We start from the raw sequence: 115343 nt of genomic DNA, 5'->3' as shown, positions 1-115343 counted from the left end.
TCACTATTAACAGCAAGAAAACAATAGAGAATATTTTAACATAACCTTCTGCGGCCATGGCAAAGTGAGGCTTTAAGCGGTGGATAATCATGCCTAAACTAATAGGGATCACCGTAATCACGAGTAATTGAGTCATGGTCTTGAGTACAGGTAAATCGACCTTATTTCCGCTACCTAATAATAAATCCATGAACATGAGTAAAATGATAGGTAAAGTAAAAGGCGTAATGAGACTCACCACAGACGTGAGGGTGACCGATAAGGCAACATCCCCTTTCGCCAGATAGGTATAGAGGTTGGATGTGGTGCCACCAGGGCATAGTGCTAAAATGATCAAACCAACGGCCAGTGCACCTTCAATATGTAAACTTAGAATAATCAAATAAGCAATTAAAGGTAGCATCAACATTTGTGCCAATACACCTAAAATGACCGCTTTTGGCTTAGCAATAATTAACTGGAAGTCCATCAGCTTTAAAGATAACCCCATTCCTAACATGATAATAAATAACGCCGCAGGTAAGATGACCTGAATGAGAATATCCGCTTCCATAGCTCTCTCTTTTTATTGTAATTATTGATTTTATTCAGCTTATACTAAAGGACTGTGATCTGTCTATGTTGAGTTAATAGAGGGTCATATCAGGGTGAGGGAAATGCGCTTTTATATTTATCCTTCGAATTATCAAGCTAGATAGAAATCTATCTTATTCAGGGTATACAGGGATCATTGGCAGTGAGTAGCGCGGTAAAGACACTAATGTAACAAAGGCTTAGTGTGAGTTGCAGGGGAGTCATTGGAGATGAAAGCGTATTGCAAATACAAGGTATATGCAACAAAACTGTTTTCATCTTGGGTTAAATCCACATGTTCAAATGTGCTTCAAACCCAAGTATCACGGATATAATATGGGTTAATTCATCGAATTTTTTTGTGTCTGTATGTTTAATTTTCTCCATAGGCTTTAAAGACTTGCCCTGTTTCTATGCCTAATGTTGAGCGGAGATAGAATTGGGCCAGTGTGCTTGCATCAATCGATTGAAATCCTGGAAAGTAATCGGCATAAATACTGAGTGATTCTGTGACGACAGAGGGGCTGACCGCATTGATTCGAATACCTCGAGGCAGCTCGTTGGACACAGCTTTGACAAAGTGATGGATAGCGCCATTGAGTGTGGCGGCGCTGACACCATATTTGATAGGGTGATCGGCAATGATCCCTGTGGTCAATGTGATACTACCGCCATCATTTAGAAAATGCATACCCATTTGAGTCAAATTAATTTGCCCCATTAGGCGGCTTTGAATGCCTTTATTCCACTCTTTTTGAGATAAGTTTTCAAAGGAGTCAAATGCCACGTCTCCTGTGGCATTGATAATGGCGTCAAGTTGGCCAATCGCAGTAAGCGTTGTGTGAATAGACTCAGGATCGGTGATGTCAATCTGTCTCGCTCCTGTGTGTTTCCCTGCGGTGATGACGTCATGTTGATTTGATAATGCGGCTGTGATTTGACTGCCTATGGTGCCGGATGCGCCTATAATAAGCATTTTCATGTGTTCGACTCTATTAGTGGTATTGTTGATATAAATGATGATAATTTCTTTTTAAAGTCGAAAAAACAACATAAAATAAGAAGACTGTTTACTAAATGGTGTTAATTGAGTGGATTTACGTTATTTACAGACTTTTATAATGGTGGCCGATACGCTCAGTTTTACTCAAGCTGCCGATAAGTTGGATGTGTCTAAAGGCTTAGTGTCTCGCCATATTCAGAAATTGGAACAGCAATTAAATGTTAAGTTGTTTCATCGAACCACGCGTTCAATGCATTTTACTGAAACGGGTGAAGCCTTATACCTAAAGGCGAGGCAAATTCAATTACTGGCCATTGAAGCTGAAATGCGGCTGAAGGACATGACGCAAGAAGTTAGTGGTGATTTACATGTGACAGCGCCATTGGAACTTGGAAAAGCACTTTGCCGACATGTTATTCCTCAGTTTTGTCGTGACTATCCTGATATTAATGTGATGCTAGATTGTGGCCATGAAAAAAAGCACATTGAACTTGGTGATTATGATGTGGCCTTAAGGGCTGACGATACATTGCCGCAAGATGTGGTTGCCAAACCCTTGGGCATGATCCGTAATGTCATGGTATGCAGTGAGCAATACTTAAACGAGAACTTAAATAAGAACTTAAATAAGAACTTAAAAAATAACTTAAACAAGAATAGAATGCCAGAGCTCGGTGATATTCATCAATGTGCCTTTATTCTTAACAGCCGAGAAAGGCTGTGTGAGGAATTTGAATTGCATTGTGGTGAACAAAAGATATCCCTTGCTGTATCAGGTCAGCTGCACAGCAATACTTACAGTGCGATTTGTGAGTTGGCTTTACAAGGTTTAGGGTTAGCCTGTTTACCTTTTTATCAAGTTGAAGAGCAAATTCATCGTGGTGAGCTTATTCATGTGCTACCCCAGTGGTCGATAAAGTCTCAGGCATTAAACTTGCTCTATGCCCAGCGGCGTGGAATGCCGCAAAAGCTATTGCGGTTCAATATGGCCGTTAAACAGTGGCTTCAATCCAATGAGTCATATTTGATTTAGTGGATGCTTTAAGGTACACCGAACACTTTAATAGATAAAATATGATAATAGTTTTGAGTTAAAGTCGTGTTGTTTTTGCATGATTAAACCTTATAAGGTCAACTTTCTGAGTGTAACAAATGTCTTCAAAAAGTGTATCGATGAAAAAATCATACTCTTTTGTTCTTGATTTAGCGATGGGATCATTGCTTTCATTATTGGTATGTGCTGGATGGCACATTAAAATACCGCTATCACTCAGTTGTGATAAACAGTCTTTAAAAAAAAGGGCGTAATTTAATTGTGGAGAAAAATCATAAATACCAGAAAAAGTAGTATTGTGTGGGATATTATTTTTAACTAAAAGCCGTCGAAAGGATATTGCGCCAAGGAGGGTGAGTATAATGGCTTTCAGCTTTTGTGGTTGATTAAAGCTGGCAAGAAGGCCATTACTTGAAACGCGAATATAACTTTGATACTGGTATAAGTTGAGTTCTTGATAAATTTCTATGATGGCTTGACGAATAATAGGGAACTGTTGAATGTGTTGATGGCCGTCAATAAAAGCTGGCATGCAGCCTATTCCTTTGATAAAAGCATTTATTTGAGCAATTAATTCAGCTTTAACCTCAGTTTTTTTAATTTTCCCTTGATAAGCTTTCTGGAGTAATTGAGGTAATGTAAAAAATTGATCATGGCCCAAAGAACTTTTATTTTCGCCAAGAGGCGAACCTTCGGTTAAATTAAAATGAAGGCCTATATCTATGTTTGATAATAAGGGTTTTAAGTCTCGACTGTGTTTAAGCCAGAGTGGCATGTTTGTCATGCAACTCGTGGCTGTAATTTTCTTTTTTTCAGCTAGTTCAATAATCGCACCTGAAATTGGAAGATTCAGTGCAAAATCATCGGCACAAATAATAATATACTTATTCACGTTTTTGGTTGGCATCAATGTTTAGATCATCATGGCAAATTTCACGCTGAATATAATATAGCGGTCTAGATTTTGTTTCTGTCATAATTCTGCCAATATATTCTGACAATAAGGATAAAAATAAAAATAAAATAGAAAACATTGTCGCTGTGAAACATAAAATGGAGGCGACACCATCAATTAAATTATTAACAATAAAATGTTGTAAGAAAATAAATCCCGCATAACTTGCTGATAAAAAACTAATGATAATAGAGAGTATTGATATTATCCATAGAGGACGAGTAGAAAAAGATAAAATGGCATCGAGGGCAGTTTTGATTAATTGAAAATAATTATACTTTGATTTCCCCGCAAACCGTGGAGGGACGTGATAGGGAACTGAAGCTGTATTAAAACCGACAAATGCATATAACATGATCAATTTTCGATTATTTTCTTTTAAAAGAATTAAGGCATCGACGACACGCCGGTGCAATATTCTAAAATCGGCTGCATCGGCAGATAATTCAAATCCCGTCATTTTTTTTGCGAGCCAATAAAAAAAATATGAAGACGTTTTTTTTAGCCAACTTTCTCCTTTCCTGTGAGTGCGTGCAGCATAAACGACATCAAAACCCTCGTTTAATTTTTTAAATAATTTAGGGATAAGTTGTGGTGGGTTTTGTAGGTCTGAGTCCATTAATACGACAAAATCTCCTTTAGCGGCGACCAAGCCTGCTGTTAACGCATTTTCGTGGCCAAAATTGCGCGACAAAATAATGAGTCTGATTTCAGCATAAACTGACATTGAGTGTTGAACAATATTAACGCTCTTATCTGTTGAACCATCATCAACAATAATCAATTCAAATGCATCATAATTTTTTTTAAGTACTGTGATTGTTTGGGTGATATATTCGTTGATGGCTGAAGCTTCATTATACATTGGTGCTACAACAGAGATTAACATAAGATATAGTCGCTTCGATCATCTGAAATATATTCTAGTTTAATCATATGTTTGTTAAAATGTAAACATAATACATGACTTTATTTGCCTTTATATTTTAAATTTCATCATTTATGTTTAGTCCTTTTTTATTGGATTTTAGTTTTATTTAAGTGTTATTAATTTTTAAGGGTTATTCTAGTTATTATATCATAGATTTATTTTTAATATGATTTCCATCTTTATTTTCCTAATTCTTTTTTCTATTAATCTGTTGTTTTTATCTGTCGATTGGTTGTTTTTAATCAGTGATTTTTAGCCGTGAATGCTTAATAAGATTCTGTTTACTTGCTTATTTTATTTTTTACTTATGATTTTTTGTATCATAAGTAGACAATAGTAGTGCTAAAAACATGACTTGAATGATTAAAAAAACACCTGTAAGTTAATTTTGTTTTGGGGAGTTTTGTTGTGCCAGAAGAGAGGTGAAATGCTTATGTAAAACTTAAAAAGGACATTGAATATGCCAGTACAGTTAAGTTATCCAGGCGTCTACGTGGAAGAGATCCCAAGTGGTAGCCACACCATCACAGGCGTTCCCACTGCGATTACCGCGTTTATTGGAAGAGCCCCAAAAGGTCCCGTCGATGATGCCATTACCGTAACCAGTATGGGGAATTTTGAGCAGATGTTTGGAGAGTTAACATTTGACTTTCCGCTGACTTATGCGGTGAAAGATTTCTTTCAAAATGGTGGCAGCGAAGCCATTATTATCAGGCGATTTATCATTCCTCAAAAAGCCCAACCCGCATCAAAATCAGGTTCCTCAAGCAGTAAATCAACCCCTGCTGCAACGCCCGCCAAGGCCCCGGCTAAAAAAGGAGCTAACGCATGACAATGTCAGATTATAGTTCAGCCACCGCTTCAGTTTCTGCTAGTGGTTTTACCTTTAGCGCTGCCAACCCTGGCGTCTGGGGCAATAATATTTCCGTGTCTTTGGATCAAAATGGTATTACGGATCAAGTGGCATCGATTTATCAGCAAGCCGATGGTGTCGCTAAGAATGATTTGTTTAACTTAACGGTATTGGATAATGGCAAACCCGTCGAAACCTTTAAATGTGTCACGGTCAAGGGCGGGAATAATAGTGCGATTCGAGTCGATCAAACCTTAGCTCACGACTCTAATTACATTCGTGTCACGGGTAACTTACCTAAGTCTTCTCCCAGTTTTCCTAAAACGACGCCAAGTGTCATTAATACCAATACCATGACGGGAGGCACAGATAGCCCTTTATTGAGTGACAGTGATGATTATTTAGGAGAAGAGGATATTCGCACGGGACTGTATGCACTTAGTACGGTGGATATCTTCAACATGCTGTGTATTCCACCGGATCCCGGTACTGATGATGGGGGAACGGCCGATACACTGATGGCGATTAATAGTGCCGCGGCAGTTTTTTGTGAGAAGAAACGCGCCTTATTTATTGCTGAGCCTTTAGATGCATGGACAAGCAAAGCGAAAACCGGACAGTGGCCGGATATTCAGCCGACCGATCTGGGGATTAATGGGGATACGGGCCGATATGCGTGCAGTTATTTTCCTAAAGTGAAGTTGCCGGATCCGAATATGCAAGATCGTGAACGCGTGTTTTCCAGCTGTGGGGTTATCGCGGGTGTGATGGCAACCAATGATCTGAATCGCGGCGTTTGGAAAGCACCAGCAGGCCAAAATGCGGGCATGGTTGGCGTTACAGGGCTCGAAGTGAAAGTGAACAATGATGACAATGGTTTTTTAAACCCATTGGGAATTAACTGTTTACGGGATTTCCCAGTGATTGGGCCAGTGGTTTGGGGGGATAGGACATTACGGGGCGCTGATTTATTGTCTGATGATTATAAATATATCAGTGTTAGAAGGTTGACCAATTACATTGAAGTGTCACTGCAACGTGGCACACAGTGGGCTGTGTTTGAAGATAATGATGAGTCTTTGTGGTCTCAGCTGAGGTTGAGCATAGGGGCCTTCATGAAAGAGTTGGCTGTGCAAGGGGCATTTTATAACTATAAAGTGATTTGTGATGCGTCAACGACAACACCTGATGATATTGCAAAAGGTATTGTCAATGTCGAAATCTTGTTTGCACCGGTCAAACCCGCTGAATTTGTTGTACTTAAATTCCAACAAACGGTCGCTACGATCTAACGGAGAATTAACTTATGGCAAATACAGAATTTCCAACCAATACATACAGAGTCGATCCTTATAAAAACTTTAAATTTAGAGTGAAATGGGATGGTAAATATGTGGCAGGCGTCAGCAAAGTTACGGGACTTAAACGCACAACGGATGTGGTGAAGCACCGCTCTGGTGGCGATCCTTTAACGACTCATTTATCACCGGGACAAACATCCTATGAGGCCATCACCTTAGAGCGTGGAGTGACCCATGATGAAGTGTTTGAACAATGGGCGAATAAAGTGTGGGATTACACCAATTCAACGAAAGGGCCTGATAAATCGAACCAAATAGTGTCACTGAAAGATTTTCGCAAAGACATCATTATCGAGCTTTACAATGAAGCGGGTCAAAAAGTCATTGCGTATAATATTTATCGGTGTTGGGTGTCTGATTTTACGGCTATGCCTGATCTCGATGCGAATGGTAATGCCATTGCGATTCAAAGTATTAAATTGGAAAATGAAGGCTGGGAAAGGGATTACAGTGTGAAAGCGCCTGCAGAGCCCAGTTTTACATTGCCTAGTTCATAAGCAATATGCTGACATCCAATGACATTGTCACATTGTGGGAAGCTGCGCTCAGTAAAAATTATTGGCATAAAGCCATTTTATTACTGGCGGCGGCGCATCCCACTATTGCAATGAATGAATTTTCACTTTTGTCGATTGGGCAAAGAAATACCAAGCTATTTCGTTTTCGTGATAGCTTGTTTGGCTCAGATATTGAAGCACATTCTCAGTGTCCTAAGTGTGCTGAGAAAGTGGAATTTCAGTTGGACTCACAGGTGATCTGCGATCCCAATGTGCCAGTTTGGGATGGAGGAGAAAGGAGCATTGATATTGATAATCATCAAATTATCTGTCGGCCTCCCACTTGTTACGATTTAGAAATGATCGCACCTTATCTTGAGGTTGAAGATGAAGAAGGTGCGGCTTATGCATTAATGAAAGCCTGTGTTTTTCAATGGCTGGTGGATGGCGTGTATACGCCCATTGATGCCATGCCTATCAGCCTTGTAGAACAAGTATCACAGCATATAAAAACCTTAGATCCTCACAGTGAGATTGTCTGCAGGCTGGCTTGTCCAGAATGTGAACATAGTTGGGGAGAGCCTTTTGATATTGCCAATTTCCTATGGCATGAAATTGACAATAAAGCCCAGATCATATTGAGTGAAGTGCAATTGCTAGCCAGAGCATTTGGCTGGTGGGAAGGGGATATTCTTTCATTGTCAGATGTGAGAAGAAAATACTACATTGAGCAACTACATGAATAGTTTCTGGCAAGGACTAGTCACGTCATTACGAGGGGATAATCAGGTTAATCCGCCTTACATTTCGCCGTTTCTGCATCAACTGATGGTAGAGGCTTTATCAATGGATGAAAGCACACTGATGTTAAGTTGGCATGATTTGGGGCTATCAAGGCCTAATGTTTCCCGTGCTATAGGCAAAAGTGGCAGAGCATTTGAGCCCCAAACGACGCATTTGGGACAAGGGCATTTTTCTCATCAAGAACAGACAGAATCATTAGGCGCACTTAGCGCTGATGACGCTAAATTTAATGTTCCTAGACTTGATACTTCTAGACTTGATGCCCCTAGATTTGAAGAGCAACCACCTATTTCTGAAGGAAAAAACGTAAAAACGCTATCAAGTGATGGGCAACAAACAAGGATGCATCAGCAAGCTGACTCTTCCTTGATTCATTTTTCTACTGAAGCAAGCAATGAGAAAACAGGCGCGCATTCTGAAAAGCTCACTCAAATAAGGGCCGATTTTAAACGAAGTGCGCTTGCTGATAAGCAAAAAGTGGACGGCGATTTTCAAGGGCGGGGTGAATATGTGCATAAGAAAGCGCACTTTCAATTACCTCCAAATTTGCAATCCTCTCCAACGCGTCGCTTAAATGAAGAGGCTTTTGCTTGGGGAAGGCAAACTCAGAAGACGCAAGTTCAAGCTGACTCTGTTTATTCTGCTCAAGCTGCGAGCGATATTCATCATGGCCTAGACAGTAAAATCGATAGTGACTTTTATGCTGGCCTTGATAGCGGCTTTGATAGCGGCTTGGATAGGAAAGTACAAGCGGACTTGGATAAGCTGTCTACTCTCAAAAAGTTAGAATCAAAGATTATCACGCGGCTTAATCAAAGGCCGCGAACATCGAATATGCCTTTGACGTCATGGTCAAGAAAAGCGTCGTATCCAGAAGAAGATCAAGGCTCCCGTGTTTCGAAAGGCTCTGATGGAAAACAGGGGCGTAAGGTATTCGGCTCTTTACAAGAGAGACTGGCTCAAAATGTGGCTTGTGGGAACAAACAGACACTTGAGGCTGGATCTTCGCGAATGCATGAGGCATTGACGTCATACTCAGACAATAAGGCATTTCAGCTGTTCTATCGGGGACTCAGCGATGGCTTAATTCAAACAATGTGTCATCAGGGAACAGAGGTTCAGCGACGCCAGATTGATGAACGTGAAGTGAAGTCGGTATTAAATGGGCTAGCGCAGCAAGTACAAACTGGGTTGATGAAGCGCTTGGCTTTAGATGCGAGATGGGCAGCTTCGCCTCAACAAAACAGAGAACACCTTTTTTTAGGCAATAGCTTAGGCAATGACTTAGGTAATAGCTTAGACAATCAAGGACGGGCTGACATAAAAGCTGACGCTCACAAAATCCCCGATGAGACAGTGACCGCTTATTTGGTGTCATCTTTAAGGGAGCACTTAGCAACTTTGAGGATTGAACCTCGCCATCCACAAGATGAACACGGTAAAAGCTTAGATCAATATTTAACTAAAGCCGTTTTTCAACAAGCAAACTTAAGCCAATTGACTGAAGGGATCCGGCGGCATTTATTGATGGATAATCAAGGGGCAATGTTTGGCTCTGGTGATGACCACTCATTTCAACATTATTTTCAGCATTATTTTCAGCATAGGGGTGAGGCTCCTGCACGACCGAGTGCATTTGAGCCCGATTTTTTCAGTCAACGTTTTATTACAGCAAGGGAAGAATACGGCGCTCGACTATCGACTTTATTCGATAACATGAGGATGAAGAAAAGCAAAGTGGCAATGGCATTGTCAAAGGCGAGGGCATTATCGTTATTGTCTGACTTGGCGCAAGGGCTTGCACAAGGGCTAAATCGATCTTCAACTGGAAGGCTTAATCACCTTTCACCATGGGGACATTGGCTAAGCAGTCTAAGTGGTGTAGTAAGTGGTGTAGGAAGTCGAAGACAATCATCAATTTTTCCAGAATGTACCGCTCCCATGCTGTTAGATTTTGATGCAGTCAAGAGACGTGTTGAATCAAGTTTCGATAAGTCTATTCACAACCATGATAACAATATGGTGAATGATATTGAGTCCTATCTTTCTCCTTTAGCCTTTATCGAAAACAGCGCAAATTGGCCTTCAAAGCAAGCGTTAGGTTTAAAGACAGGGCTAAATTCAGTGACATCAGGCTTGTTATTAAATGCCATACAAACCGCTTTATCCCCATTAGGCAAAAGTGGGTCTTTACCGCCACAATATTCACCGCTTCAGCCCAGTGTGATTTCCTCACTGTTACTCGATTTACCCAGTTGGATGCAAAATGGCAAGGCGCTAGGTGATGAGTTTAAACATCTAGAGCGGCGGCTATTTGCACTTAACAAAGGGCTAGCGAGTCAAAATGAAATCGAGGATGAAGCCGTGCGTGAGTTGCTTATTCGCCGTTTGCATCAATTCTCGAAGCCTGACTCGAGTGTGTTACCCCATTGGCATAATATTCATGATGTCAATGGGGGTTTGAAGCACTTTGGGCTTGAAGGAGGAGAGTCGATGGTGCCTATTTTGGAGGAGCAAAACGGTGGCAATACAAGTGAGGATAATGCCAGTGTCACAAGTGCATCACTTGAGGACTCATTTTCGAGCAGTGATACGAGTCCCTTATTGATAGCGAACGCAGATAGTCCATTATCGACTCTGGTAAATACCGTTAATGGTTATCGGCATCAAAGTCATATTCATTCAGAATATCAGAATCTTATTAAAAATCATGCCAGGGTTCCCTTAACCGATAGTGGCTCTCGTGAAAGGGCTGATTTAAGGCTCAATGAGCCGACATATGACACTGAGAGTCGATTAACAGAAGATGAGAAGCTTATTCAGGCTCATGCTGATCATAATGTTAGTCAGGTACATGCAGGCGATGGAAAGCCTGTGACTCTAGCTAACACGGGGACTTCTTTAACTCGCATCGGCCAAGCTAGCACTTCTCAAGCTAGTACTTCTCAAGCTAGTATTTCTCAAAAGAGCCTCGGTCAATTTCAGCATGCTTTATCTCAGCCTTTGCAGTCACACAGCGCGCCATTGCAATCTCAATCATTACCACAGGGTGAGCCACATGATCTCCCGTTAAGCAATACTCGCTTAAACAGCGTTCAGCCACATGAACGCCCGTTAAGCAATATTGATGTAAACAGTGTTAAGTCAAAGAATGACGCACTTATTCAACACTCAAGTCACCTAAACATGCCCCTTAATAATGAAGTGAGTGGTGTGAGTCCTGCAGCATTAGCAACACAGGTGTTGCCACTGGGGAAGGATAAAAGTTCAGACGCGGCTCAGCCATCGCCTGTGAGGTTAAATGTGGGGCGGATCATTTACAATCGTCCTGGGTTTTCAGTCCTAAAAAGTGCGGTGAAAAAAAGGCCTAGGCCCACCATGACGTTGTCTGATTACAATCAGCGATTGAGGGGAAATGATGAGTAATGACCTTTCGATAGCGGTGACCACAGCGGTATTTTCTCAAAAGATATTAAATGCATTAAACAAAGTGCCATTTTTATCGGCGGCGCCACAGGTTATTCATCGTCGCCCTGAGAAACAATCAGCGATTGAGGGGAAATGATGAGTAATTACCTTTCGATAGCGGTGACCACAGCGGTATTTTCGCAAAAGATATTAAATGCATTGAATAAAGTGCCATTTTTATCGGCTGCGCCACAGGTTATTCATCGTCGTCCTGAAAAAGATGATGGGCAGATGATAGGGGTGAACTTGTATTTATACGATATCGAGTTTAATCACACCTTGCGTAACAATGATCTGGCCACTCGCAGAGCAGATGGATCCTTGATTAAGCAGCCACAAGTGCCACTTAATCTTAAATATCATTTGAGTTTTTATGGTCAAGATTTAACGTTAGAGCCGCAAAAAATGATGGGGGCGACCATTGTCGAATTACATGCTCAGCCTTTTATTACACCGAATGAGATTATGCAGTATCAATTGAGCCTAGGGGCCGACAGCATATTAATGTCTTCGAATTTACACACTCAGCAAGCTAGGATCAAAATTGAACCTATTATGCTCTCATTGGAAGATGTGACGAAAATGTGGGCGTCCTTCTTTCAATTACCTCATCAGCATTCTCTCAATTATGAAGTATCGGTGATTTTAATGGAAAGTGATTTTGCGGTAGAAAAGCCTTTGCCTGTGCATGGTGTGAGTGATTTTGCTGTCGCTAAATTAATGCCTGTGATTGAATCCTTGTCAGTGGATTATTGGCGTTATGATCCTAATGCTTCTTTTACATTAAGTTTGAACACTCAAGGCGCAGACTCTTCATCTCAGGTGCAATTTGAGGAGGCGGGGGTGATGGTCTCCCCTGTTTCTTATGTCGGTAATGTCTTGGGTATCGTTCTACCTGAGCAAGTCAAAGCGGGGTTAAATCACTTAAGGTTATCTCGAACGGACAGACTCGGTAAAACTCCAAAAATAATTTATTCCGATCCTTATCCTTTTGTGGTGCAACCTGATTTGACTCAGGTTGAATACCGTGCAAGCACAGAAGTGTTCAATGAGGTCTTGCCATTATTAATTGTGGATATTTTACCTTTTCCGCACCATGAACAGTCAGTTATCGTCTGGCTCAATAATGAGGATGTGAATGGACAATCTTATCAGTTGGAAGATGCGCTGACATTAGTGTTAACACTGAATATTGAAGCATTAAGTCAGGGAAATATCACAGAACTTAGCCAGCAATTCTCCAATTTAGGCATAGCACTCTCTCAATCGGCCAGAATAAGCCAAATCACGCTCAACCAGCAGTGGTTATTACAAGATGGTGCTCAGTATTACACTTTACATAAGCAGAATAGTCATCAGGTGTTGCTCTGTTATGGCTTTGACCAACTGCCGTCAATGCACGCTCTGGCGTTTAAAGCGGCAGGATTAAATCGAGGGCATTACCTCGTTCGTGTACAAGTCGACAAATTAAAGTATGGACAGAGTGAGCTTGAACGAGATCAAGGCGGTGTCGATGAAGGACGCTATAGCTCACCAAGTGTGGTGATTGAATGAATACTACTACTTCTTTTGTAGAACATACCATTGATCATTCGGCAGCGCCTATCATAGAGCATTTCACAGAGGCGAGTGATAGTGCGCCAAGTGTGGTGATTGAATGAATAATACTACTTCTTTTGTAGAACGTACCATTGATAACTCGGCAGCGCCTATCATTGGTCATTCCACAGAGGCGAGTGATAGTGCGCCAAGTGTGGTGATTGAATGAATAATACTACTTCTTTTGTAGAACATACCATTGATCACTCGGCAGCGCCTATCATAGGTCATTCCACAGAGGCGAGTGATAGTGCGCCAAGTGTGGTGGTTGAATGAATAATGCCGCTTCTTTTGCTGAGCATATGACGGGGAGCCTTAAAGGCGACAGAGAATACCTACAGGCACAGAGCCTTGAGGACAATCAGCACTTTCTATTAACTTTTGTCGAGTATGTGAAATACCGTCTAGCTCAAGCTTATAGTAGCGATGGCTCTGAGCAAGATAATGAAGCACCTTCCCCCTCTCTTAGTGAGCTGTTTAAGCGGGATATTGTCACATTGTTGCCGATTGATCACTTGTCTCATTTATATCCATTAACGGCATTTGAGCAACAGTTATTGCTTTTGTGTATAGCTCCAGAACTCGATAGTGAGCTGCTCTATCCCAATGGAATTAAAGAGCCCATTGTGGTTAATTTTAGTTTGGCGTTGGCCATTTTACCTCAGCCCGAATGGCAAGCCATTATGGCCAGTGGAACATTACGTCGTCATGGTTTAGTACAGCTAGAAGACCATCAATCTGTGACCCAGTCAAGGCTGATTGTTCCAGAGAGAATTTTGCACTTTCTTATGGGACTACAGGATGAAGATCAAGCACTAAGGACTTATGTGCAAGCGCTTCCTTATCAATCTGTGCTCTTGGATGACAGTAATGACGCTGTGGTAAAAAATATGCTGCAGATCTGGCAACATCAGCCGCAAAAATCGTCGTGTTTAATGACGTTAACGGGAGAGCTTGATGAATTGAAACGCGATGTGGCTGTGTTCTTTGCTAATCAATTATCAAGACGCTTGTTATTGCTTCAAGCGTGCTTTATTCCTAAAACGGCCAATGAATTGGGTGAGTTTGCAATCAAGTGGCAAAGGGAGATTGTACTGAGTCATGATTTACTCTTGGTGGATTGCCATGATCCTATCGATAATAGCGAGGAGCGCGCGCAGCAAATTGATCATTTTTTCAATTTATTGAAGTGTCCAGTGCTGTGTATGAGTGGCAGTCGGCGCCAACATTATTTGCGCGGTCAATATACATTTGAGGTGTATAAACCCAGCTCAAAACAGCAATTACTCTGCTGGCAAGAATTGCTAAGCAGTCCTCAATTACACAGTGATATACGAGCGGTTTCCTCTCACTTTGATCTGAGTTGTCATCAAATTCGCTCAATAGTCGATGTATATCAAAGGTTGGAGGAGCCCGTTTCTTTATGGGAAACATGTCGCCAACATACTCATCAACACCTTGATAGTTTGGCTGAACGAATAGTGCCGACAACTGAGGTTAATATTGTACTACCACCGCTGCAGGCTGACAGTATTGAAAGTCTGATTGCCCATGTGAAGTATAAGTCTCAAGTGTATGAGAAGTGGGGCTTTGATGCGAATGGCGGGCGAGGAAAAGGCTTGATAGCTCTGTTTTATGGTGCCAGTGGAACGGGGAAAACCACAGCAGCAGAGTATGTTGCCAGTCATTTACAGTTGGATCTTTATCGAGTCGATTTAAGCCATTTGGTGAGTAAATACATTGGCGATACGGAAAAAAACCTCAGTCAAATGTTTTTAGCCGCCGAGCGTTCTGGCGCTATTTTATTGTTTGATGAAGCGGATGCCTTGTTCAGTAAGCGCACGCAAGTGTCTACGAGCAACGATAAATTTGCAAATGCCCAAGTCAGTTATTTATTACAACGTTTAGAGACTTACCGAGGGATCGCCATATTAACCAGTAACCTCAAAGATTCATTTGATGCCGCTTTTATTCGACGCTTGAGGTTTGTCATTGGCTTTCCGTTTCCCACAGCCTATGAACGTGAACAGTTATGGCGAACACTCATACCGCAGAATGCGCCTGTTGGACAGCTGGATTTTAAGCAATTATCGAAACTCAGTGTGTCGGGTGGCATGATCAGAAACATTACTCTAACGGCCTGTTTTAATGCTGCTGCGGCTCAGACCCCTCTTGAAATGACGCATTTTTTATCGGCGGTGAAATGTGAATATGCTAAGCAAGATAAACCGCTTTGTATACAGGAGATCCAAGGATGGGCGTAAGGTATTTCAATCAATCGAGGATCAGTCCAACAATTCGCTCCAGAGCCGATTGGTGGCCTAAAGCTAAAGCATCATCTTCATCAGCGAGTGCTAAGCAAGTGACACAGTATCGTTTATCGATGGTGAAATGTGAATATGCCAAGCAAGATAAACCCTTTTGTATGAAGGGCATACAGGGTATACAGGAGATCCAAGGATGGGCGTAAGGTATTTTAATCGTGTAACGGCGGTGAAATATGCTAAGCAAGATAAACCTTTTTGTATAAAGGGTATACAGGAGATCCAAGGATGAATGTAAGGTATTTCAATCAATCGAGGATCCGTCCAACAATTCGCCCCAGAGTCGATTGGCGGCCTAAAGCTAAAGCATCGTCATTATCTTCATCAGCGAGTGCTAAGCAAGTGACACATTATCATATTGAGCAAATCGATCTTCCTTCAGATATTGGCCTTTATGGTCAGCGACAAATCATGCAATTGATGCAAATGATATTGGCCAAGGAGCCCATCGGCGTACTGGATCCTAGTATGCGGGAGTATTTTAATATTGCTCACGATCTTGTGTCGCAACTACTTGCAAAACAAACTGAAAGGGAGATCCATGGCAATAACAAGTAATGGAACCAGTTTATTTAAAGGTGCGTTAGTCGCTTCCTCTGTAATGGGGAGTACTAAGGTGATCCCCTTTCAATATAACCCTGCCAGTATGCAAAGAAGCTTAACGCCAAATGTGTCAGGTGGAGAGGAACAGGATAGAACTTTAGCCATTATGTATAAAGGGCCACCGACACAAACCATTAATGTGTCCATTGAGTTTGATGCTTCAACAGGCCTGAATAAGGATGCATCCACTGAAGTACAGCACGGTGTTTATGCGCAATTAGCTGCATTGGAGTTGCTGTTAACCCCCAGTACGAGCGATTTGTTATCGACTCAAGCTATGTTGGCGACGGGGGTCATGGAAATTGCTCCTCTGGCCACGCCGAATCTTTTTTTTGTATGGGGACAAGCCAGAGTGTTACCCGTGAAAGTCACTCAGTTCTCGGTGACAGAAGAGCTATTTGATGCGCATTTAAACCCTATTCGAGCCACGATTGCGCTCACAATGAGAGTACTGAATTGTAATGATGTCTCAGCGATGAATCAGGCTTACCAACAATATATTGTTTATCAACAAAAAATGGAACAAATTGCCCCGCTGGCACAAGGGGCAATTGGGGTAACAGGGGCCATTATTCCCTAGGGCCTATTGCACTTTGGTGATGCAGATTTAGTGATGCAGATTTGGTGATGATGTGTGCATTTAGCCATCAAAGAAGAGTCGGTCCTAGTGCTGAGTCCAAAACCTGATAAGAATAAGGAGCCAATATGTTTAAAAAAGACAGCCGCTATTATTTTATTGCAGACAGGCAAGAAACCTTACCCGATGGTAGCGATATCATTTATAAGGCGAGGCGTTTTATTAAAGGTGCCGATACTGTACCGTCTGTGATGACCATTATTTCTGAAGGGAAACGTATCGACCAAGTGAGTTATTCGGCGTTGGGCAATGCGAAGTTGTCATGGAAATTTGCCGATGCCAATAATGTCTTTAGCCCGATAGAATTGGAGAAAAAAGGTCAAATCATCCGCGTGCCAACCAATGGCAGTAATCGTTGATGAACGCAGGGATACAGCTGAGTTTATTGATAGGGCCTATGGTTGCGCTGCCAGCACCTTTGCTGATCACCGAGGCGATTCAATCGGTTTCTGTGTCGCTGATGGATAGGGGGAAATCCACATTTCAACTGTCTCTTAATGCAGACCGAGAGGGCGTGATGACGCCGGATTATCCCTTGTTGATGACAGATCTGCTGAAAACCAATAATCGAGTGATTATTTCTGTGATGATCAATGCCATTCCTACGGTGTTAATTGATGGTTTTATTACCAACGTGGAGTTTAATTATACTAACGGCTCTGGTTCAGGCACCTTGTCCATTACCGGAGAAGATCTGTTAAGTCGAATGGATTTGAAAGAAGAGTTTTTTGAATTTCCTTCGATGACAGTGGATGAAATTGTGTTGTCACGAGTGGAAAAATACGCTGAATATGGTGTGCTCCCTGAGCTGGAACCTGTGGTTATTCCCGTTTGGGAGCCCGAAGAGCGCACTCGTATTCAAAATGGGACTGATTTAAGTGTGATTGAATACTATGCGAATTTGGCCGGTTTTGTGTATCGAGTACGCCCTACTGTGCCGATGGAAAATACCTTTTATTTTGGACTTCCCACGAGTTTTCATACTGAAGGTGCGCCGCTAAATGTCAATATGGGGCCGTCGACTAATGTGGATGATATTAACTTAACCTATGATGCGACGCTGCCACAAACGGTAAGCGGTATGTTAGAAGAAGATGGGACTGAAGATGAACCCGTTCCGGTTGAGATACTTGAGGCTATCAGGCCTGTCCCTATGGCGGTTGAAGATCCCATTTTGACCAATGATCCTTATGTAAGAAATGTATTGTATACGGACCCTACTAACGGTGCGATAGCGGGTGAAGAATTGGCCCAACAAAGTGTGAATCGCTCTACTGACAAAGTGCTATCCGGGCAAATTACAGTGGATACCATCAGATATGGCTTTGTGATTGACCCCCCTTGTGTGGTGTGTATCAGAGGAGCAGGCTTTAGCTTCGATGGCAATTATTATGTCTCTGGCGTGCAGCACAGTATTAGCGAAGGAAAGTATAAGCAGCAGCTAACAGTACAAAGGGAAGGCTTGGGTAGCACTGTGGTGACAGCGATGGAGAACCTAGTATGAATAATACCAATGTTGGCAATATTCGAGGCACGTTCTTTGGTCAGCTTTTTTGCAAGTGCTGCGGAAATGTGGTGGACAATGTCGATCTGTCAGCCAATGTATCAGCGATGGACAATGTCTTATGAATAGTACCAATGTGGGCAATATTCGAGGCAAGTTCTTTGGTCAGCTTTTTTGCAAGTGCTGCGGTAACGTGATGGACAATGTCTTATGAATAGTACCAATGTGGGTAATATTCGAGGTAAGTTCTTTGGTCAGCTTTTTTGCAAGTGCTGCGGTAACGTGGTGGAAAATGTCTTATGAATAGTACCAATGTGGGTAATGTTCGAGGCAAGTTTTTTGGCAAGTATCGCGGTAACGTGGTGGACAATGTCGATCCTATGGTGATGGGACGTTTATTGATTAATGTGCCATCGGTGCCTGCCAATGCATCTAATTGGGCAATGCCTTGTATTCCTTATGCAGGGCCTCAAGTGGGGTTTTATGCCATGCCACCTATTGGCGCGAATGTGTGGGTTGAGTTTGAAGGTGGTGATCCTAATTACCCGATTTGGGTGGGCTGTTTTTGGGGAGAGGGTGAAGTTCCTTTAGAGTCTCCGCCAGAAACGAAAGTGTTTAAAACGGAATTTAACACTTTTATTTTAAATGACTTACCTGAAGTTGGGGGGATGACATTAATGTCTGAGCCTGATTGTGTGGATGATATCTGTACCATGAAGTTTGATGCCGAAGGCATTCAGATCACCATACCTGAGTCCAGCATTGATATGACCACTACCACTATCTCGGCCACAACAGGCGACATTACCTTGACTGCTGAAGAAGGCATAGAAGCATCGGCAGGTGCTGACATTAGTGCGGAAGCGGGCGCAGCCATGGAGCTGAATGCTGGCGCAGATATTTCTGTTGAAGCGGGCGGGGCAATGGAATTGTCAGCGGGGGCGGATATTTCAGCTGAAGCGGGAGCAGCAATAGAGATAACAGCTGGTGCCGATGTTGCTGTCACCGCAGGTGGGGCTGTTGAAGTGACCGGAGGAGGAGATGTTGCTATTACTGGTGGCGGTGCCTGCGAAGTGACAGGAGGCGCAGATGTCGCTGTAACGGCGGGTGCCGCCTGTGAAGTCACCGCAGGATTAGATTGCGCAATAACGGCTGGGCTGGCTTGTGAAGTGACGGCAGGAGCAGATTGTGCGGTCACCGCGGTGGGGGCCACTGAAATTACCTCGGTTGGCATCGCCATTACTGGGGCAGTGGAAGTCACAGGTGATTTACTCATTGATGGCCAGCAGCCCTTGGTCATTTAGGATTTAAGGCGTTAGTCATTTAAGTGCTTAAGTCAACGTTTTTAAAGGCTGGGTTTTTACTTTAAGCAGCGAAAACCCATGCAATATCAGGTAATCGACATATCGATTTAGGTTAGAAATTAAACTCAATAGCGGATAATTTCAACTCAGGGGCTTAGTGTTGGGAAGTGTTCAGAAAAAACAATTAAAAAGTGACTGTTTGGAAATAAAGATGATGTATTAATCATTGTCGTTCAGCCAATAGTACGGGGATTTCATCGAACAGACTGAGTAATTGCAGGGAGAAGCAGTGAATATGCATAAGAGCTTTCCATTTCAAATTAATCAATATGGGCATATCCAAGAAGCGGATGATGATAAACACCTACGGGATATGATGGAGCAAATTTTGTTCACTATTCCTGGTGAAAGAGTGAACCGACCTGAATTTGGTTGTGGTGTACAGCTATTAGTTTTTGGCTCTATACAAGCTGAAATGTTATCGGTAAAGCAATCGATGATCCAAATTGAATTGCAAAAATATTTGGGTCATTTGATGCAATTACAAGCGGTGAATATTACGGCTCATGAGAGCCAGTTAGATATTCTTATTCGTTACTTACCCTTTGTTGGTGATCAGGCGAAAGAGGTTGTGTTTACACGATGAACCAATATCGTCCAGCACAAAGTGCGCTTGACTTGAGTCAACGTCGCCAACTCATTCAGCAACATGCTGTCATTAATGGCCTTGATTACATTCTGGTTAAGGATGAGACATGTCTTGAGCTGTATTTTATTAAACCCGCATTAAACCTAGCGGGGGGAGGAGCTTCTTCAAAGACATTACCCCGTTTAGATCCCAATAACATTATCGTCGAGCTTTTATATGCTGGGGTTAAACAAACTCTGACTTTTGATGTTGAATATGTCGAAGAGGCGTTTTACCTCAAACTCAAGCTCGATCCGCCTTTGCCGACTCAGCGAGAGGCATACATTAAGATCACTGTGTTAAGTGATGATATCGATCCTTTCTTTCGTGCGGCAGAAGTGAAGAGCCATTTCAATCAACAATCGGAGGACCGTTTATCGACAGCGAATTTATCTGCAGTGCCACGACTGGATTACAGAGCCAAAGATTATGATACGTTCAAGCAACTCATTGAAACAGAACTGACCCATAACATTCCAGATTGGCGAGATCGGAATGCTGCAGACATGATGGTGATGTTGACTGAAGTGTTGGCCTATACAGGGGACATGCTCAGCTATAAACAAGATGCGGTGGCAACCGAAGCTTATTTAAGCACAGCGCGGTTTGATTTATCGTTGCAAAGGCATTGCCGTTTATTGGATTACGCCATTGAAAAAAATACGACGGCGCGAGCTTGGGTGACTGTGTTGGTGGATGCTGCAATCACTTTGCCCCCGCGCAGTTTGTTTTTTTGTGGTGGTGATGAACAATGCCCCGTTTTGAGTCTATTTGAATATCAAGATCGCCAAGGGGGTAAGGAAGTGGTCTTTGAAGCCATGGATGAAGCACATTGCCTACCTGAGTATAATCACCTCATTCCCTATGATTTTGGCATACAAGACTATGTCATCCCCAAAGGTTGCCAAACATTGGCGGTAAAAGGAAAAATTAACATAAAAAAAGGGCAATTGGTTGCTTTAATGGACAATCAATTACAATCCTCTCCTCAAGTGGTGAGACTCATGCAAGAGGGGGTTTATCATACTGATCCTTTATCAGAGCAGGCTTACACTCAACTGTATTGGTATGCTCATGATGCGCTAATTGAGTCCTGGCAGGCACAGACAAGCTATTTGTGTGCAAATGTGTTGCTGGTGGATCGAGGAGAAACATTACCCTTTGAGAAGCTCACGTTATATTTGCGCAATGCGCAATATTTTGCGCAGCTCAGCCACACTCACCTTGTTCATGGCAATCGATTGGATGTTACTCAATTTAATAATGAGGCAGCCAGTGATGGCATTAAGCAATCGTCAGTGACCGCTACGCCTCAATTACAGGTAATAGAATCGCAAGTGTCCGTTGATCCTGAATCATTTTGCAATGGTGTTCTACCAAATCAATATTGGACAAACGTCACTGACTTTCTTGATAGCACGCCAAATGCTAAGCATGTGGTTTTGGACGAACATCAAGGTATGGCTGAATTGCGATTTGGTGATGGTTTGTTTGGGGCTTTTCCTAATATCTTTAACTATTTTTATGCCAGTTGTCGAATTACTCCGAATAAAGATCATCAAATTGCGGCGGGCAAAATTAACCAAGTTTATTTGCCTGAGCATTTGGATATCGCAATCGAAGCGGTGACTGAGATTAAGAACTTACACCCTGTGGGTGATAGTCGCTCTAAACACAGTGCTCAAGCAATAAAATTGGCTGCGCCCGTTCAACATAGGCAAAGACTCAATTTGGTGCTTTCTCAGGATTATATCGATTTGATGTTAGCCGATAATCGCGTGGAAAATGTGTGTTTTGAAAAAGCATGGAGTGGTAGCCATGAGGTTTATTATTTTTACCTTCATCCCAGAAACGAAGCTAATCTAGAGGAGGTCATTCCTTATTTTATGCAGCAGTTTGAGCGTTATAAAGTATTAAATCAGAGAGTGGTTATTCATCTTTTTTCTCCACTATTACTTAAAATGAGCGTCAATATTACCGTTGCTGCAGGCCATTCCATGCCCGCTTTACATCAAGGATTAACCCTACACTTAAGCGATGATGCACAAATGGGCATATTTGCCCCAGAACGTTTTAGTTTTGGCACGCCTTTGTATGCCAGTGAGATCTTGGAAACCTTACTCAATATTGAGGGCGTTGAAAATGTACAATTGAGTGCCTTTCAAACATTACCGCACTATATCGGCAGCAATGGTATTGATTTTGTGGAAACTGTCATTGTACCTAAACCACATCAAGTGATCTGTTTTGCCAGTCAGGGCAGGCAGAGTGAGGTGAGTTTTACATTAACTAAAGGGAGGAGCTAATGAGTGATTTTCTGGATAAAAGCACTCAGCTACGTACTTTGGCTGCTCGTCCGGGTCATTTTTCAAGTTTTGTAACCGACATGAAGCGAGCCACATTAGATTACCGTCATCCAGATGGTAAATTTAAAGGACAAAATCCACTTGCTGGAGTTGATTTATCTGATCATGGCAATTTTCTAAATGGGTTATATCATTCTTGGGCCGCGGTGCTTGAAGTATTGTCTTTCTATCAAGAAAAAATTGCTCAAGAAGGTTACTTAAATACTGCAACAGAGTCTTTTTCTGTGGAGCAACTGATAGCTGAAATTGGCTACCAAAGGCCTCATGCGCTATCGGCAAAAACCTGGCTGGCTTTTACCTTAAGTCAGGATAGTCAACGTCAGCAATATGTTATTCCTAAAGGGACTCGAGCGCAAAATATTCCTCAGGGCGGACAGCCAATTACCTTTGAAACCATAGAAACCTATATTGGCAAGCCGGATTGGAATACCTTGTCTTTAGCACCCATTCAGCCCATTACAGAGAGTCGAAGTTTGTTAACGTCTTCATCTTTTTGCCATGTTAAAAAGCCTTTATTTATCATTAAAAAAAATACCCATATTTGGATTTCGGGTACATTAAATGGAGAGCCAGTTAACTTTTTTGTTGTCGTAAAAGAGATCATTAAATTGAAAGAAGACGGCGTATTGCTTGTTTGGAATAGTGTGTTAGCCCCCAATCAAACGGGCAAAATATGCAATCCTAGACTGGTATTAATGTCTGAAAATTATGCTATTTTGGGCCATGATGCCTCTGATTGGTCCTCATTAACCCCTAAACAACAATCACAATATGCGAAGTGTTTTAGCAGTATCGCAATACGTGATACTGCAGAGGCATCAAGTTGGCGAGAGGTCGCTCAATATCCTCAAATGACGGTATACGGTATCGTTACTTTATTGTCGGGAAAACTCTTAGTTGTGGGGTCATCTGGCATGTATGATTCTTTCGATAAAGGTCAGACTTGGCACAAAGTCAGTAACAAGTTGGTGAATAGAGCCTTGCTTTTTTTACTCGAGCACGATGGAGGCATTTATACCGGAGGGGCCCAAGGTTACTTATTGAGCTCTTATGATGAGGGAGAAACATGGAATGTGATACGTGGCAATACTCCATTAGACAAAGAGGTAAAAAAACACATTGTGCCGGGTCTGTTACCTAACGTAACGGTTAGCTGTATGACGGCATTGACTCTGAAGTATCGTGATGGTGGTCAGCGACATATTCTTTTTGTGGGCACAATAAAAGGGCTTTATTACTCGACTGATGAAGGTCGATATTGGTTGACGGGGAATGCTTTATTTCATTATCACAATGAGCCATTACTCGAGGGAAGCCATATTTATGATTTACAGACAGATGGTGAATGGGTTGTGGCATCGACCCGTTTGGGCTTGTACTTTGCCAAGGTGGATAATCACAGTCTTGAAGAGAAAGGCGAGGAAGTGAAAAATACTGGGCCGTCTTTTTTGTCCAAGTATTTTTTATTTGAAAGTCAAGATGAAAAGCGTTGGAGTCAGCATAATCGTGAAACTCAAGTGTATGCCGCCATTAATATTAAGACGGATAAAGGTCGCTCAACCTTATTTGCCACTCGTGATGAGGTTTATCAATTAGAGGAAGGGCATTTAGTTACCATTAGTGAGGGGGTTTTACGCACTTTGGATACACGCATTCCTCGTGTCCATGGTTTTTTACAGCAGCAAGATACAATTTATATGGCTACGGAACTCGGTGTGTATGTGGCACGAAATAATACCTATCAATGGCAGCTTGATAGCCAAATTCACTTGTATACTTTACCGGATCCTCAGTGTTGGGAAGCCGCACTTAAGGCGGGTCATTTGCCAGAAGATGGGGCTGATAATTTGTTATTGTTTGGTTTTCCTATTTCCAATGCTGCAACAGTGAGAGAGGGGGATAAAGATGGACTGTGGTTAATAGAAGAGCCTGATGCTGCGGCTATTTATATTGAGAGGCAAGACGATAGCTTAGTGTTAACTACTATGAGTTGGGCGGATAATAAAACGGCTTCTTCCGTTAACAGTGAGTCAAGTTCAAAGAGACCTCAAAAGTGTGAACAAGTAACGAGTATTGGGACCATTCATGCTGTGAGCGACGTGATTTCAACCTTAGTGCATGGACAAGCATTGCCCGCTAGTTGGCACAGTGTTTTTGAGCATGTTGGCCTTGAAATCAGTCAAAAAGCACAGGTGGTGAGTCAAGCTGGAAAGCCGTCTTGGTTAATACAAGATGATGTTCAGCAGATTGATTTTTTCATTGAGTTTTGCGAAGAAAAACTGCAGATAAGCCGTCTTGGAAAAACATATTCAATAGCGGCCATGTCAAACAAACACCTGTTATCGGGTGGCGCACCTTTATCGGTGATTCCCAGTCATTGGCCTGATTTTTGGTTGTGTAGTAATACGCTGCCTTTGAGTCATAAAAAGGCTGCCATTACTGCAGGTGAAACCTTGTTACTAAAACAAACCACGCCAAGAGGGCTTCAAAAGCAGGTGACGGTTGCCAGTGTTTCAGATGAGTCTATGACAGCCTTAGGCAAAAGGGCTGTTGTGATGCGAGTACAAACCCAAGAGGCAGAATTCACGCAGTTTGATCGCCTAAGTACAGAGGTTTTTGCAGGGGATTGTCCGCTTGAATTAAGTCCCATTGCGCTAAAAGCACAAGTGTTGCAAGGTGACGGCGGATTAAGGTTAGTTGGCCATTTGGCTGCGATACCCACAGGTCATAAGGTGGCTGTCGTAGGAAGACGGGCTTTATTGCAGTTGAGTAAAGCCCCAGTGAAAGATGCACTCACACCTTGGGTCTTAAAGGGCTTAGATCATGACGGTCAAGAGGTGGTGTTATCGCGTCAGCAATTGTTTAGTTTTATGTTAAAAGCGCAAGACGTTGCCAGATTAGTGGCGCAAGAATTGACCGCAGAGCTGATTAAGTGTTTTGTGTCAAAGGGAATTGTATTGGATGACAGTGTCAGTATACAGACTGCGGGCAACCAGTATTGGTTACTGACACAAGCGGTAGGGGAGTATTATTATCTGCAATTGGATGATGAAACTAAAAAAGTGAATGTGTATGCAGAGTATGCGTTTCCCGTTATTGAGATCACACCTAAAAGTTGGATGATTGCCGCGAATGAAACATTGGCTGTAGAGAAAGATCAAACGATAACGGCGAGCTGGCTTGGCGCCGATAAAACCAGTAATCAATGTTCTGAGTTACTTGAGGTGAGTGAATGTTATGACTTAGAACGAGAAACTTATATTCGCTTTACGACTCCATTTGTTCATTATTATGATGTTAGTACAGTGCAATTCTTTGGCAATCTTGTTCCTGCTGTTCATGGTGAAACGGTACAAAAAGAGTTGATTGCCACAACCGCCTTAGGTCAACCTTTTCAGCGGTATCAATTACACCGAAGTCCGTTGACGATTTATCAAGATGAGCAAGGTGAATTACATCATTTATTAAACATAGAGATGCGCTTGAGTGGATCGAGGGAGCGTCATTCGTCGGTGTCTGAAAAGTGGCAGCAAACCAGCGATATTTTGCACAGCGGTAGCCATCAACGTCATTATGAAGTGAATATTAATGGAAAAGGAAAAACAGAGATCCTTTTTGGTGATGGGATCCATGGCCGTATTCCTCAAACTGGGATTGAAAATGTGTTTGCTCACTATCGTTTTGGCGGTGGCGCTAAGGGAAATTTACCCGTTGGCGCGATAAAATTATTGAGAAATAAGCCCCTTGGCGTCAAGTCGGTTTTTAATCCTTTGCCTTGTGAGGGAGGAGCCGATCCTGTTGTGGCAGGCTCTCTTCGAGAAAGAGCCCCTCAGTCCTTGCATTTCCAAAATGTGATTATTTCCAGTGATGATTGTTTGCAACATGCGAGGCAATATGCTGGCGTGTTTCAAGCCACTTTGACGTCATTAATAGACAAGCATCAGCCTATTTGGGTGATTTGTATCGATACCCCAGACTTGTTAATCAAAGAGAAGCGACAACTAGCCAAAGAATTGACCGCTTCCATTAACGCGATATTGTCACATCCTGTGGTAGTGAAAGTGGTGCTGGCGCGAGTACGATATTTTTATGTATCGGCTCAGGTTTGGGTGAAGAATCTGAGCACTTGCCCCAATATTGCTGATGAACTGAGTCAATTTTTAGCGAATGATTATTTAAATAACTCCCATAGCTTAGGCAAAGATATTGATGTAGCCCATGTGACGGCTCGATTACAAGCTCATAGTGCCGTGTCAGGTGTGTTGGTGACAGAGCTTGGCTTTGATAGTCATGACTCTAGTGTTGATAAAAGCCATGGTGATAAAAGCGATGCTAATGAAGGCGGTGTTGATGAAGAGGTGGGCCGTAAAAGTGCTGGTTTAGGCAATACGGCCAAAGTGATGCCATTATTGCCAGCCAGTCCCGTGATGGTGAATGATATTGGGGAGATCTTGGGAGAAGAGCGTCTACTGACGAGAGAAGCACTCGTGTCTATTACGTTAGGAGATGCGTCATGAATGAGCAATTATATCGTTTATTACCACTGACTTATCGAGAGAAAGATTTTGACCATAGGCAATCTTTTCGAGCGTTAATGGCGGTATTGGAAACGGTGCAGGATAGTCTTGATGAAAATATGATGCTCTTGTATCAAAACTGGTTTATTGAAACCTGCGAGAATGAGCGTATTCCTTATATTGCCGATTTAGTGAATGCGGATTTAGAGAGTGTGAGCGAGCTTGGTTCTGAGTCTGTATTTGCCATTCAAAGACGCTATGTGGCCAATTATTTAGCTTATCAAAGACGCTCTGGCTGCCTCACGACGTTTAATAATAGTGTGCATGATACTACGGGATATGCCTGTTATGGCGTTAATAGTACAAACAAAATGTTGACGAGTTGGACTGATAGCGATCCTTTGTTAACGACAAAGACTTTCAGTGTGACAGATAATGTCAGTGCGCCCTTTTCGCAAGCTGCATGTTTGCCCAAATTGACCTGTGTGGAAACCGCTTTGTTCGCGGCGAAAGGCGGGGAGCTCAGCCCACAAGTATTACAAGTGTATTTATGGCGTAGGCAAGCAGTGGCGTTAGCACAAGCTCAATTGTTTTCGGTTGCCCATATTGATAATGCTTGGACATTAGGTCTACATGAAGAAGTGTGGCCACTGTGTCATCAACCTAAGTGTTTAGCCAGTCTGGATATGCCTCAAAGAGCACAGGAATATCCCTATTCCATTGCTCAACATAATAATGATGTGGCTAAGATGAGTGTGACGTTTTTTGAATACGATCTTTCATCTCAGCGAGCCCATCTTCTTGTGGACAGTGACATAGTGATTGCAGATTTATCGTCTTGGCAAAAGCGTGATGGAAACAATGGTAAAGTGTTGTTCGATCCTGTTTTAGGCCGTGTATTATTGCTCGATGTAACGTTAAATGGGCGGCTCTTAGTCTCATTTCATTATCGACATAATGGCTTTTTTGGTGCATCGCCTCGGTATCGAGGGGTGAATGAACAGATAGCACCGACAAAAAGGTTATTGACCCTTTATCCCAAAGACAGCGTTTTGGTGGAGGTGTTATCGGCAAAGACAATCGCCATGAAGAAACCCTCATCACCTCAACAGGGGGTAAAGGAGTGCCAAATTGCGTTTGCCAGTAATGCTCATTACGGTTTTAGCGACCCTTTGAAAATAGATCTAAAGGGAGAAAATATCACCTTAGTGGCCGAGGATTATGTGTGCCCCATATTATCGGGAACGATTGAAGTGAGTAATACAGGCGATACTCCCGCACAATTAATATTGAATGGGATGAAAGTCTATGGGCAAATTCGTATTGATAAAAATGTGGATATACAGCTAAAAGATAGCAGTTTATTGGCTGATATATTGTGGCTTTCTCTTCCTTCAAAGCAGGAGAGTGATCGTCGATTAGCACATATTACTGTTGAAAATGGACTCATAGTGACTCAAAAGTTGATGAAGCATGCGAATTATCAGCTTACTAATTCGGCAATGATATGTTCATCACCTTCAACGGTTCGCGCCTTTGGTAGCCTAAACAGTACGGTGATCGGTGATATCACCTGTATCAGTGTCAAAGAGGTATGCAATAGTGTGTTTGATGGTACTTTTACTCTGATTAATCCTAACATGGCTAAGCTGGCTTATTCCTATTTTAGTGTGTTAGTGCAGCCTCGTGGCATAGAAACAGAGCAAATTATCACAGATTCTATGATAGAGCGGCATGGTGTGCAGTTTTGCTCGACGCGATATTTTGATGCTGATTTTTTAGTGTTGACCTATGGCAGCGATCAATCTTTGTTGACTGGGGCTGATAATGGCGAAGAAATGGGCGTATTTAATCAGCAATTTATTCGAAAAAAAGAACGGAATATTAAAAATCAATTTGATCGATTTCTTCCCCTTGGGATGGAAGTACAAACTTACTATATGGATTGAAATAATACTATGAGCGGAGATTTCTCAAGATTTACGTTTGACCCAGCAAAAAATTACTCAAAGGTATTGATGCAGCAAGGGCGAGTATTACTCGATGCTGACTGGAATGAAATGCAGTCTATTGCGAGCAGGGAGTCACAGTTATTGGTGAGCGATCTTGTTGGGGATGTCGCCTATCCAGCTAATAACCCGGCGTTTACACCGAGTGTGCGAGGTGGGCTTAGGTTTGATGGCAAAAAGGATTTCTTATTAATAGAGAACCAGAGCATTGATTTTTCATTAAGTAAACATTTCAGCATCTTAGCCTTATTATCTTTATCTCAAACAGGACAAGATGCCGTTATTTTTAGTCAATGGAGTACCTTAGCTGAGTTGGATATTGAAACGGGGATCACTTTTGGCGTGTCAGCAGAAGGCTTTCCTTATATACAACGCACCATAGCCACTGATACACGAGTCGAAGTAGAAACTTTGACCAGTGAAATCGCGCTTAAGTTTGATACAGAGCAACAATTGGCTTTCACTTTTAATGGGTTAAGCCTTCGTCTGTATATTGGGGGCAAAGAAGTGTTATGTGAAATGACGCCTCGGATAAGTGTTTTAGAAGCAGGCACCATTTCTATTGGGGCGGGGATAGAAGCTGGCTTGTCTATTCGCAATATGAAAGCAAACTTATATGATATGGCGATTTACTCTCGAGCCTTATCAGCAAATGAATTGCTTGTTAATGTTTTTACCCATAGAAAGATTGGGGAAATAGGACTACAAGCTTGGTGGCCCTGTACTGAAGGTCAAGGTGAGTTTTGCCGAGATATTTCTGGACAAGGGAATCATGGAATATTAGGTGCAGGGGTAAAAGAAAGTGCGCCGACATGGTTAGCGTCAAGATTATCTTTTAGTGCTGGGCGAGTGTATTTAGATGGGGCAATGGCAGAGCAAAATCATCGGGTTGATTTTTTATTGAGCTCACAAGATGAGGGGTGTTTTATGACCTATCTTGATATGCATCAAAGCGTCATTTCAGCCGTTGATGATCCTGAATTATTGGAGCCTGGATTAAGAGGAGTGGATACCTCGGTAAGAGTGCAAACACAATTAACCTTAAAGCGATTTCCTGATACCTCGGGTTTTGAAAATATGGCCGTCTTAGCGCGAGAGTGGGCAGTATTTCAAGATGTCAGAAAACGTGTAGGGCGCATTAAAGTCAATGCATTGCCGCAAAGAGCGCCTTTTAAAAGCACGTTATACCGAGTGCAAATTATTGAAGATACAGATTTAACGGTCAACAATACTCTTCCCGTTGTTTGGAGTGCTGATAATAGTGCTCTGTCGTACAGAGTGACTCAGTCGAGTCATAATAGTCTCAAAGTGTTGGGGCTAGAAAGGGCGAATAGGCAACTGGTTGCTGGCAGCTATTTTTCGTTATTAGACAATGAAGGACGAGATGTACATTCTAAAAATACGCTATTGGTTGTGACTGAAATTGATCTTGCTCAAGGCATGGTGAGCTACAGTGGTAAGATTAATGAAAAGGCTAAACCGGTTAAATTGATGCATTGGCAAACGGCGATTCATTCGTTAAAAGTGCATGACGAGGGCATTGAGTTGAATATTGATGATCGTCTTAACATAGGTTTTCATCTTGATGCGTTATATTGTCGTGGTGATTATTGGCTTATTCCTACGCGTGCTTTTCAAGATGCGTTAGCAGTGACAGAAAATACTTGGCTGCCACCTTTTGAGCAACGTTCAATTCATCAAAGTGTCGCCACTTTTGAGAGTCGAGAGGGTGCTGTTTGGTTACAAAAAGATTGGCGAAAGGCGTTTATGCCTGCGGTAAAATGGGACCAGTTTTTACGCCGTAGCGGTGGTGTGATGACAGGTTCTTTGACTCTCAAAGAAACGTTAACGGTCGAAGGTGAAACACAATTTAATGGTGATGTGATATTGAATGGGGAATTGAATTCGCAATCTATCGGTTCTACTCAATTAAAAGATCACAGTGTGACTCACCATAAACTGGCGCGTAATTTAGGCCTGCATTTAGGCCAGTGTGTGTTGAGTCAACATGAGACGCCGCCGCCTGGATATGCCAAGGTGGGTAATATTCTTGGTGATACAGAGCATGCTAATTGGCAGAAAAGTGATGCTCGATTGCCACTGACTGGGCCTTTTTCTGCACACAATGTGGCGAAGACAAGCTTACTGCTTTATGGCAGTGGAGAATTGTTTGAGGGGGTCCAAAAAGAGGATAAATTTGTCCATTTTTATGAAAAAGCCCCTTTTCCTGGAGAAGCGGTGAGGCAATTTGCCACTTGCGTGTTGGACGATAAGTTATATGTCGCAGGAGGGCAAAATGCTGAGGGTAAAAAAACGAATGAATTTTATTGCTATGACTTAAATACAGACCGTTGGGAGCAAAAGGCGCCTTTGATGGATCCAACCAGTCATATGGCGTTATCCAGTTTCGATGGAAAAGTTTATGGGGCAGGAGGAATGCAAACACGCTTTTTAGGTTTTTTACAGCACAGTCCGAGTCGAAAATTAGAGTGTTATGATCCTCAGTTGGATTGTTGGACCTCCTTAATGCCGATGCCAAATGAACGTTATTCTGGGGGGATGGTGAGAGTGAATAATGGTATTCATTATATTGGTGGTTCAGACAGAGAATTATCAGGTATTTTATCTGAGTCATTTTGTAATACTCATTTTATTTATCACCCCAAAGAAGATAAATGGCATCGAGCTTTACCTATTCCCTTGGCGCGTAGTCGATTTGGCATATTTGCGTTAAATGACAAAATATATTGTTTAGGTGGGCGAACGGGGGCGGGATATACCGGCAATGTTCAAGTCTATAATCCCGAAACGGATTATTGGGAAGCTGAAGCGTCCTTGAATGTGTCAAGAAGCCATGTTTCACCGGTATTATTTCACGAGGTGATTTATGCTTTAGGTGGCAAAAGAGATGATCACTATATTGATTTTATTGAAAATCAAAATGCCAGTACTGAATTTTTTGTTCATCGATTGGAAAGTTATTTGGAGTAGTTGGGAACCATTAAAAAATCAAAGCATCAATATTCATTGTTAAAGGACAGGCTATGCAAACTCACCATACATCAGCCCGTGCAGTCGTTGAAAGCTCACCACTTAAGCGTCCTGTGCAGGATAAATGTGTTCCTGCACAGCGCGCGACTAAAGGGTTGAGTCATAGCGCTCGGCACAGTCTACAGGCTATTAACACTCAAGGGTCGTCTAAATCAAATCATCAAGGTTTGCCTGAGAGGTTAAAACATGGCATTGAGCAATTATCGGGCTATTCAATGGATGATGTGATTGTACATCGTGACTCTTCAAAACCGGCTCAATTAACCGCACATGCTTTTGCGCAAGGAGACAATATTTATTTAGGCCCGGGGCAAGAGAAGCATTTGCCCCATGAAGCATGGCATGTTGTTCAGCAAAAACAGGGTAGAGTGAAATCCACACTGCAATTGAAATCAGGCACATTAGTCAATGATCAGCCTGAACTGGAAAAAGAAGCTGATGAAATGGGGACAAAGGCGAGCCGATATGATTTTCGTTTGCAGGAAGCGGCTCAATTACAGCGCCACAGGATCAGCAAGCACCGAACGGAGTCCTTAGTTGCGCAGCGTGCAAGAACCGTGATAGTAGGAGAAGCCCATGGTTTAGCTAAAATTCGAATTAGAAGAAAGCGAACAATTTTGTCAACTAACCCTGGCGGGGGCTGGGTAAGACTGGCTGAGCCTAGCAAACTCGCTGCGGCGCTTATCCAACATAATAATTTTACCCCTCCGGCAAGTTACCAAGCTGAGTTGGAACGTCAAATGCGCATTAATGGTGCCTTAAAAAGAGTCATGGATACGGCAGAGCTGATTTCTAATGGTAATGATGTAAAATGGGGGGCGGAAGATAACCTAATTGGCGAAGGCAGTAGTGCTAGAGGGGCGGGTACTGTTGCGCCTAAAAGTTCGCGAACCCATATTGAAAACCCTCAAGTCAGAGCCGATGCGTCGTTTATTCGAGCGCTGTCAGCACTTGGCGGGCACGCATTGCCTAAAAATATTGTTGAACGAGGCTTTCCGAATAAATCAGGCTACCAAGTGTTGAAGCTGATTGGTAATAGAGTGGTGGCTGAAGCAGAAAGTAAGTTGAGTCGAACTTCTGCACCTATTCAGGCTAAATGGGCATCGTTAATTGCACCAGCAGGCTTGCTGGGGAAAGTGGTTAGTCGAACCCCCAGTATTGCAGTAACCGATGAAACGGGAGCCAGTAATGTGGTGGTGCCTCAAGGCAATAAGAGTCAATGGGCTGATGACGTCATTATTCAAATAGAGAAAGGCTTACAAGCCTTGCTTGAGACGGTTGTAAATGAAATCATGCAAACATTAGGAGCAGCATTTAACCGTCCACTGCAAGCGAGTCCGATGAGTCAGCAATTAATTGCAGATATTGCGGCGGCGAAATATGGCAGTGCGGCCAGTGTATTAAGTCGCATGCATGCCATTGCCAGCTTAGCACGAACCTTGACTCAATTGAGCGGTATTGCCAATACCAATGCCGCTTACGTTGCGCAAAATCCTAGACAAATCAATCCTAAGCTGGGTTATATTGTGGGGGACAGTCATCTTACGGATCTAGTCGAGATTAAAAAGGTGCATACTGATAATGATCAGCTAAAATCACTCATTGATAGTGCCAGCATTGTCAGGAAAAGTGCCTATGGCAATTTAAAAACGGCGGCGAGAAATGCGGTCATTGCAACGAATCGAATCCCGACGCTAGAAGTGACTTAATCTAAAGGGGGCCGAGTATAAAGAAACCCCTTGAGTGTCATCCATAAAATGCATAGACGATAGTTTGTGAGTCTTTTTAATCAGGCATCATAAAATAGGTGCCCACATTTTGCCTGATTGCGGGCGGTTCTCTTCCTGCTATTTGGCTGAATATATAACGTCCTGTGGTATTATTTTTGCACATAAAAGTGAGCTCAAACTTGGAAAAGAGCGCTTCTTCTTGCATTAATGAGGTGCTAAGCATGCCTATGTCGGGAGCGAGTACGTGATATTGGTATTCACCTGATAACGTTTCGCCCGTATTGAGTGAGCGCTCAGTTAATGTTGTTGGTGTAAAAATGAATTCTTGTAACTCTCCGGCTCTAGGATTATTGTGCGTATATTGACCATCTAGCTCAAGCACAAAGCGCTTTCCAGTTAATGTTGTTGGTACCTTGCATAATGCTGTGTTTGCTTGGGATGGAACAAGCATGCTTACATAAAGTGTGAATATCATCAGTGCGATTTTCATGGGCTTTCCTTGCAGGTTCCTATTTAGCCGTTATGTGCAGCTTAGATTCATTGAGAGTAATGAGGCTGTATTATATAACTCCCTGAATCTTGTCTGATATCAGGCTTTATTAGGCCTTGAGATTGGCTGAAGATAAATTTGCCTATAAGCGGTGTCTTACAGACTAAGATTTCTCGATAAGTCGACTGCTCTGCACCTTGAGTGAGGTTAACCTCTAATAAGCCGATTTTTGGTGTGAGTTTGTTATAGCGATAGGTACCTAGACTCACATCCCCTGTTATCATGTTCATATCTTTGATCTGGGTGTCGGCAAAAGTTAAGGCTTGTAAATTACCCGCTTTAGCATTGGTTGGGGCATGCATACCATTAATACCAATGAGTATTCTGCTGCCCACTAAAGAGCGGGGCAATTCACAATTTTGTGCTGATGCAGTGGCTGTATACGCGATGAATATCATGATAATGAATGCGATGCTATAGTGTCTCATTTGTTTTAAGTCCCCCACGCCAAATAAGCCTTAGAGTTAAGGCTACTCAATAATATAAACGCCAGTGTTTTGTCTTACATCAGGTTTCACTGGGCCTTGGGTTTGACTAAAAATAAAATAGCCTACTCGATTGGTTTGACAAACAAAGCTATAAGTATAAAGAGACAAGTTTTTCCCCTCTCCTTCTCTGATATTGACTCTGGCTAATTTGGGATCGAAATATTCATAACGGTATAACCCTGAGGCGTTAGCCCCTGAATTGAGTATGGTGACTTGATAGCTATTTTTTTTAAATTTTATTTCTTGCACCGTATCAGCCATTGGATTGTTGGGGGTGAATACACCGTCGACTCGAATTAACATTGTTTCACCTTCTAATGATTTTGGTAATTGACAACCAAGGGCATATTGAAGGTTGGTGGTGACAAGTAGAAAGAATAATATTGTCCATCGTTTCATATGGGATCCTTAAAAAACGGTTTCACTGATGACGTATCACATAATGGCCTGTATTTTGCCGAACATTAGGCAGGCGAGGTCCTTCCATTTGACTATAGATGTAGTAACCCGCTCTATTACTCGTGCACACAAGGGTCATGCTGTAACGTATAACTCTTGGACCTAATATTTGCCTTGCTGTGAATTTAGCTAAGCCTTCACCGAATGTCAGATAAGTGTATTTACCAATAAAATGATAGTTGTTTTGAATGATATTGGTGGTGAAGTTTTCTTTTGAAAAAGAGGTTTGTAATATGCCGATAGGATCGGGACTGTAATGCCCATACTCTTCGTTAACCGTAAAAAGCAAAGTGAGTCCATCGAGTGTTTTTGGCGTATCGCAGATGTCAGCCCATAGCCAAGGGCTGAAAAAAACCGTGATCAATAAAGATAATTTATACATACACTCGTCATTTGTCATTTTTCGATGTGGCATTGTTGACTTTAAGTGTAGCCAAAATATGAGAATAAAGATGACTTCGTCTTGACTGTTTTGAGTCCCTTATTTGAGTCCCTTATTTGAGTAGCTTGTTTGAATATAAAGGCTAATGGTGATGTTAAGGTTTTTGACTTCCTTTTCGAATATAACGGATGTTTTTTAAACCCGATCCACATTCATTCTCTTATCTTTTATTAATTGAGTATCAAAATTAATCATTTCTCCGGTTTTCAAATGGTGAGCTAAAGCGTCCATGACGTGGTTGAGCCGTTTGGCCATATTTCTCTTAATCATTAAGACATTCATTGCTGCCCCTAAAATACTGAGCTTCATGTCATAATCCATGACAATGGTTAACTGGGTTGCACCTGACGGTGTTGAGTGTAATTTCCAATGAGAATCAAAGCGGTTAATGGGGCCTTTAAATTCTCTAATTTGTAATGTAAAACAATAGTGTTTTTTATTAAGGCTGACGACTTCTTCGATGACATTAGTCCCATCGTAGAAATTACAGCGTCGTGTGGCGCCGATGCCTGTGGCGTTACGACTCAGTAAATCGGCAAAATCGACACTGGGATGCCAGTTCGATACGAGTGTGACATCAGCTATCTGGGCCCATACGGTGTCGATATCAGTATTAAAGCATTGGCTCACGGTGACTGTACTCATAATTTTATTCCTAATGATGGCGTTAAACGGTTTGATGTTGACTGTTGAATGATAGAGAGGATTTTTATCTACGTATATGAGCATTATTGTTGTTTTACTATCTCATTTATGTACATAATCGACATATGAAAATACAACATTTAGATGACCTTAAGGTTTATGTGCAAGTCATTGATTCAGGTCACCTCGCTGCAGCGGGGCGAGTTTTAGGGCTTTCTGCGACCTTGGTAAGCCGAAGGTTGGCGCGTTTAGAGTCCGCGTTGGGTGTTCGTTTGTTAGAGCGGACGACTCGACGTTTACATGTGACAGATGAGGGAAAAGTGTTTTATTCTCGATGTCAGCGTATTTTATCGGAATTGGATTTGGCCCAGAGCGAATTACTGCCTATTGGGAATGAGATGTCAGGTAAAGTTAAAGTTGTATTACCCACTTCCATGTTGTCATACGGCATTATGGATGCATTAAAAGATTTTATGGGGCAGTATCCATTCATTGAAATACAGGTTCAATTGTCAGATGAACCTGTGGATTTATTAGTGGGAGGGTGGGATGTGGCGACTCATATTGGTGCCCCCCATGATAGTAGTCATATTGGCCGTCGTTTAGGGACTATTTCGCCAAAAATTGCGGCCACGCCTGATTACCTTGTTCGACATGGTTTGCCTAAAACGCCACTTGAATTGAGCCAGCACGAATGTATTCGAGTGGTGAGAAGCGGTGTTGAGCATGAATATTGGCCTATTGTTAATGAAGAGGGGGAAATGCAGAAAGTTCCTATCAATGGGCGATTGATTTGTCATGATTTTATTACACTCTATAGTGCCATGTGTGCAGGTGTGGGAATTGGACTACTTCCTCTTGCTGCTTTGCGTAAGGCTCAACAAGAAGAGCAATTAGTTGAGGTGTTACCCGATTGCCAAGTTGAGGGGATCACACTTTATGCGATCATTCCTACGGGGCGTAATAAGCTGCCTAGAGTGAGAGTATTTGTGAATTGGTTAGCCACTTTTATGGAAACCTTGGATAATTAGCAGTGTTTTATTATGACTCTGAATGATAAATAAGCATGAAAAGGCGCCATTTACCTATCCAATAAAAGATATAAGGGGTCTAATAGCAATTAATACTCATTGAACAAGGAAAGAAAATGACCTTAGCGTTACTGAGTGATCCAACAACAAAGAGTGGAAAAGCAGCGATTAAATTGGCATTAAATAGCCGTCATAGCCAACAGCCGCAAGTGGGCTATATTGCGTCAGAACCCGATATCGCCCGACTTTATTTCAATCAAACAAAGCAAGTTTACAATGAATTAGGTGCTGAGCTGAGTACGTATGTTGAGCTTGAAGCTGGATTTGATGATGCGGCGTTTTCACACTTATTAACCTTGAATGCGATTCACTTGTCGGGTGGGAACACCTATCGTTTCTTATCAGCCTTAAAGCAGCGATATTTAATGCCTGCTTTATGTGATTATGTGAAAATGGTGGCGTATTAATCGGTGTCAGTGCAGGTGCCATGATCATGACGCCATCGATTATTACCGCCAGTTTGTGTGGTGATGTGGATCATGTGGGATTAAATGAGTTGTCTGGTCTAGGGTTAACGCCGTTTATTTTTGTCCCTCATCATATTAAAAATGGTGAAGCAATTCATGATGTGAGGCAGTTAGTGAATAGCGAAGGCCTTCGTTGTTATTTATGTGGTGATGATGACAGCTTAGTCTTGCTTGAAGGACATGAGCAGTGGAAATTATTGGGTGAACCAATGTTGGTGATTTGATCGAATAATCAAATGTTATATTTTATTTCTGGTCCCATTGCATGTTGTGGCCTTCAGATGGTGAGTGCCCACTCACACAGGGATTAGGAGGACTGCTCGTTCTTATCAAGGATATCCATATCCAAAGGCCAGTTCAGCGTCCATCTTCTCGCTCAGATAGAGCACTTTTGTGCTCTTCGCCCTTACAATCTTCATAACGCCCGACGGAGTGAAATGCATCAGTTAGGTGCCTTGTTCTTATGAAATAAATAACTAACATTTCCGATGCTACATCCCTATAGCCCGAAAATTAAACAGATATCCATATCTGTTTTACGTTATTTATTTCAACGAACTTCAGTCACTCCGATGGGGATCGAAAATCAACAAAAAAAGAAAAGATAAAAGCAGGGCGTTTCTTTGAATGGGCTTTATGGTCATAATTGTGATGAATAAGTAAAGTTAATGGTGATACCAAAGCCCCTATCTGTTAATATTTTGTTTTGACGTTTTAGTGGTAAGTTCATTATTAGGATTTAATTTTGCGTTTTCATCACCTTGTTTTACCTGCTTTTTTGTTATCTATTATCCCTTTTCTTTCTACTGCTTCTTGGTTTGAAGAAGCGACCTCTACCGTTCAGTCGATGACGTCAGATCTGTTGATTTTTGAGAGAGAGGACATTGATATCGCTAAGGCTCAGCCTTTTCCTGCGCAAATGTTAGGGCAAAGCGCACCTTATCAAGGTGAGGAGTTTGGGCAATACTCTTATTTTATTGAGTCTGTTTTTCACTCGCAAATGTTAGTGTTTGAAACGAAAGGGAAGCATAAACAAAGCCTGTTATTGGTGCACGGTTTGGGTCAATTAGGCATGCAAGACTGGCAAGATGTGGTGCCTGAATTGGCAAAGCATTATCATATTATTGCCATCGATTTACCCGGATTCGGATTATCGGGTGTGCCTGAAGGTCGATATTCACCGACTCATTATGCTCACGTTTTAAATGAAGTGATCACCCAATATGCAAAAGAGAGCGTAACGGTGATGGGCCATTCCATGGGAGGCGCGGTGAGTTTACGTTTTGCTGCTATGTTCCCTGAAAAGCTTGAGCGATTAGTATTAGTTGATGCGGCAGGTATGTTAGAAAAAACAGCCTTTATAAAACATATCAGTGGGTTATCAACTGAAGATATGGGAAATGCTTCTCGCTCAGATACTGCTGTCAACGAGGATTCACTGAGTGCAGAATTACCTGAAGTACTGCAGACGAAATGGATGCAAATAAAAGATTTAAGTGGATCGTTTATTGAAATGGGTAGCCTCAATGATCGCGCAACGGATTTTTTACAAGCAAGCGATTTGAGTTGGGACTTATTGGTGTCACCTTCGCCTAATTTAAATGCGGCATTGAGTCTCGTTGAAGAAGACTTTAGTGAAGCGATCAGCACACTTAAGGTGCCAACTCATGTTATTTGGGGGCGAGAAGATACTGTTGCGCCATTACGTACCGCGAAAGTATTAGAGCATCGTTTGCCCAATGTGAGTGTGCAAATCATTGATGAGGCTGGGCATGTGCCGATGAAGAGTCACACCCAAGCATTTTTATCAGGACTTAAAGCGGCTCTTTTTTCTCCTAGATTAGCAGTGCAACAGGAAAATAAGCAAGAGAGCTTCTTGGCAAGTGCAGCCAGTAGTTCCCATGGGACTTTGGTATGCAGTAATGAAAATAATCAAACCTATTCTGGTCAGTTTTCAACTGTGATAATAAAGGGTTGCAGTAATATTCAATTAAGAGATCTCACTGCTGAGCGTCTCATTATTACAGATTCATTGGTGGCAATAGAGAACTTAACGGTGCAGCATAGTGAATTGGCTATGGAGATAACCGAATCTGTGATCACTATGACCAATGCGAATATTCAAGCTGAAAATGGCATTTCGCTATCAGGAAGCCGTTTAGATTTAGCCGGGGTCTCTATTCATGTTAAAGGGTTTGCTTTTAAAGCAGAAAGCCAATCTAAGGTGCTATTGTCGGTCAGTGATATACACAGCGCCCAATATCAAGGTTGGGTACAAGGGGGCTTTGAGTTAGAGGCGCAAACATTAAGTCCGTTACTCTCCCATCATGAAATTTGACTATGACGCAGTGGATTGTTTTTGAAAATAAAAAATAATAAAAAGTAGAGGGAATGGATGTTAGCCATGAGAAAACATTGGGCTCAGGCCGTCGTGAATGTGATATTACTTTTGAGTGTGTCTATTGAGGTTGCTGCAAAGTCTGAGCAAGACAAGTATGAAGATTTACAAGATGGCTTTTTTTATAAAATGTATAACACCCTATCGAGAGAAACCATCAGGGGGATCACCGATGTGTATAATATTCAACCCGATGGATATGAACACGAGCCTTTAAGTCGAGCAAGAGTGCATGCTTTACTCGGCCTGATGTGGAGCATGGGGTTGGATGATGAATATGCGATAGCCGATGGCCAATTAGCACTGAATAAAGCCGATGAAATGAAAGAGCAATACATTGCCCACAGTATTATGGCACTGGCTTTTTATAATAAAGGTTGGGTTGGATTAGCAAGAGAGCAGTCGGCTTTGGTTAAGCAGCCAAAATTTGCAGGTTATGAGCAAAAGTATGAGCAAGAAGCGCTGGTAGCGAATTTGATTGTGGGTAGTCTGGCCATTCGAGAAGGGGATCTGGCGACCACTCAACATACGTTTTCAAAAGTGGCGCAAGCCACAGACAAACCTTGGGTTGAAACGTTAGCTAAAACCGCAGCGTTGAGTATGAATGGGTCTATTTTGGATGCCATCAGTTCGCTTAAAGTCTTGGGATCTGATCCTACTTTAACTCGCACTGAACGCGAACAAGTCTTGTCCCTATTGGAAGAAACAGAGCAGCTGGAAGAAACAGAGCAACAGCAGGGAAAAAGTGAGTTGAGTACGGCTGATAAAACCAAGATCACTCGGCAAGTGGGAAAAGTGCTGTTTAATCAAGTGGAGCAGCAGGGACAATCAAGCATGCAAGGGTTGATTAGCGATTTGAGGACGTATACCGAAAGTGTGGATCTTTGATTATCGCTTCCAGTGAAGGGTAAGTATTAAGCTTCGCTTAATAGAAGATCGTGAGTTCCCGCTCACAGAGAGTATTATAAACTTGCGTTTGGCTATTTTTAGGTATCTGAAAGTGTGTTTATTAATTGAAGCTTCATGCGGATTTATCGCTTCCAGCGTGGTTTGTGTAGATGCCTCAGTGAGACGCTGTGAAGCCATCCTTGGCCGCTTTACGGTTTCATCCTTGAAACCGAAACTCACTGTTGCATCTACACTGAATTGTTAAAGCGAAGACAAAAGCAGGGGGGAGGGGCGATTATAGCTACCTACATTCTAAATTTGTGTTTATTTCTTTACGTAGGCTAATGTCTTAATACAAAAATAACTCGGTGAGTGAAATATTTTTTCAAGCTTACGAACGCGAAGTAGGGACACTAAGCTGGTTTTTAGATAGGGACATCGTTGTAAATATCTGACCTGCATGGATAGCAGGAAATGCTTAAAAATGTAGGGAACATTTTTGGCCCTATAAGCTCAGACGAAAACCAACAACCTCCATGTTTAAGTGCCAGCTCGATATCCCTATCTCTAGTTCGAAGAGTTTCATTCAATGAAACCTCACCCTGCATCCGATGGTTCTGCTTTGAACAATAATAGCTGCATTCACACTGGGTTTTAAAAGCGAAAAGCAAAGCAGCATGTCTTTGAATGGGCTTATGGGAAAAGAGTGAGTTATCTGACCTGCATGGATAGCAGGGAATGCCTTAAATTGTTGGGAACAATTTTGGCCATTGGGGTTCTGATGTATTAAACATTTTGTTTACATAAGTAACTCGTTAGTGGTATTTTGTCTAACATAGGGAATATCCATCTGATTGTATTACTAAATGTAACCGATGAGTCATTTTTTGGAGTTGTTGACAGTGTTCAAAAATATCTTTTGCTTAATATTGAGTGTGTTATTTCTTTCAGGCTGTAGTGCAATGGGACCCAAATTTACACAGTTAGAAGGTTTAGATCCGCAGCACGCTAAAGTTTATATTTATAGGCCTTGGGCAATGTTGGATGGTGCAGCGGCACCCACTATTCAAATTGATGGAAAAGATCGTTTCAATATCAGTAATGGTGGTTATGAAGTGCTGGCATTATCACCAGGTATTCATAAAATAACAGTGAAAGAAGGGACCTTTATCTCTAGTTGGCGTGCCGATGAAATGAATATCGAATATAAATTTGAAGCAAATAAAAATTACTTTTTGCGTTTGTCTGCTGAGCTACAAGATGCAGGTATATCTGGTAGCTTTATATCCATTTCAGGACGTTATGGCTTTGCATTGATTGATGAATCATACGCTATCAATGAGCTTAAAGGCATTAGGAAAAACTAATAAGATAAGGGCTAAGTATCAGTTTTTTTTCACTCTTTTAGTGATGCGTATTTGGCCTGTAACTAAGTTGTGATTAATTGCTGGTAATCGCTGTTAATCGATAGTCAAACCAGTGGTTAACTGTGTGGTTTTAATTTAACTTGTTGATTATTAATAAAAGAAAAGCGCGCGTGCGCAATATATAAAGGTTATGTCACAAGGGATAGATCAATAAGATTAGCGGTATTTGAAAATGAAAGCATTTGAAATTGAACCCAAATTGAAACCTGATATGTCTAGGTTTCTGATCCATATGACAGGTAAGTCCGCAATCAAGAGCATCTTGAACAGTGGTAAAAAAAGGGGGGAAGGTTTTATTAGATCTCAGGTTCCTAATGGTTCAAAATCTGCATCATTTACACACAAAATTGCTTGCTTCACTGAAACCCCTATATTTGCTTTAGGTGGCTTTGTAGCAATATCTCAACGTCGAAGAGCAGAAGGGATGCAATACGGTATTGGATTTCGAAAATGCTACATGGTTGAGAATAATGTAAGGCCAACACTCTATCTAGACAACAAGGTTTTAGGGAGTCTATTTAATGTTGCTGATTCAGAAACTTCGGAAGCAGTGAACTCACTGCTTGAATCAATAAAATCACTTGCTCACCCTTTGGGGGAGACAATGCCTAAACAAGGCTTCACTTGGGAAAGAGAGTGGCGATTTGTTGATGAAACTGGCTTTTATTTTAACTTCGATGCTATTGAAGTAATCTGTTGCCCTAAAGAAGAGCAGTTAGAACTTCAAGTAATACTTGGTAGCCACTTAGACAAAATACAATTTGTTGACTCGTGGGCGCAGTATAAAAATCACACTCAACACATTGAACATTCTGAGCTTAAAGACAAGATTTCGGAGAACCTTGATAGTCATGACGACTTTGAAATTGAAGAGTTTCTCGATGATTACGAAGAACATGTGGAAAGCTTAAAGGCCTATAAAGAATATTTACTATCCCTTCAAAGCAATGCCGATGAAATTGAGAGGCAATTAGAAGACTTAATTGAGTGGAAGCGTTATATAGACGCAAATACTGCAGATTATTGCGGTCATTTCTCTGAAGATCTTGTTTGGCGATCTGATTTTGAACAGTCATTTTGTCCTGAGTGTTCAAGAGATTATGAAGAAGGGCTTGCAAAGTTTATGCGTGAAGATTAATTGTACGAAAAGTGGCATAGCAAGTGACAAATAACATAGACATATATGGACGCTCCCCTATAGTCAAGCCTGTTTTAGCTTGTTTTGAACGTAAAAATCTAGCCAAGGTCGTAATAGGCCTTGGTAATAAAAACTAAACCCTCATTCTTACTTACTCAGTTTTGGTCATTAGTATCGAAAAAATTATTATACAGCAATGCGTTATGAGATTTTCTATCTCCTTAAACTAAGTTTGATGGATTAGTGGATGTCCAAGGTAACTATTTATAGAAGTTATTTATGAAGGGCGATGCCACGTCCAAGAAGGACATTGATTAGTATCGAAGGCTTTCTAAGCACTCAGTATTTTGTGAGCGCTTAGATAAAAGAAATTAATTTTGGGTGTCTGAATTAGCTCTTCTGAATTAGCTCTATTTGGTTTATCTTGTGGCTCGTTGAGTTAACACTTTCTTTGTTTAAATGGCGTAAGCCTCATTTAGTTAAAAAACCAGTATTGTGGCGACCGAAGCTTAAACCTAAAAAATAGAGGACAAAGACACAGCTTAATGTCAAAACACCCCCCATTCTTATCTTGATAACTGAGCATACAGGCTCTGTCAGTGACATGCGTAACAGTCAGTTGGTGTGGAGGCAAACAACCAAGACCCCCAAAGTTATTTGACTGATTAATGACCATAAACTAGGCTTTGAATCGTTGATAAGTCATGGATGGGTGGGTTTATGCCAACAGCAAGAAAAGCAATCGCGAGTTTGGAACTTTCCAGTTAACAATAAGTTCATTTTATCATTGCGTCTCTCGTTGTGTCAGAAAGGCCCCCTAAAAGCAGCATTTAGGTTAATTCATGTTTTTTTAGCTAGGCTTGTCAACATACTCTTTGCTAAATAAGTCTCAACTGATGATTTGCCTCCCTCCTAACATTTAGATCTTCTCTTAAGCCCGCTAGCATATTGATTATGAATGGCTGTAATGATTGTATTTCAGTACATTAGTGATGTGTGTTTACTCACTGAACGCTGCGGGCTAGTTTGTTAAGTAAGTGCACTGGTAATCGAGCATGTAAAATATGCAAAGGTGACTTCTCTGTCTGCTATAGTTCTAGATATCTAGATGAAGGAGTCATCATGAAAATACAAAACACAAAATACCAGATATTTATAACCCTAGCCTTGATAACGTTACTCTCAGGTTGCCCTTGGGAAGGAGATAACGGAACCACTGGAGCAACAGGAGAAGCTGGGGCTGCTGGAGAAGCAGGAGCTGCTGGAGAAACTGGAGACACAGGGTTATCGGGCATAAATTGCTGGGACTTAAATGGAAATAGAGTAAACGACAGTAATGAAGATATTAATTTTGATGGCATCTGGAATGCTGTAGATTGTTCTGCTAATACAGACACAGTGCAATCTCCTGAGGCCGACCTTAACCATCAGCATATTTGTGAGGCATTAGCTAATCTGGGGCAATATCCAGAAGGTTGCCCATCTAATACACATACCGTTCCCTCTGGCACATTAACATATATGAATTCTGATCAGTTTTTCGATGATGGTATGGACGGATATATCAGTTGTAATCATTCACCTAATGATGGGCTACTTAGCATCAAAGCAAGAGACTTTGTAAACTCTGATGGGGATACAGTTAATCAAGTTTGGTTCGAGTTAGAAGGCGGGTATGTAGCTAAAGAAGAAATTATGGCTTTTTCCGATGCTGTGAATGGTGAGTGTCAAAGTCGCTGTCAAATCGATGTAAACTGCATTGCGGCTTTGGCTGCTAGAAAGACTTCAGAATCTTCTACATGTCGTATATTTTATCACTCCGATACAGTTTCTAAATATGAGAGAATTTGTGGTGTAGATATTCCTGGCTTTCCAGCAAGAGAACTATGCTTAGTATCGTTAGGCTCAGATGCAATCTGGGCTTCAAAATGCCCATAGTCGGTAAAACTTAATAAGCCAGAGTACTGTAACTAAATAAGCCGTGTATTGATACCCCGCACTAAAACTGACCACCGAATTTACGCGTTTATTTAAAGGCCCAGCAGGTAGCTTACAAGAACTGGATGCTTATTGTGCTCATTTAGATCGAAAGCGGCGACAAGGCGCTGGAAATTGTCATCGTTGGCTTGATAGTGCTTAATGGTTTTTGATGAGTACTTAGTTCTAATCATGTGTCCTCCCATCTTTATATCGCTCTGAACATTTTCTGATAATAATTCAGTTGTTTATTTTTATTCAAATTCATATAACTTAGTTGTTTTTAGATCATTACTGACGGTGATAATGTTAAATTCATCTTGATGTCACTGAGATTGTTCAAAGAGCGGTTTTTTGGCGTGTGGATTTTGGATCATATTGTAATGTCTTAATTAATTTCATATTGTGGTTGATGTGAGTGTACCTTAAGTCAACAGAACTTAGAGAATGGGAAAATCTGACAACTCTTCATAAAACATACTACAATTCGTATTATGAAAAGCTTAGTATCTAACAACGAGCCTGTGACTATTGTCGGTGGAGGGATTACTGGTCTGGCGGTGGCGCGTTTTTTGATCATTTCAGGACATTTGCCAGAGAAGATTATTGTAATAGAGAAAAATCATCGTTGGGGTGGGCACACCCGCACTCTCTATTTATATCTGGACAGATATGGCTCCCCTCGGATGATTTCGGACTACAGCATTGATCTTGAAAATCTGGAGCGCCCACTTCTCATTCCATCATTGCTGACGCCCGAATTTCTTTCACTTTTTCCTGCAGGGGTCGCCGAACTTAACGATCCCCGTATTCTGCCAATCGATGCTGGTTTTTGCATTTCTACTCCAAGCTATCAGAATTACGCACGGCTTCTAAATCAGGATGTGCCGTACCCTCGTGTCGATGTCTCACTTAAGTCACATATCAAACGAGGGTATCTTCTTAAAAATAATATTTTCCTTGACCCATCACTACCATTATTCGGATTGTGGAGACAGGTATTTCGCTTTATTCCACAGATCCCACAGTTAATTGACTTCAAAAAGCAGATGAATAGCTTCCTTGACTCCATCAAGGACGAGAATCTCACGACGATGACCGTATCAGAGTTTTTTTCGCAGCGAAGACTTAACGGAACAATGTTTGGGGATTTCATCACTGCGATGGTCGCTCTTTACAGCGGGTATACAGAAGCACACCTTCGTTGTGCCTCTGCACAATACTTTATAGACTTTTTGCTAGTCATGAACATGCCGCGCGGCTTTTCTGGTATCAATACGGCACTCTTAGGTAACTCATTGAGTATTCAGACTCTTGTGAATAATCTCCAAAGGAGTGGAGTGAAAATGTTCACCAACACTCGTTACAATGCCGCTATTCACAACAGTAAAACGGTTTTTGCGATACATCCATGGGAAAACAATAAGCTTAAGGATATTCATCTAGAGTCGCTTCTTGTACCTGTGTATGTGAGCCCCATGCGGTGTGAACATTTGTTGGGAATGGATAGTCTATACACTTGTACTCCTGAACTCTCTCATGTTACGCATGTCATTGGCAGCTACCGCCCAAATTTCCCATGTCACAACGTACAGATAACTTTTGGAGTAACTGGACAAGAAAAAATATATGAGGCAATCATTCGACGAGATGCAAATGCTACAGGCATACCATTAAAGATTATACCGTTAGAGAGTTATAAAGGTGAACCCCTTGATCAAAATGCGGTAAAAACGACTTGGAAACACGCCTATGTGACGCCTGAGTTTGAACTCGCGCGTGAAAAGATACATGAAAGACAAGGGCTGGAAGGTCACTGGTTTGCTAGTGCGTCGTTATTGCGATCCGCTCGACATGAAGATGGGGTAACTTCTGGGCTGGAAGCGGTCGTCCTAATGAAGGGAGCCACAGCACTGAAAAAATTATCAGAGATGGGCTTTAAAATGGTTGATACTTCAAGGAGTCGATAATGAATAGTGCGCTGACAAAACTCATTACCTTTCGATCGAAACAATTAATGGTTGTACATGAAACCTGCTTTTCCATCGGAATTAAAGATGCGTGGAATATTTGCAATGACTATTCAGCTTTCATTTCTCTTATGTTGTGCAAACAGTCAGTCAATCCGTCACCTGAGTGGCTTCTCGGTGGTCCAGGTGAGCTTGGCGCTGAACTTCGTTTTACGATCCAGCGAGATGGCAAGACCCATGTTATCGTTGAGCGTGTGGTTAGGCTCGACATAGACGAAGCGACTGGGACACACACTCTAGCTTGGGAACAGTTGAGCTCAAAACCGAAGTTGCCAGTTAGGAACTACGGATGTACGTGGGTTCTAGTCCCTGATGAATCACATGAAAATACACCACGCTGTCGGCTTACATGGACACGTTATTTTGACGAACCGATGCTTCTTGGATTGGTATCATTGGCATCAATAGCAACCACTAGCCTAAAAAGGTCTGCGGAGCCAATCATAAACGATGTTTTTCCGTCTTTCTATGAGGTAGTGGAGTAAGAGCCAATGACTTAGTGTGAAGTTGCCAACTAAAATTAGCCACGACCTTAGAGTTTAACCCATTATTTTTAGCCTATTAATGTTATGTAACTCGTTTTCTTTTTTGTTCATCATTTTCGCCCATATTTTCCAGGTCGCCACGCTGGTTTGATGTGCGAGGAAAAAGAGCTCTGAAAGTCTTGAAATGGATATTGAACTTAGCAACAAATAGCAGAAAAGAGAATGCTAACTAGTGGTGACCTATGAGTTTCCTAAATTCAGATAATCAGAGTACTACTACGGGCATAAAAATAAGCTTAGGCCGAATGCAGCAACGCCCTTTAAATGGATTTATAGAGATTGTTTTTTTGAGTTTTTCGCTAATTTTTCGGTCATTAGCTGTTCCATTTTTTCTAAGCTGATCCCTTTGGTTTCAGGGACAAACTTTATTACGATCAACATACAAATCAGTGAAAGTATACTTAATAACCAAAAGCTAAATGCACCATTAAAATGTGTTTTTAAGTATGGGTTTTGATTAAGCATGGGAAAGGATTGAGTCACAATGAATCCAGTAAACCATTGTGCACCAACTGCGATCGCCATGGCTCGTGAGCGAATTCGGTTTGGAAAAATTTCAGAAATGATGGTCCAACAAGCACAACCCCAAGATATTGCGTATGCGATGACATACAGACAAAGTGCCAACAGGGCTGCGTAGCCTTGAGTTTGTTGGTACAGTATGCAGCCGAGGATGAACATACCTAATGCACAGCCTAAGGTTCCATATTTCATTAATGGTAATCGACCGATTTTATCAATTAAATACATGCCTAATGCATTACCAATAATGAAGACTAATCCCACAAACGTTGTTTGGAAAAGTGCGTTGGTCGTGCCTCCCACAAGTGGTTTGAGAATGTTAGGGGTATAATACATTATCACATTGATACCAATCAGTTGTTGGGCAGCAGCAACAAAAGTACCAATTAATAAGATTGAAAGAAGTGGACGAGACCTTAGACTGGTTTTAATTTTGTGTGTTGTACGGTGTTTGATAAGTGAATCTTGAATTTCTTTGATAAGTTGATCAACGTGTTTAGGATTATAAGTATGAGAGAGTGTTTTTTTTGCTTTATTTAATTTCCCTTTTTCGACTAACCAACGTGGAGATTCTGGAATGAGGAATAGTAATCCAGCAAATAATAATGCCGGAATAATTTCAGATCCCAGCATCCAACGCCACCCCATTTTTATTAACCACTCTTCAGACATGCCTTTGGCAATGAGGTAATTAACATAGAATACACAAGTTTGACCGATGACCGCAGATTGCTGGAACATACTTACTGCGCGACCACGAAAGTCTTTTGGGGCAACTTCAGACATATACATCGGGGATGCGACGCAAGCTAAGCCTACTGCGATACCGCCGATAATGCGAAATAAGATATAAGATCCAAATGTTTGTGCGACGGCAGAACCGATTGCTGAGATAGCAAATAAAAGAGCAGAAATGAAAAGGGTATACCGACGACCATATTTTTGTGTACTCCATCCAGCACTAAGTGCCCCGATGATACTACCAAGAACGACACAGGAGACAGCCCAACCGGTTTGTGCTGGCAACAGATTGAAGTATTTACTGATTGGGCCTATGGCGCCAGAGATAACGGCTGTATCATAACCTAATAAAATGCCTCCTAATGCAGCAATACAACAAATGCGAATGATATACACGATATTATGCTTACGGGACATTTTTTCTTCCTTATTGACATGTCCAAGTTCACTTTAATGCTTGAATAAGCATAGGGTGTTCTGCTTGTAAATGCCCACAATTAGTTAGATTCATGATTTGCTATAATTAATGCTCTATATTTTCTATATTTATTTTTTTTACACATGAATGTTAGACATCAGTGGTCACTGATGTCTTCATTTTTCAGGGGGACATCTATACTTATTATCTGCGAGCTAACGTGGAGAGAAATATGAGAGCAGTGCAATTGGGGATTAGTCCTTTGACTTGGACTAATGATGATATGCCTGAGCTAGGCGGCCATATTCCATTGGAAACATGTTTGAGTGAGATGGCACAATCAGGCTTCACTGGTACGGAGTTAGGGACCAAATACCCACGAGATCCTCAAATATTACTCCCGCTATTAAAACAATATGGGCTTGTACTCGCATCGGGTTGGTTTAGCGGTAATTTAATGTTGTTTTCTGCACAGGAAGAAATTGCAGCGATGCAAGGACATATCAAATTGCTCAAAGCGGCAGGTTGTACTGTAATGGTTTATGGTGAGGTCAGTAATAGTGTGCATGGAAACATTAATATGCCTTTATCTCATCGAGTCATCTTGTCAGAGGATGAGTGGAAAGTGTATGCAGAAAAGCTGACGGTTGTTGCAGATCACTTAGTGAATGAACATGGTATTAAGCTGTCATATCATCATCATGTTGGCACAATTTGTGAAACGGAAGATGACATTAATCTCTTGATGAACCTGACAGGGGATGCTGTTTATCTAACACTTGATACAGGGCATATGACCTATGGTGGCGGTGAACCTGTTTCGATGATAAAGCGCTGGGGACACCGTATCGGCCATATGCATTTTAAAGATATTCGTTCAGATATTTTGCAGGCGACACGTGCGGTTGATAAATCATTTCTTAATGCTGTATTGGATGGTGTATTTACTGTTCCCGGTAATGGCGATATTGGTTACAACGATATTTTTTCAGCTTTGAAAGCGCAGCATTATAAGGGCTGGTTAGTGGTTGAAGCTGAACAAGACCCCGCTAAAGCTGACCCATTGACATTTGCAAAAATAGCTTATGAAACGATCATCGGATATGTCGATAAGTACGATCTATAATTAAAAAGTGCTATTTGAATGCAATGACTGTAAGAAATAGTTTATGTGCTGATTTTCTGAAATCTACATTGTTATCTCTTAGATGGAGAAAAAGATGGACAATACAATACGCCTAACGGTTACTGAAGCACTAGCTAAATACCTTGTTTCTCAGAAAATTCAAATTGATGGTAAAGTTGAACAATTATTTGGTGCTGCCTTCGCCATATTTGGACACGGGAATGTCACTTGTTTTGGTCAACAATTGAAAAATATTGCCGATCAAATTCCCACATGGAGAGGACAAAATGAGCAGTCAATGGCCATTGCTGCGATTGCTTATGCTAAGGCGAATCAACGTCGTCGCATTGGGATTGCGACTAGTTCAATTGGACCTGGTGCGACTAATATGTTGACTGCAGCAGGTGTCGCTCACACAAACCGTTTGCCTTTGTTATTGATTTCAGGCGATGCTTATGTGAGTCGCTTACCGGATCCCGTTTTACAACAACCTGTCAACTTTGATGATCCTTCTATAACGGCCATTGATGCGTTTAAACCACTGACGCGATATTGGGATCGGATTATATCACCTGCACAGTTGATGCATACTCTGCCGCAGGCCATCGATAATTTGCTTGACCCTGAAATGTGTGGTCCTGTGTTTATTGGCTTGCCTCAAGATATTCAAGGTGTTGCTTACGATTTTCCTACAGTGTTTTTTACTGAAAAGATTCATCGTATTCGTCGTCCAGAGCCTGAAGCATGTGCACTTAAAGAAGCGAAAACGCTTTTGTTACAAGCCAAAAAGCCGTTGATTATTTCTGGTGGAGGAGTGCATTATTCCTTAGCAACACATGAGCTTGCTGAGATGGCTGCTAAACATAATATTCCCGTCGTTGAGACCATTGCTGGTCGTGCTAGTTTGTTACAAGATAATCCATTAAATGCAGGACCTATTGGCGTCACCGGATCTGATTCAGCTAATCATATGGCAAGCGAAGCCGATGTTGTGCTGGCTGTTGGGACTCGTTTGCAGGATTTTACTACAGGTTCGTGGACTGTTTTTCAAAATCCTGAAATGAAGCTTATCAGTATTAATGTAGGAAAGTTTGATGCCATTAAGCATCAGTCTTATCCTATTTTGGGAGATGCGAGAACCTGTATGACTAAATTGTCAGCATTATTGGGCGATTGGCGTGCACCAGTGCCGTGGTCTGATAAAGCGAAAGCAGAAGCTGATGACTGGAAAGCGCTTGTATATCGCCGTACTCATCCGCAAGTTGGCGATTTGTTACCAGGTTTGTCTTCGTATGCAGAAGTGATTGGCAAGTTAAATCATTTGATGGAACCAGGTGACACGGTATTGACTGCAGCGGGCGGGCTTCCTGCAGAATTAGCGATGAACTGGCAGAGCTATCAAATTGGGAAGTTTGATATTGATTTTGGCTATTCATGCATGGGTTATGAAATTGCTGGTGGTTGGGGGGCGAAAATGGCCAATCCAGATAACGAGGTTATAGTGCTCGTGGGCGATGGTTCTTATTTGATGCACAATTCTGATATTTATTCTTCTGTATTGACAGGGCATAAGATGATCCTTGTGGTATGTGACAATGGTGGCTTCGCAGTGATTAATAAATTGCAGCAAAATACGGGCAATGAATCATTTAATAATCTTTTTGTCGACTGCAAACGTTCGAAAGGAAAGCTTGCTCGTGTCGATTTTGCGAAACATGCTGAATCTCAAGGTGCGATAAGTGAGAAGCTCCCTTCAATAGAAGAGTTTGATGCGGCTTTTACTCGAGCCAAGGCGGCTGATAGAACCTATGTTATAGTGGTGGATATTGACCCGGTATCAGCTGCAGCATGGTCTCAGTGTGATTGTTGGTGGGAAGTTGGATTACCAGAGATCACTCATAACCAGAATACAGCGAAGAAAGTCTCTGATTGGGAAGCGGGTAGAAGCATACAACGTCGAGGCGTGTAATGCCTGCATTTTATATTATTTCATCCATTGAACTTACCTCTATTTATTATTTAGATTTAATTGAAAATAAATGTTTATTCCCGTTGTGATATTTACTCAGGAGTCTAGCTATGTTTGATGAAGAGTGTCATTTTGAACACCCTATCCGTTGGGGGATGGTGGGGGGAGGCCGAGGAAGTCAAATTGGTTATTCACATCGTAATGCGGCACAACGAGATGGATTATTTGAGTTAGTGGCTGGTGCATTTGATCGAAATCCGAGTGATTGTCTCGATTTTGGTATTAATATCGGTCTAAATGCTGACCGTTGTTACGCGACTTATAAAGAAATGTTTGCTGTTGAAGCAAAGCGTAAAAAAGGCATTGAGGCTGTTTCAATTGCGACGCCTAATTCGACGCACTACGAAATCTGTAAGGCTGCACTCGAGGCGAGATTACATGTTGTGTGTGAAAAGCCAATTACGTTTGCCATTGAAGAAGCGCTAGAGCTAAAAAGTATTGCGAAAAAAAATAATTGTGTCATTGGTGTGATGTACGGTTACAGCGGTTTTCCTATGGTGCAGCAGGCGCGCGAAATGGTACAAAGAGGGTGCATTGGTAATGTCCGTGTCGTTAATATGCAGTTTGCTCATGGTTTTCATAATGAAGAACATGAATTGACTGAACCTGCATTGAGGTGGCGTGTCACCCCTGAAGTTTCTGGTCCTACTTACATATTGGGTGATATTGGTACACATGTATTTTACTTGTGTGACTTTATAACAGGTCTGAAAGTGAAGCGTTTATCATGTATGCGTCAAAGCTTTATTAAATCCCGTGTACCGTTAGAAGATAATGCCCATGTGATGATGGAATTTAATGGTGGTGCTGTAGGAACCTTGTGGGCATCCGCTGTTAATGCTGGTGCGATGCATCAGCAAAAAATCCGTATTGTTGGTGAGAAAGCTTCTATTGAATGGTGGGATGAACAGCCAAATCAATTACGTTATGAGGTGCAAGGGGAGCCTGTTCGAGTACTAGAGCGTGGAATGGGGTATTTATACCAAGATGCTATTGATGTTTCACCTGATCGTATCAGTGGTGGCCATGCCGAAGGGTATTTTGAATCATGGGCCAATATTTATCATCGATTTGCACTAGCATTCGATGCTGCAAAACATAATGATGTCGCCAAACTTTCGACCATTTTATTTCCGAATATTGATGCGGGTATTGATGGGGTACGTTTATGTGAGAAGTGTGTTGAATCAGCAGATAATAATGCCGTTTGGGTTGACTATATTTAATAGGGGATTTGTTTGATTAACCGTTAAAACATAGCAGGGACTGATTTGAAACAGGTAAGTCACTTGGGCAATATAAGGAGGGGGAATATGACGAAGATTACGCTGCAGCACAATCGTTCTTTGGATGCTATCGTGTTAGGTCGTGCGGGTGTTGATCTTTATGCTCGAGAGGCAAATATGGATATGGCTGATATTTCTGGATTTAATAAGTTTGTCGGTGGCTCTGCTGCAAATATTGCTGTCGCGATCAGAAAATTAGGTGGAAAAAGTGGATTCATTGGGTGTGTGGCAGATGATGTATTTGGTGATTACGTCAAACGCTATATGTTAACTCAAGGTATTAACCTTGATGGTATGATGACTGATGCATCGGGTTCTCGCACATCAGTAGCATTTACAGAAATGAAGCCATCGGATTGCGCTGTATTGATATACCGTAACAAGGCTTCTGATTTGATGATAACCCCAGAACAAGTGAGTCAAGAGTATATTGCAAGTGCAAAAATATTGGTAGTGACAGGCACAGCTCTATCAAGTAGTCCAAGTCGTGAAGCCTGTTTGATTGCGATGGAATTTGCTCGTCGAAGCGATACTGTGGTGGTTTTGGATGTGGACTATCGTCCATATTCATGGCGCACTGATGTGGATGCCTCGATTTATTATGGTATTGCCGCAACACTTTGTGACATTGTGATTGGTAATCGTGAAGAATTCGACATTATGGAAACAGTTCTAGCCCCTGGTAATCATGATGATGATATAACCGCTAAGCGCTTCTTAGGTGTAAATACACAAATTGTGGTGATTAAAGGAGGTGAACAGGGAGTGAAAGTTTATTGTCAAACCGGTGAGCGATTTCAACAAGGTATTTTTCATGTCAATGCACAGAAACCCTTTGGTTCAGGCGATGCCTTTGCGGGAGCATTAATTTGGACACTGGCAAATGGTGGAGCGTTGGAAGATGGCGTAGTCAATGGTTCAGCGGCTGCAGCGATTAATGTTAGTGGCAATAGTTGTACAGAAGCTATGCCAAGTAAAGAGCAACTGTTTGAGTTTGTTAAGGCAAATAAACAACATTAGCCATGAGGAGAAAATGATTATGAGTAAGCATATTCCCCCTTTTAAAAATAACAATCAGCCAATCGTTGATGTGAATGATGATGTCACACCACTGTGTTATTTCAACCAAGTTTATTTAAATCAAAATCAGAAATTTGAGCATAAGGTTGAAGGATATGAATCTGTCATTGTGTTAGCAGGTGGTACGTGTCGTATAACAGTGATTAAAGATGCTTCTCAGACTGATACAGGTGTTATATTTGACAATGTAGGTCAGCGTGCGACTATATGGGAAGGTGATCCTGAGTCTGTTTACGTTCCTGTCGGTTATCGTGCCATTATTGAGAGTCTCAGTAAACATGCTGACATTATGATTGCAGGTGGACGTTTTGATGCTTCTTTTGAACCTTTTTGTGTGCGTGCTGCTAATGTGGATATGGTGCAGTATGGCTCTGATGATACTAAAACCCACCGTAAAATTAAGCACATATTAGGTCAATCAAATGCCGATAAGCGTGGTCGGCTGCTTGTTAGTGAGTTATTTACGGTGGGAGCCGGTGGCTGGTCAGGTTTTCCGCCGCACAAACATGATGTTGATCGTGTGAAAGATGATGGCAGTAATGAAACGGCATTTGAGGAAGTGTATCAGTTTCGTTTTAATCCTGATATTGGTTTTGGAGCACAATTTGTATATGAGCATGAAGATGATTTTGGTCCTATTTATCATGTGCGTACGGGGTCGGTGATTAAAATCAATAAAGGTTACCATCCCAGTGTTGCGGCACCTGGTTATGAGATGTATTATTTTACTGTTATCGTCGGGAAAACCTCTCAATCATTGAGTCAACATTTTGATCCGCACCATGCCTATCAGGTTGAAACAATCCCGGGTATTAAAGATATGATTGCCAAATTCAAGTAATCAGGAGTGCGATGTTATGTTAGTGAATTTGAATGATTTATTACCTCAAGCTGCTGCTGCTGATTATGCCATCCCCTGCTTTAGTATATTTGGTCTTGAGGATTCAAAAGCTGTCGTTGAAGCGGCAGAAGCAGTGAATAAGCCGGTCATTCTGAGTTGTAATAAAGACATGGTCGATTTTTATGGGGTTGAAACCGTTGCGGCTATGTTGTTGAATTTAGTACATGATAGTCGTGTACCTGTGTGTTTACATCTAGATCATACTTACGAAGAAGCAGTGGTTTTTCGTGCACTAAAGGCGGGCTTTAGCTCAGTGATGTTTGATGGCTCTCAGTTGCCATTAACTGAAAATATTGCTCGTACTCGTGTTGTGGCGGATGTGGCGCATTCATTAGGTGCATCAATAGAAGGTGAGATTGGTTCGGTGCCTTACAATGAGGGTCGTGATCATATCAAAACCATTGATACCCGTCCGGCCGATGCGGTACGATTTGCCCTTGAGAGTGGTGTTGATTGTGTGGCTATTTCTGTGGGGAATGTTCATCGTATGACAGAGCCCAACTGTACGATAGATTTTGCTTTATTAGGACAAATTGCAGCAAAAGTATCCCTTCCGCTAGTGATCCATGGTGCTACAGGGATCCGTGATGAAGATATGAGAAAACTAAAAAAGAGTCGAGTCGCTAAATTTAATATTGGTACCTGTTTACGTCAGGCCCTTTGGCATAATCTGCGTGAGCAGATGAATAATGAACCCGATAAGTTTGATCGTATTTATTTTATGAAAAAAGTCATGCCTTTTGTTACAAAAGAAGCGCTTCATAATTTCGAATTATTATCATAACTCTTTTTTACTCATCGCTTATCTGATATTTTTTGAGAAAGAACGCCAGTTGTATTGATTACGGCTGATGTGGATCAAGCTTAATTTCAGTTCCAGAGAGTAAAGATTTCATCGCATTATCGGCAAGGAATAGGGCTTGCTTTGCATCGTGACCACTACATATAGGAGGGACTCTTTGCGCAATGACATCGACAAAATGATCCCATTCAGCTTTATAAGCTGTTTGGTAGCGCTGCAGGAAAAAAGGTTCTGCTTTAGCGTTTATACAGCCGTTTTCATTCCATTGTTCAACGCTATTTTCTTTGATGTTTCTTGTTGTTAATAGGCCTTTTTCACCATGTATTTCAATGCGTTGATCATAGCCATAGCCTGAGCGGCGACTATTGGAAATTGTCGCAATAGCCCCAGAAGGAAACTTCATGACAATGAAAGCTGTATCGATATCACCGATTAATTCAATCTCGGAGTTGATTAAGTTACTGCCTTTAGCATAAATAGAAATAGGCTCCTCTTCCATAATATATCGTGCCATATCAAAATCATGGATAGTCATGTCGTGAAACATGCTACCTGAGGTTTTGACGTAATGAGCTGTAGGAGGTTCAGGATCTCGAGAAATAATCAATATTGATTCTGGTTTACCAATTTTCCCTTCTTTTAGCTCCTTTCTCATTACTTTGAAATGGAGATCATGACGTCGATTGAATCCGATCAGTAAAGCCACATTATTGGCCTTAAGGACATCAAGACATTGTATTACGCGATGCATTTCTAAGTGTATTGGTTTTTCACAGAAAATATCTTTTCCAGCGAGTGCAGCCTTTTCTATCAAATCAGCATGTGTATCGGTTGCAGAAGCAATTATTATGGCATGAATATTTGGATCGCTCATGGCTTCTTCAGTTGATTGTACTTTTGCATTATAAAGTTGAGCGAGTTCTTTTGCGCCTTCCATGTATGGATCAATAATTGAATAAAGTAATGTTTCATTATGTTGATGAATATTAATAGCATGTATTTTTCCAATTCGCCCTGCACCGAATAATGCAATATTGTACATGTATGATCCCATTTTAGTTTTTTAAATATTGGTTATTGAGTTGTCTTATCTCATTATTACTTAATAGTAGATGTTAATTCTTATTCATATCCAGTTTTGTTTCATCACCTTGATTAAGTTGGGATAATAGTCTAACGGAGCGTTTCTTTAGGGGGCTAAAATAGAATGGATACCGACAACAGGGTATTGTAGTTTTGCTGAGACGCAGCAAAAGATTATTCGATACACCATTGGATATTACTGTCAGTTTCTCCCTTATCAATACAATGGTGGGCTGACACCAAAGGAATCAGAGCGGTTGTTCTGGTTAAGCTCTAAGAGTGTGGCCCATTTAAGTTGATTACTTGTCATGATATAGAACAAATGAGACAGGGATAAGATCTATTGAGTGTATTTTCCTTGTAAAATTAACAAGAATGATCTTAGGCCCAACATTAGTTTTTGTTACTGAAATAGAACAGGCCTTTGAGACTCGAATGTCATTGTTCGAGTCTCTTATTTATGTTGTTATTAATGCTTGTTAGTCAGTTTTGGGTGGAAAGCTTGCGAGCATTTTTGTAATGGTCTCATTGAGTTTGGTTTGCTTTTCTTCTGGCGTCATGCTGTTGTTGATTTTAGCGGTGGCGGTTGATTGCCAAATGATCTGATTAGATTGGTTATCGACGACATCAATGATTAATTGACCCTCTTGATAGGGAGTGACGCGGGCAGGTGAAGTCGTGACAACACTGCCCGGGCCCATAAAGCCGGTTGAATAAGTCGGGCCTTTAACATTTAGCTTTGTTTCTTGTCCTACTCGATAGTACACCTTGATGTCAGCTGAGCTTGGATTGCTTTCTTGCTGATATCTCTTGGATAAATTTTGATTGATAGATTGTTCTATTTGGCGATAAACATAGGCGGGGGGCCGTGCAGTTTGAGGCCCTGATGTATTGGGTTGAGGCGGTAATGGTGGCAGATTTAAATCGGGTATAATTTGTTTTAACTTTGCTGCTGGAAGAGGTAAGTCATTGGGATCGGGCTGCAATTTTGATTCAAGGTAATAACTTGAAATAGCCGCATATTGATATTGGGGGTCATAATCATGGTTAATGGTAACGGATGAACAGGCCGTTAAACCGAATAAAATGATGGACGAACAGGAGATAAGCAATAATAAGCGAGCAGTGGGCATATTAATATTCATATGATGAGAGATATATTCATTTAAGTCTTAATATTCATGAGAAGCAAGCCATCATAGTATAAAGTGTTTTTCAATACAGTGTTTGAATGAAAAAATGATTTGAAACCTCATCACTTTTTTATGTTAACTTTTTATTTTACCTATTGATTTATAATCTTATTAAGTATCTTGGGTCTATTTATAACAACGAATTGAAGAATAGATGCAATCAATGCTTTTATTTTTTCACATGTTATTTCATGGAGTTAGCTTTTGTCTTTTTTTATTACTCAATATTGAATTATAGTCGTGTCTCTTTGTTTGGTTTCTATGGATAAATAATTAACTTAATCGATAAAGTTTTCTATCAGATTTTAAAATAGTCATAAAAAAGTTTGTTACAAATAGTGCTTTTATTCTAAATGCGGCTGTGATTAATGTTAATAATCTGAGTTAACTGGATTTCGTTCATTTTTGATTCTCAGAACTATTGAATATTCCTAATTCAACAGTATGAGAATAATGTGATTTATATGTGATTGAAGGATTTTTTATTTTCTTACCTGTTGATGTTTCTCTTAAAAAGAATAGAGTGTGCATTAAAATGTTACATGCTGTTTCGGTTGTCGCAAACAAATTGAAACAAGTTGAGCTAGAAATGTTAATTACTGTTAGCTTTATTTTGTTGTCGCTTTTGGATGGAAAAGTTGTGATCGAAAAGAATGGGTAATGCTAAAAGTGTATTCTTTTTAATGTCATACATAATGTTGGATGGAGCCGTCATGGAAAGATGTTTTTCACGTTTATTTTTTGCTATTAATTGTGCCGTGATTAGTGGGAGCGTTTTTGCCTCTCAAGGGGATCAAAGTGTCAACGTTCATGGGTCGTGGTTGTCAACAGGCGCTTACAGTCTTGAAAACCCTAAATTACCGGAATGGGAGTTAAATCATCGAAAAGCGGTATTAGAAAAGACGATTAAAGCAGGCTTTCAAACCCGTATTGATAGATCTGTTAATTCGCCTCTGGTTTTGGCTTCTCTTTCTAATTCCATTAATGCATTGGTAGATGAAGGTACTCAGATAAAGGCGGGTGGTGCTGGAGGCAATGAAAAATTAGGATTAACCTGTTATAGCCCTAGTGCCGATTCAATGATGTTATGTCAAACCTATGAAAGTTTAGTTGATAGTGTGACTTATGCTAATAATGGCTCTCAAGTACTTTTTGGGGATAATAGTGATAATGCAATTTTTGCCGAGTTTGACGGTTATCCTTTTATTGTGACACAAGTGGGTGATACCTGCTATTTAGAAAATGATTATGTCACTACAATAAAATATGATATCAATGGCAGCAATGATACTGCCTATGGATATGATTGTAGTAGCGGTGTAGAACATTTTGGACAAAGAGAAGTCGATGCCATTTATTATGACTTCTTTTCTTTTTCGCCTGAAAATGACGCGCACTTCTATGGGGGCGTGGTCATGCAAATGTATCACTCCTATTTAGATGATTTGTTTCCAAATCAAAAAGCGCAAAATCCCAACTCACCCGACTGTCCTGTTAACGCTCAAGGGCAACCTAATGGTGATTATTGTTTAAAGCGGTTATCGCAACGTGCTCATGCACTGGGTGTCACGGGCGGGCATATGGATGATGCTAACTGGGATGGCGAGTATGTGAATTATGGAAATGGGCAATGGGCGGGTCGATTTTACAGTTTAACCACTATTGACTTAGTCGCTCATGAATCCATGCATGCTCTGAGTGAGTGGAATGGTGATTTAGATTCAACTGGACAAGCAGGGGCCATTGGTGAAGGGCTAGGGGATATCTCTGCCATTGCTGCCAATCAATATTTTGAAACTCATCTTTTAGGTGATCAAACCGATAATTATCAAAGCAGTACAGGTTATCAAAATAAGCGTGATAATGAATGGGCTTATGCATGGGATATTTATGTTAATAACGAATTAATGCGGATTTTTGAATTGCCTTCTTTTGATGGCAACTCTATTGAAGATGCAAGGGAGTATTCGTCAGGCAACAGCAAACATCATAATGGTGGTGTGCTAAGAAAATTATTTTATGAGTTAGTTGCCTCTGAAGGCTGGACGCATGAGCAAGCTTTTAAATTATTTCTAGGCGCGAATGTGAGCTGTTTTACGCCGAGTGTTACCTTTGATCAAATGGGGGCGTGTTTACTGGATCAAGTGGACAAGGTGTTCTCTTCAGCTGAAGTAGGTGCTCAGACAGCAGCCTTGGATGAGCGTCTTCATCGTTTAGGTATTTTTGCCAGCAACAGCCAAATCAATGCGTTAAGTTTCACGCAGAATAAACATTATGACCATTCAGAGTATTGGATTTCTCCATCTATCGATGTCACTGATATCGAAGAAGTTCGTGTTGATTGGGGAGATGGTACTCGAGTCAATTGGTCGGTTAATGACAATAATGGCAGCAATATAGAAGATATGTTGACGGGTGAGCACCTTTACACTGCGGGGGCTAAGCATGTTAATTTTTCACTCAGTGTGCTTAAAAAAGATGGCACTTTACTACAAGGTCTGAGTCAAGATTACATTCACTCATCACCACTGCTTTGCACACCAACAGTGCATAACCCTAATGGAGAAGTGAGCCAGTTTACCTTCATGGGACAAGCCTATGCCATGTCGAATTTGGGTTATCGATACCTTGATGCTCGTCATCTTACTTTACCCACTAATCATTCGTCCCCTATCACTATAGAAGGGAGTTTCACTGGTAAAAATATCTCTGTTTTTGCGGATATCAATCGTAATGGATATTTTGACCGAGATGAATTACTCGCAGAAGAAAAGCCTATGGTGGACGGCACTCCGACATTAGCGGGACTCGCGGATATAGATGCTGGCCCGATCTTATTAAGAGTGGTGCTTGATGAATATACGGCTTGGGGATGCAGTGGTGTGTCTAAAGGCATGGCGTTTGATATTTTAACGACACTAGAAGCGGCAGCGACACCACCAACGGCAGATTTTAGTTATGAGATAACGGGTGCAACCAGTGTGCAATTTAATGCGGTAACCGAAGGGTTAGACAATAGCCGTAATCCTGAATTTACCTGGTCCTATCAGCAAACGGGTCAAAGTGCAGTGAGCATGGGGCAAGGAGAGAGTATCTCTTATGACTTTAGTCAGTCTGGGACTTATTCAGTTAATCTCACGATTGCCTATGATGATGGCTTGCAAGATACCCGTACGCAAGATCTTGTATTAGGCGGGATTTGTATTCCGAGTAAAGCGAGTGATTTTGATAGTGATAGTTATTACATCGACAAGCTTGAATATACCGGTACTTACAGTGGTGCTGTAAATTCTTCTGGTCGTTTTCCAGGCGCTTATAACGACCATGATATTTCTGATTACATGGAAGGCTATCAAAATCAAAACCTTATTTTAAATGTCTACACCAATGCCATGAGTGAAAGCCGAGCGAGAGGATTGAAATGGCGCCATGGAATAAGAACGACGCTTTGGGTAGATTTTAATCGAAATGGGACCTTTGAAAGCAGTGAGCATGCTGCTGCCAATGACTTATCCATTGAGTGTGAAAGTTTCAATAGTTGCCAGATAAAAAGCACGATTAGTATGCCGATGAGTGAGAGTACTTTTAATAATGGCCAAAACGAAACTCCTTTTAAAACAAGGGTTAAAATGGAGTATGATTACTGGGGCGATTTTTATGAGGAGCAAGGTAAAAATGCCTGTAATGAGATAATTTCAGGTGAAGTCGAAGATCAAGACTTGTATGTTGACCCTATTTAGTGGCCAGTGTGTTAGTTAATGTAGCATGAATGCTCAAGTCATTAAGGGGGAGTGAGTGATGATATTTTGGGGGTATCATATGCCCTCTTAATGCAAGGGCTGAGTGAGTTCGCTCATGGAAATGGGCAATCGACTAGGTATTAAGTTGTTACCTTAATTTTAATAATAATGAAAAAACGAATAAGGAAATTATGAAAAAATTAAGTTTAGCTATTGCCCTTGCGCTGGGCACAGCCGTTGTAGCTCAGTCTGCTATTGCCGATGAAATGGTGCAATCTCATTCTATTACGACTGAACAAAATCAGCTTAAAACGTCACTTCGTGAGTTAAAAGGTAAGGCATTTCAATCTCAAGGAGAGACCGATTTTACTCAGATGAGTCAAGTGAAACGCATGCAAGCTCGCTTAGAAAAGTTTGGTTTAAATGCGAAGAACCGTCCTCACTTATTTAACTTAATTGAACAGCAAGGAGAAAAAACCACGGCTAAAGCCAGATTATCAACCCTAGCAACGAATAATCTATCGGTGGAGAATACATCGGGAAATTGTGTTGAGGGAGATACCAATTTATGTTCTTTCTTTACCCATATGGGCTTTTCGGTTTTACCGCATAAAGAAACCAATGAGCCGTATTTAGTGGCATCAGCGCTTAACAGTGAACGCGCAGTGACAAACTACACCATGATTGATTTGACACTGGTGAATGAACATTGGCAAGCGGTGACACTAGCAAATTACACGGAATATTTTGGCGACGATACTACAGATCAAAAGCGTAAAGCGATTGAAAGTAGTGCGCCATTAGCCTCAGCATTGGAGTTGGTGAGAAACTCTGAAAATGTCTATGCTGATGCATGGGTGACTGTGGTCACTGAAGATGAAAATGGCGTTGAAACGGTAGAAGATCGTAATGCCATGATTGAGTATTCTCGTGATGATATTTTACGGATCTTAGAGGAGGCTGATGCGGCCTTTAATCCACCTGTAGCAGCGGCCATATCTCCTTTAGATTTTGGCACGCCTGCAACGGGCGCGATGGTGACTTATGGTCCAGAGCTGACATTGGAGGCGCCGGTTGATTCTAACTCCATTGAAGGAACTAACATTGCTGATCAAAAAATTACCATTTGCTTAAATCGCAATTATGGTGATTGTGACTATGAAAATATTTACCCCTTAGGCACACCAAATGATCAAACCAAATTGAAGATCCCCTTTAAAGGTGAATTATCTGTGCCAGGGCAAGTAGAGGCTGTGTATAAGCCTTCAGACGTCTTACCGACTTTGGTTCAGCGTCCAACGAATATTTTTATTCAAACTAAAGAGAATGGCGGCGCGACAACCATAGGTGATGGTGATTATGCCGATATTCAAGATTTATTTGCTGACAGTATTGTTTCTATTTACGACGAAGCGGCGAATAAGACGACGTTAACTTGGGATATTCCCCGTGATGATGGCATGTTTGGTGATGCCAGCTTGTTTGGTCGATACCAAGATGCTCATTGGATCATGAATATTGCCTTATCGGTTAAGAGACGTCCCACACGTCCAGCTTCTCCTGTCGTGTATATTGTTGGCTCATCGGATCCCGATACCAGCTTTTTCTTTGAGCAACCTGTGATGCAAATCGTGTATAGCTGCTTGGCAAAAGGCTCGATGATCACGCTTGCCAGTGGTAAAACCATGCCGATTGAGCGTCTTAACATTGGCGACAAGGTATTAGGTGCTAGTGAATATTCACCTCATAAGGATATGCCGTTGGTGATTGAGGATATCTCAATTGGAGTCGAAACCATTCCAATGGTTGAAATTACCACGAATACGGGCGAAATTTTATTATTAACTGAGTCTCACCCTGTACTGAATGTCGCAGACCAACCTGTTTGGGCCAATGCACTGAAAGTGGGTGACCGTATTCAAACCCAAACGGATAAGGTTATGATCAGCAGCATTCGACATGTTGATTATGATGATAACGTTTATAACTTGAAATTGGCCCGCCCTGAAGGTGATGGTCATTATGATCAAGGAGAAAGTTTTGCTATGTATGCCAATGGCCTGCTCGTTGGCGATTTGCGCATGCAAAGTGAAAATGAGTTTAAGTATCAGTCTGAGTCAAGGGAAGATATCTTAAATCGTCTCCCGACGTCTTGGCACACAGATTATCTTAACAGTCAGCAATAATTCTTTTCGGCCCAGCAAGTCACTTTAGTCTGGGCCACTTTCAAAGGAAATGAGAATGAAACTACATAGCAAAGTAGGTTATGTGCTTGCCTGCGCCTGTTTATCAGCCCCAAGTGTTGGGGAAAATGCACTCAAACTTGAACAAATTCATGCTGAAAAAGAAGCCTTGATGCAAAGCATGGAAATGTCATCCAGTGATATTGTTCCCCTCGGAACAGGCTATCAAAGTGACGGTGATTATTTTCTCGGTTTGCAAACCGTAGACGGTGTGCTTGATGAGACCTTAGGTAACTCCATTATGGATTTTCGTGTGGGAGTGGATCTGTCTTATTCTCAAGTGATTGATCTTATCGATGGAACGGTGGATGCCGGTTTTAATTTTCCAGCGATTAGAGTGGATGCCGGCGCAAATTACGCCAAGGAAATTAGCGCTGATAAATACAGTGGCACTTACAGTGTATATGCGTCAATGAAACCCAAATCTCAGATGTGGCTACCAGCTGATGACAGTGGTTATCAGCCCACAACCTCTGCCACTGAGCTGGCTGTGGCATACCCTGGTAATCGCGCCGAGCATTTAGGGGATAAGTTTGTCAATGGTTTTGCATTGGGCTCCAATGTGGTCATCAATATGAAAATTGATTACCGAGATGAAGCCGATAAAAGGGCGATTGGCGGATATTTAGGTGTTGATTGGGTGGGTAAGGTCGAAGTCGATGGTGCACTACAACTGCTTGATGATGAAAAGAAAAAGTCAGTTAAAATCAGTGTAAGTGGCTATCAAAGTGGTGGTGAGCCAAATCGTTTACTCGATATTATTCCTAATGGGATCATGTTATGTACATTGGAAAACCCTACACCTTGCTTTGATTTATTTGAAGAGGCCGTTGTATACCTAAAACAAGATTATATTAATCAGTTTGATGAGTTAACCGATTATAACGTCACTGATACCTATCTTGTGGATTATGAGAGAGCAGGCCCTGGACTGCAAGCGCTCGTTCCTGAGAATGGTTACCAACAAACCAGCTATTTAACCAAGTTGATTGTTAAAGATACGACAGGTCGCTGGATTGATGAGCGTTTGACTAATCGCCGTGCGAAAAACTTACAGCGTTATTATGCGTCAGCTTTTACCGCACAAGAGATTGCTGATTTAAGCGAAATTGAGCAGCAAAGCCGTGATAATGCCAACATGTATGCCGATATTGTCGATTATTGTGAGAAAAATCCTCAAGGCACTTATTGCGCAGATTTTGAAGCCGATGTTGTGAGCAATTACATTCAAGATTATTCCAATATTATTTCAGTTTTAGAATAAGGACATTCCTATGTTTAATAAATATTCACTGGTTCTTTTATTGGGGCTAAGTGGCTCAGTGGCAGCAGAAGGCATTAATGATGCTGCTTACAATGAATTAGGCGACTTACTGACGGTTGAACAGGCTCAGGGACGTTTTGACTGGTTAGAAAAGTGCTATGACGGCTTAATGGTTGAAATTTGGGAAAAAACACATGATGCCACACAAGTACTCACCAATAGTGAAAAAATCAGGCAGTTAAAAAATCTCTGGATTTCACAGGACAAACTCGCACAAGGGCAAGTTAACTACTTAACCTTTGCTAATGCCGACTTTACCAATCCTTATGGATGGTATGCGGGCACAGACGTGAGTCAGGACTGTACTTTGATGCCGACGGAATATGAAGCAGTAGCGCTTAAAACAACGGTGCTTGACCATCAATATTGTGCGAATGCGAGTTATGACAGTGAATGGGAGTGGATAGCATCAGTGAGTGTGGATGGTAAAGCACATGCGTCACTCGCTAACCCTTATACCCAAGTATCGGGATTAGTGTTTTCAATGAGATTGAATCAAGAGCATGCAATTGCTCTGAAACCGGGCCATAAAGTGCCCGAAGATCCTTCATTTTTAGGTGCTCGAGTTTGGATTGACTGGAACCAAGATGGCAGTTTTGCATCCGACGAAATGGTGTTTAGTGGCCAAGGAAGTGAAACGTTTAATTTTAATCTTACTGTGCCCAGTACGGCAACACCAGGCGTTTCTATGATGCGTGTGGCTATGGATGCTGGTGGTGGGTTTAATAATGCCTGTACACGAAATTGGTATGGCGAAGTAGAAGACTATCTTGTGACGGTTCAATAACCCAGATAAAAGGATAATATCATGAAATTTATTTATGCAAGCCTGTTTTCGGCAATGCTGGGGACGAATGCAATGGCAAGTGATGGCCAGATTGATAAAGCATCACAGTTAGCTTCAATGCAGGCCAGCTCTGTGAGTGGGTCAACGGTCAGTGCCTTGGTGAACGATCATATTCCTTTGGGCACAGCTTATGACAGTCAAAGAGAGATTTTTTTGAATGTACAACCTGTAGCTGGACGCATCGATGAAACCTTTGGTAACACTGAGCTGTCATTTAAAACCGGTATCGATATGAGTTATGAAGACATTCTCAGCACCTTAGCGGGCAGTGTGGATGTGGATGTGAACTTTCCAGTGGTAAGAGTCTCTGCTGGTGCATCCATGGCCACTGAAATGGCATCGAGTACCTATAGTAGCTCTTATACCTTCAGTGCCAGCAGTGTGCCGAAGAAGCGTTTATTATTACCCAATGATGCGTCAGCAGGTTATACCTTATCGACAGCGGGTAATGAGGTGGCGACTAATCATCAGAGTCAAATACAAGAGCTGGTGGGCGATGAATTTGTTTATGCCATCGAGTATGGTGCAAATTTATTGGTGAACCTTAAAATTGAATACGGTAGTAATAAAGATAAGTCTGATATCGGTGGTTATTTAGATGTGGATTTATACGGGGGCGTTTTCAATGTAGGTGGCGAGCTTAAATACCTGCAAGAAGAGACAAAGTCTTCGGTTAAAATTACCGTGAGAGCCGTGCAACGGGGTGGCGATCCTAAACAACTACTGAGCATTATTCCCAATAATATCATCACTTGTTCGTTAGAAAATCCGGCGCCTTGTTTTGATATGTTCAAAGAGGCGGTTGATTATTCTAAAAATCAATTTCAAGCACAATTACAAACCTTGGATGACTATAACGTCGTGAATTATTACATGACTCGGTATGATTCCAGTAGTTTGGCCCTTAAAGCGCTTGCGCCTGCCTATCAAGATATCCGTTATGCCACTAAATTGCTGATCAGTGATTTAGAAGAAGACTTTCAACAGGCGTTAATGGATGAACACAGAGCCAGTGAGTTGTTAACCAGCTATTATGCTTATTTGCCCGAAGCGCAGCGCAATGCTGTGGAAGACATTAAGCAAGCTGCATACGATAACGCTTGGTTTTTCTATACGGCAGCAGATTATTGCCGAGATAATCCTTTTGGCACCAGCTGTGAAGATAGTTATAACGCGATGAAACAAGATTGTGCTCAAAGAGGCCTGACTTGCCCACAATCTTATGACATTACGCAGCTCCAATTGCCCACCACGACGGATTTAGATTGGAAACAATGTGAAATGGCCCGTCAAGAAGCGGTGAGAGCGGGTGTGATCTTGGATGAAGAAAGCACCATTTATCGCAACATGCGCTGGGCACCTACGTTTATTGATAGTGCGCGTCCTGCATTAGGTATTTTAAATTGGCGTTTATGTGAAGGTGCGCTTAATACCTACGGCGATACGTTTTCAAACTAGTTGGTATATTAACGTGATGTCGTGAGGAGAATGAGGTCACTGTCGGCGTTAGGCCTCATTCATACTCAAATTATGCGTCGGACACCGATGTTTATTGATAGTGCGCGCCTTGCTTTAGGTATTTTAAATTAACGATTTTATGAATGACTTCAGTGAAGGTGCACTCAATACTTACGGTGATACGTTTTCAAGTTACATTTTCAAATTAATTGGTATGTAAACAGTGCATGCTTAAAGGGAATAAGGTTTCAGTTTGAGCCGAGGCCTTATTCATATTCTCAGTTACATTGTGTGGCAGTGAGCAGTGTCAGGCATATTTAAAGGAATATTATGAAACCATTTGGATTAGTTTTTTTATGTTTGCTGCTGTCTTTTCCTACCATCGCAAGAGAATATTTTGGGGATAGCTATAGCACTGACGATCTTGGAAAGGGATTTAACAGTCAAAATTATCAGTCGATGCCAAGTTGTCTTGAAGGCAATTTGGTCACTCACACTCAAGGTAAAGGGGAGCTTAATTTTTTAAATCAGTTAGATCAAAGGCAAGTGAGAAGTCGCACTTTTGGCGAGTTACATGGTGGGGTGAATTTGTTTATTGTGGCAGGCTCAGTGTCAACCTCCGTTTATCATACCAATGCAAAAGATGATTTAACGGTGTCTTCATCGTTGCACTTATATTTTGATGAAGGGCATCATACTTTTGAAAATAGACAAGTATTAGACAATGTGGATACCAGTCAATGTGGTGATAGTTTTGTCTATCAAGTGGATTATGGTCGAGATATCTTTTTAACCAGTCAGCTGCACTTTCAATCGGTGGAAGATTATAAAAAGTTCGTGACTAAAGTCAAAATTCGGTTGTTGTTTTGGACAAAAACGAAAACCACAACAAAAGAATTTAAAGAGTATGCGCAAAATGCGGTGCTGACGGTCAAAGTGAACTCCAATGGCGCTATACCTGCCTCATTACAAGCTTTATTGGATAGCAGGCCAACCAGTTGCAAAGGTGATGAAGTCGATGAATGTATGGATACGCTCAATCAATTGAGCACCTATTTATTTGAACCAACAGGCCTTGCACAAGATATGGATGCGATGCCGCCTGTTATTCGCAGTATGCACACTAAACAATATCAAGAGTCAGGCCATTATAGTATTAATCAAGTTGAGCTGCCTGAACAAGAGACATTAATGAATATTGTCGAGGCAGTAGAGCAAGAATATGGTTCTCGTGTGAGGCAAGAGCAAAGAGTGAAAGCTTTCTATCAGGTGGCCGAAACCGAAGAAGAACAATCGATATATTTAGCACAATGGCAAGCGGCTACAGCTCATCGAGAAGCGTTTGAACCTATCAGAGAGCGTTGTTTTAGAACACCTTTTGAAAATGAATGTTTGCCTCCTTTTGAATAACACAGTATATTCATTTGTTGTTTTATTGTTAACGGTGTTCATGCTATTCAATAATGATATTTTAATGGCTTAGAATGATGCGGAGATAAGGAATGAAGCCTAAGTTCATCACTGGAACTGGTTTGTTGACAGTGTTTATGATGGGGAGTGTCCTGAGTATTGAAACTGAAGTCGATAACAATATTCAGTATGTTTGGGATTTTGGGGATGGGTCGACATCGAATGAGAAAGCACCAAAGCATGATTACAGTGAGGTTGGCATTTACCAAGCGAAATTAATGGTGTTTCAGCAGGATAAACTGGTTGATACACAAGTCAATACCATTGATTTGGTCAGTCCCTTGATTAATCAGATTGCCATAGATTTCACGCTTTCCACTTTATCGTTATCGGCCATAGCTGTGATTGATGCTAAACAAACATTGAATTTAACCCATCAATGGCTAATTGAAGGGCAAATGTATGAGGGAAATTCGATTGCCTATAATTTTACAGCGTATGGTGAATACCCTGTCATGTTATCGAGTTATTTTGGCGATAATATAGTTTATGAAACACAAAGGAATATTCTCGTTACAGAGCCAGAGCCAGAGCCAGAGCCAGAGCCAGAGCCAGAGCCAGAGCCAGAGCCAGAGCCAGAGCCAGAGCCAGAGCCAGAACCAGAAAAAGATGAAAATACCAATGAAGGCTCGTCAGGTGGAGCAATGGGAGGAGGTAGTGTCTTGTTTTTCCTTGCTGCGATTTATAGAAGGCGCTTGCAACGGATCACACCTTGACTATCGGTGATCGTGAATTAAGCAAATTAATATAGAGAGGGATATTAAGTCGTTACCTTCACTTTTGATGGAATAATATAAATAAGGCAATGATGAAGATATTAGAGTTAGCATTAATTTTGTTGCTATTACAATTCGCCTTTAATCAAAAAAGTGACCTCGTTGACGCAGCAATTCTCTTGATAATTGAGGGTGAGGTATAAAAGGCTTTCGACCATGAAGCCAGTAATGATTATGGAGCATTAATATGCTGCCGACAGGCAGCGAAAAAGAGAGGGTATTTTTTTCTTGTTCCAGTGAGGCTTGCAGTTGATATAAAAAAATGGCTTGTTCTTTATTTTGAGGGTGGACAAATTGATCGATAAAAGCGATTTGAGGTTTTCCTTGTCTGTCTTCTTCAATAAAAACAGGGTGAGAAATACTTTGAGGGATACCTTTGCTGGGAGGAGATTGCCACTTTAAGGGGATCTTTGCCAGTTTATGGTGGTAAAAATGTTTTAGGTCTTGCCAATCATCAATATGCAGCAATGTGGAGTCACCACCTGCTGCATTCTGTTCATGGATTTTCATCATTAATACAAAGTCTGTTTTTTCTTCTACATAAGTCCCATCATTATGTAAGGTTAAGGGCTGATAGGCTTTTCTTAAATAACTGTCGCTATTGTCGGTGTGATTAACGGTGAAGCGGGCGTAAAACTTTCCAGACATAGCATCAAAATTGGGTAAGCCAACTAAATGAGAAATCGCGGTGGCGAATTTGATATCATTCTCAACAGAGGGTTGAGCCTGGGGCTCATATTGCAGTAAAAATGCGCCTTTATTACGTGCCATGATGATATTTTGTAAGCAATAACCGAGTTGGTTGTCGCAAAGACTGTCTAAAATATTCGCTAACATGAATCTGAGAAAGGGCGTAAATTCTATTGCTTGAACATTCCATTTTTGTGTTTGTTGGTTAAATGCGGCAATGATCTCATCTCTTATGGTGATGACATGGACTCGCTGAGATTGACTGTCATTGGATAGCATAAATGGTTGGGGATCATTTAAGGGGGCCATAGGGAGTCCATATTGTGGATACACATTGTCAGTATAGGGGAAATTCGATGCAGTGTTTTATATTTCACTTTATAGATAACTGATTAAATTCATAACGAAGTTAACTAGAAATGATAGTCAATGCCGACACTGACAATATTATCACTGTTTAATGTCACTAAGGTGCCTCTGTCTTTGTATTGGCCTTGATAGAGAGTATCAAGGCAATAAAGTTTTGTGGAGCGAGAGAGCTGATATTGGGCGCCGAGGGCCACTTGGCTTATATTAACATCTGATATCGTACTTTTATCGGTGTCACTTCCTCCTGTTGCATAATAGAAATAATCTCCCAATCCCGCGCTATCGAGTCCATATTCGGCATTGAGTTGTAGGCGACCAAATCTGTAACTTAAGTTGAAATCATGGCTGCAGCCTTTCATATTTTGTTCATTCATTATTCGGCTTTGGCTGTATTGAGACAGTTCACTCAAAATGAATGCGCGCCACTTTATTTGGCTTATCCAACGAAAGGCATCAATATTGCCAATGCCTCTATTATAAGAAAGGGAGTAAAAATAAGGGCGAGAGTGTAAGTGTGGATCGCCTAAGTTAACCGCAAAGGCAAATAAGTTGTGTGCATTTGATTGAAGATTATCCTTTTGATTTGTTGACATTAAATAAGTGCCATTGAATGTTAAGAGTGAGGATAGAATAGGGGAGTAATAGCTAATACTATCTGGACTTCGAACTTGGCCCGCAATTAAATGCGATAGGCTAGCATCGGTATGATTAAAAATATCGATATTGGTTGCTGTAGATTTAAACACCGTATTATTTCGTCCAATAAGCAAGGTTCCCAATGGATTGCTGATCCCTAGGTAGGTACTACTGGCTTTTATGGGAGTCTTATCGCCTGATGGGCTGGCATTATAGATTTTAAAACTGATTTTATAGAGTAATTGAGTCTTATTGGTGATGGACTCTTCGCCCTCTACGCCTAATTTTGTTGCGTTTTCAATGGAAGTTCCCCGCACTTTACTGCTGGTTGCAAAAGCCTGATCGGCTTGAGTGATGGCAGTATTCATACTGCCAAATACATCCATCTTGCTGGCATATGTCGAATAAGGCATGCATAAACATAAGCTGCAAAAAAGGGCGTGTGTTTTATTTAGGGCCATAGTCTTGATTTAATTTCCAAGAGAAACAATTGATGTTTTATACTGTTAAGTTCGCATAACTTACCACAAATGAGAATGATATTTGTTTTTATCTTTTTAAGGTGAAGTAAAATTAACCTACATAGAGATGTGTGGCTTTGCCTGTATTTTAAAGCGCTTTGTTTTTAACCTATCCTATTACTATTCATTCTTTTGCAGCGGGTCTTAATGGAGGTGATATGTACAGTGATTTATCGTTAGCGCATTTTATGGATGGGCTTAAAAAACGTAATCCGGGGGAGTTAGAGTTTCATCAAGCGGTATATGAAGTGGCGGAATCTGTTATTCCTTTTATTCTTGATAACCCCGTTTATCAGAATGCGGCTATTTTACAGCGGATGACGGAACCTGATAGAAGCATTATTTTTAAAGTGATTTGGGAAGATGATGCAGGAAATCTTAGATTGAATAGAGGTTATCGTGTTCAATTTAATAACTCCATTGGACCTTATAAAGGGGGATTACGGTTTCATCCTTCGGTCAACCTCAGTATTTTGAAGTTCTTAGGTTTTGAACAAACGTTTAAAAATAGTCTTACGACTCTGCCGATGGGCGCGGCTAAGGGAGGTGCAGATTTTAACCCTAAAGGTAAGTCTGATCGAGAAGTGATGCGTTTTTGTCAAAGTTATATGACAGAGCTTTCTCATCATATTGGTCCCAATACCGATATTCCTGCAGGTGATATCGGAGTTGGGGCAAGAGAAATAAGCTTTATGTTTGGCCAATATAAGCGCTTACGTCATGAATTTACCGGTGTGTTAACCGGAAAAGCGCTGGAGTTTGGGGGAAGCCTCATTCGTACAGAGGCGACAGGTTATGGCGCTGCTTTTTTTATGGAAGAAATGCTGGCTCATAGAGGAAACAGTATTCGAGGGAAAACCTGTGTGTTGTCAGGCTCTGGGAACGTTGCACTGTATTGCGCTGAAAAAATTATTCAGCTTGGTGGTAAAGTGGTGACTTTGTCAGATTCGTCTGGTTTTATCTATGATGAGCAAGGTATAGATGAAGAAAAGCTGGCCTACTTGATTGAGCTGAAAACATTTCAAAGAGGGCGTATTTCAGAATATGCCGAGCAATATCAATGTGATTTCTTTGTCGATGAGAAGCCTTGGAATGTTCGTTGTGATTTGGCCTTTCCTTGTGCGACACAAAATGAAATCGATAAGAAAGATGCTCACACATTAGTGTCAAATGGTTGTATGGCTGTAGTTGAAGGGGCCAATATGCCGACAAGTATTGAGGCCATAAAAGTATTGCAACATGCTAAGTTACTCTTTGCACCAGGCAAGGCGGCCAATGCTGGAGGGGTTGCGTTATCGGGACTTGAGATGACGCAAAATAGTGTGCGGTTATCTTGGAGTGCGAAAGAATTAGAAGAAAGGTTGGCCAATATAATGAAAAGTATCCATCAGCAGTGTGTGAAATACAATGAAGACGGGGATTATATCAATTATGTCAATGGGGCCAATATTGCTGGTTTTATAAAAGTCGCGAATGCCATGTTAGCTTACGGAGTGTGATAGATGGACACATTGTGGTGTTATTTTTTAGGAGTGAATTGTTCGAATAAGACGATAAGAGTCGCTTTCATGTTAATCGATGTTGCGTGCCCATATGGGGCACGCAAAGGTTATCATGAGGCTTAATTTAGCAAGATTAATGCAACTTCATTCTCGGTCTTACGGCACGCATGAGTTTTTCCGTTAACCAGAGGGCAACAGTTTTTGTCGTGCCATGAACGGCTCTTTGATGCATACGATAAAGTGAAATGTACACTAAACGGGCCAGTTTTCCTTCAATGAACATGGTATTTTTCGTGAGGTTGCCCATTAAGCTGCCCACAGTACTGAATTTAGACAAGTTAACCAGTGAACCATAATCCACATAGGTATAGCTTTCTAGCGGTTTACCTTTGAGTTCATTGATCAGGTTTTTTTCGACACATTCGGCCATTTGATGAGCTGATTGCGCTCTTGGTGGCACAAAACTGCCGTCGGCTTGCTTGCAAGCGCAGCAATCGCCAATCACATAAATATCATCATTAACGGTACTGACTAAGGTGTCTTTCACCATGATCTGATTGGCACGATTTAACTCGAATAAACCAATATCTTTAATGAAGTTAGGTGCTTTAACCCCTGCAGCCCACAGCATTAAGTTTGCTTCAATTTGGGTTCCATCTTTTGTGATAAAGCCTGTTGTCGTGGCTTCACTGACGCAGGTATTTTCAAGCACATTGACGCCCAGTTTAACCAACTCACGTCTTGCTGATGCGGCAATACGGTCTGGAAGTGCAGGTAAAATACGCGGACCAGCTTCAATTAAATGGATATGTAGCCTTTCGGCTGTCATTTTACTTAAGCCATAACTTTTAAGGAGTTCGGTGACATGATAAAGCTCAGCTGAGAGCTCAACCCCTGTAGCCCCTGCGCCCACAATGGCAATATCGAGTCGAGTATTGGCATCAGATTGATGAATACGGGTGAAGCTATCAAGCAGTGCGTGATGAAAACGATCGGCTTGTTGATGAGAATCAAGAAAATAGCAGTGTTCTTTAACCCCAGGCGTATTAAAATCATTACTGACACTGCCAATGGCAATAACTAATTTGTCATATTGAATATGGCGCTCAGGCAGAATAGCGGCATTATGATCATTTAAGATGGGGGCTAAAGTGATGGTTTTATCATCACTGTTCAAATGACAAAAGGTGCCCAGTTGAAATTGATAGCCATGCTTCGCAGCATGAGCGGAGTAGACCACACCATCGAGGTTAGGATCGAGGGAGCCCGTTGCGACTTCATGAAGTAAAGGCTTCCAAATATGGGTGCGATTTTTATCGATTAAGGTTATGGTCGCTTTGCCTTTTTTACCTAGCTTATGGCCGAGTTGGGTGGCTAATTCTAACCCTCCGGCACCACCACCAATGATCACAATGTTTGGAATTGTTGAATTAGGGGTTGTTGAGTCCATATCTTCATTCTCACGTTGACTAACACTAGCGCGTACATATTGATGATAGGGCACTTAAATTCAAAATCGTTAAAGGCTAAACAAGATTTTACATTGGTCAGTTGCTAAATAATGTCTAATAATCAACAGTTTGTTTTATAGGTTGAAATTTAAATGTCAAATCTTAGATTAATATTAACTCATCATTGTGAGTAAATGCACCAAGCTTGTAGATGCCTTCACTGATTTGATTAAGCAATATTGAATTATTGTTATCACGCACAACATTCACTCTAACAAAAGAGCAAGCTTAATAAATTTACTATTGCATTTACGGCGATATTTCACGTATTTACTTCATAAAACGAACCATAAACCGCTAGAGGTTATAGTGCTATATATTGGGCTGAGTGTCACTAGCTGATGTTAAATTTTCAAGGATAAAGATAAGGCTTGAATGATCACAGGAAGAAGCCTGTTTTTAGAGCGAATGGCTTATTGTTTTCAGTGCGTGCTTAAGGCTAAATTGGGGATAAGAAAGTGTCTTTATTTCGTTGTTAGGGGCAATAGACTTTATTGAAAAGATTAGGATATATCATGGTCGATAAAGAAATACCTGTAAATGATTTGACTAATGCTCAGACCAAGAGTTTAGAGGCGCAATATTTATCTCAACGACAATTAAAAAAAGGCGTTGCAGGTTGGGTATTATTGGCCAGTTTAGGGGTGTCTTATGTGATCTCTGGTCATTTTGCTGGCTGGAATTTTGGGATTGCTGCAGGCGGATTTGGTGGCATGTTTATTGCCGCTGCGATTATGGGTCTTATGTATTGGTGCTTAGTCTTAACTTTGGCTGAGTTGTCGTCTTCACTGCCGACTGCTGGTGGAGGATACAGTTTTGCACGCAGGGCAATGGGGACTTGGGGAGGTTTTTTAACGGGTACCGCTATTCTACTGGAATATGCCATAGCACCTGCAGCAATTGCCATTTTTATTGGCAGTTATTTGCAAAGCTTAGTTGGGGTTGATGGCCCAATTGTTTACGGTGCGGTCTATTTTATTTTTGTGGGAATACATTTATGGGGAGCGGGTGAGGCTTTAAGGATCATGATGGTGATCACTTTACTTGCTGTTATTGCCATTGTTGTTTTTATTGTGGCTATGCTGCCTCATTTCCAATGGGCACTTTTATTTGATATCACTCCGAATTCTCAAGCATTGGGATCCAATGCGTTTTTGCCGGAAGGTTTTGTGGGTATTTGGGCCGCTTTGCCTTTTGCTATGTGGTTATTTTTGGCCGTTGAAGGTGTGCCATTAGCGGCAGAAGAAGCTGAAAACCCGGCAAAAGATCTGCCTAAAGGCATTATAGCCTCTATGATTATTTTGATTTTCTTTGCCTCGATGGTTCTTTTTCTTGCTCCTGGTGGTGCGGGGGCTGAAATGATGAAAGTTCACGGGGCTCCACTTGTTGGTGCCTTGGGCTTTATTTATGGTGATGACTCAATAATGACTAAATTTGTCAATGTGGTTGGATTATTTGGCTTAATTGCGAGTTTCTTTTCGATTATTTATGCTTATTCACGGCAGATATTTTCTTTATCTCGGGCGGGATATTTACCCCGTTTTCTATCTATTTCTGGTCAACGAAAAGTGCCTATTTGGGCGTTGATCATTCCCGGTTTTTTAGGGTTTATGTTGTCGTTAACGGGGGAAGGAGATTTAATGATCACCATGGCGGTTTTTGGCGCGACACTTTCTTATGCCATGATGAGTTTATCTCATCTGATTTTGCGTTATAAAGAGCCTGATCTCTTTCGCCCTTATCGAACACCGGGTGGCCGTTTTACATCAGGTTTAACTCTCGTCTTATCCTTGGTGGCGCTCGCATCAACTTTTTTGGTGAGTCTATATGCGGTATTTTGGGCAGCTATTTTTTATTTTATTATGTTGCTTTATTTCATTTTTTACAGCCGACATCATTTAGTGCCATCGGCACCAGAAGAGTCATTTGATGATGCATGACAATACGAAATAGTTAAATAAGGGAAATATCATTAGGAAGGGAGTTTATATGATAGATGCAAGGCAGGTAAAAACCATTGCGGATGCAAAAACCATTGTTGAAGAGCGAGGTTTGAGTCATGTCAAAGTCGGGCTGTTTGATATTGATGGAGTGATGCGCGGTAAATATATGGCGAAGGATAAATTTTTTTCTGCTCTAGAAAAAGGATTTGCTTTTTGTGATGTGGTACTGGGTTGGGATATGAAGGATCAGTTATTGGATAAGGCCCAATATACAGGTTGGCATACGGGTTATCCCGATGCACCGGTGCGTATTTTACCAGACAGTTGCCGTGACGTATATCAAGAGGAGGGCATGTTATTATTCATTGCCGAATTTGATGACGAGGCGGGGAAGGTGTGTCCAAGACAAACTTTGTCTCGAGTGATTAAGCAAGCTCATGACATGGGCTTTAATGTGTTTGGTGCCCTTGAGTATGAGTTCTTCCTCTTTAATGAAACGCCTGAGTCTGTACGGCAAAAACATTACCGTGATTTGAACACGTTTACGCCGGATTGGTTTGGTTATTCCATGATCCGTAATTCGGTTCACGCAGAGCTGTATCGAGATATGCTTGCTATGGCTAAGTTGATGGACTTTCCTATTGAGAGTTTACATACCGAAACAGGCCCTGGGGTTATCGAAGCCGCCATTGGTGTTGATGAACTTGGGGCGGCGGCAGATAAAGCGGCATTGTTTAAAACTTTCATGAAAGTGTTTGCTCAGCGGCACAATTTGATGGCCACCTTTATGGCTAAATGGTCGGGAGAATTTCCAGGACAAAGTGGGCATATACATCTTTCATTACAACATCAAGATGGTACCTCTGCTTTTTTTGATTCTACACAGAAACATAATATGAGTCAGATCCAGCGGCATTTTCTCGCAGGGCAGCAAAAGTTGATGCCTGAATTCTTATCTATGATGGCACCTACGATTAACAGTTACACACGTATGATCCCCGGGTTTTGGGCACCGACACAGGCCACATGGGGAGTCGAGAATCGCACCACAGCGCTGAGGGTTATTTCTGGTTCTTCGAGGTGTCAACGGATTGAATATCGCTTGGGGGCAGCGGATGCTAACCCCTATTTAGCCTTGGCGGCAGCGTTAGCCAGTGGGTTATTTGGCATACAGGAGCAATTAGAGCCTTATCCTCAGGTGAAGGGCAATGCATATGATCAGCCCCAGCCTGAAGAGTTGAGTTTACCGACGAGTTTATGGGATGCAGCGCAAAAATTAAGGCAGTCTACGGCAGCAAAAGTATTTTTTGGTGAGGCGTTTGTGACACACTTTGCTAATAGTCGCGAATGGGAAGAGCGTGAATACCGTAAGCATGTGTCAGATTGGGAAATGAGTCGCTATTTTGAAATCATTTAGTTTAGCGAGGTTCAGGAATGTCGAACAAGCTGTTTGCCAATATTCTTGCCAATAGCCGCGAATGGGAAGGACGTTATTTGAAATCATTTAGTGAGGAGTGCAAATGTCAGATAAGAATGAGAAGGGTGGAGGAGCATTACAACAAACGATTTCTCCAGTCGATAATCAAATTTATGTCACTCGTCCTTTAGCGACACAAGATGAAATACACACGCTAGTTCACAGGGCCAACGTGACACAATTGTCTTGGGCTGCCATGTCATTGGTTGAGCGGAAGTTGTTGTGTGTTCGTGCGATTGATATTTTGATGAGTCAAAAGCAAGAACTGGCGAATGAGCTTTGTTGGATGATGGGCAGGCCCATTCGATATTGTGAAGGCGAGCTCAATGGAGTGGATGAACGTGCTCAATATTTATTAAAGATCTGTGAACAAGGATTATCCCCTGTACACATCGCTGAAAAAGCGGGGGTGACACGCTATATTAAGCGAGAGCCTTTGGGGGTTGTTATGATTATCGCTCCTTGGAATTACCCTTATTTGACTGCCATTAATAGCCTTATTCCCGCATTACTTGCAGGCAATAGTGTTATTATAAAACATTCAGCTCAAACGCCATTATGTGCTGAGCGATTGGTGACTGCGTTTGAAGAAGCGGGAATGGATAAAGGCGTTATTCAATATTTGCATACTAGTCACGAGAATATTTTAGCTTGTATTAATCAAGAAGCTATTGCTCATGTTGCATTTACGGGCTCGGTTTTCGGCGGGCAGAAAGTAGAGCAAGCTGCTGCGGGACGTTTCATGTATCTCGGACTTGAATTGGGCGGCAAAGATCCTGCCTATGTCCGCAGCGATGTCATGATTAATGAAGTGGTGGATACTCTGGTGGATGGGGCTTTTTTTAATTCAGGCCAGTCTTGCTGTGCGATTGAACGACTTTATGTGCATGAAAAAATTCATGATGAATTTGTCGCCGCATTTATAGAAAAGGTATTGCAATATGTGCTGGGTCGTTCGAATGATCCCAATACCACTTTAGGCCCAATGGTGAGCGCTGCTGCCGCTTTGAGTGTGAGAAAGCAAATACAAGAGGCGATAGCGCTAGGTGCTACCGCGCATATCGATGAAGCATTGTTTCCTTTGAGTCAATTGGGTACTGCCTATTTAGCGCCTCAGGTATTGACGGGGGTGAATCATCAAATGAAAGTGATGACACAGGAGTCTTTTGGTCCTGTGATTGGTATACAAAAAGTCAATGATGATGATGAAGCCATCGCGCTGATGAACGACAGTGACTTTGGGCTTACAGCGGCTATTTTTACACAAGATATTGAGACGGGGGTAGCCTTAGGTGATAGTGTTAATACGGGAACCTTATTCATTAATCGTTGTGATTATCTCGATCCTGCATTGGCTTGGACTGGGGTGAAGCAATCGGGAAGAGGCTGCAGTTTGTCCATACTGGGCTTTGAGTCGATAACACGGCCTAAGTCTTACTATATTCAACATGCAGTGTCTTGAAGGAGGGAAAATGAAACTTGAGGCACATTGGCATTACCCTACCGATATTAGGGTCGGGGCAGGATGTTTGTCTTTTATTGCTCAATATTGCGCGTCATTGAATATCACCAAAGCCTTATTAGTGACAGACAGTCAGCTAGCTGGTTTTCCTATGGTAAAACAAGCTCAACAATTATGTGAAAAAAGTCAGATCCAATGTGATATTTTTTCTCAAATAGCCTCTGATCCTACCGATGAAAATATTACCTTAGGTGCTAACATAGTCAATCAAAAAGGGATTAATGGTATTATTGCGCTAGGAGGGGGAGCGAGTTTAGATGCAGCCAAAGCAATAGCGTTGAGTGCTAAGCAAAACCTTGCTTTGTGGGATCTGGAAGATGTAGGCGATAATTGGATCCATATTCAAGGGGATAAAATTTTACCTTTGATTGCGGTGCCGACTACAGCGGGGACAGGATCTGAGGTAGGGCGTGCTACGGTGATCACAGATTTACAAGGTCAGTACCCACGAAAAAGAATGTTATTTCATCCTCAATTAATGCCAAAATGCGTGTTACTCGATCCACTACTCACCCTTGCATTACCACCTCATATTACTGCAGCAACAGGGATGGATGCCTTGTCGCATCTTTTAGAAGCCTATTGCTCACCGATTTTTCACCCTATGGCGGAAGGCATTGCTATTGAAGGCATAAAGCGTATTAAATATTTTTTGCCCATTGCGTTTCTTGATGGAAATAATATTGAAGCGAGAATGCAGATGTTGGTGGCATCAACGATGGGGGCAACGGCGTTCCAGAGAGGACTCGGAGCCATGCATGCGTTAGCTCATACATTAGGTGCGCTTTATGGTAAACATCATGGACTGTTAAATGCGATTTTAATGCCCTATGTCTTAAAGCGAAACCAAGCTGTCATTGAAGATAAAATGATTCATTTGGCAACGTGTCTAGGGTTTGAACATCCGAGTATGGGTGGGTTTATTGATTGGATTTTAGCCTTGAGAAGCCATCTTGATATTCCTCATACCCTAGCGCTTATTGATATTGATCTTCGTGATGCGAAACTAACGGGGCAAATGTCAGTTGATGATGCGGCGGCTGCAACGAATCCGATTATTTTGAGTGCAGAGGAATATACGGCTTTATTTACAGATGCGGTTGAAGGTCGGTTATAATTAATCTAAAGCCTGATACTTCCTTAAAGGTTTAGGTGCTCATGAGCAGGTAAATAGCGGCAAGGAGACAAAGATGAAAATAGGTCTTTTACTGTGTGATGTTGTACGTGAACACTTTCAAGTCAAGCATGGTGGTTACCCGCAAATGTTCACTCACCTCTTTGCTTCATGTCAGCAAAATGATGCTATTGAGCTCGTATTTTATGCTGTTTTGGATGGCCACTATCCTCAAGAAATTGATGAGTGTGATGGGTATATTATTTCAGGTAGCCGAGCTTGTGTGAATGATGATGAAGCTTGGATCCATGCCTTAGAAGATTATGTGCATCAACTTAATGAACGTCAGAAAAAATGTGTTGGTATTTGTTTTGGTCATCAAATGATAGCCAAAGCGCTGGGGGGTAAAGTCGAACGCTCTGATAAAGGGTGGGGGCTGGGTGTCATGGCCTGCCAACTAATGAAAATCATGCCTTGGATGGCCAAAAATAGGAATGGAGGGGATCTATCTGAGGTATCTCTAGTGATGAGTCATCAAGATCAAGTGATTTGTTTACCTGATTCTGCAAGCGTATTAGCGTCAAGTGAATTTTGCTCTTATGGGATGTTTCAATTGGGTTCACATTTTTTAGGCATTCAAGGTCATCCAGAGTTTAGTACTGATTATTGTCATGATTTAATTAAGCTGCGTTCTACTATTCTTTCAGCAGAATTAGTCAATAGCAGCTTCTTGTCATTAAAAGTAGCGCCTGACGCTACTTGGATGGCGCAATCGATAGTGAATTTTTTTGCAGCGGATTAAATGTGTTGTTATGGTTCGCGTTTGGCATAACCATGGCCTTTTTCTATGCCTAGGCAGTCCTCACCGACAAACATCCAAGTGAGTTGCTCACCATTTAATGTGTATTCATAAACGTATTTTCCTGGGCATTTGGGCGCGGTATTTCTCCAACGTATTTTAAAGGTTTTTGGCGTGGTTTTCATGCCTTGCCCCTTTTTAGCAACACCTGTTTCGGCTAAGTATTTCCCCATAACCATCTGATCTGTTTGTTTTAATGTCATGGTGATTTTAGTTGGCCCTTTAATTTTACTGGCGAAGTTCACGCCGACCCAATGACCCGAGACATCGTTCGGGTTAGCCATGGCACTGCTTGAGATAAATAAAACAGAGAGTCCTAGACTTAACGCAATGTTTTTTATTGGCATAATAATATCCTTAATTAATTAAATATTGGAATAGAATACAGCCATTAAACTGTTTACAGACTTAATGATTGAGACAAAAGTGGAGTAAGCTGGCTATTTAGAGTCTAGTTAAAAAAATGAAGGCGTACAAATTAGTGCAGTTCTCACTCCATGATTTTAGGTGATGTCATGGAGTGAGCAAAATAAAAACTTAAGGAGTGGCTTGAGCGGGAGACCAGTTATCCCAGCTGGGATCTTTTTTATGGTGAAGTGTAAAACTGTCGCCGCTTTTTAATCTATTCTCTGAGATGGTTGTATCTTTGGTGGCTATACCAATTCCGCCAGCCAGAATCGTTTCTAAGGAACCTGTATCGACTTGCGCACCTGAAAATAGCCCGACATTGACTTTGATACCTGAGAGATCCCAAAATTGACTTGAGCGATTCACTAAGTTGCGATATTGAGGTTCAACATGGGCATATAGTTTGACGAAAGTTCCTTGACCTGATAAGGCATAGTGATCGATTTGTCCAATATGTATGCCTCTAAAAAATAAAGGGGTACCAACTTTTAATGAGCCAAGTTGTCTTGTTGTGATCGCGAAGGTGAGCGCATCTGGAGGTAAGTGAATTTGTCCGTGTAAAGTGCCGTTAAAGGAGTGGATCTTTTGTTCACTCTTTCCAGGCGTCACTTTAATAAAAGGACCCGTCAGTAAGGTTTCTGGCGCTTTGATCCCAGTTAAATCAATTTGTGCATCGACCAATGAGTATTGAGCATCTGTACGTAAAAAGGGGCTGGCATACTCGCCATAGAGATAGGCTTTGGCAGTTAAGGTTTTTAGAGAAGGATCAAGGCTAACAGTTTCCACTTCTCCTATTTGATAGCCTAAATAGCGGATCGGTGCATTAGCGGTGAGTTTTGCTTCAGCGGGAAAGCGTAAGGTTATTGATTTAGCTTGTGATAAGGCAAGTTTTTTACTGGTATATAAATGAGTGCGATCGCCAGTTTGGTGATCTTCTAGTATGCCCAGCGCAATGCTGCCTTGTATGGCGCCTTTAAGGGGCGCCACGTTTACTTCAACACCACTCAAACTCGCATTGACAGAGACGGCGCTATTTTGCCAAAAAACAGTTTGGTTATTGATTAATCCTTTAAACTGTTTTTGGATCTGTATATTGACATTAAAGGCTTGTGTTTTTTCAGACCAAGTGACTTGTTTGACACTGCCAATTTGCATTTTCTTATAATAAACGGGTGAACCTGCAGACAGGCTGGCGCCATCTGGGCTTTGCAATGTTAATTTAATTGAACGTTGATGAGCAAAAAAATCGCTGGCGGCAACATCTGATTGAAACAGTCTTAATTGAGCTTGATTATCAACTCGTACACGAGAAGTCCCTTGTACTAAGCTTATCGCGCCTTTGACAAAGGTGGCTAAATCACGAGTCTTGACCTTAACTTGGTCTAAAGTGGCGTTAATTGAGACGGCTGCTTCGGATACGAAGTAACTTGTTTTTGTTACCAATTGTGCAAATTCAGGATAGATTTTGACTTGATAGTCAACTCTTGTGAGTGTGTCATTGAGAGAGACGTCGGTTATTTCACCTATTTTGATTTGTTTATAACGCACTTCGGCGCCAACGGAGAGATCGGGGTTAGTCTGAGAATTAAGCGTTAAATAGAGATTGTTAGACTGTTTATCTGGGGCTTTATCCAATAATGGGTATTCATCGCTTGCCGGTCCAGTTCCGGCTTTAAAATTAATCACACTGCCTGTGATTAAACGCTCAGGATGTTGTATGCCAGATAAGGAAATTTTGGCGCCGCTGACCCAAAACTGTGCACTTTGAGTCAGTAAGTCTTGATAGGCATTATCTAGCTTTGCCATCATGTTGACTCCTTTTGAGGTCAGATCAACTTGGGTGACTTGGCCGATTTTTATGCCTCTAAAAACAATATTGGTGCCTTTGTCGATACCATAGGTATCATCAGCTTTTAAGGTGAAAGACACACCTTCTAATGCCTCTTTCTTACTCTCATATAAGGTGAAATTATCATTGGATTGGGCTACTTGAGAATTGTCATTAGAATTAAAGCTGATGCCGCCTGCTAAGATAGACGCCAGGCTTTCCACATTAATTTGCAGTTCGGATAATGACGCATCGATGTTCAGTCCTGATACATTCCAAAATTGTGAGTCAATTTTAACAAGGTGGCTATATTGTTTGCGAATAAAGATACTGATTTGAATATTATCACTTGTATTGAGATCGTAAGCGACAACTTGTCCCACGGGAATTTGTCGAAAATAAATGGGTGATCCCACTTCTAATGAACCTAGACGTGAGGCATTGAGTTTTAAAATGATCCCTTCACTGCCAGCTTGCATAACTGGCGCATTGGTTTCTGCTTTAAAAGACATTTTTGGACTACCCGTTCCAGGCAGCATGCCAATGTAATTTCCTGAAAAAATGGCATCTAAGCCTTGCACTCCCATTATAGAGGCTTTAGGTTTGACGAGCCAAAATTGTGTATTGGCACGTAAGAAGGGTTCTGCTCGTGAATCCATTAATACATCGACATTGACGCCACTTAAGTTCTTATCGATGCTGATATCAACGACTTTACCCATATTGAGTCCTTGATAACGCACTAATGTTTTTCCCACTTCCATCCCACTGGCATTGGGAAAATGAATTCTGACTGTGATACCGGCATCTCGAATACTTTGTATTCCTAACCACGCAGCTAAGATGAGTGCAACCGCGGGTAGTAACCAAATAGGAGAGAAGAGCTTTTTTTTAACAATTTTAGGGTGTTCTATTTGTGTCATCTTGAGTGTCCAGTCGATCCCAAAGTAAACGCGTGTCTAAAACTTTTGCCGCGGTTTGCGTGAGTAAAATGACTAAGGCGAAGGGCGTTGCCGCTGGGGCAGGTTGAGCATCTAACAGTTGACCCATATTGACCAAAGCGACGGTAAGTGAAATAACAAAAAGATCTAGCATGGACCAACGGCCAATTATTTCAATAATATGAAAACCTAGCATGAGTTTCTTTTTGGATAAAGGTAAGTTGAAAGTGATGGCACTTAAATACAATGTTAGGCCAATGATTTTCAACCAAGGTACTAATATACTAGCAATAAAAACAATGATAGCAATAGGCAACATACCTGTTTGAACGAGGTGGATGATCCCAGTAAAAATGGTGTCATAACGAATATTACCTTGCTTAGTGAGCATAGTAATAGGGTAAATGTTAGCAGGGATCAGCAAAATGGCAGCCGTGATCACCAATGCCCAGCTTTTTTGAAGGCTTAAGGTATCTCTTACCTGTAAAGCACTATCACAGCGCTGACAAATTGTGTGACTTGACGATGTGATTTGTTTACAAGTTGGGCAGGCTGTTAACTGTATATCCTTTCCTTGCAGCAAGGTTTCAGCTTCTTTCATCTAACAGGCTCCACATGTGTTCAAGATCGTATTCTCTCAATAAAAATAAGCTCGATAGAAAGAGCATCGTAAAACAAAATGTGCCCATACCGAAAGTAATAGTTGCAAAATCAGACAGTTGAAAAGCGGAAACCAGAAAACTAATAACATAAATCTCTAACATCGATAATTGGGTTAATAATGTATGTAACATCAGTAACTTCTTGAGTATCTTTCGATGAAAAGGCGAAGATAATCTGTGTTTAACGATGATTATCTGACTCAGTATTGAAAGCAGTAATAACATGGGGCCAAATACCGCTGCGGTCATTACTGCAATTCCAACAATCCAATAACCTTGTTTACCGACGGCCAAGGCGCCTTCAAATACTGTTGTGGTTCTAATGCTCCCAAGAAAATGCAATTCAAGCATCGGCAGTAGATGTGCAGGCAGGAAGAAAATGAGTGCTGTGATACATAAGGCTAACATGCCATTGAGTGAGCAGTAGGGGGTGTGATAAAGAGGAGAGTGGCAACGGGGACATAAGGCTCTTACACCCATAGGCAGGGCTCGTTTTCTTATGGCTAAGTCGCAAGAGTGGCATAACACTATACTCCCATTCTCGGCTTGTGATCCCATAACCTTGTTAACCTACTTAGTGATTGTTGACGGCGAATGTGTTGATGTGTACGTATGTATTTATATAATGCTTACTTCTATGAGCTTACTCGAAAAATCATCTTTACTATTGATTAGTGAGCAATATTTATATATCAGAGAAATCTTATTAGATTATATACCTAAAAAACCTGAAAAGGCGAGCTTAGCTATTCAGGTAGGAGGACTCTGTTGTCATTAAGGTGGTTTATGACTTGCATATTGAGGAAAATATGGCAAAATAGGTACTGTATATAAAAACAGTATGGAGTGGCTTATGGCGGTTATCACACAATTTGTTGTGGTTAGAGAAGGGGTAGAAAAAATGACATTTACATCAAAAAAAGATGCGGATGCCTATGATAAAATGCTGGATATTGCTGATAATCTTCAGCCATTATTAGCCGAATCAGCGCTGGATATTGATGATGCAACTTATGAAAGCCTGAGTTTTTACCTTGCGAAACATAAGGATGACTTGATGAAAATATTAAAGGGAGGCTCAAGTGTGAAAGAGGAGCCGGTTACTGCTAAAACACCTGCCAGCAAAAAAAAAGCGGTTAAAAAAGCAGGGCAAGAAGCTGCTTAATCATATGATCTCTTCCCCTTGCGCCACTGAGTCTTTGTTTTTTAGGTGGCGTTGTCAACAAGACTATCCTGTCACTGAAACAAAGCAGTGTTTGGGTCTATTTTAATGATCACAGCGTTTATTTCCCGTTACTAGGAAAATAAAATTTTGAATTTAATTACCCCCTGAATTGTTATACCCAAACCACTTGAAGGTGCAGGATTCAGCTGGAATTAAAACGCGTTTAGGCAAGGCATTGAATTGAGGGCTTAGTTATTCTAAGTTGATATTCAATAACGCAGAATAAAAGTGTTTTAAACCAGCCCGTTGGGAGCCTGTAAAAAGACTAACTTCTACGTTGCATCACCTCAAAAGGCAATAAGCATTCTTTCAATAATGCGCCTTGAATTAACCCTTTTTACGGGCTCTGAAAACATGCACTTTCAAGTGGTTTGGGTATATAAGCGATAGTTGATTAAAGCAGCACTATGGTTCAGTCGTGTTTCTTCTTAGGTAATTGACACGTTAATACAGGGCGTTGTCATAGAAAAGTCACTAGGATTTTGAGTCATTTGTTTGTTAGACTGCTTGGCTGTTAACTGCGCCGATAGTCTTGTTGGTGCACATTAATGTTTAATGTTATCGCGTTAGGATGTGGAATGAGTGTAGAAGATTATGATGTATTGAATCGTCAGGTTCAGGCATTGTTTGCCGGTGAAGATGATTTTGTGTGTGCAATGGCTAATTTTACTGCGGTACTGAATGAGCATTTGGATGATATTAATTGGGTTGGATTTTATTTAATGAAAAACACTCAATTAGTACTAGGTCCTTTTCAGGGGAAAGTGGCTTGCACACGTATTCCATTAGGCCGGGGTGTATGTGGAACTGCGGCAAGTGAAAATCAGAGTCAGCGTATCGAAAATGTACATCAATTTGAAGGCCATATTGCCTGCGATGCGGCCAGTAATTCTGAACTTGTGATCCCTTTTTGTCGTGATGGCAGCGTTATTGGAGTGTTAGATATCGATAGTCCTTCGTTAGGAAGATTCACTAAAAACGATCAAATCGGGCTCGAAGTCGTGCTAAAAAGCTTCGAAAACTGCTTATTTGGTTAAATGCTAGCCTATTATCGTTAATTGGTGGTCGCTTTCATGGCCACTGTGCTTATAATAGGCGGTTTGATAAATTACAAAATTCAAGTAGGCTATTTGACTTGATTGAATGAATGTTTGGCGTTTATTCTTTGTAATTGCTAAGGTATGTCTGTAGAAAGAACGTTAAGAATAAGAATAATTGTCAATTTATGCTTTATTTTTACGTGGATTCAGATAAATATAAACGACACTTAAAAATTGTATACTCGTATATGGTTTTTCAATGTGCCCTTTTTTAAAACTGTGGAAGTAATGATGGAATCAACAGAAAAGTTGACCGACACCAACGCAATTCTTGCGTATTTGTATGAAACATTTCCTTTATGCTTTGTTGCTGAAGGTGAAACTAAGCCATTAAAGATTGGATTGTTTCAGGATTTGGCTGAAAGGTTATCTGATGATTCTAAAGTCAGTAAAACTCAATTAAGAATTGCTTTACGTCGCTATACCAGTAGCTGGCGTTATTTGAAGTGCATTAAGCCTGGCGTACAACGTGTTGATTTAGAAGGTCAGCCTTGTGGAGAGCTTGAGCAAGAGCATATCGAACATGCTCAAACTACCCTAAAAGCCAGTCAAGAAAAAGCCAAAGCTAAGCGATTAGCACAAGCGGCTAAAAACGCTGAAAAGTCACCTAAAGTTAACAAGAAGCCCGTTAAGAAGACAGCTCCTAAGCGTGCACCTGCAGTTAAATCAAGCAAGCAAGAAAAGAAACCTGCTCCTAAGGTTGATCTTGTGCCTGCAGTGCTAACTGAGTTAAAGCAAAATCAACGTGTTAATGTTAAGCTCGGGCAATCTCCTGTTGCTGGCATTATTTTAGATATTAAAAAAGAAGATGTGAGTGTTCAGTTAGATTCGGGTTTAACGGTTAAAGTTCGAGCTGAACATATAATGCTGTAATGGCCAAATAGTAAAGGAGTAACTTGTTGATGCGAAAACTCATTCTGGCTGCAACTGTCGTCAGTATTTTTCTAGGATTTTCTGCCTGGGCCGTTAGCCCTTCAATCCCCTTCAGCGAGTTACCCGCTTTAAAGCAGGAGCCTCAGCATAAGGTTGCAAGTAAACGGGTGACCGATTTGTTTAGTCGCTCACATTATCGTCGGTTTGTGCTTGATGATGCTTTTTCAGAGCAAGTTTTTGATAGCTATCTTAAACAACTTGATTATCGTCATAATGTCTTGTTGCAATCTGATGTTGATGGTTTTCAAAAGTATGCAAAACAGTTTGATAACATCCTAGAAACTGGCGATTTGAAACCCGCTTATGCTATGTTTCAATTGACCGAAAAAAGACGTTACGAGCGTTTTGCTTATGCCCTGTCTCTGCTTGATAAAAAAATGAATTTTGATTTAGCTGGCGATAAGTATCAATTTGACAGAGAAGATGCTCCTTGGCCAAAAACAGAAGCTGAGTTGAATGAGCTTTGGCGTGAGCGAGTCAAATACGATGCGTTAAACTTGAAATTAGCCGGTAAATCTTGGGATGAAATTGTTACTGTATTGACTAAACGCTATAACAATGCCATTAAACGTTTGAGTCAAACAAACAGTGAAGATGTCTTTCAAGCTGTCATGAATGCTTTTGCGCGTACCGTTGAGCCTCATACTAGTTACCTTTCTCCTCGTAATGCCGAACGTTTTCAGATGGAAATGAATTTGAGCCTCGAAGGTATTGGGGCTGTTTTGCAAATGGATAATGATTATACCGTTATCAAGAGTTTGGTTGCCGGTGGACCGGCAGCAAGTAGTGAGAAGTTGTCTCCTGAAGATAAAATTGTTGGGGTGGCACAAGACGGTAAAGAAATGGTCGATGTGATTGGCTGGCGTCTTGATGATGTCGTCGAGCTCATTAAAGGGCCTAAAGGCAGTAAAGTGACGTTAGAGATCCTACCTAAAAAAGGAGGGTCGTCTGCTAAAACCTTTAATGTCACCATTACTCGAGATAAAATTCGATTAGAAGATCGCGCAGCAAGTTCTAAAATCATAGAGCCTGAAGAAGGAGCATATGCGGGTCGTAAAGTGGGTGTGATTAAAATTCCAGGCTTTTATATGGGATTGTCTAAAGATGTTTCAAAAGAGCTTATCCAGTTAAAAGAAAGTAAAGTGGAAGGTGTGATTATTGATTTACGCGGCAATGGCGGCGGCGCGCTAACAGAAGCGTCATTGTTGACAGGCTTATTTATTGATCAAGGCCCTGTTGTGCAAATTCGTGATGCTAATGGCCGCGTGACTCAAAATCGTGATAATGATGGTAAAACCACATATGCAGGTCCACTGACTGTGATGGTCGACCGTTACAGTGCTTCTGCTTCTGAGATTTTTGCCGCGGCGTTGCAAGATTATGATAGAGCCCTCATTGTGGGTGAGTCAACTTACGGAAAAGGCACGGTGCAGCAGCATAAGAGTTTAGGGCGTATTTATGATTTATATGATAAACCCCTTGGGCATGTACAATACACTATTGCTAAGTTCTACCGTATTAATGGTGGCAGCACGCAATTAAAAGGGGTGACACCGGATATTCAATACCCTAGTGCATTAGAACCAGGTGAATATGGGGAAGCCGAGTCTAAAAACGCTTTGCCTTGGGATAAAGTGCCTGTTGCAAAATACAAGACGCTCAACGATATTACGCCGAGTATGATTGCTCAGCTTGATAAGAATTATCAGCAACGCATTAAGACAGATGTTGAATTTGGTTATATCAACAGTGATATTGCTGAGTTTAAGAAGCATCACAATGAAAAGAGTGTGTCATTGGTTGAAAGTGAGCGTTTGAAAGAACGTGAAGAAAATGATAAAAAGCAGCTTGATAGAGTCAATGAACGTCGAGTTAAAGCAGGGCTTAAGAAAGTGAAATCACTGGATGATGTTGACGATAAAGTTGAGCCTGTAGATGCATTTTTAAATGAGACTGTCTATATCACACTAGATTTAGCCAAAGCAGAGAAGCAAGCTAAATAAGCTGTGTTGGATTGTGCTCAATAAAAAACGCGCTAATGGCGCGTTTTTTTATGTCATTAATAAGAATAAGGATGAGTAAAATATGTCTCAATTGGAACCTAAATATTTAAAAGATTATCAAGCCCCACTCTTTACCATTAGTCATATTGATTTAGCCTTCCATTTAGCCGATGCGCAATCGACAGTGACAGCCACGAGTCAGGTCATTAGACAAGGTGAACATCAAGAGTGGTTGACCCTTGATGGTGAAGAAATTCAATTAACGTCGGTTAAAGTTAATGGTGCAGATGCTGACTATCAAGTGCTTGATGGAAAATTGGTTGTTAAGAGTACACTTAATGCGTTTGAATTAGAAATTGTTACCCAGCAAGATCCCAAGGCCAATTCGAGTTTAGAAGGGCTGTATATGTCCGATGGGGCCTATTGCACTCAGTGTGAAGCCGAAGGCTTTAGGCGCATAACTTACTTTCTCGACAGGCCCGATGTGCTAGCCATTTATACCGTGACGATTACTGCACCGAATCAAGGATTCCCTTATTTACTCAGTAACGGCAATTTAATCGAGAAAGGTGAGCTTGATGCACAGCATCATTATGTGAAATGGCACGATCCTTTTCCAAAGCCTGCGTATTTGTTTGCGTTAGTAGCGGGTGATTTTGATCTGTTAGAAGATGAATATCAGACGAAGAGTGGCCGACAAGTTAAATTACAAGTGTTTGTTGATAAAGGTAACTTACATAAGGCGCATCATGCGATAGCGTCGTTGAAAAAATCCATGAAGTGGGATGAGTCGCGGTTTAATCTTGAGTATGATCTCGATATTTATATGATTGTTGCCGTTGATTTTTTCAACATGGGCGCGATGGAAAATAAAGGCTTAAATGTCTTTAATACCAAATACGTGTTAGCCGATAAGCGAAGTGCCACCGATGATGATTATCATGGTATTGAGTCGGTTGTGGGTCATGAATATTTCCATAATTGGACAGGAAACCGAGTCACCTGCCGTGATTGGTTTCAGTTGAGCTTAAAAGAAGGCTTAACGGTTTTTCGCGATCAAGAGTTTAGTTCAGATTTAGGCTCTCGCGCTGTTAATCGTATTCATGCCATTCGTGTGATGAAAAATCAACAGTTTGCCGAAGATGCAGGCCCCATGGCTCACCCTATTCGCCCTGCATCTGTGATTGAAATGAATAATTTCTATACAGTGACTGTGTATAATAAGGGCGCTGAGGTGATCCGCATGATGCACACACTGATAGGTGAAGTGCACTTTCAAGCTGGAATGGCCTTGTATTTTGAACGTCACGACGGGCAAGCGGTCACTTGTGATGACTTTGTCAGTGCAATGGAGTCGGCATCGGGTGTGGATCTGACTCAATTTAGATTATGGTACAGTCAAGCCGGTACGCCTGTGGTGAGTGTTGAAGAAGCTTTTGATGCAGTAAAGGGCGTTTATCAGCTTTCTTTGTCGCAAATGACACCTCAAACTCCGGATAAGTTAGATAAACTGCCGTTACATATCCCCTTTGATATTGAGCTATTAAGCCCCGAAGGTGAAACGATTTTATCTCAAGTGCTCAATGTGACAGAAAGCGAGCAAACGTTCACATTTGAAGGGATATTCCATCAACCTGTTGCGTCATTATTACAAAACTTCTCAGCGCCTGTTCGCTTAAAGTTTGACTACAGCATAGAGCAGCTAGTGCACATTATGACCTATGCCAGCAGTGAAGTGGCACGCTGGGAAGCGTCGGTTAATTTATTCAGTCATGCCATTTGGGATAATGTGGCTCATCTACAGGCTGGTACTGCTATGGTGCTTGATCCACGTATTGTTGACGCCTTTAAAGGGGTTATTCTCAATGATGCATTGGATAAGGCCTTAGTGGCTGAAATCTTAACCTTGCCGAGCCTCTCGTCGTTAATTGAACAAGTCGCGCAAGTGGATCTCGATAAGTTAAGTTTAGCAAGAGGCTTTGCTATCGAGCAAATTGCCCAAGGTTGTGAAGACGAGTTATTAGCCCGTTACAGAGAGCTGGTTTCAATTGATGATGCTGGGGCACGTGCTTTTAAAAATAAATGCTTAGCGTTACTGATTGAAAGCCGTGATGAGTATCAATCGCTGGCAGTGACTCAATTTGAGCAAGCCGATAATATGACCAATAGCATAGGGGCTTTATTGGCGCTTAATGCTGAAGCATCCAGTGTGCGTCAAGATTTGATGACAGCCTTTGAACAGACTTGGATAGACACGCCTTTGGTGATGGATAAATGGTTTAGTTTACAAGCACTGTTAAATGATGACAGCTGTATTGATAACATAAAGCGATTGCTTGAGCATTCAGCGTTTAGTTTATCGAACCCTAATCGTGTGCGTTCTCTTATTGGTATGTTTGCTGCCGGCAATATCAATGAGTTTCATCGATTAGACGGTAGAGGCTATCAATTTGTCACAGACATTTTAATTAAGCTCAATAGTGTTAATCCACAAGTGGCCGCGAGAGTGATAACGCCACTCATCCAATTTAAAAAGTTTGATGAATCCCGTCAGCGCTTAATGAAAGCGTCATTGCAACAGCTATTAGATTTACCGGATCTGTCTAAAGATTTATTTGAGAAAGTATCTAAGGCATTAGAGAGCGCATAAAATTGTTAGAAATGTGTTTAGCTTGATGATGAGGCTTTCTTTTATTAAGAAAGCCTTTTTCATTTCATATGAAAGTGTTCATCAAGAAAGCTTTTTTATATACACATAAAACAAATATGATATTCAAGGTTTGTGGTTAATGCCGATTTGACTTAGAATTTATGATCTCCAGTGAAATTTAGTTGTAACAGGAAGTTAGGTTTATTATGGACAATATTTTAGTGTATTCCGATAGCATGTCATGGGGCATTATTCCCAATACTCGTAAACGTTTATCATTTGATGAGCGGTGGCCCGGTGTGATGGAAAATATTTTGCTTGAGAAAGGGAAATCGGTGCGAGTGTTAGAAAACTGCTTAAATGGTCGCCGAACGGTGTGGAGCGATCCGTTTAGGGCGGGTCGAGATGGCTCAGAAGGCTTGGGTCAAGTGATTGAAATGCACTCGCCATTAAAATTGGTGATCTTGATGTTAGGGACGAATGACTTTCAATGTACCCATGATAATAGTGTTGCACTGTCAGGTCAGGGAATGGTTAAGCTGATTAATATTATTAGGCAAGCGCCGATTGAACCGGGTATGCCTTTACCTGATATAATGGTTGTTGCCCCGCCACATCTTAAGCTTGCCAAAGGGACTATTGCCTATAAATTTGAAGGGGCTATGCAAAGAAGTCAAGGACTATCGGCTGAGTACTCCATTATTGCTAGGGCTTATCAGACCTTATATTTTGATGCCGCAACTGTGGTTGAAACCAGTGATATTGATGGTATTCATCTCGATAAAGATGCACATTCAATCTTAGGTAAGGCATTAGCTAACCGTGTGTCTGCAAGTGTGTTGGCTAAAGGATAAATGATTTTAATGATAGCCATAATGAGAGATTATGGCTGTTAATCCCTTAGGGTTAAGTGGTTTTGAAATGCATGAACGCTGTTATTGGGAAATGAATAAATTTAATGATCCTCCTCATTTTATTTGCCTTATTGATTTGTTAATTTAAAGCAATTTTCCAACAGCTTGTCCCGATTGTCAGTGTTTATATGCCTTATCGACTTCCTAAGTGCCAAAGTGAGTGTCAGCGTCAGCGACTAGAGGGCAAATGATGCTTTTATCAACCGCTCGACAATAATGTTGAGTACGCGGTGAAAACTGGGATGTGTAAACGTGACTGATGCAGTGTATTTAAATAGTATTACTCTCCTAAAAATCGTGATTTTATAATTGAGAAAATCAGTAATAGCTAATATTAATTAAGAGCGGATTAATATTAATTATAGTATTATTTCAAATAAACCTATTATTAATGAATGCATCATTCAAAAGTATTATTATTGTGGGAATATTGACATGTCAATACACTTTGATAATCCTTTTGGGTATATATTTTAGTGCCAAAGCGTTAAATATTAGTTGTATTTAATCACTAATTACACTAGGTTGTGATAATTAATATGTTGATGCATTCGCTGTTCATCTTCTTAAATTTTAATTTGATAATATGTAACAGGTGTGAGCTTTCCATGTCTTTAATTTCAGTGGTGTTGCCAGCAAAGAATGAACAAGGAAATATTGGCCTATTAATCCAAGAAATCCATCAGAGTTTATATCAAGATTATTCATTTGAAATTGTGATCACAGATGACGGCAGTGATGACAGAACGGTTCAAGAAGCCATCGAAATGGCAACCGACTGTGGCTGCTCATTGCAAGTGTTATCACACTCCCATAGTTGTGGACAAAGTACTGGTGTATACAGTGCAGTTTGTCATGCCAATGGTGATTGGATTATTACCTCCGATGCTGATGGACAAAATGATCCTGCAGATTACCCTAAGTTAATTGCATTGGCTAAAACCCAAACGGCTGAACATTTTTGTATAGCAGGCTATAGACATCAACGACTCGATACGCCATGGGTGCGTTTTCAATCTCGCTTTGCCAATAAAGTGCGGCAAACATTATTGGCTGATGGTGTGCCGGATTCGGGCTGCGGGTTAAAGCTGTTTCCGAAGAAGACGTTTATGTTATTGCCTTATTTCGATCATATGCATCGCTTTTTACCTGCGCTCATTAAGCGCTTAGGTGGAGCGATTATTATTTGTCCAGTGAATCATAGAGACAGGAGCGCTGGGGTATCAAATTATAATGTATGGAATCGACTGTGGGTGGGAATAATTGATTTAGTAGGCGTTTTTTGGCTTAGACAACGGGCTAAATACCCTGAATCTGTGATAGTCCGTTTTGACTCAAATGATGAAAAATCAGCGAATAATTGATGAAAGTATTCAAGGTTATCGTGCTTGGTATTGTGATAGGCTTGCTATTGAGTGATGCTGTCGAGCCCATTTTAATGCGCTTGTCTGATAGAAATTGGATCAATGACTATTTGCAACATCAAGGCGTAATGGGGTATGTATTTTTAATCTGTGCCACATGTGTATTTGTCTTTATTGGCGGACCTAGGCAAGTCAATGGTTTGCTTTATGGTTATTTATTTGGAGCATTCAATGGCCTGCTTTTAGCGATACTCGTGAGTTTAGTAGCAGCAAGTGTTAATTATTGGATTGCTCACTATCTTTTAGGTCATTGGCTAAGAGCTCACTTTCCTAGAAAAATAAACCAGTTTTACCAATTTTGTCAACGAAAGCCTTTTTATAAAATCCTCACATTACGATTATTTCCAGTGGGCAATAATGTGTTAACCAATGTGTTTTGTGGTTGTATTGGAATTCGGTATTTTTCTTTTATTAGCGCCAGTGCCATTGGCTATATTCCTCAAACATTGATATTTAGTTTAATTGGAGCAGGGATCCATACTCTCAATAATCAGTTATTGTATCTGAGCCTTGTGTTATTTGGAGTGAGTATGTTGTTTACTCATTATCTTTATCGCGATCATATGAAATCAAAATTAGCATTTTTAAAGGATGATATTGTTAATGAATAATGAGATGCCGTTGCCGCAAAAAGACTATTATCAAACCCTGATTTGGCTACTTATCATTGGGTTTATTGTGATTTTTGCAGGCGTTGGATTACGAGATCCTTGGCCTGCCGATGAGCCTCGTTTTGTGGAAGTGGCACGAGAAATGGTGGCATCGGGTAATTGGTTTTTCCCCCAAAGAGGAGGGGAGTTTTATCCGGATAAGCCGCCTATTTTTATGTGGTCAATGGCGATTCTGTATCTGCTAACGGGTTCCTTGTCTTGGACGTTTTTATTACCCAATGCCGTGGCGAGTCTGATTACTTTATTGTGTGTGTATGATTTAGGTGCAAGGTTGTGGGATATTAAAGTGGCTAAGAAGGCCGCGATCTTATTGCTTATTGCGCCACAATTTATCATTCAAGCAAAAACTGCTCAAATCGATGCAATGGTCGCGTGCTGGATAACCATTAGTATGTATGGGCTTATTCGTCATTTTTTTGTTGCACCTTCTCAATTATGGTACTTGCTCGCATGGTTTTTTATGGGGTTAGGAGTGCTAACTAAAGGAGTGGGCTTTTTACCGGTATTTTTTCTTATTCCCATTTTTGCATTGCATTATAGCAAGCGGTATCGATTTGACAGTCAAATGAATATGCAGTTGTTTTTAGGCCCCTTGGTATTATTGATGGTGTTGCTCGCTTGGCTGACACCAATTTTGTATTTTTCATATACCAGTGACAATCCTGACTTTGCAGCATATCGGGATAATATTTTATTTAAGCAAACGGCTGAGCGTTATGTTAATTCGTGGGGACACATTAAGCCTTGGTATTTTTTCTTTATTAGTGTCATTCCGCTTTTGTGGTTTCCATTATATCTGTTGATGATTAACAAAGGGTTTTGGCGAAAACTCACTGCTTCTCCAGTGGCGATATCATTATTGATTTGGGTAGGGTTAGTGGTTGTTTTTTTTAGTTTAAGCCCCGGCAAGCGAAATTTATATATTTTACCTGCCTTGCCTATGTTTGCGTTATTAGTTGGGGCCTGCTGCTCATTATCAGAAGTTAAAAAATGGTTTAATAAAGTACTGGCCTCGACGGGGATATTATTGACATCGGTCCTCGTTGTTGGGTTTTTTTTGTGCTTGTTTAAATTACCCGCCATTACACGACAAGTGGGTGAGACAACTGGGCCATTAGCCTTACTTTGTTTAAGCGGCGCGGTGATTTGGATTGGTGTTTTGTTTATCGGCATACGGCAACAAAAGCAGATAAACTTGAGTCTTTATCATTATGCTGTCGGCATAGGTTTGACTTGGGTACTATATGGTTTAGTGGCTTACCCCGTGATGAATGATGCTCGCACACCAGCCAAGGCGATTATGACAAGAATACAGCAAGATATTGCACCAAACAGTGAAGTGGGCCTGGCTCGATTTAAAGAACAGTTTTTACTTTTTTCTCCTATGCCCTTAGTGCATTTTAGTTATTTAGCTTCTCCACAAGAGCAAGATAAGAATGCTTGGCTATGGATGAAAGAAAAGCCTAATCGCTATGTGTTGACGCAAAAATCAAAAGATTTATTGTGTTTTGATCCGTCTAAAGCCACAGACTTAGGCATTGCTCATCGGCGTCATTGGCTGTTATTTGGGCATGATGCAATGTTAGCGACCTGTCCAAAACCCCAGCGAGTACAGCGTTACGTTCAGGCAATGAAGCAAATTTATCAATAGTCTCTTAAGGATAAAGTCGCAATGAAGTATTTAGTCACGGGGGCAGCAGGATTTATTGGCGCTGCTGTAGTTGAAAAGTTATGTGCTCAAGGACACCAAGTTGTTGGCATTGATAACCTTAATGATTATTATTCGGTGAGTTTGAAAAAAGCCCGTTTAGTCCATATTACTCATCATTTATTTCGCTTTATAGAGTTAGATTTAGCGAATAGAGAAGGCGTGGCTGCTTTGTTTGCTAAAGAGGGGTTTGATAAAGTTATTCATTTAGCAGCGCAGGCAGGCGTGCGCTATTCAATAGATAATCCAATGGCTTACGCTGATAGTAATTTAGTCGGCCACCTTACTATTTTAGAAGGTTGTCGCCATCATCATATTCAGCATTTAGTGTATGCATCGTCCAGCTCTGTTTATGGGTTAAACCAAAAAAGTCCTTTTCAAACATCCGATGCCGTTGATCATCCTATTTCACTTTACGCGGCAACGAAAAAGTCTAATGAACTAATGGCGCATACTTACTCACATTTATACCAAGTGCCCACCACAGGGTTGAGATTTTTTACCGTTTATGGTCCTTGGGGGAGGCCAGATATGGCGTTATTTAAATTTACACGCGCCTTGTACGAAGGGGAGGCCATTGATGTCTATAATCATGGTGATATGCAACGTGATTTTACTTATATCGATGATATTGTTGAAGGGATCATTAAAATTAAGGATGTGATCCCTGATACATGTCAAACTTGGCGGGTTGAAACGGGATCCCCTGCCAGCAGCTCAGCACCCTACAAAGTATATAATTTAGGGCACGGTAGCCCGGTGAAGTTAATGGATTTTATTGATGCCCTTGAACAAACAACTGGGCGGCTTGCCCGTAAGAATATGCTGCCAATGCAATCTGGCGACGTGTATCAGACTTATGCCGACACAGAAGACTTATTTAAGGTCATAGATTATCGACCTCAGACACCAATCGATACAGGGATCGCACGCTTTGTCGATTGGTATAAGAGATATTATTCAATCGATTAGTGAAACTTAGTTTTCAGCGTTAAGTGTGTTTAGTGTGGGTTATGACGAAAGTGAAGGGCACTAAAAAAATCATTACAATACATATTTAGTTAATCGATAACATTTCCTATCCTTGTGAAATTGATTTTACATTAGATGAATACTTATTTCTTAGATCTAAGTTTTAGCTGCTATTGATGTTAATAACTTTCATTGTTTAGGTATGGTAGATGTTTACTGATGTTGTAGATTGAACAGGTTTAACGCTTTTATTCATCAATGGCTTTGCTGTCATTTTTTTGTCATTTATTACTGGTAAATATGCCTCTGTATTATTTTGTGAGCATTGAAAAATGAATATGGATCATTTTTAACAGAACTTTTTAACAGAGTTTAAGATTTGTAAGTGTTTAATAAAAAATAACAGCAAATATACCCATGACATATCTCGGTAAGTGAGGCGTTAAAATGTTAGCTATGGAAAATGTCGCAGAAAAGAGTTTTCTAAAAGTGAAAAAGGCGATACAGGGACTCAATATTGTGGCTGAAAACAGTTTTACTATGATAAAAGGCACGAAAAATTCTATTGTTTTTGGACAGTCCTCATCTCAATATGTAGGCGCGTATACTAAGGTTAATTTGGGATTAAACTCGGCTGTCACCTTAGGGGCTAAAACAGAAGCAATATTAGGTTATAAGGCTGAATTTTTAGTTAAAAAAGGGTCTATAAACCTTGAGGATTATACCGCCAAAGCTCAAGAAAAAAAATTAATTGCTGAACAAAAAGCGGCACTGGCATCAAAGATGACATTGGTATTAGAAGAGCTTGCACTAAAGGATCAACAATTGGGCGCGATAGGTCAAACCATTAATGTAACAAACTCTCGTATCGATTCTACCCATACTCATTTAGAGCAAGTCAGTGCGAGAGTAACGGACAATGCATTAGAAATGAGTCAAGTGGCAACTAAGGTTGAAGATAACGAGGCGAAGGTACAAACCTGTGGTGTGATTTTGGCCGATCATGAGGCGTCATTAGCATCCGGAGGTATTAATATTGTCGATGCTGAAATGAATATGTTTGGCTAATTTAAGATATGGTAATGATGATATTCTAAATTAGCCTTCGTTTTTTTAAGTATAAGCCCTTCAATGAAGGGCTCAAAAATCGACAGATTAATAACATGGAACATTGATAACTAGGGGCTCACTGGCATTGGCTGCTTGTTTAATGATGCCATTAACAGTTAAGTTTACAGTCATGTCTCCACATTGCTCTGGTGAGAAGTGCAGCAGAATATTCCGCTTATCTCCGGCATGGGTTGCAGGCACTTGCAGTGTGGCGAGTAAGAGCTGTTGTTGAGCGTTATCTGGGCTGCTTGTGAGATATAATCGAGCACGGTTGAATTGATGAGTACTAGATAGTGTTGCGGTGACATCCACTCCTTGATTATTGATGGAGTAATCTAAATTGGAGAGGGAGAAGGGTTGAGACGAAGCAGATATTGCACTTTGTTGACGTGTCGGGCTAAGTGACGATGGGATGTTAAAAGCAGTATAGTTGCTCATTGGTATCGATGTTGCTTGGGTTTTGTTTGGAAATAACGTAAATTGCATTTGAAACATACCCACATTATTTGTCACGCTGTAGATTTGCCCATTATCGGGCACATTGCCATTATTGATCACATATGGCGTGATATTATCGACTGGCACATTGGCGATATCATTATAGAGAGAAGGTACGATAGTGGTCCCTAGGCCTTTGTGATCTATCTCCGTTATCATGTTACCGCTGGCATCTTCAGCCCATGCAACGGCCCAAAAATAATAGTTCTGGATCCCACTATTGGCTAAACCTGTCGTGTCCCAGTTCACGTTAACGCTTGTCCAGTTTTGCCCTATTGCAGAGTCAGCGCCATATAAGCGTCCGCCTAAAATGTCTCTATCACCAATCAGTACAGCAGAGTTAGGCACTAATGATATTCCATCTGCCGCCACATTTTGCCGATAAATTTGTACATGAAGTTGACTGTTTTCAGGCATATCTGTGAGGCTGTAATTATAGACTCGCAGTGATAAAGAGAGTTGTTCACCGTCCGTAGCGGCATTACGCATTTCATTTGAGTTAACGGGTGTAATGAAAAAACCTCTCATATTGTAGAAATTATCGGCGAATTGTTTATTGCTATCGGCTCTAATAGGATAGGGAATGGCGCAGTTGTTGGATGTAGGATGGCCAATACAGTTATTGTCTGCGTTATCTAAGGTTGCTCTTGGGTGATCAAAGCTCCAACGAGAAGGGTTGTTGAAAGCAATATCAATGTGTTGTTTATAGTCATCACTCGTACTCCAAAGGTTCCCCCCATTTCGATGCACTAAGTAATTGAGTTGCAGTGCGCCGCCAATAAGCGCATTAGGGTCGGCATTGCTGACGGCTTGCTTTCCAGGCTCTGGACGCCAATCAGATGTGTATTTGACAGGATCGATTTTATCGCCAAATATGACAGGTGTGACTTCATAGGCATAAGCCTGAGGGTTGGTAAAACTGGTTGCTCTTTTGATGTTAAGTGACATACCTGCACTGATATTGGATATGCCGCTTGTTGCAGAAGAACCGCTTGCAGCACCATTGTAATTGATGGCGAAGGTATTATTTGAACTCAAGCCCGTTAGTGCTTCGGCGGCTTTACCTGTTCCATAACTCATGGACATGCCTAAATGCCAAGTACCACTATTAATATTGGTGATTTTACTTGATGTGGATAAGCCATTATTCCAATTTAATCGCCAGTCACCGGCGCCACTGCCTAACAAATAACTCATGGTTGAGTCACTGAGTGCACTAATGGGGCTGCCATATTGACTTTCTATGTTAGCTAGGGTTTTAGGATAAGAGAAAATATTACCGGGTTCGTGCAGTGGTTGATACCATTTAAAAATGTTGGCATCACCAAAGACCATAGGCGAACTACTTGGAATGGTTAATTGAACATAGCGTTGTCCTCTTTCATTATCAGTGCAGTTTGGCTTTCCTTTTGGACAAGATAATTCCCCCAATACCGGATAATAATAATAATCTGTAGTGGTTAATTTCACGCCTAATTTATCATGGGGGCCAGCCGCTTCTGTAATGGTAACGCTAGATTTTGCTGTGCTTTTTTGGGTTAATGTGTCTAAGTTTTGATTGGTGTAACTTCCCCCGAAGCTGATTTTACCTTCTGCTTTAATTACGCCTGTATCACTTAACCCTCCTGAATGACTTTCATCATAGGCAAGGGTATTTGTGAGGCTGTTTTCATCCGTTGAGACATATTGGTTTTCATTGCTTTGAGTATTAACCAACGTGGCCGAATAGGCTTCAGAACCTTGGTTTCTAGCATAACTGATGTTGACTAAAGCTGGGGTTTTCTCACCTGATGGACGAATAAAGTCAATATGTGAGGGAGGAGCCCCTAATATGAGTTGTGGCGTTTCATGATCGGTTACTCGATAGTGCAAAGGTGAGCCTAACTGCTCTGATAAACCTTGTAAATCAGCCGTGTAAAGTACATTTTTACCGTGAATGTTATTCTCTACTCCTGCTGCTACTTCGCCTGTGGTGCGATAGCCTTTTAGGAACATTCTGCGGTATATCCACATTCTGTCTGCTGAAAAAGGTTCAAGTAGGCTGCCGGCTGTGTCAAATTCTGATTGGTATTGAAAAGTCGCATTGTTATCTATTGTAAAAAGAACGGTTTTATCTTGGTCACTTCTGTTTGTATCGTCAGTATTTTTAAGGGAAAGCGCGAGTTTTTTCACGACTGTTGTGCTATCTGGTAAGTTGGTTAACGTTTGAAAATTACCCGCAGCAATGCCTTGAAGTTGAAACGGTGTGGTATGAACAAACATGCCGCCTTTAGAAAGCTGAAAATCAAAGTTATTACCATTTTGGGACCATAAATTATTACTTTTGATGGAAACTTTCATGGTTTTAGCAGCGGGTGCAAAACTAAATTTGACAGGAATAGCGCTGTATAATGTAAAGAGATTACCTAAGGAATAAGAAGACATTATGTTAGGATTCAATTGAAAAACAACCCAGGCTTCGTCTCGCTCTTGAGTCCAAGGGTGAGGGTTCGTGGAAATGGCATACGCATAGCCGCCTTGATTCATTAACACGTCACTTCCGACTGTTAACACTCCTGGAATAATTCCACCTGCGTTTAGGTAGAGAGCATCATAGTAAGCTTTATCAATTTGACTTGTTAGGTTTTGATTTTCTATTTTTGTGGCCGTTAATGTGAGATCGTTATTTTTTATAAAATGATAGCTTCCTGCTTGCGCTCGCCATTTTCCATTATCTGCTTGAGTAGAGTCTGTGATCTTGTAAACGCTGGATAAAAAGAGCTCATCACCAAATCCATGGAAATTACCTACAGCGAGAGAAAATGAAGCCGTAATAGGGTCATAGATCTTAGGAAAAGCGACTGGCGCCCTTTTTACAATATCAAAGGCTTGCTTTCCTTCACAAACGGTTCCTGTGAGATTACCTGCGCATACGGTAAAAATATTGATTTGTCCGTTACCGACGTAAGCGACGTCTTTATTTCCATCAGAGTCGAGATCGCCCACAACAGGCCGACCGTAGCGAACATCTTGGGCTATTGTGGGAGACTCGATTAGACTCCCAGCGAGGGAACTGGGGACTGTGGCGATGAGTCCTTGGCTTGGATCATTGCCATTTTTTGCTTGAATAAACTGAAATCGTAAGTGTTGGGTGGGAAGATTAGCATTGTAGGGGCCATTTTTTAGATATGAAATATCAAGTACTTGTTCTAGGCCACTGTGAATAAAGTCAGCACTGACTAAATTGTGTGTATCGGGAATGTCAAAGCTGCTGGAATTATCAAACCCTTCATTGAGTACGTGTATCGCGACTTGTTGCTTATCTAAAATGGCTCTGGCACGCCACCAATTATTACCATAATCTTGATATCGATCGACGATGAGTATGGATTCCTTTTTAGTATTAAATAAAAAAGCAGGGATCATTTCAGGGCTTTTTTCACATAAAGGTGTACTTGATGCACAAGTGGTGTAATTACTATCGGTCTGATAATCAATGGCAGGGGTGTGCTTATCATATTCGAGTAATTGATCATTTTCCATTAAATACAGTCCCGCACGAGTTTGATTCCATTGGTGTGAGGCGTTTTGACCATTTTGATTGAAATAGGAACGATTCAGTAATAGATCCTCTTTAGGCATAAATTGATGGTGGCCTTTGAGTGGATCGGTATCGGCATGACTAAGCAGAGTGATTGATAGTAAAGCAGGAAATAATAGTGTTTTAATTAATATGTGCTTTTTTGAGGTTATTATTTTTATCATTTTATTAGCCCTGAACAAATTGCCAATGTAAAATTTGGCAAATCAATAAAAATTGTTTTTTATGTTATGAGTGTTTTTATTGCCCCTAAAATAGAATGTTAATTTTTTAACGTTATTAACGCTCTTTTTTATTCGTTAATATTTCTTATCTTGTTCACTTTCTTTTTATAAGATTTAGAACTTATTAACTCAAATTAATTCCTATTTCTACTTGATGTCAATCTTGCTTCTTTCTTGTTTGTGACATTAATATGATTATAAGTTAATTATTTTATATTTTTATATCATTGATATACAATTATTATTACTCTTTGCATTCTTTATTTTTCCATTTAAGATTAATTATTTAATATTTTCTTGTCTGATGATACGTAGGATGACTTAATTGTGCTTATTGTTATTTATGGGTTTTATTTTTGTGGTAGATGATGTTTTATAAAGGCGAATGTTAAACTTGATGTCGATGATCTCACGTGCGAGCACATTAGGGATTGGCATGTTAATGCCTGATTAAGCGTCATGAATGGCTTTATTCTTCATTAGTCCTCAATCATAGCTCTACAAAGTTAGGCACCTGCTATAGTTTCATCTATGTTTATAGTGTATTGCCTTTTTAGAAAAGGCTTGCCTCTTTTTAGATGGAAAAATTGATGAGCCTATTGGGCCCTTTTAATAAGAATAAGGTATAACATTTTGTTCAAATTGAAATTTAGTCAGTCTGTGTGTGTTCTTTGTATGGTATTGAGTTTGACTTCCTGTAGTGATTCGACTTCAGGAGAGTTTGGAGCTTTTACGGTTTCGACACCCGATACAGAGCAAAACTCATTAACAGTTCAAAGTATTTTAATTGAAAATGACAGTACCACTTCCTCTCATACTTTTTATATTAATTTGAATATCCATTTGGGAAATTTACAAGGTATACCAGCATTTTCATTTATGAATGGGAAAGGCTTTCCTTCTTCTTGTGTCGTAAGAGGGACAACGCGAGTGACATTAGCCAGCGATGGTTATTGTTATTTGTATATAAAAAGTGATGCTCAACTCGATGTGGGAGAGTATGCGACGGCGGCATTAACGTTATCTGATAATGAGTATAATAGCGTGACTTATCAGCTGAAGGCACAGAATCTGCTTTATGTGGGTGGGCATTACACTTACCTTAATCAGGATACGAACATTAATCTTGCCCGCTGGAATGGCAGCGAATGGAAGCAATTGGGGACGACGGGGTCAAATAGCAGTGAAAGCTGTAATGGATCCAATAATGATTTAGGTTTGCTTTATAGTTTGGTGCTTGATGAAACTGCAGGTAATTTGTTTGCCGCAGGTTGCATGACTGAAATTGATAACTTGTCAGTGAATTACATTGCCCTGTGGAATGGTGAAACTTGGAGTGGATTAAACAGTGAGCTACCTGAGGAGGTGAGGAGCTTATATTGGGATCCTAATAGTGAAGTCTTGTTTGTTGCCGGTGGTACCAATGTATTAGCAGGTATCGATGGGGCTTTTGGCTACCTTTATCAGTGGCAGAATGATGTTTGGACGGATCTTGGCAGTGGTGATAGCAGTCCGATTAATGCGCAAGTGACCTCATTGTCTTTGGATGAAGACAATCGTTATCTATACTTGGGGGGGAAATTTACTGGCGATATTGACTCGCAGTCTGCCAGTCGTATTGCTATGTATGATATTGATACTCAAGCGTGGTCACGTTTAGGGGCTGGCGTAGAGGACACGGTTAATGGATTATTTTTTAATAGCTATACCAATACCTTGTTTGTAGGGGGCTTTTTTTACCCTGGGATCACGACTTGGGATAATGAGTTGGCATCATGGATGAATATAGGGGTTGCGTGCCGAGTAGGCGCTCCTCCTTGCGATGGTGATTCTATTAGCAGTGATAATGCCAATGTCGTGGGGTATGTGGCTTTCGATAAATATCGCATGTTTATTGGTGGCAACTTTACTTCTGTTGCGGATGAGTCTGACACCAGTGTTGAAATCGACGCAGAAGGATTAGCACAATATAATCCTGTTATTGATAGTTGGTCGCCTATTGCAAACTCCCCCCCTGTTGAGTCTGGTTTTGTCAAACCTCTTATTTATGTTGAAAATAATAATATTCTTTATGCCGCAGGTTCTTTTACGATCACAGAGAATGTTGATTCGCCCATTTATAATATTGGTAAATGGGATATGAGTAGTGGTGAGTGGCAGCCTCTCAGTAGTACTGAGGCGGGGCTTGATGGAAATATTGAAACCATGGTGATAGTGTCTAAACAAGCCAGCCCAGAATTGGTGGAATAATGAGTGGGTGGAGTCATAGTTAATTTGCATGCCAATGCTTATCATAAGGATTGGCGCTTTTTCTTGTTGTTAGGCTGTTATCGTTAAGCCGTCAATTTTCAGTTCTTGCTTTTGCTTGAGTTTATGGCCGACGGCAACAATGGCTTCTATGGCCGGTTTCAATTCTAACCCTAAATCAGTCAAGCTGTATTCAACTGAAGGCGGTGATGTAGGCATGACTGCGCGTTTAATCACACCATCGGCTTCTAATTTTTTTAAGCGTGTGGTTAACATTTTTGCTGACACTCCTTCGATATCATCTTTGAGTTCGCTAAATCGTCTTGGGCCTTGGCTTAAATACCAAATAACCGCGGGCGCCCACCTTCCACCTATGATCCCCATACAAACATGTATTGGGCATTCTTCAGGCGGTAGGATCACCTTGTTTTTCCTTCTTGGCAGCATGGTATTTGTTTTCCTTAGTTTTTATATCTTGATTGTTATGTCTTAGTGCTTCTATGCGATGACTCTCTATGTGGTTACTAAAAGGTAACCACAGATTTTGGTTACTTTAACATAGCAGGTATACAAAAGTAACTTCACATGTTTACAATACACAAGTTCATTAAATCAGAGAAGGAATTTACATGAAATTGTATTATAAACCAGGTGCTTGCTCACTTGCATCACATATTATCTTGAAAGAAATAGGTGATGATTTTGAGATTGAAAGCGTGGATACAGAGCATCAAGTTACGGATTCGGGAATCGATTTTTCTATCATCAACCCAAAGGGGTATGTGCCTGTATTAAGTTTAGGGAAAGGGGAATATTTAACAGAAGGGGCCGCGATTCTTCAATATCTTGCGGATTTAAGGCCTGAGAATTCTCTTGCCCCTGCAATTGGCACACTAGCTCGAGCGCGATTGCAAGAACATTTAAATTTTATTTCAGCAGAGCTCCATAAAGCTTTTGGGCCTTTGTTTTCATCTCATGCTCAAGATGCAGAAAAACTTCAAGCCAGAAAACAGGTAAAGCAAAAAATGGCACATTTTGAGTCTATTTTTGACGATGGAAGACCTTACTTGTTAGGGGACAAGTTTTCTGTTGCCGATGCGTATTTTTTTGTGGTATCTAATTGGGCCACACCATCAGGGATAGCGTTAGCACAATGGCCAAATATCTTGGCTTTTTCCAAACGTGTTGCCGCGCGAGAAAAGGTACAGGATGCTATGCGTGCAGAAGGATTATTAAGCGAATGAATCAACATCAAGAGCATGATATCGATACTGAATTAAAAGCGGTTACTCAAGTCTTGTCTCATTATTTTGATGGACTCTATCATAGTGATACGAGATTACTCGCGGCGGTTTTTCATTCTAAGGCCCATTATGTTTGTGCAACGGAGGGGACATTACTTTATCGCGATATGGATGAGTATTTTCTTATCGTGGATAAGCGGCCTTCGCCTGCGAGCCGTAAAGAGTTGAGACAAGATCGCATCGTGTCTATCGAATTTGCAGGACCTGTGACAGCGATTGCGCGGGTTGAGTGCGCTATAGGGGAGAAATTCTTTACTGATCTTTTAACCCTTATTTTTATTGATAGAAAGTGGCAGATCATGTCCAAAGTGTTTCATTATGAGCGTTTGGATTTGAGTGTTTAGAGTTAAGTAAAGAGCCAGAGGTAAATGATGGAATAAGCCATTAGCGTATGTTTAGTCGAATAACATGGAGAATGATATGCCCTACGTCAATATTAAAATTACTCGAGAAGGCACCACACCAGCACAAAAAGCTGAACTTATCAAAGGGACAACGGAGCTGCTTGCGCGGGTACTCGATAAAGATCCTGCCACCACATTTGTGGTTATTGATGAAGTGGGCCTAGAAGATTGGGGAGTGGGCGGTCTACCGGTTGCGGAATATCGCAAGATGCAAGATTGAATGAATGGTATGTTGCAATCTATCGCTTTTATTTGAAAGCGATAGTACCGTGGTCAACTAAAATTGGCCACGATCTTAGAGTTTACCCAAAACAACCGCTTTAATTCATTTGGTGTCAGCCCGCCATTATATCGATGAGGTCTAAGCTGCCAGTAATATCCAATGATATATCGAATAATCTTTTACTTCTCCATTAAGTGCAATTTAATAAAAAATATTTTGTTTTAATCGGTGATGAGAAGGGTAATAAACCTTAGTATGTAATAGGTTAATAATAGTTGGCTCTGCTTGTTCTGTTTATAATATGCTTTCTTTATCGTTGTTTTTTATGTTCATTTTTATAAAATACTTAAAGGAATATGGAAGGTTACCATATTATTTTTATTCAAAATGATGACATTGGTTCTTTTAAAAATGCCAATTCTTCAGCAGATGAAATTCTTCCAAGTGCCTCGTTACGATGAGGATATCGGCCAAACCGATCAATTATCTCTTTGTGCCTATAAACAAATTCCCTGACAAATTTCTTTACTTTTGGAGGCCAAAAAAAACCTTTAATCAAGTCATCATAATAGACTTTGGAAAGCATTTGAATATTCTTATTTTCACTATGCATTAACGGTAAATAGAAAAAATATTTTTGGAAAATATTGAGGTGTTTGTCAAATCCATGATCTAAACCATAAAGACAAATATCTAACGCTCTTTCATCATAAGAAAAAGCTTCGGCTTTATTTCTAAAAATATGCCTTGGAAATTGATCACATAAAATAATATAAGCAAGATTTCTATTTTTACAAGTAATCCAATCATTATACTTTCCATCACCTGCCATTTTCAGCATATCAGAGAAGTTCTCACTAATTTCATTATCAATCTGTGGTGTAGAATTAAACCACAAAGGCTTTTTATTTAACATGAGTTTCTTAATGACATCTAAGCGATAATGTTTATAAAACCAATAAGATAAAATAATGTTTGCTTCATCCATTTCTATGCCCCTCGAATTTAATTTCTCTTGTCATGACTTTTTTTGACAAATTCATCGAGATGTTACTCCATATTCTCATCATATCTTTTCTGTTAGTAATATTATTCAATGCATTTAAACTAACAATACCTATTCTTACATGATCACAACCAGCAATCAGGTCTATACTTTTGGACTGTTTTTGCAAAAAAGGGGGCTCTCCACATAAATCCCCCTCCATAAATTTTCCTTTTACTTGACCATTGTCACTTACAAGAACAAAACCGCTTAAAATAAAATAGCTGCAACGATCAACCGTTTTCCCTGCTTTTAAAATCAAATCTCCTTTCTGACAATCGACAACTATTGAATTTGCGAAAAATTGATTAATTGATTTTTTAGACACACCTAAGAATAAGGTTTCTCTTAAATTTTTAGATGATAAGTTTTCATGTTTTATTTCGTTAAACATATAGCTACATTCATTTTTTTCTATTTGTTTTACTAAATGTAGTAAGTTTCTATTTAGCTTTTTTGTTTTTATAAGTTTTATAAAAAATAAAAACAAAGTAAACAAAAAATAGTTTGGTTTGTATATAAATTGTGCCATAGGAACTCTGTAACCACCACTTTTTACCTTTGTTTTTATAGAAGAAAAAGGCCTAATACCCAACTTTAACAGTCTCCAATATACTCCTGGCTTTACTAAACCAATTGCCATTACTTTTCCACTCTTTATCAGAAATTGATAGACTTCTATTATTAACTTAGTACTAATGATCTGCTTAGTTTCAGATGGATCTACACAAACACCGACTACTACAGATACATTGGGTAATATTTCCCGAGGTAATTCATTAAGTCTATATTCTAGCATCAGATTTTTTGATTCAAGTAAATACTGCGCCTCTACGAGTTTGACAACGCCTATCACTTGACCCTTTTTGTTCTGGCAAAAAAAATGGCAGATGTTGGAAGATGATTGCTCTTTTCCTATAGACTCAATACCAAACCTCATCACACGCCCAAAACTCTTCTTGATTAAAGCTTCACATTCTTCAAGTTGCTCCATGTTTTGAACTTTTTTAACTTTGTATGAAAAAAATCTAAATACGTTTTTCAACACAAATACGACCTTCTTGAATGACTACAATGCTTATACTTATAATAGTACAAATGTATTATTGGTGTAGTTCTTATGTTTCGTATATGTGGTTTTCACGCTCTTAATTTAACGATTGCACTCAGTTAAATTTAACCTTTTTATTATTTTATTTCTCTCTTTGTACCACTCGCTATCATGAATTCGGGGAGATTTCTTCGCCAATATGTTGATAAAAGCCGGCGGCTGGTTAATGCCAGTCAGTTTAGATGACTGGCATTTTCGTTTTTATGGGGGATATTTACTGGGTTTCGGCTTAACAACTTTTGGAAACACTCTGTCCTCTCGCGTTGTTGGTAATTCAAAATTCCCTAGCATCTCTATCAGTTGTTCATAGTGTTTTGGTAGATTTTCGGGGGGGAGGGGGGCTTATTAGCGGTAATCTTCCTAAGTAACCTGAGCTCGGGATTAGCAGCGCCGCTTAATATTGCTATTTTTTCCCCTATCTGTGTTGAGTTTTCTACTAATAGCCAGCTATTAGGCACGAAATCCCGCCTTGATATTGAAAAAAATCTCGGTATTAAGCAAAATATACAAAATGAAGAATATCTAATCATTTATTAATATATTGAATTTAAATGAAGTATTTAAATTTTTTGACACTCGTTAACCCGAGTTCAGATTAAGTAACTCAGTATCGTACTCACACAGTGACTAAAGCAGAGGCGGTTGGCTCATATCCCTTTTCTGGAGACCGCCTCTGTCATTGCTATTGCTTTAGATTCATCATCCCTGATTCAACTCCGGTTACCTCTGCGTCCGTGCTTCGCTCACGTGATGACTGATAAAATACTTTCGGTATCTTCTATGGGGATCTAAAAACGACAAGCAAAAGCCACTGGGCTTTCTTTGAATTGGCTGTGTTGAATATGGCTGAATATAGCACTAGAACAGTATTGTGCGCGCTTTGCATGTAACGAACCTCTTGTTAATTGATAGCTAATTGATGGCTAGCTGATAACCAGTTGGTAACTAATTGATATCTAATTGATATCTAATTGATAGCTAGTTGATAGCTAGTTGATAGCTAGTTGATAGCTAGTTGATAGCTAGTTGATAGCTAGTTTATAGCTAGTTAATAACTGGTTGATAACCAATTGATGTCTGGTTGATAACCAATTGATAACTAAATCGGTGGCTAACTGTGTTTTTTGATGGTAATCTATTGATTATAAATAAAAGAAAAACGCGCATGCGCGCTATATAAAGATTATTTTTCAGGAGTAGCGAGATCGATACACTGCAAGTAGATAAAGCTCCTTACATGAGGCTTGGAGATCACTCAGACTCTTATGAGAACTTACCTTATGAGGTCAAGCGTGTGCTAATAGAAAAGAGAAGTAGGCATTTTTTCTTCTGGAAGCATGAGAATTTATTCGGTCTTAATTGCAAAAATAAAACTGTGTACATAGATCTCGGTGAGTTCAAAGATTTAGAGCTTTGTTATTGGTCAAGAGCCAAAGGGCCTGGTGGCATCGAAATAATTGTTTGGCCAAAAGAACCATCGAAGCGAGGTGCTATCAATTTTTGTGGGGCTCGCCCATACAGTGATCAAGTCATGGAGCAATTTGCCCTTATATCAAAAGAGCTAAGCAATTTTATTGGTAAAGAAATTAAAGTGGTCGATTGTGGCCCTGATTATTAAAAACATAACAAGCAATGGCAGTATCACCCTGTGGCTGGACGCGCTAACGCGCGCCGCTGCTTTGGGCGTTAGCAATCTTATGGAGAGTTCAATTAAATGAAGTATATATTAACCATCATTTTTGTATTATTTATGGTGGGGTGTTCGTACGAAGATATGAAAGAATCTACAGTTCCAAAAGAAGAATCATCTTTTGCTAGGGACTATTTAGATCTACTTCGAGTAAAAAATTATGGATATATAAAAGCTCAAATGCATCCAGAGCTTCTTGCCAAATTAACAGTTGAAAAATTGGATGAGCTGTCTGGATTTTTCCCTGAAGGTGAGCCTATAAAAAATGAATTAATGGGTTCCAATGTTCGCATATTCAATGATGTTTGGTCGGCGAATTTTTCCTTCGAATCTCAATTTAAAGTAGGTTGGTCAATATCAAGTGTTTCCATGACGAAGCAAGATGGCAAACTTTTGGTAACAGGGATTAATGTCTACCGCACTAATGAATCGCAAAGGGTATTAAGCTCATTTGCTAACGCAGAATTAAGTGTACCGAAATTTTTGATACTGGCCCTAACAATTGTCACTCCAATATTCATGATTGTAACTTGCTTTTTTGTTTATCGAACCCCTATAGAGAAAAAGTGGCGCTGGTACTTGTTATCGTTTGTTGGTGTAGGTGCGGTTGCAATGAATTGGACAACTGGCGAAATAGTTACAAAAATAGTAACAATTAAACTTCTGGGTGTTGGTGCTAGTGCTGCAAGTGAATTCGCTCCATTTATATTTACTTTTACAATACCTATCGGTGCAATAGCATTTTGGGTAAAACGCAACAAAATGATTGAGCAAACGATAGTTAACAAGGGCAGTCAACAGGACGCAACATAGCTGTGCCTCTGCTGGAGGTGTTAGTGCGTCAAGCGAAGCTTGATGCATCTTGCAGGGTGCAAGTCCCTGTCGGGTAAGGTTTAACCCACCACCCGT

90 protein-coding genes and 3 pseudogenes (1 of these 93 running past the window's edge) are annotated in these 115343 nt (G+C 40.9%); 69 read left to right on the top strand and 24 right to left on the bottom strand.

The genetic code is table 11. The annotated features are described in order from the left end of the window. Together Q0779_RS06600 and Q0779_RS06595 are read right to left on the bottom strand one after the other, a co-directional pair. Positions 1–553, bottom strand: the 5' portion of a protein-coding gene (locus Q0779_RS06600; RefSeq protein WP_298770773.1) for a bile acid:sodium symporter family protein. The gene continues 323 nt to the left of window position 1, outside the view; the window shows 553 of its 876 coding nt (coding positions 1–553); the start codon lies at positions 551–553; the stop codon falls past the left edge of the window. Between the two features lie 393 nt (positions 554–946). Continuing rightward, a complete protein-coding gene (locus Q0779_RS06595; RefSeq protein WP_298770772.1) occupies positions 947–1555 on the bottom strand; it encodes a short chain dehydrogenase in 609 nt (202 codons plus the stop codon). Positions 1556–1664: 109 nt separating this feature from the next. Between Q0779_RS06595 and Q0779_RS06590 the strand changes: the two genes are divergently transcribed. Then, complete coding sequence (locus Q0779_RS06590) at positions 1665–2609, top strand: LysR family transcriptional regulator (protein WP_298770771.1); 945 nt, start codon at positions 1665–1667, stop codon at positions 2607–2609. A gap of 58 nt (positions 2610–2667) precedes the next feature. Here the strand turns inward: Q0779_RS06590 and Q0779_RS06585 are convergent, their stop codons facing one another. Together Q0779_RS06585 and Q0779_RS06580 are read right to left on the bottom strand one after the other, a co-directional pair. After that, positions 2668–3537 carry a ChbG/HpnK family deacetylase gene (locus tag Q0779_RS06585; protein ID WP_298770770.1) on the bottom strand — a complete coding sequence of 290 codons (870 nt, stop codon included), beginning with the start codon at positions 3535–3537 and terminating at the stop codon, positions 2668–2670. Beyond that, a complete protein-coding gene (locus Q0779_RS06580; protein ID WP_298770768.1) occupies positions 3515–4474 on the bottom strand; it encodes a glycosyltransferase family 2 protein in 960 nt (319 codons plus the stop codon). The genes Q0779_RS06585 and Q0779_RS06580 overlap by 23 nt, the downstream gene beginning before the upstream one ends. Before the next feature lie 502 nt (positions 4475–4976). Here Q0779_RS06580 and Q0779_RS06575 point away from each other — a divergent pair. The 20 genes from Q0779_RS06575 to Q0779_RS06480 all read left to right on the top strand — a co-directional run bounded on the left by Q0779_RS06575 (position 4977) and on the right by Q0779_RS06480 (position 33810). Further along, complete coding sequence (locus Q0779_RS06575) at positions 4977–5348, top strand: DUF2586 family protein (protein ID WP_298770767.1); 372 nt, start codon at positions 4977–4979, stop codon at positions 5346–5348. Beyond that, positions 5345–6661, top strand: a complete 1317-nt coding sequence (locus Q0779_RS06570; RefSeq protein ID WP_298770765.1) for a phage tail sheath C-terminal domain-containing protein — start codon at positions 5345–5347, stop codon at positions 6659–6661. Before Q0779_RS06575 ends, Q0779_RS06570 begins: the two co-directional genes overlap by 4 nt. Positions 6662–6675: 14 nt before the next feature. Next, positions 6676–7227, top strand: a complete 552-nt coding sequence (locus Q0779_RS06565) for a phage tail protein (protein ID WP_298770763.1) — start codon at positions 6676–6678, stop codon at positions 7225–7227. Positions 7228–7232: 5 nt separating this feature from the next. Beyond that, positions 7233–7973, top strand: a complete 741-nt coding sequence (locus Q0779_RS06560; RefSeq protein WP_298770761.1) for a hypothetical protein — start codon at positions 7233–7235, stop codon at positions 7971–7973. Further along, on the top strand, positions 7966–11457 hold the full coding sequence (locus Q0779_RS06555; protein ID WP_298770759.1) for a hypothetical protein: 3492 nt from the start codon (positions 7966–7968) through the stop codon (positions 11455–11457). The genes Q0779_RS06560 and Q0779_RS06555 overlap by 8 nt, the downstream gene beginning before the upstream one ends. Next, entirely contained in the window at positions 11450–11596 is a 147-nt protein-coding gene (locus Q0779_RS06550; RefSeq protein WP_298770758.1) for a hypothetical protein, read from the top strand. Before Q0779_RS06555 ends, Q0779_RS06550 begins: the two co-directional genes overlap by 8 nt. Further along, positions 11596–13053: a DUF4255 domain-containing protein gene (locus Q0779_RS06545; RefSeq protein ID WP_298770756.1), complete on the top strand. Its 1458-nt coding sequence runs from the start codon at positions 11596–11598 to the stop codon at positions 13051–13053. Before Q0779_RS06550 ends, Q0779_RS06545 begins: the two co-directional genes overlap by 1 nt. 317 nt (positions 13054–13370) lie before the next feature. After that, positions 13371–15362: an ATP-binding protein gene (locus Q0779_RS06540; protein WP_298770754.1), complete on the top strand. Its 1992-nt coding sequence runs from the start codon at positions 13371–13373 to the stop codon at positions 15360–15362. Then, complete coding sequence (locus tag Q0779_RS06535; RefSeq protein ID WP_298770752.1) at positions 15353–15568, top strand: hypothetical protein; 216 nt, start codon at positions 15353–15355, stop codon at positions 15566–15568. Before Q0779_RS06540 ends, Q0779_RS06535 begins: the two co-directional genes overlap by 10 nt. Positions 15569–15650: 82 nt before the next feature. After that, positions 15651–15980 (top strand): hypothetical protein, encoded by a 330-nt coding sequence (locus Q0779_RS06530; protein WP_298770750.1) that lies wholly within the window; start codon positions 15651–15653, stop codon positions 15978–15980. Beyond that, positions 15964–16605 carry a hypothetical protein gene (locus Q0779_RS06525; RefSeq protein ID WP_298770748.1) on the top strand — a complete coding sequence of 214 codons (642 nt, stop codon included), beginning with the start codon at positions 15964–15966 and terminating at the stop codon, positions 16603–16605. The genes Q0779_RS06530 and Q0779_RS06525 overlap by 17 nt, the downstream gene beginning before the upstream one ends. Before the next feature lie 125 nt (positions 16606–16730). Continuing rightward, a complete protein-coding gene (locus tag Q0779_RS06520) occupies positions 16731–17021 on the top strand; it encodes a hypothetical protein (protein ID WP_298770746.1) in 291 nt (96 codons plus the stop codon). Continuing rightward, a complete protein-coding gene (locus tag Q0779_RS06515; protein WP_298770744.1) occupies positions 17021–18166 on the top strand; it encodes a hypothetical protein in 1146 nt (381 codons plus the stop codon). Before Q0779_RS06520 ends, Q0779_RS06515 begins: the two co-directional genes overlap by 1 nt. Before the next feature lie 299 nt (positions 18167–18465). Continuing rightward, positions 18466–19470 (top strand): phage baseplate assembly protein V, encoded by a 1005-nt coding sequence (locus Q0779_RS06510; RefSeq protein WP_298770742.1) that lies wholly within the window; start codon positions 18466–18468, stop codon positions 19468–19470. A 295-nt stretch (positions 19471–19765) separates the two neighbouring features. Continuing rightward, positions 19766–20116 carry a GPW/gp25 family protein gene (locus Q0779_RS06505; RefSeq protein ID WP_298770859.1) on the top strand — a complete coding sequence of 117 codons (351 nt, stop codon included), beginning with the start codon at positions 19766–19768 and terminating at the stop codon, positions 20114–20116. Beyond that, positions 20113–22464: a hypothetical protein gene (locus tag Q0779_RS06500; RefSeq protein WP_298770740.1), complete on the top strand. Its 2352-nt coding sequence runs from the start codon at positions 20113–20115 to the stop codon at positions 22462–22464. The genes Q0779_RS06505 and Q0779_RS06500 overlap by 4 nt, the downstream gene beginning before the upstream one ends. Beyond that, positions 22464–27041 (top strand): hypothetical protein, encoded by a 4578-nt coding sequence (locus tag Q0779_RS06495; protein WP_298770738.1) that lies wholly within the window; start codon positions 22464–22466, stop codon positions 27039–27041. The genes Q0779_RS06500 and Q0779_RS06495 overlap by 1 nt, the downstream gene beginning before the upstream one ends. Continuing rightward, positions 27038–28990 carry a hypothetical protein gene (locus Q0779_RS06490; RefSeq protein ID WP_298770736.1) on the top strand — a complete coding sequence of 651 codons (1953 nt, stop codon included), beginning with the start codon at positions 27038–27040 and terminating at the stop codon, positions 28988–28990. Before Q0779_RS06495 ends, Q0779_RS06490 begins: the two co-directional genes overlap by 4 nt. Before the next feature lie 9 nt (positions 28991–28999). Continuing rightward, entirely contained in the window at positions 29000–32041 is a 3042-nt protein-coding gene (locus tag Q0779_RS06485) for a DUF6519 domain-containing protein (RefSeq protein ID WP_298770734.1), read from the top strand. A gap of 53 nt (positions 32042–32094) precedes the next feature. Further along, positions 32095–33810: a DUF4157 domain-containing protein gene (locus tag Q0779_RS06480; protein ID WP_298770732.1), complete on the top strand. Its 1716-nt coding sequence runs from the start codon at positions 32095–32097 to the stop codon at positions 33808–33810. 76 nt (positions 33811–33886) lie between these two features. Here the strand turns inward: Q0779_RS06480 and Q0779_RS06475 are convergent, their stop codons facing one another. The 5 genes from Q0779_RS06475 to Q0779_RS06455 form a co-directional block, all read right to left on the bottom strand. Next, positions 33887–34321 carry a hypothetical protein gene (locus Q0779_RS06475; protein WP_298770729.1) on the bottom strand — a complete coding sequence of 145 codons (435 nt, stop codon included), beginning with the start codon at positions 34319–34321 and terminating at the stop codon, positions 33887–33889. Positions 34322–34368: 47 nt separating this feature from the next. Then, positions 34369–34809 carry a hypothetical protein gene (locus Q0779_RS06470; RefSeq protein ID WP_298770727.1) on the bottom strand — a complete coding sequence of 147 codons (441 nt, stop codon included), beginning with the start codon at positions 34807–34809 and terminating at the stop codon, positions 34369–34371. 42 nt (positions 34810–34851) lie between these two features. Then, positions 34852–35268 (bottom strand): hypothetical protein, encoded by a 417-nt coding sequence (locus Q0779_RS06465; RefSeq protein WP_298770726.1) that lies wholly within the window; start codon positions 35266–35268, stop codon positions 34852–34854. 22 nt (positions 35269–35290) lie between these two features. Further along, the gene (locus tag Q0779_RS06460; RefSeq protein WP_298770724.1) at positions 35291–35710 is read right to left on the bottom strand and encodes a hypothetical protein; all 420 of its coding nucleotides are present in this window, start codon (positions 35708–35710) and stop codon (positions 35291–35293) included. 195 nt (positions 35711–35905) lie between these two features. Next, positions 35906–36415, bottom strand: coding sequence for an SRPBCC family protein (locus Q0779_RS06455; protein ID WP_298770722.1), 510 nt, complete (start codon positions 36413–36415; stop codon positions 35906–35908). Between the two features lie 125 nt (positions 36416–36540). Between Q0779_RS06455 and Q0779_RS06450 the strand changes: the two genes are divergently transcribed. The 11 genes and pseudogenes from Q0779_RS06450 (at position 36541) to Q0779_RS06400 (ending at position 48316) form a co-directional block, all read left to right on the top strand. Beyond that, complete coding sequence (locus Q0779_RS06450; protein ID WP_298770719.1) at positions 36541–37446, top strand: LysR family transcriptional regulator; 906 nt, start codon at positions 36541–36543, stop codon at positions 37444–37446. A gap of 116 nt (positions 37447–37562) precedes the next feature. Beyond that, positions 37563–37913 carry a hypothetical protein gene (locus Q0779_RS06445; protein ID WP_298770717.1) on the top strand — a complete coding sequence of 117 codons (351 nt, stop codon included), beginning with the start codon at positions 37563–37565 and terminating at the stop codon, positions 37911–37913. A gap of 26 nt (positions 37914–37939) precedes the next feature. Beyond that, positions 37940–38197 carry a hypothetical protein gene (locus tag Q0779_RS06440; protein WP_298770715.1) on the top strand — a complete coding sequence of 86 codons (258 nt, stop codon included), beginning with the start codon at positions 37940–37942 and terminating at the stop codon, positions 38195–38197. Positions 38198–38718: 521 nt separating this feature from the next. Beyond that, the gene (locus tag Q0779_RS06435; RefSeq protein WP_298770713.1) at positions 38719–40311 is read left to right on the top strand and encodes an alpha/beta hydrolase; all 1593 of its coding nucleotides are present in this window, start codon (positions 38719–38721) and stop codon (positions 40309–40311) included. Positions 40312–40377: 66 nt separating this feature from the next. Next, positions 40378–41259 (top strand): hypothetical protein, encoded by an 882-nt coding sequence (locus Q0779_RS06430; RefSeq protein WP_298770711.1) that lies wholly within the window; start codon positions 40378–40380, stop codon positions 41257–41259. A gap of 962 nt (positions 41260–42221) precedes the next feature. Then, positions 42222–42626: a DUF2846 domain-containing protein gene (locus Q0779_RS06425; RefSeq protein ID WP_298770709.1), complete on the top strand. Its 405-nt coding sequence runs from the start codon at positions 42222–42224 to the stop codon at positions 42624–42626. A gap of 232 nt (positions 42627–42858) precedes the next feature. After that, positions 42859–43824: a hypothetical protein gene (locus Q0779_RS06420; protein WP_298770707.1), complete on the top strand. Its 966-nt coding sequence runs from the start codon at positions 42859–42861 to the stop codon at positions 43822–43824. A gap of 1122 nt (positions 43825–44946) precedes the next feature. Further along, a complete protein-coding gene (locus tag Q0779_RS06415) occupies positions 44947–45762 on the top strand; it encodes a hypothetical protein (RefSeq protein ID WP_298770705.1) in 816 nt (271 codons plus the stop codon). 61 nt (positions 45763–45823) lie between these two features. After that, a pseudogene (locus Q0779_RS06410) lies at positions 45824–45964 on the top strand (transposase); the annotation flags it as partial. Between the two features lie 331 nt (positions 45965–46295). Further along, the gene (locus Q0779_RS06405; RefSeq protein WP_298770703.1) at positions 46296–47771 is read left to right on the top strand and encodes an NAD(P)-binding protein; all 1476 of its coding nucleotides are present in this window, start codon (positions 46296–46298) and stop codon (positions 47769–47771) included. Next, complete coding sequence (locus Q0779_RS06400; protein ID WP_298770701.1) at positions 47771–48316, top strand: hypothetical protein; 546 nt, start codon at positions 47771–47773, stop codon at positions 48314–48316. The genes Q0779_RS06405 and Q0779_RS06400 overlap by 1 nt, the downstream gene beginning before the upstream one ends. A 330-nt stretch (positions 48317–48646) precedes the next feature. On the opposite strand, the gene Q0779_RS06395 is transcribed toward Q0779_RS06400, so the two are convergent. Then, positions 48647–50056, bottom strand: coding sequence for a sugar porter family MFS transporter (locus Q0779_RS06395; protein WP_298770697.1), 1410 nt, complete (start codon positions 50054–50056; stop codon positions 48647–48649). Between the two features lie 233 nt (positions 50057–50289). Here Q0779_RS06395 and iolE point away from each other — a divergent pair, with 233 nt between their 5' ends. From iolE to Q0779_RS06365, 6 genes are all read left to right on the top strand, one after another. Beyond that, complete coding sequence (iolE, locus tag Q0779_RS06390) at positions 50290–51183, top strand: myo-inosose-2 dehydratase (protein WP_298770695.1); 894 nt, start codon at positions 50290–50292, stop codon at positions 51181–51183. A gap of 94 nt (positions 51184–51277) precedes the next feature. Continuing rightward, complete coding sequence (iolD, locus tag Q0779_RS06385; RefSeq protein ID WP_298770693.1) at positions 51278–53152, top strand: 3D-(3,5/4)-trihydroxycyclohexane-1,2-dione acylhydrolase (decyclizing); 1875 nt, start codon at positions 51278–51280, stop codon at positions 53150–53152. 110 nt (positions 53153–53262) lie between these two features. Then, positions 53263–54438, top strand: coding sequence for a Gfo/Idh/MocA family oxidoreductase (locus Q0779_RS06380; protein ID WP_298770690.1), 1176 nt, complete (start codon positions 53263–53265; stop codon positions 54436–54438). An 87-nt stretch (positions 54439–54525) separates the two neighbouring features. Further along, positions 54526–55518 (top strand): 5-dehydro-2-deoxygluconokinase, encoded by a 993-nt coding sequence (gene iolC, locus Q0779_RS06375; RefSeq protein ID WP_298770688.1) that lies wholly within the window; start codon positions 54526–54528, stop codon positions 55516–55518. 19 nt (positions 55519–55537) lie between these two features. Then, entirely contained in the window at positions 55538–56419 is an 882-nt protein-coding gene (locus Q0779_RS06370; protein ID WP_298770686.1) for a 5-deoxy-glucuronate isomerase, read from the top strand. A gap of 16 nt (positions 56420–56435) precedes the next feature. Then, a complete protein-coding gene (locus Q0779_RS06365) occupies positions 56436–57263 on the top strand; it encodes a class II fructose-bisphosphate aldolase (protein ID WP_298770684.1) in 828 nt (275 codons plus the stop codon). Between the two features lie 58 nt (positions 57264–57321). On the opposite strand, the gene iolG is transcribed toward Q0779_RS06365, so the two are convergent. After that, complete coding sequence (gene iolG, locus Q0779_RS06360; RefSeq protein ID WP_298770682.1) at positions 57322–58323, bottom strand: inositol 2-dehydrogenase; 1002 nt, start codon at positions 58321–58323, stop codon at positions 57322–57324. A gap of 119 nt (positions 58324–58442) precedes the next feature. Here iolG and Q0779_RS06355 point away from each other — a divergent pair. Continuing rightward, positions 58443–58663 (top strand): annotated as a pseudogene (locus tag Q0779_RS06355) (IS3 family transposase); the annotation flags it as partial. A gap of 180 nt (positions 58664–58843) precedes the next feature. Here Q0779_RS06355 and Q0779_RS06350 read toward each other — a convergent pair. Beyond that, on the bottom strand, positions 58844–59497 hold the full coding sequence (locus Q0779_RS06350; RefSeq protein WP_298770680.1) for a DUF4136 domain-containing protein: 654 nt from the start codon (positions 59495–59497) through the stop codon (positions 58844–58846). Positions 59498–60270: 773 nt separating this feature from the next. Between Q0779_RS06350 and Q0779_RS06345 the strand changes: the two genes are divergently transcribed. From Q0779_RS06345 to Q0779_RS06315, 7 genes are all read left to right on the top strand, one after another. Further along, positions 60271–63297 (top strand): GEVED domain-containing protein, encoded by a 3027-nt coding sequence (locus tag Q0779_RS06345; protein ID WP_298770678.1) that lies wholly within the window; start codon positions 60271–60273, stop codon positions 63295–63297. 191 nt (positions 63298–63488) lie between these two features. Beyond that, the gene (locus Q0779_RS06340) at positions 63489–65483 is read left to right on the top strand and encodes a Hint domain-containing protein (RefSeq protein ID WP_298770676.1); all 1995 of its coding nucleotides are present in this window, start codon (positions 63489–63491) and stop codon (positions 65481–65483) included. Positions 65484–65538: 55 nt separating this feature from the next. Beyond that, on the top strand, positions 65539–66804 hold the full coding sequence (locus Q0779_RS06335) for a hypothetical protein (protein WP_298770674.1): 1266 nt from the start codon (positions 65539–65541) through the stop codon (positions 66802–66804). A 10-nt stretch (positions 66805–66814) separates the two neighbouring features. Beyond that, positions 66815–67651, top strand: a complete 837-nt coding sequence (locus Q0779_RS06330; protein ID WP_298770672.1) for a GEVED domain-containing protein — start codon at positions 66815–66817, stop codon at positions 67649–67651. Between the two features lie 21 nt (positions 67652–67672). Further along, positions 67673–69169 (top strand): internalin, encoded by a 1497-nt coding sequence (locus tag Q0779_RS06325; protein WP_298770670.1) that lies wholly within the window; start codon positions 67673–67675, stop codon positions 69167–69169. Between the two features lie 330 nt (positions 69170–69499). Continuing rightward, positions 69500–70579, top strand: coding sequence for a hypothetical protein (locus tag Q0779_RS06320; protein ID WP_298770668.1), 1080 nt, complete (start codon positions 69500–69502; stop codon positions 70577–70579). Between the two features lie 92 nt (positions 70580–70671). Beyond that, complete coding sequence (locus tag Q0779_RS06315; protein ID WP_298770666.1) at positions 70672–71355, top strand: PKD domain-containing protein; 684 nt, start codon at positions 70672–70674, stop codon at positions 71353–71355. 141 nt (positions 71356–71496) lie between these two features. Here the strand turns inward: Q0779_RS06315 and glaH are convergent, their stop codons facing one another. Both glaH and Q0779_RS06305 read right to left on the bottom strand, forming a co-directional pair. Beyond that, a complete protein-coding gene (glaH, locus tag Q0779_RS06310) occupies positions 71497–72414 on the bottom strand; it encodes a glutarate dioxygenase GlaH (RefSeq protein WP_298770664.1) in 918 nt (305 codons plus the stop codon). Positions 72415–72518: 104 nt separating this feature from the next. Further along, a complete protein-coding gene (locus tag Q0779_RS06305) occupies positions 72519–73523 on the bottom strand; it encodes a porin (RefSeq protein ID WP_298770662.1) in 1005 nt (334 codons plus the stop codon). 266 nt (positions 73524–73789) lie between these two features. Between Q0779_RS06305 and gdhA the strand changes: the two genes are divergently transcribed. Next, positions 73790–75130, top strand: a complete 1341-nt coding sequence (gene gdhA / locus Q0779_RS06300; protein WP_298770660.1) for an NADP-specific glutamate dehydrogenase — start codon at positions 73790–73792, stop codon at positions 75128–75130. A gap of 136 nt (positions 75131–75266) precedes the next feature. Here gdhA and Q0779_RS06295 read toward each other — a convergent pair whose 3' ends face one another. Further along, a complete protein-coding gene (locus Q0779_RS06295; RefSeq protein ID WP_298770658.1) occupies positions 75267–76583 on the bottom strand; it encodes an NAD(P)/FAD-dependent oxidoreductase in 1317 nt (438 codons plus the stop codon). A 576-nt stretch (positions 76584–77159) separates the two neighbouring features. On the opposite strand from Q0779_RS06295, the gene eat reads away from it, so the two are divergent. The 5 genes from eat to Q0779_RS06270 all read left to right on the top strand — a co-directional run bounded on the left by eat (position 77160) and on the right by Q0779_RS06270 (position 83502). After that, positions 77160–78584 (top strand): ethanolamine permease, encoded by a 1425-nt coding sequence (gene eat, locus Q0779_RS06290; RefSeq protein WP_298770656.1) that lies wholly within the window; start codon positions 77160–77162, stop codon positions 78582–78584. Between the two features lie 49 nt (positions 78585–78633). After that, on the top strand, positions 78634–80004 hold the full coding sequence (locus Q0779_RS06285; protein WP_298770654.1) for a glutamine synthetase: 1371 nt from the start codon (positions 78634–78636) through the stop codon (positions 80002–80004). Between the two features lie 103 nt (positions 80005–80107). Continuing rightward, entirely contained in the window at positions 80108–81526 is a 1419-nt protein-coding gene (locus tag Q0779_RS06280; RefSeq protein WP_298770652.1) for an aldehyde dehydrogenase family protein, read from the top strand. A gap of 10 nt (positions 81527–81536) precedes the next feature. Further along, positions 81537–82703 (top strand): iron-containing alcohol dehydrogenase, encoded by a 1167-nt coding sequence (locus Q0779_RS06275; RefSeq protein WP_298770650.1) that lies wholly within the window; start codon positions 81537–81539, stop codon positions 82701–82703. A gap of 73 nt (positions 82704–82776) precedes the next feature. Continuing rightward, positions 82777–83502 (top strand): GMP synthase, encoded by a 726-nt coding sequence (locus Q0779_RS06270; protein WP_298770648.1) that lies wholly within the window; start codon positions 82777–82779, stop codon positions 83500–83502. An 8-nt stretch (positions 83503–83510) separates the two neighbouring features. Here Q0779_RS06270 and Q0779_RS06265 read toward each other — a convergent pair whose 3' ends face one another. The 4 genes from Q0779_RS06265 to Q0779_RS06250 all read right to left on the bottom strand — a co-directional run bounded on the left by Q0779_RS06265 (position 83511) and on the right by Q0779_RS06250 (position 87956). Beyond that, on the bottom strand, positions 83511–83906 hold the full coding sequence (locus tag Q0779_RS06265; protein ID WP_298770646.1) for a hypothetical protein: 396 nt from the start codon (positions 83904–83906) through the stop codon (positions 83511–83513). A 190-nt stretch (positions 83907–84096) separates the two neighbouring features. Beyond that, complete coding sequence (locus Q0779_RS06260) at positions 84097–86718, bottom strand: MlaD family protein (protein ID WP_298770644.1); 2622 nt, start codon at positions 86716–86718, stop codon at positions 84097–84099. Then, positions 86696–87337 (bottom strand): paraquat-inducible protein A, encoded by a 642-nt coding sequence (locus Q0779_RS06255; RefSeq protein WP_298770642.1) that lies wholly within the window; start codon positions 87335–87337, stop codon positions 86696–86698. Before Q0779_RS06255 ends, Q0779_RS06260 begins: the two co-directional genes overlap by 23 nt. Then, positions 87324–87956: a paraquat-inducible protein A gene (locus Q0779_RS06250; RefSeq protein WP_298770640.1), complete on the bottom strand. Its 633-nt coding sequence runs from the start codon at positions 87954–87956 to the stop codon at positions 87324–87326. The genes Q0779_RS06255 and Q0779_RS06250 overlap by 14 nt, the downstream gene beginning before the upstream one ends. A gap of 295 nt (positions 87957–88251) precedes the next feature. Between Q0779_RS06250 and Q0779_RS06245 the strand changes: the two genes are divergently transcribed. From Q0779_RS06245 to Q0779_RS06195, 11 genes are all read left to right on the top strand, one after another. Beyond that, on the top strand, positions 88252–88563 hold the full coding sequence (locus Q0779_RS06245) for a YebG family protein (protein WP_298770638.1): 312 nt from the start codon (positions 88252–88254) through the stop codon (positions 88561–88563). Between the two features lie 638 nt (positions 88564–89201). After that, positions 89202–89660, top strand: a complete 459-nt coding sequence (locus Q0779_RS06240; protein WP_298770636.1) for a GAF domain-containing protein — start codon at positions 89202–89204, stop codon at positions 89658–89660. 294 nt (positions 89661–89954) lie between these two features. Next, a complete protein-coding gene (gene proQ / locus Q0779_RS06235) occupies positions 89955–90596 on the top strand; it encodes an RNA chaperone ProQ (protein WP_298770634.1) in 642 nt (213 codons plus the stop codon). Positions 90597–90625: 29 nt separating this feature from the next. After that, entirely contained in the window at positions 90626–92659 is a 2034-nt protein-coding gene (prc, locus tag Q0779_RS06230) for a carboxy terminal-processing peptidase (RefSeq protein ID WP_298770631.1), read from the top strand. 82 nt (positions 92660–92741) lie between these two features. Further along, entirely contained in the window at positions 92742–95309 is a 2568-nt protein-coding gene (pepN, locus tag Q0779_RS06225; protein WP_298770629.1) for an aminopeptidase N, read from the top strand. A 206-nt stretch (positions 95310–95515) separates the two neighbouring features. Next, positions 95516–96163, top strand: coding sequence for an SGNH/GDSL hydrolase family protein (locus Q0779_RS06220; protein WP_298770627.1), 648 nt, complete (start codon positions 95516–95518; stop codon positions 96161–96163). 668 nt (positions 96164–96831) lie between these two features. Then, a complete protein-coding gene (locus Q0779_RS06215; RefSeq protein WP_298770626.1) occupies positions 96832–97587 on the top strand; it encodes a glycosyltransferase family 2 protein in 756 nt (251 codons plus the stop codon). Continuing rightward, the gene (locus tag Q0779_RS06210; RefSeq protein ID WP_298770624.1) at positions 97587–98258 is read left to right on the top strand and encodes a VTT domain-containing protein; all 672 of its coding nucleotides are present in this window, start codon (positions 97587–97589) and stop codon (positions 98256–98258) included. The genes Q0779_RS06215 and Q0779_RS06210 overlap by 1 nt, the downstream gene beginning before the upstream one ends. Continuing rightward, positions 98251–99969 (top strand): glycosyltransferase family 39 protein, encoded by a 1719-nt coding sequence (locus tag Q0779_RS06205; RefSeq protein ID WP_298770622.1) that lies wholly within the window; start codon positions 98251–98253, stop codon positions 99967–99969. The genes Q0779_RS06210 and Q0779_RS06205 overlap by 8 nt, the downstream gene beginning before the upstream one ends. Positions 99970–99990: 21 nt before the next feature. After that, the gene (locus Q0779_RS06200) at positions 99991–100998 is read left to right on the top strand and encodes an NAD-dependent epimerase (RefSeq protein ID WP_298770620.1); all 1008 of its coding nucleotides are present in this window, start codon (positions 99991–99993) and stop codon (positions 100996–100998) included. Positions 100999–101445: 447 nt separating this feature from the next. Then, complete coding sequence (locus tag Q0779_RS06195; RefSeq protein WP_298770618.1) at positions 101446–102066, top strand: hypothetical protein; 621 nt, start codon at positions 101446–101448, stop codon at positions 102064–102066. Positions 102067–102153: 87 nt separating this feature from the next. Here Q0779_RS06195 and Q0779_RS06190 read toward each other — a convergent pair whose 3' ends face one another. Next, positions 102154–106350: a hypothetical protein gene (locus Q0779_RS06190; RefSeq protein ID WP_298770616.1), complete on the bottom strand. Its 4197-nt coding sequence runs from the start codon at positions 106348–106350 to the stop codon at positions 102154–102156. A 693-nt stretch (positions 106351–107043) separates the two neighbouring features. On the opposite strand from Q0779_RS06190, the gene Q0779_RS06185 reads away from it, so the two are divergent. After that, positions 107044–108660 carry a hypothetical protein gene (locus tag Q0779_RS06185; protein WP_298770614.1) on the top strand — a complete coding sequence of 539 codons (1617 nt, stop codon included), beginning with the start codon at positions 107044–107046 and terminating at the stop codon, positions 108658–108660. Positions 108661–108729: 69 nt separating this feature from the next. Here the strand turns inward: Q0779_RS06185 and Q0779_RS06180 are convergent, their stop codons facing one another. After that, positions 108730–109104 carry a helix-turn-helix domain-containing protein gene (locus Q0779_RS06180; protein WP_298770612.1) on the bottom strand — a complete coding sequence of 125 codons (375 nt, stop codon included), beginning with the start codon at positions 109102–109104 and terminating at the stop codon, positions 108730–108732. 182 nt (positions 109105–109286) lie between these two features. Between Q0779_RS06180 and gstA the strand changes: the two genes are divergently transcribed. From gstA to Q0779_RS06165, 3 genes are all read left to right on the top strand, one after another. Further along, entirely contained in the window at positions 109287–109901 is a 615-nt protein-coding gene (gene gstA, locus Q0779_RS06175) for a glutathione transferase GstA (protein ID WP_298770610.1), read from the top strand. After that, positions 109898–110305 (top strand): nuclear transport factor 2 family protein, encoded by a 408-nt coding sequence (locus Q0779_RS06170; RefSeq protein WP_298770608.1) that lies wholly within the window; start codon positions 109898–109900, stop codon positions 110303–110305. Before gstA ends, Q0779_RS06170 begins: the two co-directional genes overlap by 4 nt. 76 nt (positions 110306–110381) lie before the next feature. After that, positions 110382–110585, top strand: coding sequence for a 4-oxalocrotonate tautomerase family protein (locus Q0779_RS06165; protein ID WP_298770606.1), 204 nt, complete (start codon positions 110382–110384; stop codon positions 110583–110585). A gap of 53 nt (positions 110586–110638) precedes the next feature. Here Q0779_RS06165 and Q0779_RS06160 read toward each other — a convergent pair. The 3 genes and pseudogenes from Q0779_RS06160 to Q0779_RS06150 form a co-directional block, all read right to left on the bottom strand. Next, a pseudogene (locus Q0779_RS06160) lies at positions 110639–110773 on the bottom strand (IS3 family transposase); the annotation flags it as partial. Between the two features lie 197 nt (positions 110774–110970). Next, on the bottom strand, positions 110971–111576 hold the full coding sequence (locus Q0779_RS06155; RefSeq protein ID WP_298770604.1) for a DUF924 family protein: 606 nt from the start codon (positions 111574–111576) through the stop codon (positions 110971–110973). Further along, the gene (locus Q0779_RS06150) at positions 111569–112681 is read right to left on the bottom strand and encodes a cyclic nucleotide-binding domain-containing protein (protein ID WP_298770603.1); all 1113 of its coding nucleotides are present in this window, start codon (positions 112679–112681) and stop codon (positions 111569–111571) included. The genes Q0779_RS06155 and Q0779_RS06150 overlap by 8 nt, the downstream gene beginning before the upstream one ends. A 1357-nt stretch (positions 112682–114038) precedes the next feature. On the opposite strand from Q0779_RS06150, the gene Q0779_RS06145 reads away from it, so the two are divergent. Beyond that, positions 114039–114362 (top strand): hypothetical protein, encoded by a 324-nt coding sequence (locus Q0779_RS06145; protein ID WP_298770601.1) that lies wholly within the window; start codon positions 114039–114041, stop codon positions 114360–114362. A 96-nt stretch (positions 114363–114458) separates the two neighbouring features. After that, positions 114459–115247, top strand: coding sequence for a hypothetical protein (locus Q0779_RS06140; protein WP_298770599.1), 789 nt, complete (start codon positions 114459–114461; stop codon positions 115245–115247). Positions 115248–115343 lie beyond the last annotated feature (96 nt).

Source organism: uncultured Shewanella sp., from assembly GCF_947491715.1.
Taxonomy (GTDB): domain Bacteria; phylum Pseudomonadota; class Gammaproteobacteria; order Enterobacterales; family Shewanellaceae; genus Shewanella.
Note: the sequence above shows the minus strand (reverse complement) of the source record. Positions and strands in the feature narration are given on the sequence as shown.

Coding starts and splice junctions, on each gene's coding strand:
- Q0779_RS06595 (WP_298770772.1), bottom strand. CDS start 1,555: ATGAAAATGCTTATTATAGGCGCATCCGGCACCATAGGCAGTCAAATC.
- Q0779_RS06585 (WP_298770770.1), bottom strand. CDS start 3,537: ATGCCAACCAAAAACGTGAATAAGTATATTATTATTTGTGCCGATGAT.
- Q0779_RS06580 (WP_298770768.1), bottom strand. CDS start 4,474: ATGTTAATCTCTGTTGTAGCACCAATGTATAATGAAGCTTCAGCCATC.
- Q0779_RS06575 (WP_298770767.1), top strand. CDS start 4,977: ATGCCAGTACAGTTAAGTTATCCAGGCGTCTACGTGGAAGAGATCCCA.
- Q0779_RS06570 (WP_298770765.1), top strand. CDS start 5,345: ATGACAATGTCAGATTATAGTTCAGCCACCGCTTCAGTTTCTGCTAGT.
- Q0779_RS06565 (WP_298770763.1), top strand. CDS start 6,676: ATGGCAAATACAGAATTTCCAACCAATACATACAGAGTCGATCCTTAT.
- Q0779_RS06560 (WP_298770761.1), top strand. CDS start 7,233: ATGCTGACATCCAATGACATTGTCACATTGTGGGAAGCTGCGCTCAGT.
- Q0779_RS06555 (WP_298770759.1), top strand. CDS start 7,966: ATGAATAGTTTCTGGCAAGGACTAGTCACGTCATTACGAGGGGATAAT.
- Q0779_RS06550 (WP_298770758.1), top strand. CDS start 11,450: ATGAGTAATGACCTTTCGATAGCGGTGACCACAGCGGTATTTTCTCAA.
- Q0779_RS06545 (WP_298770756.1), top strand. CDS start 11,596: ATGAGTAATTACCTTTCGATAGCGGTGACCACAGCGGTATTTTCGCAA.
- Q0779_RS06540 (WP_298770754.1), top strand. CDS start 13,371: ATGAATAATGCCGCTTCTTTTGCTGAGCATATGACGGGGAGCCTTAAA.
- Q0779_RS06535 (WP_298770752.1), top strand. CDS start 15,353: ATGGGCGTAAGGTATTTCAATCAATCGAGGATCAGTCCAACAATTCGC.
- Q0779_RS06530 (WP_298770750.1), top strand. CDS start 15,651: ATGAATGTAAGGTATTTCAATCAATCGAGGATCCGTCCAACAATTCGC.
- Q0779_RS06525 (WP_298770748.1), top strand. CDS start 15,964: ATGGCAATAACAAGTAATGGAACCAGTTTATTTAAAGGTGCGTTAGTC.
- Q0779_RS06520 (WP_298770746.1), top strand. CDS start 16,731: ATGTTTAAAAAAGACAGCCGCTATTATTTTATTGCAGACAGGCAAGAA.
- Q0779_RS06515 (WP_298770744.1), top strand. CDS start 17,021: ATGAACGCAGGGATACAGCTGAGTTTATTGATAGGGCCTATGGTTGCG.
- Q0779_RS06510 (WP_298770742.1), top strand. CDS start 18,466: ATGAATAGTACCAATGTGGGTAATGTTCGAGGCAAGTTTTTTGGCAAG.
- Q0779_RS06505 (WP_298770859.1), top strand. CDS start 19,766: ATGCATAAGAGCTTTCCATTTCAAATTAATCAATATGGGCATATCCAA.
- Q0779_RS06500 (WP_298770740.1), top strand. CDS start 20,113: ATGAACCAATATCGTCCAGCACAAAGTGCGCTTGACTTGAGTCAACGT.
- Q0779_RS06495 (WP_298770738.1), top strand. CDS start 22,464: ATGAGTGATTTTCTGGATAAAAGCACTCAGCTACGTACTTTGGCTGCT.
- Q0779_RS06490 (WP_298770736.1), top strand. CDS start 27,038: ATGAATGAGCAATTATATCGTTTATTACCACTGACTTATCGAGAGAAA.
- Q0779_RS06485 (WP_298770734.1), top strand. CDS start 29,000: ATGAGCGGAGATTTCTCAAGATTTACGTTTGACCCAGCAAAAAATTAC.
- Q0779_RS06480 (WP_298770732.1), top strand. CDS start 32,095: ATGCAAACTCACCATACATCAGCCCGTGCAGTCGTTGAAAGCTCACCA.
- Q0779_RS06475 (WP_298770729.1), bottom strand. CDS start 34,321: ATGAAAATCGCACTGATGATATTCACACTTTATGTAAGCATGCTTGTT.
- Q0779_RS06470 (WP_298770727.1), bottom strand. CDS start 34,809: ATGAGACACTATAGCATCGCATTCATTATCATGATATTCATCGCGTAT.
- Q0779_RS06465 (WP_298770726.1), bottom strand. CDS start 35,268: ATGAAACGATGGACAATATTATTCTTTCTACTTGTCACCACCAACCTT.
- Q0779_RS06460 (WP_298770724.1), bottom strand. CDS start 35,710: ATGTATAAATTATCTTTATTGATCACGGTTTTTTTCAGCCCTTGGCTA.
- Q0779_RS06455 (WP_298770722.1), bottom strand. CDS start 36,415: ATGAGTACAGTCACCGTGAGCCAATGCTTTAATACTGATATCGACACC.
- Q0779_RS06450 (WP_298770719.1), top strand. CDS start 36,541: ATGAAAATACAACATTTAGATGACCTTAAGGTTTATGTGCAAGTCATT.
- Q0779_RS06445 (WP_298770717.1), top strand. CDS start 37,563: ATGACCTTAGCGTTACTGAGTGATCCAACAACAAAGAGTGGAAAAGCA.
- Q0779_RS06440 (WP_298770715.1), top strand. CDS start 37,940: ATGACGCCATCGATTATTACCGCCAGTTTGTGTGGTGATGTGGATCAT.
- Q0779_RS06430 (WP_298770711.1), top strand. CDS start 40,378: ATGAGAAAACATTGGGCTCAGGCCGTCGTGAATGTGATATTACTTTTG.
- Q0779_RS06425 (WP_298770709.1), top strand. CDS start 42,222: ATGGGACCCAAATTTACACAGTTAGAAGGTTTAGATCCGCAGCACGCT.
- Q0779_RS06420 (WP_298770707.1), top strand. CDS start 42,859: ATGAAAGCATTTGAAATTGAACCCAAATTGAAACCTGATATGTCTAGG.
- Q0779_RS06415 (WP_298770705.1), top strand. CDS start 44,947: ATGAAAATACAAAACACAAAATACCAGATATTTATAACCCTAGCCTTG.
- Q0779_RS06405 (WP_298770703.1), top strand. CDS start 46,296: ATGAAAAGCTTAGTATCTAACAACGAGCCTGTGACTATTGTCGGTGGA.
- Q0779_RS06400 (WP_298770701.1), top strand. CDS start 47,771: ATGAATAGTGCGCTGACAAAACTCATTACCTTTCGATCGAAACAATTA.
- Q0779_RS06395 (WP_298770697.1), bottom strand. CDS start 50,056: ATGTCCCGTAAGCATAATATCGTGTATATCATTCGCATTTGTTGTATT.
- iolE (WP_298770695.1), top strand. CDS start 50,290: ATGAGAGCAGTGCAATTGGGGATTAGTCCTTTGACTTGGACTAATGAT.
- iolD (WP_298770693.1), top strand. CDS start 51,278: ATGGACAATACAATACGCCTAACGGTTACTGAAGCACTAGCTAAATAC.
- Q0779_RS06380 (WP_298770690.1), top strand. CDS start 53,263: ATGTTTGATGAAGAGTGTCATTTTGAACACCCTATCCGTTGGGGGATG.
- iolC (WP_298770688.1), top strand. CDS start 54,526: ATGACGAAGATTACGCTGCAGCACAATCGTTCTTTGGATGCTATCGTG.
- Q0779_RS06370 (WP_298770686.1), top strand. CDS start 55,538: ATGAGTAAGCATATTCCCCCTTTTAAAAATAACAATCAGCCAATCGTT.
- Q0779_RS06365 (WP_298770684.1), top strand. CDS start 56,436: ATGTTAGTGAATTTGAATGATTTATTACCTCAAGCTGCTGCTGCTGAT.
- iolG (WP_298770682.1), bottom strand. CDS start 58,323: ATGTACAATATTGCATTATTCGGTGCAGGGCGAATTGGAAAAATACAT.
- Q0779_RS06350 (WP_298770680.1), bottom strand. CDS start 59,497: ATGCCCACTGCTCGCTTATTATTGCTTATCTCCTGTTCGTCCATCATT.
- Q0779_RS06345 (WP_298770678.1), top strand. CDS start 60,271: ATGGAAAGATGTTTTTCACGTTTATTTTTTGCTATTAATTGTGCCGTG.
- Q0779_RS06340 (WP_298770676.1), top strand. CDS start 63,489: ATGAAAAAATTAAGTTTAGCTATTGCCCTTGCGCTGGGCACAGCCGTT.
- Q0779_RS06335 (WP_298770674.1), top strand. CDS start 65,539: ATGAAACTACATAGCAAAGTAGGTTATGTGCTTGCCTGCGCCTGTTTA.
- Q0779_RS06330 (WP_298770672.1), top strand. CDS start 66,815: ATGTTTAATAAATATTCACTGGTTCTTTTATTGGGGCTAAGTGGCTCA.
- Q0779_RS06325 (WP_298770670.1), top strand. CDS start 67,673: ATGAAATTTATTTATGCAAGCCTGTTTTCGGCAATGCTGGGGACGAAT.
- Q0779_RS06320 (WP_298770668.1), top strand. CDS start 69,500: ATGAAACCATTTGGATTAGTTTTTTTATGTTTGCTGCTGTCTTTTCCT.
- Q0779_RS06315 (WP_298770666.1), top strand. CDS start 70,672: ATGAAGCCTAAGTTCATCACTGGAACTGGTTTGTTGACAGTGTTTATG.
- glaH (WP_298770664.1), bottom strand. CDS start 72,414: ATGGCCCCCTTAAATGATCCCCAACCATTTATGCTATCCAATGACAGT.
- Q0779_RS06305 (WP_298770662.1), bottom strand. CDS start 73,523: ATGCCTTATTCGACATATGCCAGCAAGATGGATGTATTTGGCAGTATG.
- gdhA (WP_298770660.1), top strand. CDS start 73,790: ATGTACAGTGATTTATCGTTAGCGCATTTTATGGATGGGCTTAAAAAA.
- Q0779_RS06295 (WP_298770658.1), bottom strand. CDS start 76,583: ATGGACTCAACAACCCCTAATTCAACAATTCCAAACATTGTGATCATT.
- eat (WP_298770656.1), top strand. CDS start 77,160: ATGGTCGATAAAGAAATACCTGTAAATGATTTGACTAATGCTCAGACC.
- Q0779_RS06285 (WP_298770654.1), top strand. CDS start 78,634: ATGATAGATGCAAGGCAGGTAAAAACCATTGCGGATGCAAAAACCATT.
- Q0779_RS06280 (WP_298770652.1), top strand. CDS start 80,108: ATGTCAGATAAGAATGAGAAGGGTGGAGGAGCATTACAACAAACGATT.
- Q0779_RS06275 (WP_298770650.1), top strand. CDS start 81,537: ATGAAACTTGAGGCACATTGGCATTACCCTACCGATATTAGGGTCGGG.
- Q0779_RS06270 (WP_298770648.1), top strand. CDS start 82,777: ATGAAAATAGGTCTTTTACTGTGTGATGTTGTACGTGAACACTTTCAA.
- Q0779_RS06265 (WP_298770646.1), bottom strand. CDS start 83,906: ATGCCAATAAAAAACATTGCGTTAAGTCTAGGACTCTCTGTTTTATTT.
- Q0779_RS06260 (WP_298770644.1), bottom strand. CDS start 86,718: ATGACACAAATAGAACACCCTAAAATTGTTAAAAAAAAGCTCTTCTCT.
- Q0779_RS06255 (WP_298770642.1), bottom strand. CDS start 87,337: ATGAAAGAAGCTGAAACCTTGCTGCAAGGAAAGGATATACAGTTAACA.
- Q0779_RS06250 (WP_298770640.1), bottom strand. CDS start 87,956: ATGGGATCACAAGCCGAGAATGGGAGTATAGTGTTATGCCACTCTTGC.
- Q0779_RS06245 (WP_298770638.1), top strand. CDS start 88,252: ATGGCGGTTATCACACAATTTGTTGTGGTTAGAGAAGGGGTAGAAAAA.
- Q0779_RS06240 (WP_298770636.1), top strand. CDS start 89,202: ATGAGTGTAGAAGATTATGATGTATTGAATCGTCAGGTTCAGGCATTG.
- proQ (WP_298770634.1), top strand. CDS start 89,955: ATGGAATCAACAGAAAAGTTGACCGACACCAACGCAATTCTTGCGTAT.
- prc (WP_298770631.1), top strand. CDS start 90,626: ATGCGAAAACTCATTCTGGCTGCAACTGTCGTCAGTATTTTTCTAGGA.
- pepN (WP_298770629.1), top strand. CDS start 92,742: ATGTCTCAATTGGAACCTAAATATTTAAAAGATTATCAAGCCCCACTC.
- Q0779_RS06220 (WP_298770627.1), top strand. CDS start 95,516: ATGGACAATATTTTAGTGTATTCCGATAGCATGTCATGGGGCATTATT.
- Q0779_RS06215 (WP_298770626.1), top strand. CDS start 96,832: ATGTCTTTAATTTCAGTGGTGTTGCCAGCAAAGAATGAACAAGGAAAT.
- Q0779_RS06210 (WP_298770624.1), top strand. CDS start 97,587: ATGAAAGTATTCAAGGTTATCGTGCTTGGTATTGTGATAGGCTTGCTA.
- Q0779_RS06205 (WP_298770622.1), top strand. CDS start 98,251: ATGAATAATGAGATGCCGTTGCCGCAAAAAGACTATTATCAAACCCTG.
- Q0779_RS06200 (WP_298770620.1), top strand. CDS start 99,991: ATGAAGTATTTAGTCACGGGGGCAGCAGGATTTATTGGCGCTGCTGTA.
- Q0779_RS06195 (WP_298770618.1), top strand. CDS start 101,446: ATGTTAGCTATGGAAAATGTCGCAGAAAAGAGTTTTCTAAAAGTGAAA.
- Q0779_RS06190 (WP_298770616.1), bottom strand. CDS start 106,350: ATGATAAAAATAATAACCTCAAAAAAGCACATATTAATTAAAACACTA.
- Q0779_RS06180 (WP_298770612.1), bottom strand. CDS start 109,104: ATGCTGCCAAGAAGGAAAAACAAGGTGATCCTACCGCCTGAAGAATGC.
- gstA (WP_298770610.1), top strand. CDS start 109,287: ATGAAATTGTATTATAAACCAGGTGCTTGCTCACTTGCATCACATATT.
- Q0779_RS06170 (WP_298770608.1), top strand. CDS start 109,898: ATGAATCAACATCAAGAGCATGATATCGATACTGAATTAAAAGCGGTT.
- Q0779_RS06165 (WP_298770606.1), top strand. CDS start 110,382: ATGCCCTACGTCAATATTAAAATTACTCGAGAAGGCACCACACCAGCA.
- Q0779_RS06155 (WP_298770604.1), bottom strand. CDS start 111,576: ATGGATGAAGCAAACATTATTTTATCTTATTGGTTTTATAAACATTAT.
- Q0779_RS06140 (WP_298770599.1), top strand. CDS start 114,459: ATGAAGTATATATTAACCATCATTTTTGTATTATTTATGGTGGGGTGT.